Origin of the sequence: Pseudoalteromonas atlantica (genome assembly GCF_043641955.1) — a bacterium.
Lineage (GTDB): Bacteria > Pseudomonadota > Gammaproteobacteria > Enterobacterales > Alteromonadaceae > Pseudoalteromonas > Pseudoalteromonas atlantica_A.
In genome coordinates this window covers 496,632-595,779 of record NZ_JBHZRV010000002.1, presented here as the reverse complement: position 1 = coordinate 595,779, position 99,148 = coordinate 496,632, and the positions used below count along the sequence as shown (strand labels likewise).

The 99,148-nt window shown below is 39.1% G+C and carries 82 protein-coding genes, 4 tRNA genes and 2 pseudogenes (1 of these 88 running past the window's edge); 54 read left to right on the top strand and 34 right to left on the bottom strand.

Going from position 1 to position 99,148, the window contains the following annotated elements; all coding sequences use genetic code 11:
* Positions 1–2: 2 nt before the first annotated feature.
* The 4 genes from ACHUE3_RS06185 to ACHUE3_RS06170 form a co-directional block, all read right to left on the bottom strand.
* Positions 3–76, bottom strand: a tRNA-Val gene (locus ACHUE3_RS06185).
* 46 nt (positions 77–122) lie between these two features.
* Positions 123–199 (bottom strand) — tRNA-Val (locus ACHUE3_RS06180).
* A gap of 118 nt (positions 200–317) precedes the next feature.
* Positions 318–1,292, bottom strand: a complete 975-nt coding sequence (locus ACHUE3_RS06175) for a DUF3080 family protein (RefSeq protein WP_394191201.1) — start codon at positions 1,290–1,292, stop codon at positions 318–320.
* 70 nt (positions 1,293–1,362) lie between these two features.
* Entirely contained in the window at positions 1,363–2,715 is a 1,353-nt protein-coding gene (locus tag ACHUE3_RS06170; protein WP_394191199.1) for an MATE family efflux transporter, read from the bottom strand.
* A gap of 145 nt (positions 2,716–2,860) precedes the next feature.
* Between ACHUE3_RS06170 and ACHUE3_RS06165 the strand changes: the two genes are divergently transcribed.
* Positions 2,861–3,487, top strand: a complete 627-nt coding sequence (locus tag ACHUE3_RS06165) for a riboflavin synthase subunit alpha (protein ID WP_394191197.1) — start codon at positions 2,861–2,863, stop codon at positions 3,485–3,487.
* Here the strand turns inward: ACHUE3_RS06165 and ACHUE3_RS06160 are convergent.
* Positions 3,484–3,687, bottom strand: coding sequence for a CPXCG motif-containing cysteine-rich protein (locus ACHUE3_RS06160; protein WP_099294145.1), 204 nt, complete (start codon positions 3,685–3,687; stop codon positions 3,484–3,486). The genes ACHUE3_RS06165 and ACHUE3_RS06160 overlap by 4 nt on opposite strands.
* A 148-nt stretch (positions 3,688–3,835) precedes the next feature.
* Complete coding sequence (locus ACHUE3_RS06155; RefSeq protein ID WP_394191196.1) at positions 3,836–4,696, bottom strand: fructosamine kinase family protein; 861 nt, start codon at positions 4,694–4,696, stop codon at positions 3,836–3,838.
* A 123-nt stretch (positions 4,697–4,819) separates the two neighbouring features.
* Here ACHUE3_RS06155 and ACHUE3_RS06150 point away from each other — a divergent pair, with 123 nt between their 5' ends.
* Positions 4,820–5,515 carry a DUF445 domain-containing protein gene (locus tag ACHUE3_RS06150; RefSeq protein ID WP_394191194.1) on the top strand — a complete coding sequence of 232 codons (696 nt, stop codon included), beginning with the start codon at positions 4,820–4,822 and terminating at the stop codon, positions 5,513–5,515.
* A gap of 55 nt (positions 5,516–5,570) precedes the next feature.
* Here ACHUE3_RS06150 and ACHUE3_RS06145 read toward each other — a convergent pair whose 3' ends face one another.
* Positions 5,571–5,936 (bottom strand): DUF3718 domain-containing protein, encoded by a 366-nt coding sequence (locus tag ACHUE3_RS06145; protein ID WP_394191192.1) that lies wholly within the window; start codon positions 5,934–5,936, stop codon positions 5,571–5,573.
* A 341-nt stretch (positions 5,937–6,277) separates the two neighbouring features.
* Between ACHUE3_RS06145 and ACHUE3_RS06140 the strand changes: the two genes are divergently transcribed.
* The 3 genes from ACHUE3_RS06140 (at position 6,278) to ACHUE3_RS06130 (ending at position 9,850) form a co-directional block, all read left to right on the top strand.
* A complete protein-coding gene (locus tag ACHUE3_RS06140) occupies positions 6,278–7,063 on the top strand; it encodes a hypothetical protein (RefSeq protein WP_394191190.1) in 786 nt (261 codons plus the stop codon).
* 150 nt (positions 7,064–7,213) lie between these two features.
* Positions 7,214–8,596: an amidohydrolase gene (locus tag ACHUE3_RS06135; RefSeq protein WP_394191667.1), complete on the top strand. Its 1,383-nt coding sequence runs from the start codon at positions 7,214–7,216 to the stop codon at positions 8,594–8,596.
* Between the two features lie 12 nt (positions 8,597–8,608).
* On the top strand, positions 8,609–9,850 hold the full coding sequence (locus ACHUE3_RS06130) for an amidohydrolase family protein (protein WP_394191188.1): 1,242 nt from the start codon (positions 8,609–8,611) through the stop codon (positions 9,848–9,850).
* A gap of 377 nt (positions 9,851–10,227) precedes the next feature.
* Here ACHUE3_RS06130 and ACHUE3_RS06125 read toward each other — a convergent pair whose 3' ends face one another.
* Positions 10,228–12,450 (bottom strand): NADP-dependent isocitrate dehydrogenase, encoded by a 2,223-nt coding sequence (locus ACHUE3_RS06125; protein ID WP_394191186.1) that lies wholly within the window; start codon positions 12,448–12,450, stop codon positions 10,228–10,230.
* A 492-nt stretch (positions 12,451–12,942) separates the two neighbouring features.
* Positions 12,943–13,158 (bottom strand): cold shock domain-containing protein CspD, encoded by a 216-nt coding sequence (gene cspD, locus ACHUE3_RS06120; protein WP_058558936.1) that lies wholly within the window; start codon positions 13,156–13,158, stop codon positions 12,943–12,945.
* 209 nt (positions 13,159–13,367) lie between these two features.
* Between cspD and clpS the strand changes: the two genes are divergently transcribed.
* A complete protein-coding gene (gene clpS, locus ACHUE3_RS06115; RefSeq protein WP_180270382.1) occupies positions 13,368–13,676 on the top strand; it encodes an ATP-dependent Clp protease adapter ClpS in 309 nt (102 codons plus the stop codon).
* Between the two features lie 69 nt (positions 13,677–13,745).
* Complete coding sequence (gene clpA / locus ACHUE3_RS06110; protein WP_394191183.1) at positions 13,746–16,010, top strand: ATP-dependent Clp protease ATP-binding subunit ClpA; 2,265 nt, start codon at positions 13,746–13,748, stop codon at positions 16,008–16,010.
* Positions 16,011–16,188: 178 nt separating this feature from the next.
* Here the strand turns inward: clpA and infA are convergent, their stop codons facing one another.
* From infA to trxB, 5 genes are all read right to left on the bottom strand, one after another.
* Positions 16,189–16,407 (bottom strand): translation initiation factor IF-1, encoded by a 219-nt coding sequence (gene infA / locus ACHUE3_RS06105; protein ID WP_002962494.1) that lies wholly within the window; start codon positions 16,405–16,407, stop codon positions 16,189–16,191.
* A 90-nt stretch (positions 16,408–16,497) separates the two neighbouring features.
* Positions 16,498–17,202, bottom strand: coding sequence for an arginyltransferase (locus ACHUE3_RS06100; RefSeq protein WP_058558933.1), 705 nt, complete (start codon positions 17,200–17,202; stop codon positions 16,498–16,500).
* Positions 17,195–17,911 carry a leucyl/phenylalanyl-tRNA--protein transferase gene (gene aat / locus ACHUE3_RS06095; protein WP_394191181.1) on the bottom strand — a complete coding sequence of 239 codons (717 nt, stop codon included), beginning with the start codon at positions 17,909–17,911 and terminating at the stop codon, positions 17,195–17,197. Before aat ends, ACHUE3_RS06100 begins: the two co-directional genes overlap by 8 nt.
* Before the next feature lie 131 nt (positions 17,912–18,042).
* A complete protein-coding gene (locus ACHUE3_RS06090) occupies positions 18,043–20,856 on the bottom strand; it encodes a bifunctional aconitate hydratase 2/2-methylisocitrate dehydratase (protein ID WP_394191179.1) in 2,814 nt (937 codons plus the stop codon).
* 354 nt (positions 20,857–21,210) lie between these two features.
* Positions 21,211–22,161, bottom strand: a complete 951-nt coding sequence (trxB, locus tag ACHUE3_RS06085) for a thioredoxin-disulfide reductase (RefSeq protein WP_394191177.1) — start codon at positions 22,159–22,161, stop codon at positions 21,211–21,213.
* A 288-nt stretch (positions 22,162–22,449) separates the two neighbouring features.
* Between trxB and pssA the strand changes: the two genes are divergently transcribed.
* A complete protein-coding gene (pssA, locus tag ACHUE3_RS06080; RefSeq protein ID WP_394191175.1) occupies positions 22,450–23,775 on the top strand; it encodes a CDP-diacylglycerol--serine O-phosphatidyltransferase in 1,326 nt (441 codons plus the stop codon).
* 94 nt (positions 23,776–23,869) lie between these two features.
* Here the strand turns inward: pssA and ald are convergent, their stop codons facing one another.
* Entirely contained in the window at positions 23,870–24,991 is a 1,122-nt protein-coding gene (gene ald, locus ACHUE3_RS06075; RefSeq protein WP_394191173.1) for an alanine dehydrogenase, read from the bottom strand.
* A 141-nt stretch (positions 24,992–25,132) separates the two neighbouring features.
* Between ald and lrp the strand changes: the two genes are divergently transcribed.
* The 6 genes from lrp (at position 25,133) to serS (ending at position 31,884) form a co-directional block, all read left to right on the top strand.
* On the top strand, positions 25,133–25,612 hold the full coding sequence (gene lrp / locus ACHUE3_RS06070) for a leucine-responsive transcriptional regulator Lrp (RefSeq protein ID WP_394191171.1): 480 nt from the start codon (positions 25,133–25,135) through the stop codon (positions 25,610–25,612).
* Between the two features lie 134 nt (positions 25,613–25,746).
* A complete protein-coding gene (locus ACHUE3_RS06065; protein WP_394191169.1) occupies positions 25,747–28,227 on the top strand; it encodes a DNA translocase FtsK in 2,481 nt (826 codons plus the stop codon).
* Positions 28,228–28,854 carry an outer membrane lipoprotein periplasmic chaperone LolA gene (lolA, locus tag ACHUE3_RS06060; RefSeq protein ID WP_394191167.1) on the top strand — a complete coding sequence of 209 codons (627 nt, stop codon included), beginning with the start codon at positions 28,228–28,230 and terminating at the stop codon, positions 28,852–28,854. It begins immediately after the preceding gene.
* Positions 28,855–28,859: 5 nt separating this feature from the next.
* A complete protein-coding gene (locus ACHUE3_RS06055; RefSeq protein ID WP_394191165.1) occupies positions 28,860–30,203 on the top strand; it encodes a replication-associated recombination protein A in 1,344 nt (447 codons plus the stop codon).
* Positions 30,190–30,576 carry a fluoride efflux transporter CrcB gene (crcB, locus tag ACHUE3_RS06050; RefSeq protein WP_099294097.1) on the top strand — a complete coding sequence of 129 codons (387 nt, stop codon included), beginning with the start codon at positions 30,190–30,192 and terminating at the stop codon, positions 30,574–30,576. The genes ACHUE3_RS06055 and crcB overlap by 14 nt, the downstream gene beginning before the upstream one ends.
* Before the next feature lie 9 nt (positions 30,577–30,585).
* On the top strand, positions 30,586–31,884 hold the full coding sequence (serS, locus tag ACHUE3_RS06045; RefSeq protein ID WP_394191163.1) for a serine--tRNA ligase: 1,299 nt from the start codon (positions 30,586–30,588) through the stop codon (positions 31,882–31,884).
* Between the two features lie 485 nt (positions 31,885–32,369).
* Here serS and ACHUE3_RS06040 read toward each other — a convergent pair.
* Positions 32,370–32,876: pseudogene (locus ACHUE3_RS06040) on the bottom strand (tyrosine-type recombinase/integrase); the annotation flags it as partial.
* 106 nt (positions 32,877–32,982) lie between these two features.
* Here ACHUE3_RS06040 and ACHUE3_RS06035 point away from each other — a divergent pair.
* Positions 32,983–34,183, top strand: a pseudogene (locus tag ACHUE3_RS06035) (transposase).
* Positions 34,184–34,435: 252 nt separating this feature from the next.
* Here the strand turns inward: ACHUE3_RS06035 and ACHUE3_RS06030 are convergent.
* The gene (locus tag ACHUE3_RS06030) at positions 34,436–34,963 is read right to left on the bottom strand and encodes a helix-turn-helix transcriptional regulator (RefSeq protein ID WP_145242241.1); all 528 of its coding nucleotides are present in this window, start codon (positions 34,961–34,963) and stop codon (positions 34,436–34,438) included.
* Between the two features lie 195 nt (positions 34,964–35,158).
* Between ACHUE3_RS06030 and ACHUE3_RS06025 the strand changes: the two genes are divergently transcribed.
* The 7 genes from ACHUE3_RS06025 (at position 35,159) to ACHUE3_RS05995 (ending at position 44,657) form a co-directional block, all read left to right on the top strand.
* Positions 35,159–36,199 carry a hypothetical protein gene (locus ACHUE3_RS06025; RefSeq protein WP_394191161.1) on the top strand — a complete coding sequence of 347 codons (1,041 nt, stop codon included), beginning with the start codon at positions 35,159–35,161 and terminating at the stop codon, positions 36,197–36,199.
* Positions 36,200–39,274 (top strand): efflux RND transporter permease subunit, encoded by a 3,075-nt coding sequence (locus tag ACHUE3_RS06020; RefSeq protein WP_394191159.1) that lies wholly within the window; start codon positions 36,200–36,202, stop codon positions 39,272–39,274.
* A complete protein-coding gene (locus ACHUE3_RS06015; protein ID WP_394191157.1) occupies positions 39,267–39,572 on the top strand; it encodes a DUF3240 family protein in 306 nt (101 codons plus the stop codon). Before ACHUE3_RS06020 ends, ACHUE3_RS06015 begins: the two co-directional genes overlap by 8 nt.
* A 1,890-nt stretch (positions 39,573–41,462) precedes the next feature.
* Positions 41,463–41,954 carry a hypothetical protein gene (locus tag ACHUE3_RS06010; protein WP_394191155.1) on the top strand — a complete coding sequence of 164 codons (492 nt, stop codon included), beginning with the start codon at positions 41,463–41,465 and terminating at the stop codon, positions 41,952–41,954.
* Between the two features lie 392 nt (positions 41,955–42,346).
* Positions 42,347–43,342 carry a GGDEF domain-containing protein gene (locus ACHUE3_RS06005; protein WP_394191153.1) on the top strand — a complete coding sequence of 332 codons (996 nt, stop codon included), beginning with the start codon at positions 42,347–42,349 and terminating at the stop codon, positions 43,340–43,342.
* Between the two features lie 175 nt (positions 43,343–43,517).
* A complete protein-coding gene (locus ACHUE3_RS06000) occupies positions 43,518–44,054 on the top strand; it encodes a DUF924 family protein (RefSeq protein WP_394191151.1) in 537 nt (178 codons plus the stop codon).
* A 366-nt stretch (positions 44,055–44,420) separates the two neighbouring features.
* Positions 44,421–44,657 (top strand): GNAT family N-acetyltransferase, encoded by a 237-nt coding sequence (locus tag ACHUE3_RS05995; RefSeq protein WP_394191149.1) that lies wholly within the window; start codon positions 44,421–44,423, stop codon positions 44,655–44,657.
* A gap of 223 nt (positions 44,658–44,880) precedes the next feature.
* On the opposite strand, the gene ACHUE3_RS05990 is transcribed toward ACHUE3_RS05995, so the two are convergent.
* The gene (locus ACHUE3_RS05990) at positions 44,881–48,243 is read right to left on the bottom strand and encodes a methyl-accepting chemotaxis protein (RefSeq protein ID WP_394191147.1); all 3,363 of its coding nucleotides are present in this window, start codon (positions 48,241–48,243) and stop codon (positions 44,881–44,883) included.
* Between the two features lie 495 nt (positions 48,244–48,738).
* Between ACHUE3_RS05990 and ACHUE3_RS05985 the strand changes: the two genes are divergently transcribed.
* The 5 genes from ACHUE3_RS05985 (at position 48,739) to ACHUE3_RS05965 (ending at position 52,874) form a co-directional block, all read left to right on the top strand.
* On the top strand, positions 48,739–49,266 hold the full coding sequence (locus tag ACHUE3_RS05985; protein ID WP_394191145.1) for a porin: 528 nt from the start codon (positions 48,739–48,741) through the stop codon (positions 49,264–49,266).
* Between the two features lie 203 nt (positions 49,267–49,469).
* Positions 49,470–49,814 (top strand): VOC family protein, encoded by a 345-nt coding sequence (locus ACHUE3_RS05980; RefSeq protein WP_394191143.1) that lies wholly within the window; start codon positions 49,470–49,472, stop codon positions 49,812–49,814.
* 265 nt (positions 49,815–50,079) lie between these two features.
* The gene (locus ACHUE3_RS05975) at positions 50,080–50,922 is read left to right on the top strand and encodes a LytTR family DNA-binding domain-containing protein (RefSeq protein ID WP_394191141.1); all 843 of its coding nucleotides are present in this window, start codon (positions 50,080–50,082) and stop codon (positions 50,920–50,922) included.
* Positions 50,923–51,069: 147 nt separating this feature from the next.
* Entirely contained in the window at positions 51,070–51,612 is a 543-nt protein-coding gene (locus ACHUE3_RS05970) for a cytochrome b (protein ID WP_394191139.1), read from the top strand.
* Positions 51,613–51,629: 17 nt separating this feature from the next.
* Positions 51,630–52,874, top strand: coding sequence for an erythromycin esterase family protein (locus tag ACHUE3_RS05965; RefSeq protein ID WP_394191137.1), 1,245 nt, complete (start codon positions 51,630–51,632; stop codon positions 52,872–52,874).
* 275 nt (positions 52,875–53,149) lie between these two features.
* On the opposite strand, the gene ACHUE3_RS05960 is transcribed toward ACHUE3_RS05965, so the two are convergent.
* Together ACHUE3_RS05960 and ACHUE3_RS05955 are read right to left on the bottom strand one after the other, a co-directional pair.
* Positions 53,150–54,178 carry a methionine synthase gene (locus ACHUE3_RS05960; protein ID WP_394191135.1) on the bottom strand — a complete coding sequence of 343 codons (1,029 nt, stop codon included), beginning with the start codon at positions 54,176–54,178 and terminating at the stop codon, positions 53,150–53,152.
* Between the two features lie 44 nt (positions 54,179–54,222).
* Complete coding sequence (locus ACHUE3_RS05955; protein WP_394191133.1) at positions 54,223–55,194, bottom strand: DUF1852 domain-containing protein; 972 nt, start codon at positions 55,192–55,194, stop codon at positions 54,223–54,225.
* A gap of 431 nt (positions 55,195–55,625) precedes the next feature.
* On the opposite strand from ACHUE3_RS05955, the gene ACHUE3_RS05950 reads away from it, so the two are divergent.
* Positions 55,626–56,435: a sulfite exporter TauE/SafE family protein gene (locus ACHUE3_RS05950; RefSeq protein WP_394191131.1), complete on the top strand. Its 810-nt coding sequence runs from the start codon at positions 55,626–55,628 to the stop codon at positions 56,433–56,435.
* A 96-nt stretch (positions 56,436–56,531) separates the two neighbouring features.
* On the opposite strand, the gene ACHUE3_RS05945 is transcribed toward ACHUE3_RS05950, so the two are convergent.
* Positions 56,532–57,194, bottom strand: a complete 663-nt coding sequence (locus ACHUE3_RS05945) for a cupin domain-containing protein (RefSeq protein WP_394191129.1) — start codon at positions 57,192–57,194, stop codon at positions 56,532–56,534.
* 464 nt (positions 57,195–57,658) lie between these two features.
* On the opposite strand from ACHUE3_RS05945, the gene ACHUE3_RS05940 reads away from it, so the two are divergent.
* The 5 genes from ACHUE3_RS05940 (at position 57,659) to ACHUE3_RS05920 (ending at position 60,819) form a co-directional block, all read left to right on the top strand.
* Positions 57,659–58,339: a Crp/Fnr family transcriptional regulator gene (locus tag ACHUE3_RS05940; RefSeq protein ID WP_394191127.1), complete on the top strand. Its 681-nt coding sequence runs from the start codon at positions 57,659–57,661 to the stop codon at positions 58,337–58,339.
* 64 nt (positions 58,340–58,403) lie between these two features.
* Entirely contained in the window at positions 58,404–58,817 is a 414-nt protein-coding gene (locus ACHUE3_RS05935; RefSeq protein ID WP_394191125.1) for a hypothetical protein, read from the top strand.
* 79 nt (positions 58,818–58,896) lie between these two features.
* On the top strand, positions 58,897–59,400 hold the full coding sequence (locus ACHUE3_RS05930) for an Mpo1 family 2-hydroxy fatty acid dioxygenase (protein ID WP_394191123.1): 504 nt from the start codon (positions 58,897–58,899) through the stop codon (positions 59,398–59,400).
* A 25-nt stretch (positions 59,401–59,425) separates the two neighbouring features.
* A complete protein-coding gene (locus ACHUE3_RS05925; RefSeq protein ID WP_394191665.1) occupies positions 59,426–60,217 on the top strand; it encodes an SDR family oxidoreductase in 792 nt (263 codons plus the stop codon).
* A gap of 140 nt (positions 60,218–60,357) precedes the next feature.
* The gene (locus tag ACHUE3_RS05920) at positions 60,358–60,819 is read left to right on the top strand and encodes a DUF4826 family protein (protein ID WP_058558885.1); all 462 of its coding nucleotides are present in this window, start codon (positions 60,358–60,360) and stop codon (positions 60,817–60,819) included.
* A 54-nt stretch (positions 60,820–60,873) separates the two neighbouring features.
* On the opposite strand, the gene ACHUE3_RS05915 is transcribed toward ACHUE3_RS05920, so the two are convergent.
* The 11 genes from ACHUE3_RS05915 to ACHUE3_RS05865 form a co-directional block, all read right to left on the bottom strand.
* On the bottom strand, positions 60,874–61,332 hold the full coding sequence (locus ACHUE3_RS05915; protein ID WP_394191121.1) for a GNAT family N-acetyltransferase: 459 nt from the start codon (positions 61,330–61,332) through the stop codon (positions 60,874–60,876).
* Positions 61,333–61,344: 12 nt separating this feature from the next.
* On the bottom strand, positions 61,345–62,490 hold the full coding sequence (locus tag ACHUE3_RS05910) for a ribosomal protein uL16 3-hydroxylase (RefSeq protein ID WP_394191119.1): 1,146 nt from the start codon (positions 62,488–62,490) through the stop codon (positions 61,345–61,347).
* Between the two features lie 80 nt (positions 62,491–62,570).
* Entirely contained in the window at positions 62,571–63,941 is a 1,371-nt protein-coding gene (purB, locus tag ACHUE3_RS05905) for an adenylosuccinate lyase (protein ID WP_394191117.1), read from the bottom strand.
* 32 nt (positions 63,942–63,973) lie between these two features.
* Positions 63,974–64,576, bottom strand: coding sequence for a high frequency lysogenization protein HflD (gene hflD / locus ACHUE3_RS05900; protein WP_394191115.1), 603 nt, complete (start codon positions 64,574–64,576; stop codon positions 63,974–63,976).
* A complete protein-coding gene (mnmA, locus tag ACHUE3_RS05895; protein WP_394191113.1) occupies positions 64,576–65,676 on the bottom strand; it encodes a tRNA 2-thiouridine(34) synthase MnmA in 1,101 nt (366 codons plus the stop codon). The genes hflD and mnmA overlap by 1 nt, the downstream gene beginning before the upstream one ends.
* A 249-nt stretch (positions 65,677–65,925) precedes the next feature.
* Positions 65,926–66,597, bottom strand: coding sequence for a pseudouridine synthase (locus ACHUE3_RS05890; protein ID WP_394191111.1), 672 nt, complete (start codon positions 66,595–66,597; stop codon positions 65,926–65,928).
* Positions 66,598–66,599: 2 nt separating this feature from the next.
* Positions 66,600–66,929, bottom strand: a complete 330-nt coding sequence (locus ACHUE3_RS05885) for a TusE/DsrC/DsvC family sulfur relay protein (RefSeq protein WP_394191109.1) — start codon at positions 66,927–66,929, stop codon at positions 66,600–66,602.
* 3 nt (positions 66,930–66,932) lie between these two features.
* The gene (locus ACHUE3_RS05880; RefSeq protein WP_394191107.1) at positions 66,933–67,199 is read right to left on the bottom strand and encodes a DsrH/TusB family sulfur metabolism protein; all 267 of its coding nucleotides are present in this window, start codon (positions 67,197–67,199) and stop codon (positions 66,933–66,935) included.
* Complete coding sequence (tusC, locus tag ACHUE3_RS05875; RefSeq protein WP_394191105.1) at positions 67,196–67,552, bottom strand: sulfurtransferase complex subunit TusC; 357 nt, start codon at positions 67,550–67,552, stop codon at positions 67,196–67,198. Before tusC ends, ACHUE3_RS05880 begins: the two co-directional genes overlap by 4 nt.
* Entirely contained in the window at positions 67,549–67,902 is a 354-nt protein-coding gene (gene tusD / locus ACHUE3_RS05870; protein ID WP_394191103.1) for a sulfurtransferase complex subunit TusD, read from the bottom strand. The genes tusC and tusD overlap by 4 nt, the downstream gene beginning before the upstream one ends.
* A gap of 55 nt (positions 67,903–67,957) precedes the next feature.
* A complete protein-coding gene (locus tag ACHUE3_RS05865) occupies positions 67,958–68,623 on the bottom strand; it encodes a Bax inhibitor-1/YccA family protein (RefSeq protein ID WP_394191101.1) in 666 nt (221 codons plus the stop codon).
* A 252-nt stretch (positions 68,624–68,875) separates the two neighbouring features.
* On the opposite strand from ACHUE3_RS05865, the gene ACHUE3_RS05860 reads away from it, so the two are divergent.
* From ACHUE3_RS05860 to ACHUE3_RS05760, 21 genes are all read left to right on the top strand, one after another.
* Positions 68,876–68,966: transfer RNA gene (locus ACHUE3_RS05860), tRNA-Ser, on the top strand.
* Positions 68,967–69,019: 53 nt separating this feature from the next.
* A tRNA-Ser gene (locus ACHUE3_RS05855) sits at positions 69,020–69,110 on the top strand.
* 129 nt (positions 69,111–69,239) lie between these two features.
* A complete protein-coding gene (locus ACHUE3_RS05850) occupies positions 69,240–69,635 on the top strand; it encodes a hypothetical protein (protein ID WP_394191099.1) in 396 nt (131 codons plus the stop codon).
* 125 nt (positions 69,636–69,760) lie between these two features.
* Positions 69,761–70,222, top strand: coding sequence for a GAF domain-containing protein (locus tag ACHUE3_RS05845; protein WP_394191097.1), 462 nt, complete (start codon positions 69,761–69,763; stop codon positions 70,220–70,222).
* Entirely contained in the window at positions 70,219–70,497 is a 279-nt protein-coding gene (locus tag ACHUE3_RS05840; RefSeq protein ID WP_394191095.1) for a hypothetical protein, read from the top strand. The genes ACHUE3_RS05845 and ACHUE3_RS05840 overlap by 4 nt, the downstream gene beginning before the upstream one ends.
* A gap of 14 nt (positions 70,498–70,511) precedes the next feature.
* Positions 70,512–71,162, top strand: coding sequence for an RNA chaperone ProQ (gene proQ / locus ACHUE3_RS05835; protein ID WP_394191093.1), 651 nt, complete (start codon positions 70,512–70,514; stop codon positions 71,160–71,162).
* A gap of 26 nt (positions 71,163–71,188) precedes the next feature.
* Positions 71,189–73,222 (top strand): carboxy terminal-processing peptidase, encoded by a 2,034-nt coding sequence (prc, locus tag ACHUE3_RS05830; RefSeq protein WP_394191091.1) that lies wholly within the window; start codon positions 71,189–71,191, stop codon positions 73,220–73,222.
* A 173-nt stretch (positions 73,223–73,395) separates the two neighbouring features.
* A complete protein-coding gene (gene nhaC / locus ACHUE3_RS05825) occupies positions 73,396–74,859 on the top strand; it encodes a Na+/H+ antiporter NhaC (RefSeq protein WP_394191089.1) in 1,464 nt (487 codons plus the stop codon).
* 45 nt (positions 74,860–74,904) lie between these two features.
* The gene (gene pepN / locus ACHUE3_RS05820; RefSeq protein WP_394191087.1) at positions 74,905–77,499 is read left to right on the top strand and encodes an aminopeptidase N; all 2,595 of its coding nucleotides are present in this window, start codon (positions 74,905–74,907) and stop codon (positions 77,497–77,499) included.
* A 3-nt stretch (positions 77,500–77,502) separates the two neighbouring features.
* Positions 77,503–77,724, top strand: a complete 222-nt coding sequence (locus ACHUE3_RS05815; protein ID WP_394191085.1) for a DUF2835 family protein — start codon at positions 77,503–77,505, stop codon at positions 77,722–77,724.
* Positions 77,725–77,966: 242 nt separating this feature from the next.
* Positions 77,967–80,069: a DUF1302 domain-containing protein gene (locus tag ACHUE3_RS05810; RefSeq protein WP_394191083.1), complete on the top strand. Its 2,103-nt coding sequence runs from the start codon at positions 77,967–77,969 to the stop codon at positions 80,067–80,069.
* Positions 80,070–80,079: 10 nt separating this feature from the next.
* The gene (locus tag ACHUE3_RS05805) at positions 80,080–81,444 is read left to right on the top strand and encodes a DUF1329 domain-containing protein (RefSeq protein ID WP_394191081.1); all 1,365 of its coding nucleotides are present in this window, start codon (positions 80,080–80,082) and stop codon (positions 81,442–81,444) included.
* Between the two features lie 124 nt (positions 81,445–81,568).
* Positions 81,569–82,570: a WD40/YVTN/BNR-like repeat-containing protein gene (locus tag ACHUE3_RS05800; RefSeq protein ID WP_394191079.1), complete on the top strand. Its 1,002-nt coding sequence runs from the start codon at positions 81,569–81,571 to the stop codon at positions 82,568–82,570.
* The gene (locus ACHUE3_RS05795) at positions 82,570–84,891 is read left to right on the top strand and encodes an efflux RND transporter permease subunit (protein WP_394191077.1); all 2,322 of its coding nucleotides are present in this window, start codon (positions 82,570–82,572) and stop codon (positions 84,889–84,891) included. The genes ACHUE3_RS05800 and ACHUE3_RS05795 overlap by 1 nt, the downstream gene beginning before the upstream one ends.
* Before the next feature lie 212 nt (positions 84,892–85,103).
* Complete coding sequence (locus tag ACHUE3_RS05790; protein ID WP_394191075.1) at positions 85,104–89,945, top strand: NAD-glutamate dehydrogenase; 4,842 nt, start codon at positions 85,104–85,106, stop codon at positions 89,943–89,945.
* Positions 89,946–90,048: 103 nt separating this feature from the next.
* A complete protein-coding gene (gene pyrD, locus ACHUE3_RS05785) occupies positions 90,049–91,059 on the top strand; it encodes a quinone-dependent dihydroorotate dehydrogenase (RefSeq protein WP_394191073.1) in 1,011 nt (336 codons plus the stop codon).
* A gap of 115 nt (positions 91,060–91,174) precedes the next feature.
* On the top strand, positions 91,175–91,705 hold the full coding sequence (locus ACHUE3_RS05780; protein ID WP_394191071.1) for a cell division protein ZapC domain-containing protein: 531 nt from the start codon (positions 91,175–91,177) through the stop codon (positions 91,703–91,705).
* A gap of 89 nt (positions 91,706–91,794) precedes the next feature.
* Positions 91,795–93,912, top strand: coding sequence for a bifunctional 23S rRNA (guanine(2069)-N(7))-methyltransferase RlmK/23S rRNA (guanine(2445)-N(2))-methyltransferase RlmL (gene rlmKL / locus ACHUE3_RS05775; protein WP_394191069.1), 2,118 nt, complete (start codon positions 91,795–91,797; stop codon positions 93,910–93,912).
* On the top strand, positions 93,905–94,144 hold the full coding sequence (locus tag ACHUE3_RS05770; protein WP_394191067.1) for a glutaredoxin family protein: 240 nt from the start codon (positions 93,905–93,907) through the stop codon (positions 94,142–94,144). The genes rlmKL and ACHUE3_RS05770 overlap by 8 nt, the downstream gene beginning before the upstream one ends.
* 15 nt (positions 94,145–94,159) lie before the next feature.
* Positions 94,160–96,076 (top strand): ATP-binding cassette ATPase Uup, encoded by a 1,917-nt coding sequence (gene uup, locus ACHUE3_RS05765; RefSeq protein ID WP_394191065.1) that lies wholly within the window; start codon positions 94,160–94,162, stop codon positions 96,074–96,076.
* An 11-nt stretch (positions 96,077–96,087) separates the two neighbouring features.
* Positions 96,088–97,833, top strand: a complete 1,746-nt coding sequence (locus tag ACHUE3_RS05760) for a DUF3466 family protein (RefSeq protein WP_394191063.1) — start codon at positions 96,088–96,090, stop codon at positions 97,831–97,833.
* Between the two features lie 71 nt (positions 97,834–97,904).
* On the opposite strand, the gene ansA is transcribed toward ACHUE3_RS05760, so the two are convergent.
* Complete coding sequence (ansA, locus tag ACHUE3_RS05755; RefSeq protein ID WP_394191061.1) at positions 97,905–98,915, bottom strand: asparaginase; 1,011 nt, start codon at positions 98,913–98,915, stop codon at positions 97,905–97,907.
* 72 nt (positions 98,916–98,987) lie between these two features.
* Positions 98,988–99,148 carry the 3' end of a signal peptide peptidase SppA gene (gene sppA, locus ACHUE3_RS05750; protein WP_394191059.1) on the bottom strand. The gene runs 1,699 nt beyond the window's last position, so only the last 161 of its 1,860 coding nucleotides appear in the window; its start codon lies off the right edge, out of view — the gene reads right to left on this strand; it ends in the stop codon at positions 98,988–98,990.

Here is a 99,148-nt window from a genome sequence, read left to right as displayed (position 1 = left end):
GGTACGACCGAGTGGATTCGAACCACCGACCTCTACCATGTCAAGGTAGCGCTCTAACCAACTGAGCTACGGTCGTACAATATGAATACTTAAACTAAATTCATCACAGGGAGTAATAAATTTGGTACGACCGAGTGGATTCGAACCACCGACCTCTACCATGTCAAGGTAGCGCTCTAACCAACTGAGCTACGGTCGTATCATAAATTTAAGTATTGTTAAGCACTTAATACTTAACAACGGGAGCTAATATATAGCGTGTTTACAGGCGAATCAAGCTTGATTGTTCATTTTTGGTTTGTTTGCCGTTTTTTTATTCATATTGGACTGATTTCACACTGCTTATAAAAACCTTGCCACCAAACAACATGGTGTTTAGCCGACTCTTTTAATCGATTGAGTAAATTATCGGTACTTGTATCTAAAACCAAGTTGCTTAAATTACCCTGATTATCAATGCTATCGCCCCATAAAGTTTGATAGTAGGGCATTAATCGTTCAAGGGCCCCTGTAAGTTGTGATTGGTATGGCTGTAGCTGCTCAAGGTAAAACTTTTTAAATATGTTGCTGATTACCTGTGCTTGCTTTTTGTTTTTAAGTGGGTCACAAAGTCTGTTTAACGCGATGTTATTCTTTAAATAATTAGTAGTTAACTCATTTAAGTAAGCTTGGTTTCTACTCGCTGTTATTAACGCCTGATTAAAATTAAAACGGTTTAATTGTTCTAAGCTTTTATAAATGTGTTGGGTATTTATGTCCTGATAGTTTCTAGCATCTATTTGCTCTTTAATCGTTGCTATACGTTTAAGTGCAAGTTCTGTTTCAACTAGGCCATTAAAGTTGGTGCCCAATTCATAATGAGTAAGCTGCCATGTTTTTTTAAGTTCTACATCATTATATAGAAAATGTTTAAAATGCTTAGCTAACAATGTTTTTTTATCAATTAACGACGCATTGATTTGTTGATATGTATTTGAGGTTTCATCAAATATTTTTAAGCACGCTGGTGCAGCTTTAATAAACTCTATTTGATAAATTAGTCTACTTGCAGGCGTTGCGAGTTTGCCAAGCTGAGAATTGTGTTCTGCGATTAGCGTGCTTAAAGCGCACTTGTTAAGTTGTGCTAATTGCAATACACCTAGACTGATCTTGCTTTCATTTAATCGCTCAAGCATAGGCTGAGGAATATTGCTTAGCTTGTCAGCTTTTACTTGCGGCTTATTTACTATATTAGCTAAACGCTTTTGATACTCTAGATGAATGTCACGGGGTTGCTCGGTGCAACCCGCCATTAGAATCAGGAGAATAAATATAAACAGATTAGTAGCACTGAAGGTGTACTTAAACTGTTTATGCATTCTTTTATGAAATAAATGGTTCACGTTTAAATCGTCTTGTTACTGTTAACATTAAAAGTATAGCCGCCACAGATAAGCCTACAATAATTCCGATCCAAAAACCATGTGGCCCCATTGCTGGCACTATTAAATCTGTTCGCGCCAAAACATACCCTAAAGCAAACCCAATAAGCCAATAAGAAATAAACGTAATGTACGAAATTGGAGCTGTATGCTTTAAACCTCTTAAAATGCCGTTTGCAGAGACTTGTAAAGCGTCAGGAAGCTGATAGATGCATGCTAAAACCATAATCGAGGTTGCTAATGCTATTACCTGTGCATCGTCAGTATAAAGCTGACTAATAAGGTTACGACCAAAAAATGTGACTGTTGCAAGTAATATAGCAATCATGATGGCCAATATGTAGCTGGTTGAAACGGCTTCTTTGAGTTGCTTAAGGTGATGTTGGCCATATAAATTACCTATGCGAATACTAATCGCAATAGATAAGCTCAGTGGCATCATAAATAGTAGTGTGGTTACACTCGCTGCTATTTGGTGCCCAGCGACAGCCACGGCACCAAGATGCGCAATAAACAGCGGGATACAAGCAAATAAAGTAACTTCAAAAAAAGTGGCTAGTGAGATAGGAATACCCACTTTAGTGATAACCCACATTGTTGAGAGCTTTGGTGCTTTAAAATTAGCGAGTAAACCTTTAGCATCTACCTTTTTACTTAATTGGCAGTATATAACTTGTACAATTGCCATAGCAGTAAAGACAAGGGCTGTTGCAATTCCGCAACCGGCTCCCCCTAAAGCAGGCATACCTAGTTTTCCATAGATAAAAATATAATTAGCAGGTACATTCACCGCAAGGCCGATAAGACTGATGTAGAAAGCTGGCTTAGTCATTCCCATACCTTCAGTGATATTTCTATAAACACTGAAAACTAAAAAGCCGACAATACCCCACTTTACAAAGTGAATATAATCAAAGGCCATTACAGCAATTTCCTGGCTGGTATTGAGTCTAAGAATTATCATATCGGCAAAATAAGCGATTGAAAAACCAACAACACTCAATAAAACAGCGAGATAAAGGCCTTGCTGGAAATAATGGCTGATATTTGTTTTATCATTTGCACCAGAGAATTGCGCTATGATCCCCGTCAAAGCTAATAAAATACCTTGTAGAGCAAGCATTGCAGGGTTCCAAACACCTGTTGCAATTGATAAGGCTGCTAAATCTGTAGGGCTTACTTGACCAGCCATTATGGTGTCAACCACAGACATCAGAACTAATGTTACTTGTGCTAAAAATACTGGGATCGCAAGTGAAATAAGGCGTTTAGCTTCCCAATTACAAAAAGTCATAGAGTGCGCAAAAATAAAAATAATTGGCCGCTAGTGTAATTGATTTATAGCAGAATAAAAGTTAACAGCGATGATTCACTGATCCTAAAGTGATAAACTCTTCTATAAACTATAGAAATGTGGACTCATAAGGTTATTCATACATATGTTTACGGGAATAGTACAAACCAAAGCAAGCGTTTTATCTTCAGAGCAGCGTGAAGGTGTATTGCGCTTAACACTCTCAGTAGGCTTAGAGTATATTGAAAAGCTAGAAATTGGCGCAAGCATTGCCATAAATGGTTGTTGTTTAACTGTGGTGAAGTTTAGTCCGGCTGAAAACCAATTAGCACACGTTTATTTTGATGTGATTGATGAAACGTTAAAACTAACAAATTTAGGAAGTTTAAAAAACGGCGATAAAGTTAATTTTGAACGTTCTATGACTTTTGGTACAGAACTTGGTGGGCATATTATTTCTGGTCATATACACTGCTGTGCGGTGATTGAGCAAATAATACATACTAAAGACAATTGTAAAATGAAGCTTACATTACCAACCGAGTGGCAAAAGTATGTTTTATATAAAGGGTTTGTAGCAATAAATGGAGCTAGTTTAACTGTTGGAGAAACAGACGATACTGGCTTTTGGCTTCATTTAATTCCAGAAACCCTCGCAATAACTAATCTTGGTAACGCTCAAGCTGAAAACTGGCTAAATATAGAAGTAGACCAACAAACGTACACGATTATTAATACTGTTGAAAATTACTTAGCTAATCAAGCCGTTTAAAATACTTGCTCGTTATCGCTATCAATGTGTAACTCTATTTTGTTGTATGCGTGATCTATATGCATATTAAAATGAATAGGGTTACAACAGGCGCTGCAATCTTCAAAGTAATCTTGGTCCCCTTCACTGGCATCAAGAGTTACGTGGATATGGTGTCCACAGTGCGGGCAACAAATCCGTTGTGATAGATGATTTTTCATAAATACTCCAACCTTCAAATCAAAAAAGCAGCTCCTGGCTTCATAACACGTATAGAGTGCTCTTATGGTGGTGTCTTGTTCAAAAACCCTACCTTAAATATAGTCTGAATTAGTCGTTTATGACATTCCCTTTACAATAAAATGGCTGTTATTTTAAAAGCAGTTCTATTTGTTGTTTTGCTTCAGTTAGATAGTGACCTGCAAAAATATTTGCATTATTGAGTATTGGATACAATTGATAGATACGTTTACGTTTTTCATAGCCTGTGGCTAACGGGTAAAGGTGATTATAAGCTTGATAAAAGTCATCAGGAAGTGGGGCGAACAATTCACTCATCGCTATATCTACTTCCCGATCACCATAATAACTTGCCGGGTCAAAAATACTGGGTATTGCATTAATGAAACCCATATTGCCCCGCCAAAAGTTACCATGTAATAAAGAAGGCTGTACGGTATGGCTGTGCAGTAAATCTTTGACTAATCCAATTAAGTTCTCTTTATCAGTTAAAGTGATGCCTTTTTCTTCGAGCAATTGTAACTGCCAACCAATTCGCTCTTCTGCAAAAAATACATCCCATTTTTTATGCCATCGATTAGGTTGAACAGTAGTGCCTAAAAAATTATCGTGGTCAAAGCCAAACATTGCTTGTTGATGCTTGTGATGAAGACTGGCTAAGTGACTGCCCATTGTTTGCCAATCGGTATGTGGTTGTTGATCAAATGTAAGCCATTCAAGTACTAAAAATGAAAACTCTATATTCGCGCCTAACGTGATACAGTCTGGCACCATAAATAGGCTTTCTTGAGTTAGCAATTTTAGGCTATGTGCTTCGCATTCAAAATGTTCTAAATATGAATGATGGCCAACTTTGACTAAGTATTGATGGACCCCATCGCTAATTTCATACAATTTAATGTCATTTGTATTTTGCAGTTGGCGTTTGTAGGTGTGTTTAAAATCAAAATGCATTGCTTGGCTGATCTGCTCATTAACGGTATTCCACATAATATTGCTCAACTTTTATACAGATAACTAAACTATGGCAAAAAGTAGTTAAATAAACAAACTCTTGTATGTAAAATTCACAAACCAGTTTTAGGTAATCACTCAATAGCGTCTGGAGAAAATATGAACAAAAGTATGCTAACAAATTTAACGGCAATAATATTGGTGTTGATAGGCTATTTTTTAGACCAAGCTATTGTGCTGTCAATTGGCTTATTTGCGCTCTCTGGCGCTTTTACAAATTTGCTTGCTGTGCATATGTTGTTTGAAAAAGTCCCTTTTTTGTATGGCTCAGGGGTTATTCAAGTGAAGTTTGGTCGCTTTAAAGAGGCTATTAAAGATCTGGTAGTAACAGAGTTTTTCTCTAAGGAAAAAATAGCCAAATTATTGCAAAGTAAGCAACCAGAAATAGATTTAAAACCGGTTATTGAAGATGTAAATCTAGACCCAGCTTTTGATAGTTTACTTGAAGTAATCGAGCAGTCTCAGTTTGGCAGTATGCTTGCTATGTTGGGTGGCACGCAAGCTGTAGAACCCATGCGAGAATCGTTTATAGTTAAAATGAAAGCGTCTTTGATAACCATGAGCGAAACAGCAGAATTTAAGCAGCTCGTTAATGAAAAACTCACTCAAAAAACGATGTCTTCAGATGCTTTATACAACACAGTTTTAGGGCTGGTGGATGACAGGTTAAATGAATTAACACCTGCTATGGTGAAAGATATTATTCAAACCATGATACGCGAACATTTAGGTTGGCTTGTTGTATGGGGTGGAGTTTTTGGTGGTTTATTTGGTTTGCTTGCTGCCATTTTATAAAAGCTTAAGCAGGCCAACGACTCGCCTGCTTAAATATTAATAACGCTATTCATAACTATTTAGAGCCCGAAACAACTAAAATAGTGTCATCATTAACTTTAACTAAATCTTGAATGCTCGTTTTTGTACTTGAGTCTAAATTTAAAAATTTTGCTGATTTATTAAAGCCGTATTTACCTGCAAACTGAGCCAGTTGCATATCATTACAACGTAATTTATTGACTGCTGTATTTTTACTCATACGTAAGTCACTCATCGTTGTTGACAGTGTAATGGGTCTATTTGCTACCACAGCCATACAAACTTGGGTACCAGGTGTGTTATCTGCTGCAATAAATTCTGCCGCCTGAGTTGTAGTAGATGCAAGTGTTGCCGCGCCGATTAAAAGAGTTGTAGTAAGTGTAGTTGTTAAAGTATTCATCATCATTCTCCAGGTATTGATGTTAGTTGACGAGTTAATTATTGGCTTATTTTTAAAAGAATGCTGTAAATGAAAATCGACAAGATGTAAGGAACTATTTCATACCTAAAAAAATTTATTAACTCATTGTAATTTATTAACTTTAAGTGTGTTTTTTGACACATCTTCTAAGTATTTATTTTCAATTTTTTATTTGAATTTGTTTGCTTTTCATACTGTTTTCATTGGCTTTACACTTCGTTTACTTTAGAGTAAATACACTTTATTAATTATCATGGCTGACATATATTCTCAGGCTGCTATTATTCGCATTAATTATTTAACTCCCCGATGGAGATGATGTGAGTAGTAAGGTTTCTCAATATTACCAGCAAGCTTATGCATGTAATCAAAGCAACTTTAACCAATGTTTTTACTGTGGTTGTGAGGCAACAGAACGCGATCATTGCCCGCCATTACATATGCTACAAAGTATTATAGATTTGAGCGAGGATGCTGACTTTATAAGTATTGCAGCGTGCTATGAATGTCATGCGCTATTACATAATGAGCGGTTACTCACCATTGATGAACGTTTTATTAAATTAAAAAAGAAATTGTCGAGTAAATATGCAAAGCCGCTTCGCGTTTACAACATGTGGCATGAAAATGAGCTTAGCGATATGAGCGATGAATTTGCACACAGTATAAAAGCGGGGATGGCATTGGGCAAAGAAGCCGCTGAACGCATGGCATTTGCGGGTTTTAGTTACGCCACAGAAGAAGCAAAAGTAACTGTGCGAGAAAAAACCCCAGAGTTTGATGTAGAGGGGACAGTATTTAACGATTTCAAACAAGCCTTAAATTATTGTATTGATACTCTAAAAGTACAGCGAAGTGAGTTTTATAAAATTTTGGTTGATGATTACCAAGGGGATTTTAATAAAGCGCTGAGTCAATACCGCCATCGTCATGATAAAGTCACAGCAGCAAAAGATGGGAATTGCCTAATTAAAGAATTCTCAAAAAAATACAAACAAAATTCAGATTTTGTAACACGTACAGTAAAGCATTTTATTAATAAAGATCCGAGCCTCTCAACACAAGCTGCGTTGGATAAGCTCTATATTAACTATGTAAAAAAATAATTTGCGTGTCATTTTAAGAAGCAAAGCAATGAATTTATTATGAGTTCATTGGAATGACATTCATCTTAAATAAATGCAGATCCAGCTTATTTCTTAGCTTTATGCTGTTTATTTATATACATTAACAAAAAAACAACAGAGACTAACATGATGCATAAATTTGCTCCTTCATTGCTGGTCGTTGCACTTGGTGTTGCCTTAGCAGGTTGCCAAGATAACGGTCCTCAAGACGAAAAAGTTACTATAAATAAAAACCCTTACCCGAGTACTTACACAGCTCTCAAATCAACCAGCACTTTAATTACAAATGCGACTGTTCTAACAGGAACTGGTGAGCGTTTAGATGAAGCTGACGTGCTATTGGTGGATGGTAAAGTACAACAAGTAGGTAAAGATTTATCTGCCAGCGCTGATGTGACAATCGATGCGCAGGGTAAATGGGTAACACCGGGTTTAATCGATGTGCATTCTCATCTAGGTGCTTACCCAAACCCTTCGGTTGAGTCGCATCAGGATGGTAACGAGATGACCAGCCCTAATACTGCTGAAGTATGGGTTGAACATTCTGTATGGCCACAAGATCCTGGTTTTAACCGAGCTCGTGAAGGTGGTATTACCTCATTACAAATTCTACCGGGTTCAGCCAATTTATTTGGTGGTCGTGGGGTTACTTTAAAAAACGTACCAGCGCATACAATGCAAGGAATGAAATTTCCTGATGCACCATATGGCTTAAAGATGGCGTGTGGTGAAAACCCTAAACGCGTTTATGGCCGCAAAGGTATATTGCCAATGACCCGTATGGGTAACATGGCGGGCTATCGTTCAGCATGGATTGGAGCTGCAGAGTACAAGCGAGAGTGGGATAAGTATGAATCTGACTACGCTGCAGGAAAAAACCCTGAAGTACCACACCGCGATATAAAGTACGACACATTGCGTGGTGTATTAGAAGGCGAAGTGATGATACATAACCACTGCTATAAAGCAGAAGAAATGGCTATGATGATCGACCTTTCAAAAGAGTTTGGTTACCACGCAGGTACTTTCCATCATGGTATTGAAGCATATAAAATTGCTGATTTATTAGCAGAAAATGGTTCTTGTGCTGCACTGTGGCCAGACTGGTGGGGCTTTAAAATGGAAGCCTACGATATGGTTCAAGAAAACGTTGCGATTGTTGATGCAGTTAAAAATTCATGTGCGGTTGTCCATTCTGATTCAGATACAACAATTCAACGCTTAAACCAAGAAGCGGGCAAAGTAATGTTCCGTGCAAATGACAATGGTTTTGATATTTCAGAAGCGCATGCAATTAAGTGGATCACTGTAAATGCAGCAAAATCGCTCGGTATTGATGATAAAACAGGCTCGCTTGAAGCAGGTAAACAAGGTGATGTTGTTATTTGGAATCAAAGCCCTTTCAGTGTTTACGCAAAAGCTGAGCAAGTATTTGTAGATGGTGCCAAAGTTTACGACCGTGAAGATCCGGCGTTCCAAGCACAAAGTGATTTCATGTTAGGTCAAAAATAAGGAGTAACTAGAATGACAAAATTAACACACTCATTTTCGCTCTCGCTAGTTGCTGCAGGTTTATTGGCGAGTACTGTTGCGAATGCTGAATCTTTCGCAATTATTAATGCCACGGTGCATACATCGACAGAGCAGGGCGTATTAAATGGCGCAAGCATTGTATTTGATGACGGCAAAATTACAGCAATTAACCCTGCAAAGGTTGAAGCGGATAATATTGTTGATGCAAAAGGGCAAATCATTACAGCGGGCTTCATTGGCAGCATGAATCAACTAGGTTTGGTTGAAGTAGGCGCTGTTGCAGGTTCTCGTGATGCAGGCGATGACAAAGCAGGCATCGACTTTGATCCAAGCTTAGCTTTTAACCCTCGTTCAAGTTTGATCCCATATGCGCGTAAAGGCGGCATAACCCGTGATGTAGTTACACCTCACGGTGGTGACAGCATTTTTGCAGGTCTTGCTACTGTAGTTGATTTAAGCGGTGAGTTTGACAGCGTTAAACAAACCCAGGCTGCATTGGTTGTTCATTTAGGTGAACAGCGCAAAGGTTCACGCGCAATGTCACTTAAATCGTTAATTGACAAGCTGAGCGAGCATCAGCAAAAATCAACGAAAAAAGACAAAAAAGATGACGCAAAGCCAAGTACAGAAGATACAGTCTTAACTCAAGTACTAGCCGGTGAAATGCCACTATTGGTAACTGTATCTCGTGCATCAGACATCATTGAACTTATAAAAGTTAAAGAGCAGTTTTCGCTTAACCTTGTAATTTCAGGTGCGCAAGATGCCGTTGTTGTTAAAGAGCAACTAGCCAATGCACAAGTACCAGTGATAATGAGTGCAATGGATAACTTACCAGGCAGTTTTGATTCACTCCATGCAGGTTTAACCAATGCAGGTGAACTTGAAAAAGCAGGCGTTAAAGTACTATTGGCAATTGGCGGAGATGGTAGCCATAATGTGTATCAGCTACGCTTTGATGCTGGTAATGCCGTATCATATGGCATGACTCAAGAAGGTGCATTAAAAGCGATTACAGCCAATGTAGCGGATGTATTTGGTATTAATGCAGGCAGTATTGCTGTAGGTAAAGCCGCTGATTTAGTTATGTGGAATGATGACCCGTTTGAGCTCAACAGTCACGTGACTAAAATGTTTATCAATGGTGTTGAGGTATCCACGGAATCACGTCATGATAAACTTCGAGAACGTTACATGACAGAATCAAATATGCCTCGTGCATATACTAAGTAGTGTATAGTTAGTTTATAAAAAGCCGCTGTAGCGGCTTTTTTTATACCAACCATATTTTATTGCTGGGTATATTTTGGGTGCTGTAATCCCGCGTCTCATTTGCCGCAAATATTAGTTTAAAAACTTGCCGTAACTCTTTAAGCGAAGTGCCTCTTATCCTCTTTGTGAATAATTCACTTAAAATCATATTGCACATAGAGAGAAAATAAGAAGTAAATGAGGGGGAAAATTCGACAAAGCAACCAACATGTGACGAGCAAAGTTATTATGTTAAATGGAAGTGCATTTGATCATTTATTAAAAAGTATTGGTACTGGCTTTTATTACAGACACAAAAAAGGCGCTCAGTGAGCGCCTTTTTATTAATTAACTAACAATTACACTAGCTTAGCTAGAATATCGTTAAATGTAGCACTTGGACGCATTGCATTAAATGCAGATGAATCGTTAGGTTGGAAGTAGCCACCTACGTTCATTGATACACCTTGTGCATCGTTAAGCTCTGTTACTATTTGCTCTTTTTGTGCTTCTAAATCACTAGCAATCTGAGTGAACTGAGCTTTTAGCTCTGAATCATCATCTTGTTTAGCAAGCTCTTGAGCCCAGAATAACGATAAGAAGAAGTGAGAACCACGGTTATCAATTTCTTTTACTTTACGTGAAGGCGATTTATTTTCAGCTAGGAAAGTACCTGTTGCTTTATCTAGCGTATCAGCAAGTACTTGGGCTTTCTTGTTACCAGTATTTACAGCTAAATGTTCTAGTGAAGCAGATAAAGCTAGGAACTCACCTAAAGAATCCCAGCGTAAGTGGTTTTCTTTTTCAAACTGTTGCACGTGCTTAGGTGCTGAACCACCAGCGCCTGTTTCAAACAAACCACCGCCATTCATAAGTGGTACGATTGAAAGCATTTTTGCACTTGTACCAAGCTCAAGAATTGGGAATAAATCAGTAAGGTAGTCACGTAAAACGTTACCCGTTACTGAAATTGTGTCTTTACCTTCTTTAATACGCGCTAAAGAGAACAGAGTTGCTTCAAGCGGCGCTAAAATTTGGATATCAAGACCATCAGTGTCGTGGTTTGGTAAATATGCATTTACTTTTTTGATGATTTGCGCGTCGTGTGCACGGTTTTCATCAAGCCAGAAAATAGCAGGGTTACCTGTAGCACGAGCACGGTTTACCGCAAGTTTAACCCAATCTTGGATTGGTGCATCTTTAACCTGACACATGCGCCAGATATCGCCTTGCTCTACGTTGTGCTCAAGTAATGTATTACCGTTAGCATCAACAACACGAATTACACCGTCAGCTTTTGCTTCAAACGTTTTGTCGTGTGAGCCGTACTCTTCTGCTTTTTGCGCCATAAGGCCAACATTTGGCACGCTACCCATAGTAGTTGGATCGAATGCACCGTGCTCTTTACAAAAATCAATTGTTGCTTGGTAAACACTTGAATAACAACGATCTGGAATTACAAAGCTAGTATCTTGTAATTTACCATCGTTATTCCACATTTGACCGCTTGAACGGATTGCTGCAGGCATTGATGCATCGATGATCACATCACTTGGTACGTGTAAATTAGTAATGCCACGGTCTGAATCAACCATTGCGATAGCAGGGCGTTGTGCGTAAACAGCTTGGATATCAGCTTCGATTTCAGTGCGTTTTGCTTCATCTAAAGATTGGATCTTTGAATATACATCGCCAAGGCCGTTATTTACGTCAACACCTAGCTCTTCAAATAATTCGCCGTATTTAGCAAATACGTCTTTATAGAATACTTTAACTGCGTGACCAAAGATGATTGGATCAGATACTTTCATCATGGTTGCTTTCATATGTAATGAAAACAGAACGCCTTTTTCTTTAGCAGCTTGAATTTCAGCTTCTAAGAAAGCTTGTAATTTAGTTGCATTGATAGATGATGCGTCAATTACTTCACCAGCAAGTAGTGGTGTGCTTGCCTTAAGTACAGACACATCACCATTCTTAGCAACATGCTCAATACGTACATCAGTTGGTGTGTCAACAGTTACTGATTGCTCAGAACCAAAGAAATCGCCTTCGCTCATGCTAGCAACATAAGAATCAGACTCTTTGCTCCATGCACCCATTGAATGTGGGTTATTACGCGCATACTCTTTAACAGAACCAGGTGCACGACGATCAGAGTTACCTTCACGTAATACAGGATTTACTGCGCTGCCTTTGATTTTGTCGTAGGTCGCTTGAATTGCTTTTTCTTCGTCTGTTTTTGGCTCTGCTGGGTATTCTGGAAGTGCATACCCTTTTTCTTGTAGTTCTTTGATAACAGCTCGTAATTGTGGAACAGACGCACTGATATTTGGTAATTTGATGATGTTAGCTTCAGGTGTCTTAGCAAGCTCACCTAGTTCAGCTAGTGCATCGCCAATGCGTTGCTCTTCGGTTAAATACTCAGGGAAGTTAGCAATTACACGACCAGCAAGTGAGATATCACGTGTTTCAACTTCAACACCAGCGGCATTTGTATATGCTTGAATAATCGGTAGCAAAGAGTAAGTTGCGAGTGCCGGAGCTTCGTCTGTTTTAGTATAGATAATTTTTGATGTCATCATCATTCCTAGATAGTAGGCTTAAAGCCATATTCAACAATGCAAAGAATATCATCACCGATGCTGGCAATGATCAGTCTGTTAGGTGTTAATACTGCAAATCAATAACCACACCTGACGGACTGTGAATGTGTATTTATATGCTGTTATCGGCAATACATAAATTAGCCATTAGCATAATGTTATGAGCTTTAATTGCATATAAATGCAAATTTTAAGCAGGCAGAGTGTACCAAGATTGGCGTAAAAGCGCTAGGGTACTAGTCTTTAAGGGCAGCCAACACGGCTTAAATATCATAACAATTACACTATTGGGGTTAATAGGCAATAATTCAATACTTGAGGGGAGTTTTAACTGTGTTGTTGGTTGATTAAAAGATTAGAGTTTTTAGCTATAAAAATAGATTATAAGAAAGTTGGGTATTAAATATAAGAGAGTTAAGCGAGGAACTTTTCAGATCGCTCGCTTGTAGTGTCGAACTTCTGTAACAACTACACTAACTCTTCGTTAGGAGCAATATTAGTCGCGTGAAGGCCCTTAGGACCTTGCTGTAATTCGAATGTTACATCTTGACCAGCTTTAAGTGTTTTATATCCGTCCATTACAATCGTTGAGTAATGGGCGAATATATCATTCTCGCAGCCGTCTTCTACGATGAAACCAAAACCTTTGGCGTTATTGAACCATTTGACTTTACCACAAGCCATACTTCTACATCCTTCTATAAGTTGACTAATTTAGTTATTCTAAACCGTATAATTTGATAGACTGACTAAGGTTTAATCAATCTATAACTGACTGTAGTTTATTTATACTATCAGTCAAGTGATTTAAACTATTTTTTAACATTTTATTTATTTTTTTATTCAAGTTTGCTTGAGTTCCAAAGACAAGACTATATTTAATTATGAGTGGCATGAAAGATTCAGGTGTTTTAGACACAGTTCGCGATAGTGAAAAGCAAAAGCTACAACCACCGCGAAAATATAAAGTCATTTTAAATAATGATGATTACACGCCAATGGACTTCGTAATCGAAGTACTAGTGACGTTTTTTAATATGGATAGCGATAGAGCAACAGATGTGATGCTTCAAGTTCATCAAAATGGGCGTGCAATTTGTGGTGTTTACACTGCAGATGTAGCACAAACAAAAGTTGAACAGGTTAACCGTTATGCACGTGATAACGAGCATCCACTGCTTTGTAGTTGTGAGCAGGAATAATACCAAGGTAGGGTGAACAAAATACCCATCACAACGGTATATAATTAATATCTCATTAAGGGGTTGCCAATGCTAAACAAAGATTTAGAACTAACTTTAAATGCGGCATTTCGTGAAGCACGCACTCGCCGTCATGAATTTATGACCGTAGAGCATCTTTTACTTGCACTACTAGACAACCCGTCTGCAAGTGAGGCGCTAAACGCGTGTTCAATTGATATGGCAGCGCTTAAAACAGAGCTATCAGAATTTATTGACGAAACAACGCCAGTAATACCCGACCTAGAAGAAGAGCGTGAAACACAGCCGACTCTTGGTTTTCAGCGAGTGTTACAACGTGCAGTATTTCATGTGCAGTCGTCTGGTAAAAACGAAGTAACTGGGGTAAATGTACTTGTTGCTATATTTTCTGAGCAAGAAAGTCAGGCTGTTTATTTACTAAAAAAATCAGATGTTTCCCGTTTAGATATTGTGAACTTTATTTCTCATGGTATCGGCAAATCAGACGATGATATTGGTGGGGAAGAGTCAGATGATATTCACGAAGAAGTGCAAGAAGTGCAGGGAGAAGAACCTTCAAAGCTTGATAATTTTACCAGCAATTTAAATATTCAGGCGAAGGAAGGGAATATAGACCCTCTTGTTGGTCGTGATAACGAAGTCGAGCGTACAGTTCAGGTTTTATGTCGTCGTAAAAAGAATAACCCGTTACTGGTTGGTGAAGCTGGGGTGGGTAAAACAGCGATTGCAGAAGGTCTTGCATATCGCATTGTAAATGAACAAGTACCGGATGTAATTGCTGATGCAGTCGTTTACTCGTTAGATATGGGCGCACTATTAGCAGGCACTAAGTACCGTGGCGATTTTGAAAAACGCTTCAAGGCACTTCTGAAAGAGCTTCAGGCTCAACCAGGCGCGATTCTATTTATCGATGAGATTCACACCATTATTGGTGCGGGTGCAGCCTCTGGTGGCGTTATGGACGCTTCTAACCTACTTAAGCCGTTATTATCAAGTGGTAAACTTCGTTGTATGGGTTCTACAACTTACAACGAGTACAAAAACATTTTTGAAAAAGACCGTGCTCTAGTACGTCGTTTTCAAAAGATTGACGTCCTTGAGCCAAGTGTCGCTGATACCACTAAAATTCTTAATGGTTTAAAAGAGCGTTACGAAGAACATCACGGCATTCGCTATACGCAAAAAGCATTGAAAGCAGCCGCTGAGCTTAGTGCTAAATACATTAATGAGCGTCACTTACCTGATAAAGCCATTGATGTAATAGACGAGGCCGGTGCGAATCAGCGCTTACAGCCTAGTTCTAAACGTAAAAAAACAATTGGTGTAGCGGATATAGAATCCATTGTCGCTAAAATGGCCCGCATCCCACAGCAAAGCGTGTCATCAAGTGATAAAGAGACACTTAAAAATCTTGACCGTAATCTGAAAATGTTAGTATTCGGGCAAGATCAATCAATTGACGCGTTAACGTCTGCTATCCGTTTATCTCGTTCTGGTTTATCAAACGAAGACAAACCTGTTGGTTCGTTCTTGTTTGCAGGGCCAACGGGTGTAGGTAAAACAGAAGTAACGAAGCAGCTGGCTAAATGCATGGGTGTTGAGTTTATCCGTTTTGATATGTCTGAGTATGTAGAGCGCCATGCTGTTAGCCGTTTAATTGGTGCGCCTCCTGGTTATGTTGGTTTTGAGCAGGGTGGTTTATTAACTGAGGCAGTCATTAAGAATCCGCATTCTGTTGTACTTTTAGATGAAATCGAGAAAGCACATTCTGATATCTACAATATTCTATTGCAGGTAATGGATCACGGTACATTAACTGACAATAATGGCCGCAAAGCGGACTTTAGAAATGTTGTTGTTGTTATGACCACTAATGCAGGTGTGCAAGAGACGGTTCGTAAATCAATAGGTTTCACTGAGCAAGATCACTCTCATGACGCAATGAGCGAGATCAACAAAGTGTTCTCACCTGAGTTTAGAAACCGTTTAGATAACATTATTTGGTTTAACCACCTAGAACGCGATGTGATCTTATTGGTAGTCGATAAGTTTATTGTTGAGCTGCAAGCTCAGCTTGATAAAAAATCGGTTAACCTTGAACTCACATCAAAAGCGCGAGAATGGCTGGCGGATCAAGGTTATGACAAAGCAATGGGTGCACGACCAATGGGGCGTGTTATTCAAGAACAACTTAAAAAGCCACTGGCTAATGAGATTTTGTTTGGTGAGTTAATTGAAGGAGGTACAGTTAAAGTGTCACTGAAAGATAAAAAATTGCGTTTTGATTTTGAAACCGATTTAACACCAGCATAATTACTGTAATTTGCAGACAACAAAAAGCCCAGCATATGCTGGGCTTTTTGTTTATTAAATGTAATAGTCAACGAGTTGCTTTCTATTACATTTAATAAACGCTTAAAGCTAATGTAGCAAGTAACTAAGTTACTTAATCAACTTAGCTAAAAACTTGATATTTCGTTAACGCACTAACTTAGCGAGCACGGAATACGATGCGACCTTTCGATAAATCGTATGGGGTCATTTCTACGGTAACTTTATCGCCGGTTAAAATACGAATATAATTTTTACGCATTTTACCTGAAATGTGAGCCACTACTACGTGACCATTTTCAAGCTCAACTCGGAACATTGTATTTGGTAAAGTATCAAGGACCGTTCCTTGCATTTCGATTACGTCTTCTTTCGCCATGTTTAGCGTAACACCTCTTTAATAGTTAAACGATGCAGATTTTGCCCAAAATACACCAATAAGTAAAGCTACAGCGGCTATTTTTGTAAATTAAATGGCCAGCCAAATGTCACCAACTCTATTTTCGGCAGGTAAAAACTGTGTTTTGTATCGCATTTTAGCGCATTCGTCTATTTGGTAACCTAAATAGACATATTCTTTATTAAACGTTTGGGCGAACTTTATCTGCTCTAGGATCATTAAAGTGCCTACACTGAAGTGTTCATAGTCTGGGTCAAAAAAAGTATAAATAGCAGATATAGCGTTGTTCATACAATCAGTTACAGCAACCGCAACCAGTGTATTATCATCCCAAAGTTCAATAAACGTAATGGGTAACCAGTGACAAAATAAAAAACTTTGGTACTGTGATTGTTCAGGTGGAAACATCGAACCATCCTGATGGCGCTCGGTTATGTATTTGCTATAGAGTGGATAATATTCAGGGCGCTCTTGCTCTGAATATTTTACTTTAAAGCGTGTTTTTGCTTTATTAAGTTTACGTTTTTGCGATTTTGATGGCGAAAAGTCCTGAGCTAAAACACGCACAGACTTGCAAGCACTGCATGCTGGGCAGTGAGGGCGGTAAATTTGGTCACCACTGCGGCGAAAGCCTAAACCAAGTAACGATTCAAATTTACTACTGCTGTAACAACTTGGATCTAAAATAACCAGTAATTGTTCTTGGCGGTCGCCTAAATAACTGCAATCAAATTGTTGGCTCAAGCCTAAACGTGCTGGAAGATGTTCAGTCATAAATTGCCGTAAGCTCCTGAGCTTGCCACATAGTGGCCGGGATTTTGTAACTTGCTGCTTGTTCAAGTTTAGTTAAAAAATCAGCTCTAGGTACAACTTTTTCACCTAAAGACATTAAATAGGGGTTTTCTAGTTGGCAATCAATGAAATGGGCATTGTGGCGTTTAAGCCAATTTACCAGCGCCCACATCGCAAGCTTTGAACAATTTGTTTGGTGATGGAACATAGACTCGCCGCAAAACACCCCAGTTTGCATTATGCCGTACAAACCACCAACAAGGCTGCCGTTATCCCACACCTCAACACTGTGGGCTAGAGAGTCTAAATGGGCTTGTTTATAGGCATTGAGCATATCATCGGTGATCCACGTCCCTTCAGCGTCAATCCGTTGCTGCTGACACGCTTCAATCACCTCATCAAAAGCGGTGTTAATCGTCACCGTAACGGGGTGTTTTCGTAAATGCTTACGCAAACTTTTACTGACATGAAAATCAGCAAACTCAATAATGCCACGCTCACTCGGCGACCACCACATAATAGGTTCGTATTCACTAAACCACGGAAAAACCCCCTGACTATAAGCGCTTTTTAACCGCGAAACAGATAAACAGCCACCTACAGCAAGCAGCCCATCAGGATCATCTAGAGCATGCTGCGGATCAGGAAAATTAAAATGGTTTTGGGATAATTGATAAAGTTGTTTTGTCATCACACCGTTTCTTGTTACTACGCGATCAGATAAATTGTAACTTGTTGCTTTAAAATCACAAACAACAAATTCTAGGCATAAAAAAAGCGCGTTATAAAAACGCGCTTATTTGAACCATTAACTCAATCTAATTAGCTAACAACTTTAACTGGTACTGCTTGTGCAGCATCATATTTAGTTGTCATTGCTTCTTCAACTGGTGTGAATGATGTCAGATCAATGCCTTCAACTGAAGACTTATACTCTTCCATAGTCGGGAAACGACCAAGTACAGTAGAAAGTACTACCAATGGCGTAGAACCTAGTAGTGATTCACCTTTCTTCTCAGTCGTATCGGCTACTACACGGCCTTGGAAAAGACGTGTTGAAGTAGCAATAACAGTATCGCCTGGTTCAGCTTTCTCTTGGTTACCCATACATAAGTTACAGCCTGGGCGTTCTAGGTATAAAATGTTTTCATACTTAGTACGTGCCGCTGTTTTAGGTTTTGCATCGTCAAACTCAAAACCAGCGTACTTAGCTAGGATATCCCAATCGCCTTCAGCTTTAAGCTCATCAACAATGTTATATGTTGGTGGCGCAACAACTAATGGTGCTTTAAATTCAATTGAACCGTTTTTCTTTTCTAGGTTGCGTAGCATGTGAGCAATAATTTTCATATCGCCTTTGTGCACCATACACGAACCAACAAAGCCTAAATCAACAGGCTTGTCATTGTAGAATGAAACAGGGCGGATCACATCGTGCGTATAACGCTTAGATACATCATCGTTATTTACGTCTGGATCGGCAATCATTGGTTCAACGATTTGGTCTAAATCAACCACAACTTCAGCGTGGTATTTAGCGTTGTCATCTGGAGATAGAGCAGGCTCTTCACCAGATTGGATGCCCGCGATACGCTTGTCAGCTAAGTCAATAAGACCTTGCAGCGTTTGTGCTTCGTTATCCATGCCTTTGTTGATCATGATTTGAATGCGTGTTTTAGCAAGTTCAATTGACTTGATCAGTGTTTCGTCATTTGAAATACAGATTGACGCTTTCGCTTTCATTTCTGCAGTCCAGTCAGTGAAGGTAAACGCTTGGTCAGCCATCAAGGTACCGATGTGTACTTCGATGATACGGCCTTGGAACACGTTCTCGCCACCAAATTGCTTAAGCATTTGCGCTTGCGTTGCATGTACAACGTCGCGGAAATCCATGTGCTTAGCCATTTTTCCTTTAAAGGTCACTTTAACTGAATCAGGAATTGGCATCGCTGATTCACCCGTTGCTAGGGCAACAGCAACAGTTCCTGAGTCGGCACCAAATGCAACACCTTTTGACATACGTGTATGCGAGTCACCACCAATGATGATTGCGCGGTCGTCTATTGTAATGTCGTTCAATACTTTATGGATAACGTCAGTCATTGCATGGTAAACGCCTTTCGGGTCACGTGCAGTGATAAGACCAAACTTATTCATAAACGCCATTAGTTTTGGAATATTTGCTTGCGCTTTGCTATCCCATACTGATGCTGTATGACAACCAGACTGGTATGCACCATCAACAAGAGGTGAAATTGTTGAAGCAGCCATCGCTTCAAGCTCTTGAGATGTCATTGGGCCCGTTGTATCTTGCGAACCAACGATGTTTACTTTAACGCGAACATTTGAGCCTGCGTGAAGTGGAGTATCAGATAATACACCTACCGCATTACGGTTAAATATTTTTTCAACTGCTGTTAAACCTTGACCTTCATGTGAAATTTCTTTTGAAGGTGCATACACAAGCGGTGTGTCAATGCCAAGAGTTTCAGCTGCAAATGTTTGGATTTTCTTACCGAATACAACTGCGTAAGAACCACCCGCTCGCATAAATTCAACTTTTTGTGGAGTAAATGCTGATGATACATCAACAAGCTCTTTGTCACCGTTATAAAGCTTCTTCTCTTTAGTATCGATTGTTAAAACAGTACCAGTTGCAACTGAGTATGCTTCTTCAAGAACTGCATCGCCATTTGCATCAGTCACTGTATTACCATCAGCATCAACTTTCTTAACCCAATTTTTAAGGTCAAGACCAATACCACCGGTAACATCAACCGTAGTTAAAAAGATTGGTGCGATACCATTAGTACCAGCAACAACAGGTGCAATGTTGATGAAAGGAACATAAGGGCTTGCTTGTTTACCAGCCCACAATGCCACGTTATTTACACCTGACATACGCGACGAACCAACACCCATTGTGCCTTTTTCAGCAATCAGCATTACTTTAGCATTTGGGTGTTTCTTTTGAAGTTCAACAATTTCTTGCTGTGCTTCAGGTGTAATCATACATTGACCATGTAACTCACGGTCTGCACGAGAGTGCGCTTGATTACCAGGAGACAGTAAATCTGTTGATATGTCACCTTCACCAGCGATATACGTAACAATATCAATTTTTTCTTCGATATCAGGTAATTTTGTAAAGAATTCAGCTTTTGCAAAGCTTTCTAGTAGTTCTTTAGCAATCGCATTACCTGCTTCGTATGCCGCTTTAATACGCGCCATATCAGCATCGTATAAAAATACTTGTGTTTTAAGAACTTCAGCAGCTTGAGCTGCGATTGTAGCGTCATCACCAAATGCTAAATCAAGTAGCATTTCAATTGAAGGGCCGCCTTTCATGTGTGAAAGAAGCTCAAACGCAAAGTCTGGAGTGATTTCTTTTACTGTTTCTTCACCAAGAATGATTTCTTTTAAAAACTGTGCTTTAACGCCCGCTGCACTTGTTGTTCCTGGTAATGTATTGAAAATAAAGAAATGCAAAGAATCTTTACGGTGCTCATTATTTGTATCTTTTATTTGAGCAATTAATTCAGATACTAAATCTGCGCTGTCGATTGGTTTTGGGTTTAATCCAAGTTCCGTTTTACGGGTTTGGATTTCTTCCATATATTGTGTATACAAACTCATAGAAAACTCTCGGTATATTTACTTGATATGAAGCTGAGCATTTTAACTGATTTTCAGTTACGAGTAATGCCCAAATGAACAAAGCTTTTATGCCCAACTATAATTATAGTTCGTTTTACTTGCGTTACTTTGACGGTAATCATTGCACGGCTTTAGATCCTACCGTACTTCCAACATTAATTATATTATATAAAATGAATCTTCACTATAAATCTCATGAATGTCTAAAGGTTACAATATGTATATTGAACTATATACATCTTGATAAATCGTGAAATTAACGTGGCAATTAAAAATTTTTATTTAGAAATAAAAAAGGCTGAAAAATCAGCCTTTAATAATTTAGACTCTAAATTACAGATTGTCTAAAAAGCGCTCTGCGTCTAATGCTGCCATGCAGCCGGTACCAGCAGAGGTAATTGCTTGGCGATAAATATGATCAGACACATCACCAGCGGCAAAAACACCCGGTACGCTAGTTTGAGTTGCGTTACCGTTTAAGCCAGATTCAACAACTAAATAGCCGTCTTTCATATCAAGCTGGTCAACAAACATGTCAGTATTTGGTTTATGACCGATTGCAATGAATACACCTGCTAAATCAAGTTCCTCAGTGGCATCTGAATTTGCATCTTTAATACGAATACCCGTCACACCCATTTGGTCGCCAAGTACTTCGTCTAATGTGCGGTTGTAATGTAGAACCACGTTACCATTTGCTGCTTTTTCAGCTAGACGGTCAGCTAATATTTTTTCACTACGGAAGCTATCGCGACGGTGAATAACGTGAACTTCATCCGCAATATTTGACAAATATAGTGCTTCTTCAACGGCTGTATTACCACCGCCAACTACTGCTACTTTTTGGCCTTTATAGAAAAAGCCGTCACAAGTAGCGCACGCTGAAACACCACGACCTTGGAAGTTTGTTTCAGATTCTAAACCTAGGTATTTAGCTGACGCACCAGTAGCGATGATTAGTGCATCACACGTATACGTACCTTGGTCGCCAGTTAGGGTAAATGGACGTTTTGACACATCTACTTTATTGATGTGGTCAAAAACAATTTCTGTTTCAAAACGTTCTGCATGTTCTTTCATACGATCCATAAGTGCAGGACCTGTTAAACCATGAGCATCGCCAGGCCAGTTTTCAACTTCAGTTGTAGTTGTAAGTTGTCCACCTTGCTGCATACCTGTAATAAGTACAGGGTTTAAATTAGCACGGGCTGCGTATACCGCTGCAGTGTATCCAGCAGGGCCAGAGCCTAAAATTAATAACTTACAATGTTTTGCTTCACTCATGTTTTATATCCTAAACGTTTCTATAGCGTATTAATGTGCCCGATTTTAAGAGAAACAAGGGGGAAGTAAATAAAAGCGCTGATTATTTTTTTGAGCAAATCACACAGCTGTCAAATATTGTGTACTAGGTGTGTACAAAATGACGGTTTTGTATGAAATGTAAACTATTAAACGACTATTAATCTAACTATCATCGTTAATTCATGACCAAATTGATTTTTTTTGGTATGTTTTAGCTAATTTTGATTTGTGGCCCTAAAGTAGGGTGACCTAAATGAATAGGCAACTATGTTATTTTGGCAGGAAAAACCCGCATTTGGGTTGACTTCAAAAGACGTTAACGTCTTAACCAATGCACAGCAGTATCGCACACAATTACTTGCTTTAATCGCAAGCGCACAAACTCGTATATATATTACTGCGCTTTATTTACAAGACGACGAAGCAGGACGCGAAGTCCTTGAGGCATTGCACCAAGCATCACTAGCCAAACCAGAACTTGAAATAAAAGTATTGGTTGATTTTCACCGTGCCCAAAGAGGATTAATTGGTGCTGCGAAGTCTGACGGTAATGCGAGTTTATATTGTGATTATCAGCAAAAGTATCAATCGAATGTACAAGTCTATGGCGTACCAGTAAAGGCTAAAGAATTATTCGGTGTGTTGCACTTAAAGGGCTTTGTTATTGACGACACACTGCTTTACAGCGGCGCAAGCTTAAATAATGTGTACCTACAACATAGCGAACGATATAGATTAGATCGTTATTTTTTAGTTAATCAAGCTGCTTTATGTAATGCAGTTGTCGATTTTATTGAACAGGAATTGCTTAGCTCTGAAGCAGTGCCACGAATTGATATACGGCCACTGACTAAATTTAATGATATTAAACTAGCGCAAAAACAGCTTATGCGCACACTAAAGCAAACACGTTATGAACATGCCGAAAAAGAAAATGATCAACCACTTGGCGTGAGATTATTTTTGGGGTTAGGGCGTCGTAACAATGAACTTAACAGAGTAATCAAATCAATATTTGATACAGCTGAGCGTGAGCTTGTGCTCTATACGCCATATTTTAATTTTCCTGCACCGTTAATGCGCTCATTAAGGCGTTTACTTAAACAAGGCAAACAAGTCACCATAGTAGTCGGTGATAAAACCGCAAACGATTTTTATCTGCCGCCTAGTGAGCCTTTTAGTAAAATTGGAGCATTACCGTATTTATATGAGACTATTTTACTTAAGTTTTTAAAATCTCAGAAGCGTCATATTACAAATGGTAATTTAAACGTCTATTTGTGGAAGCATGAAAGTAACTCATTTCATCTGAAAGGCATTTGTGCGGATCGTCAATATCATTTGCTAAGTGGGCATAACTTAAACCCACGTGCTTGGGGTTTAGATATCGAGAATGGAATTTTCTTAGATGATCCACAGCAATCTTTGATGCCGGCGATTGATAATGAAAAAGCAGAAATACTTAAACATTGCAGGCGCCTTAACGGGCCTGAAGATCTAGAGACTATGGATGACTACCCCCAACCGGTTAGAAAACTGTTAGGGCAGGCTAAGCGAGTTAAAGTCGACTTTATAATTAAGCGCTTTATCTAAATTATAGAAACATAAATAAAAAAGCAGCTAAATTAGCTGCTTTTTTAATGCTTATACCTTAATAATGACTCAGGTATAAGCGATAAAATACTAGTTACGCATTTTCTACTGCAGTGCGTGGGTCAACATATTCCATGTTGAATGCTTCAGCTACTTCTTTGTAAGTCACTTGGCCTTTAATTACGTTAAGACCTTTAAGGAAGTTAGCGTCATCTAACAATGCTTTCTTATAACCTTTGTTTGCAAGGTTAATGATGAAAGGCAATGTTGCATTGTTAAGTGCAAATGTAGATGTACGTGGAACAGCACCCGGCATGTTAGCAACACAGTAGTGAACAACTTCATCAACAATGTAAGTAGGATCAGCGTGAGTGGTTGCTTTAGAAGTTGCGATACAACCACCTTGGTCGATTGCAACGTCAACAATAGCAGCGCCAGGCTTCATAGCTTTGATGTGCTCTGCTGTTACAAGCTTAGGTGCAGCAGCACCTGGGATAAGAACGCCACCGATCACAAGATCTGCTTCTAGTACGTGTTTTTCAAGTGCATCAGCTGTTGAGTAAATAGCTTTAACTTTATTACCAAACTGTGCGTCAAGTGCACGTAGTACATCGATATTACGATCAAGTACTACAACATCAGCACCAAGGCCTACAGCCATTTGTGCTGCGCTACGACCAACCATGCCGCCGCCGATAACAACAACTTTAGCTGGCTCAACACCCGGTACGCCACCTAGTAACATGCCACGGCCGTGGTTTGATTTTTCAAGTGCTTGTGCGCCAGCTTGAATAGACATACGACCAGCTACTTCACTCATAGGAGCAAGAAGTGGTAAACCACCGCGAGAATCAGTGACTGTTTCGTAAGCGATACAGATTGACTTGCTCTTAACAAGGTCTTCAGTTTGTGGAAGATCCGGTGCAAGGTGAAGGTAAGTGAAAAGAATTTGGTCTTCACGAAGCATTGCACGTTCAACAGCTTGTGGCTCTTTTACTTTTACAATCATTTCTGCTTTAGCGAAAACATCAGCAGCAGTAGGTAAAATTTCAGCACCTGCAAGCGTGTAGTCTTCATCAGTAAAACCAATGCCCATACCTGCATTAGTTTCAACAATCACTTGGTGGCCGTGATTTACTAATTCACGAACACTCGCAGGAACCATACCTACACGGTATTCATGGTTTTTAATTTCTTTAGGTACACCAATAATCATAATCTTTGCCTTGTTGGAACGGGATAAAATTTTTCACTATTATATTCATCATAAGCCAGTGTGTCTCACCTTTTTTAAGGTGTTATCTAGTGATATAATCTAAATATAGACTTTAAACAGCGTAAAAAACTAGTTGGTATTATGCATGAGTTATTAGACCGAATTGACCGTAAAATTTTGATGGAATTACAACTCGATGGACGTGTTTCTAACGTTGAACTAGCAAGGCGTGTTGGTCTCAGTGCCACGCCCTGCCTAGAGCGCGTAAAAAAACTTGAACGCGAAGGTTACATTGTAGGATATAAAGCAGTTGTTGACCCAGCTAAGTTAGGACAGGGGTTATCGGTGTATGTTGAAGTGACCATTACTAAAACGTCGCCAGATGTATTTGATGAATTTAGCGCGGCGGTTAAAAAGCACGATGAAATCATAGAATGTCATTTGGTATCAGGTAATTTCGACTTTTTACTCAAAACACGGGTTAATGATATGTCAGAGTACCGTGGCGTGCTTGGTGATATACTTTTGAAGTTACCTAATGTCAGTGAAAGTCGGACATATGTGGTGATGGAAGAAGTGAAAGGAGAGCAAGGCGTAATCATTCGGCCCTATATCGCTTAAATCGAAAAAGCCGTTCATAATCGGCTAAGCAGTTAGTGTATATGATAAAGTGCAACAAAAAGTATTTCCTGCTAAGGTATTCTATTGCTGGACAATGAAGATACTGAAATAAGAAAAATGAGGAATAGGGAATTATGCGCCTAAACGGTGTGCAAAGGCTATTAGAAACAGGGCTAATTATAAGCAGCTTTGCTGCAATATTCATATTATGTGCATTAATTAGCTTTGATCCTGCTGATCCTTCGTGGTCTCAAACAGGTGAATTTCATCAAGTAAATAATGTAACAGGCGCCGCAGGTGCTTGGATAGCTGATATTTTATTACTCACCTTTGGTTGGTTGGCTTATTTAGTGCCTGCTGCAATTCAAGTATTTGGTTATTTATTGTTTAAACAACCTCACAAAATTTTTCAGCTTGATTACACCACGCTTGCCTTAAGAGTGATTGGCTTTGCATTATTTATTACCTCTGCGACTGCTATTAGCAGTATAAATTTTGACGATATTTATAACTTTTCATCCGGTGGGGTAGTAGGGGACGTGATTGCAGGCGCAATGATGCCAGCATTCAACTTTACTGGTACATCTATATTATTGCTGTGCTTCTTTTTTGCAGGTTTAACATTGCTTACGGGCGTATCTTGGGTGCAGTTTGTCGACTTTTTAGGTGACTGGGTTGTCCGAATTTACAAGTATATTGTGTCAAAAATTCGTGGTTGGCTAAATCGTGAGCGTAAAGCCATTGAAGCAGACGATGAAGTAATTGTAGATGAAACTCAAGCGCAAACCAACGCGATTACATTTAATGATGCCCCTAAAACAGAGCAATCACCAAAGCGTTTTACCGCAGATCAAATGCAGAGCCAACCACAACATAATGCGTTTGATGATCTCGATGACATCCTTGATCAAGAAATCAACTTTAGCGCCATAGATGATGAGCCAATGGACACTGCTGCCGCATTAAACGCACTTGATCAAAGCCATGTAGCGGAGCCTGAAAAACCAGTAACAACGGTTGTTTCACCAGCAAGACCTATGCCTAAGCCAAAAAGTACGTATCAGCCACCACCAACAGCGAAAGAAAAGTTTGAGCAGTTATTAGATGAAAAGCCGCCGAGTGCGCCATTACCAACCCTTGATTTACTAGACAGGCCAGACAAAGCGAAAAACCCAATTTCGCCTGAAGAGCTTGAAGCTGTATCGCGTTTAGTTGAAACCAAATTACTTGATTTTAACGTACAAGCAGCCGTTGTCGGGGTATACCCAGGCCCTGTAGTTACTCGTTTTGAATTAGATTTAGCACCGGGCATAAAGGTCTCTAAAATCACCGGCCTTGCTAAAGATTTAGCCCGTTCATTATCAGCTGTGAGCGTACGTGTTGTTGAAGTCATCCCAGGTAAAACTTACGTGGGAATTGAGCTGCCAAATAAACACCGTGAAATAGTACGTTTATCTGAGGTGATTGACGCACCAAAATTTGAGCAAAATCCATCACCGCTTACTATGGTGCTAGGTAAAGACATCGCCGGTGAGCCAATTTGTGCCGACTTAGGTAAAATGCCGCATTTACTTGTAGCCGGTACAACGGGCTCAGGTAAGTCAGTGGGCGTTAATGTGATGATATTAAGCTTACTGTATAAATCAGGCCCTGATGATGTACGCATGATAATGATTGACCCGAAAATGTTGGAGCTTTCAGTCTACGAAGGTATCCCACATTTATTGTGTGAAGTTGTCACCGACATGAAAGAGGCCGCCAATGCGCTACGTTGGTGTGTGGGAGAAATGGAACGTCGTTACAAATTAATGTCAGCGTTAGGTGTACGTAACTTAAAAGGTTACAACCAAAAGGTACTGGAAGCCAAAGAAGCGGGTTATCCAATTCTAGACCCATTATTTAAAGACACCGACGGCATGAAAGAAGGCCCAGATGAGCTTGATAAACTGCCTAGTATCGTTGTAGTGATTGATGAATTTGCCGACATGATGATGATTGTTGGTAAAAAAGTTGAAGAGCTGATTGCACGGATTGCACAAAAAGCCCGTGCTGCGGGTATTCACTTAGTACTGGCTACACAGCGCCCATCGGTTGATGTAATAACGGGTTTAATTAAAGCCAATATACCAACGCGTATGGCGTTTCAGGTGTCGAGTAAAATAGACTCGCGTACCATATTAGATCAACAAGGTGCAGAAAACCTACTCGGTATGGGTGACATGTTGTATTTACCGCCAGGGACCAGCGTACCTGTGCGCGTACACGGCGCATTTGTAGACGACCACGAAGTACATGCAGTGGTTGATGATTGGAAAAAACGTGGTAAACCAAATTACGTAGACGAAATACTTAACGGCGATGCCACAGAAGAAATATTACTGCCGGGCGAAGCCAGCGAAAACGCGGATGAAGAATCAGATCCGCTTTATGATGAAGCCGTCTCATTTGTGATTGAAACCGGCAAAGTGTCGGTTTCAAGTGTACAACGTAAGTTGCGTGTAGGGTATAACCGCGCAGCGCGTTTAGTAGAGCAAATGGAAACGTCGGGTATTGTGAGCGCACCAGGACATAACGGTGCTCGCGATGTTTTAGTGCCCAACAGTGGAGCAAATTAAATGAAAAAACTTAAATATTTAGTAGTTGCGATGAGTTGTGTTTTATCTACAACAGCGATTGGCAGTGACAGCCAAGCACTACAAGACAAATTAGCTGAGTTAAAAAGCTTTCAAGCGGAGTTTGTACAGCAAGTAAATGACGACCAAGGTGAGTCAATCATGCAAGGGAAGGGCAATATTGCCTTACAACAACCCATGATGATCCGCTGGCAGCAAGCCAGCCCTGACGATACTTTATTTGTATCAAATGGTGATAAAACCTATTACTTCGACAGCTTTGCTGAGCAAGTGACTATCATGAACACAAACAGCTTGATTGATTCAACACCGTTTGTGTTATTAACCTCAAAAGATCCAGCGCAGTGGCAAAAGTACCAAGTTAAAGCCACTGACACAGGCTTTAGCGTAACACCAAATAAAGGCGTTGAAAGCCAAGTTGAGCAGCTTGATATTGTATTTGCACAAGGCCAAACAGGTCTTGAAAAATTACTGGTTAAAGACAGTTCAGGTCAATCATCTACCTTCACCTTTAGTGATACCAAAGTGAATGAACAACTAGCCAACGAAACGTTTGAATTTACCATTCCTGAAAACGTTGAAATAGACGACCAAAGCCAAGGCGAATAATTACAGTGAGTAATTTAGGCTTTAATTTTTCTCCTGATGTGCGCCCGCTTGCGGCGCGTATGCGCCCAACAAATCTTGAGCAATACATAGGACAGCAGCATCTATTAAGCCAAGACAAACCGCTATACCAAGCTATTCTAGCAGGGCGCTGTCATAGCCTTATTTTATGGGGCCCACCGGGCGTGGGTAAAACCACGCTTGCGCAAATTATAGCGAACCACGCAGATGCCGCGCTGATACAGATGTCGGCGGTAACGGCTGGTATTAAAGATATTCGCGATGCAGTTAGTGAGGCACGCAATAACCTAGAAGGTCGCGGCCAACGTACTTTATTGTTTGTTGATGAAGTACACCGCTTTAATAAATCTCAGCAAGATGCTTTTTTACCCCATATTGAAGATGGCACTTTTATATTTGTTGGCGCAACCACAGAGAACCCGTCGTTTGCGTTAAATAACGCGATTCTATCTCGTGCCCGCGTATATGTGCTTAAATCATTACAAGAAGCCGATTTACATTTAGTTATAGAGCGCGCCCTTGCAAGCGATGATGAACTAAGCACTAAAACCATCACCCTTGCTGATAACGCTAAAAAAGCACTGTGCCAAGCAAGCGATGGCGATGCCCGTAAAGTGCTTAATTTACTCGAACAAGCGATTGATTTAACCACAGAGCAACATGGCCAATATTTAGTGGATGAACACGTATTGAGCCAAGTACTGCCGACACATTTAGCCAAATATGATAAAGGCGGCGATGAGTTTTACGATTTGATCTCCGCGTTTCATAAATCAGTGCGTGGTAGCTCCCCAGATGGTGCCTTGTATTGGTATTGCAGAATACTCGCCGGAGGCGGCGATCCGCTTTATGTGGCTAGGCGCTTATTAGCCATTGCCACAGAAGACATTGGTAACGCCGATCCACGCGCTATGGAAGTGGCCCTTAATGCGTGGGATATTTTTCAGCGTGTCGGGCCAAGCGAAGGCGAACGAGCGATTGCCCAAGCAACCTTGTATTTAGCCAGCGCACCAAAAAGTAATGCTGTTTATGCTGCGTTTAATCAAGCCAAAGCGGATGCGCAAAATGCCCCGAGTTACCCTGTGCCTGAGCATTTACGTAATGCGCCTACTAATTTAATGAAAGACTTAGGTTATGGCGCAGAATATCGTTATGCGCATAACGAAGAAGGCGCGTTTGCAGCCGGAGAAAATTACTTTCCTGAGCAAATTGCCGGCACCCAATACTATTTTCCAACAGAGCGCGGGCTTGAACAAAAAATTAAGCAAAAGCTTGATTACCTCAAAGAGCGTGATCAGCAAAGTGACATAAAGCGCTATGACAACACTTAAGCTATACCTCATGATTGCAGCGGGTGGGGCATCCGGTGCCTGTTTACGCTTTTTTATTAGCGAAACCATGCTAAAACTGCTGGGTAGGGGATTCCCTTTTGGCACGTTGGCGGTTAATATTCTGGGTTCATTGTTGATGGGCGTATTATACGGTTTGATAGAGCGCGAAATTATCACCGTCAGCCCCGCTAAATCCCTTATCGGAATTGGCTTTTTAGGTGCTTTGACCACCTTTTCGACATTCTCAATGGATTCGTTGTTGCTACTGCAACAAGGCCACTTTTTAAAAATGGCCCTCAATATCGTCTTAAATGTGACGGTGTGTATTTTTATGGCTTGGCTGGGCCTTCAGCTGGTAATGCAAAAAGGTTAAAAAACTAACATGTTAGATTCTAAATTATTACGTCAAGATATCGAACAAACAGCAGCGCGCCTAGCAGCACGTGGCTACGAGCTTGATACAGCGACTGTCAGCGCACTTGAAGAAAAACGCAAAACACTGCAAGTAAAAACACAAGAACTACAAAGTGAGCGTAACAGCCGCTCCAAAGCGATTGGCCAAGCAAAAGCAAAAGGCGAAGACGCACAACCATTGCTTGATGCCGTAAGCAGCCTAGGTGCTGAGCTGGATAGCGTTAAAGCTGAGCAAGATGAAATATTAGAGCAGCTTAAGCAAATCTCATTAGCTATCCCTAACTTGCCTGATGAATCAGTACCAGCAGGTGCAGACGAGTCTGAAAATGTTGAAATTTCAACATGGGGCGAGCCTAAAAAATATGATTTTGCAGTTAAAGATCACGTTGATTTAGGCCAAGACCTAAACGGCCTAGATTTTGAAATGGGTGTTAAAATCACCGGCTCTCGTTTTACGGTTATGCGCGGCGCAACTGCACGCATGCACCGTGCGCTAGTACAATTTATGCTAGATACCCACACAGACAAAAACGGCTACACAGAAATGTACGTGCCGTACTTAGTTAACCGCGACAGCCTATACGGCACTGGCCAGTTACCTAAATTCGCTGCAGATTTATTCCACACGAAGGGTCTAGTAAATGATGACGGCGAAGAGCAAGAAGGCTTTAGCTTAATCCCAACTGCAGAAGTACCGCTTACTAACAGCGCCCGTGATGAAATTTACGACGAAAAAGACTTACCCATTCGCTTAACTGCGCACACCCCATGTTTTAGAAGTGAAGCAGGCAGTTACGGCCGTGACACACGTGGTCTTATCCGTCAGCACCAGTTTGATAAAGTAGAGCTTGTACAACTAGTAAAACCTGAAGACTCAATGCAAGCACTCGAGGAGTTAACTGGTCACGCGGAGCAAATTTTACAAGCATTAGAGCTGCCATACCGCAAAGTGATTTTATGCATGGGCGACATGGGCTTTGGCTCGGCAAAAACCTACGATTTAGAAGTATGGTTACCGGCACAAGATACGTACCGTGAGATCTCATCTTGTTCTAACATGCATGATTTTCAAGCGCGCCGTATGCAAGCGCGTTTTCGCCGCGAAGGTGAGAAAAAGCCAGAATTACTGCATACATTAAATGGCTCAGGGCTAGCGGTTGGCCGTACCCTTGTAGCAATACTTGAAAACTACCAACAAGCCGACGGCTCAGTTGTAGTACCAGAAGTACTTCGCCCGTACATGGGCGGACTTGAAGTGATTAAATAAGCTTGTTAAAGCTATAGAGCTATAGAGCTGTAAGTTTTAAGCTTTAAGAAGAGAAGCCGCTGTTTATAACGAACAGCGGCTTTTTTGTTAATCAGGGTTTTAGTTAGCGATAATAAAGTTAGCAAGGGTAAAGTTAGCAAGGGTAAAGTTAGCGAGCTGTGAGATTAACTCGGTGTGAAATCTAAGATTAAGCTGTTGACATTAAAGCTTCTGTTCATCTGTAAGACGTGCTTTAGTGCGTTAAGTTCTTTGAATAATAAGCTGCTTGTCCTTTTTTGAACCTGCTTCATAACCTAGAAAAAGGACTAATTACGCCATTAGCTCCTTGTTGTTTATACACAAGTCACCTCAATACACTGAATTCAGCGTTTAACAGGCGCTTAATATCAAGGCGTTGCTTTGCAAGAATGGCATTCCCTTTTAAGAAGCAATAACGATGAGAGTAAGTTTCTGTAAAACGCCCGAAGAGTTGGTTTAAAAGCGATTTATACTGCGTTATTAATTTTAACAATAGAACCACTATTATTTGCAATCAATGTCTTGCCTAAATTGCTTTTAATTCCAACTGAAACTCGTGTCTTGAGGCGACTTGGGTATCTATGCGTGTAAATTTGTGTTGTTTTAACGTCCGAGTGACCCAACTGAGATTGTACGGTCCTTATGTCAGCTCCGCTTTGTAGTAAATGAGTTGCAAAGGAGTGGCGCAAAGTATGTGGCGTGATAAGTTTGGTTAACTTTGCCATTCTTACAGCCTTTTTAATCGCCTTACGAACGCCTGTTTGGTGAAAATGGTGCCGTCTTATTTCTCCAGTTTCAGGATCGGCACTTAATTGATGAGATGGAAATAAATATTGCCAGCCTAAAGACGTATTAGCAGCTGGATATTTCTTTGCAAGTGCATGAGGCATCCAAACGCCAGCATATTGCTCATTGTGTAAATCTAATTGTAAGTATTCATCAACCTGTACGATCTGATTTCTAAGTAAGGGTAAGGAAATAAAGTAGAAAGGAAATAAAGTAGACACCCATCTTAAAGTTTGTATTTCGCCAATTTTTTTACTAACGTTTAATTAGTATGAAAATTAAACAGAGTGAAATATGGCTATCGCAAGAAAGCGTCAAGTAAGTTTGGTTGATACAAAATACTTTATAAAAACCGTCCTTGGTTTTTAGCCTTCGGCCCAGCATTAGCTGTTCCAAATTTATCCCTAAAATTTGGTCACTGTATTTCACGTTGCGTTCGGCGTGCATTTTTATGTGGCGAAGACCACTTTACAGGGCAATCATATGAGCACCGCAGGGAGTGGGTTGAAGATAAACTGTTAGAGTTAGCTAAGGTATTTTGTATTGAAGTGTGTGCTTATGCCGTAATGAGTAACCAGCGAAATGTTAGGAACATTTAACAACAGCGCAGCTGGCCCGAAGGGCGAAAGGCAGGACGCCTGAAGTACACCCATTTAGTACTCTATGTTGATGATATAAAGGCAAACAGGTTGAATGATAAAGCGATTGTTATTCGCTGGCATAAACTGCTTAAAGGCACCTTGCTAACGCAGAAATACGTAAAAGGTGAAAAGCTAAGTAAATCAGAGCTCATCTTTTTTAATCAAACGGTCAAACAGTATCGCGAACGCTTATCAAGTATTAGCTGGTTTATGCGGTTACTAAATGAAGGTATAGCGCGCAAAGCAAATAAAGAAGATAACTGCACAGGCAGGTTTTATTCGCTGCCATCCATGGCGCTCTCCCTTCGGGCTGCCTAACGGCATTCAAATTTATTCCATACAACTTTGTGGGAAGGGCCGTTCCTTTAGATAAAGAGCAATCACAAGCACTCTTAGATGAAGCCGCACTTGCAGCATGTATGGCGTATGTAGACTTAAACCCCATTAGAGCGAAAATGGCTAATAGCCCAGAAGAATCGGACCATACCAGTGCTCAAAAGCGTTTAACAAGCGCAATAGAAGGTAAACAACCTAAACAGTTACTTCGCTTTGCAGGTATGTCGCGTCAAATAATGCCAAAAGGGCTGCCGTTTGAGCTTAAATCGTACCTTGAGCTTGTAGAGTTAACGGGACGAATAATGCGGGATGATAAACGCGGACATATTGATAATTCGTGCCTTCCTCTCCTAGAAAGGCTAAACATATCCCCTGAAAATTGGTTAAAACTAACCACTCAATTTACACGTGTGTTTCATGGTGCTGTTGGCAGGGCATCATCACACGAAAGTTACTGTGAAAACCTCAACCGAAAACGGCGAACAAGCATGAGTAACTGTGAAAAGTTATTCGGATAGAGCGAAATCCCCCAAAATAGTACTTCCACTGCATAGCGCAGGTATTTTCATGGCTGTCATTTAAGTTTTACAACGAAATCCACTCATTTTGAAACATAAGTTAGTTTTGCAAAGTGATAAGTGCGTACATTCAGCATTTAAACTTTAATTTTGTAGCATCATTTAAATAGATAATTTAAAGTGGGTGTCACTATAGTTTCTATAGTTTCTTACTATAGTTTCTTTAGAGGCCTCACCTTTGTAGCTTTTCAATTAATTGAGGCTTGAACTTGTTGGTTGGTATTGTCCTTGTTGCATAAAGTCTTCTAAAAACCATGCAGCAAACTCATGTCGGCCTTCTACATCGGCTTTGCTGTAAATATCGGATGCTTGTTGACGAACGGTTTTTTCTTTTGTACTTCTTAGTGCGCTTATTTCTTTAAAGCTCAAGCCTTTAAGTAACAACATCGCGACTTCTTGCTCACTGCGGGTTAATGTCCACTGTGAAAATTGAGTTTGAATAACGCCGCTGTATTCATGGCGAGCATCCATCATTGCTTGTGATATATTCTTAAGTTCTTTTTTTGAATGCACTAATTCTTGTTTCAGCGCATTAATATTAGCTGTACGCGCACGAATGTCTCTAATTAAGTAAATAGCACAGGCTGCAGAGATAACTACGATCAAGCCTTCGGAAAAAATATGCCACTGCGGAACCCCTAAACGTATATCTGTTAGCACATCAAAAAAATTCAACACCATTATTACCAACAATGTAGCTGCTATTAGCTTATCTCTCATTAAAACCTCTACTATCAATGCATTATAATTACAATGGACAAATGTACCATGCTGTAAATTAAGCTGTTTTTAAGAACATTACGGCGTATGCCTGATGATTTAACAGCATAAAAAAGTCATGGTTGATTCTATAAAATTAATCAAATGTGAACAAACGAAATGCTGTTAAATTTTATAAAAAAAATGCGTCATTTTTTGCGTATTCAATATACGTTATTTTTCTTCTCTACGGTGGCTTTATTAACTTTTAATCCTGTGTTTGCTTCGCAAAATTTAGCACCTGTAGGGCTTTCTTCACTCAGTGGTTTTGATGTTGAGTTTGCGCCGATTCAAAAAACAGAGTTTATTAACGGGCAAAGTTTAATTGGTGAAGTCAATTTCAAACCCGGGGTCAATTATACGGTACTGTTTGCGTTTGATGTACAGCAGGTTCGTTACTTATACCCTAACGGCAGCATGGTAGAAAAGGGCGCCACTATCGCAAGCGTTGAGGGCAGTGATGTACACCATTTTTTAGATGCTTATCAATCAGCAAAAGACATGCTCGCTATTACTAAAAGCCATTACGACATAAACCAACAGCACTTAAAAAACAAAATAATAAGAAGTTCTGAATGGGTTGAAATCACAAAAAGCTATTTTAAAGCCAAGCTAAACTTTGAACATATGCAACATCAAATGGCATTTTTAAACATTGAGGACAATGAAAACGTGACCTTAGTGAGTCCAAAAGCGGGCATTTTAAAACTCACCAATGAGTCGGGAAACCGTGTGATGGGTGACACCGCGTTTGATATTATCGATGCAAGTAGTATTCGCGTTAAGATTAAAGTCCCTCTTAGTTTTACCAACACGTTAGCGCATTTTAAGCTGTCACAACATTGCAGCTTAAATATTGAGAGCTATGACAATATTGCAGATAAATATCATCAAATTGTGTGGGCGTCGCCAAGCTCAAATGAGTGCCAGCTGACATTGGGGCAAACTATCAAAGTCACATCGGTAAATAAATTAACGGGCTTTAAAATAGCAAAGTCAGCGGTGTTTGAATTTGAAGATGTTAATTACATTGCTTTGAAGTCTGGCGATAATCTTGAGTTACTGCCGATTGAGCTCAAAGGTACACAAGGCAAAGACTATGTATTTACTGCCAATAAAAACCTAGATGATCAGCAGGTACTAATAAGCTCGGTAAGTGCGCTTCAAGGTATGTTGCTTCACTTAGGGAGAGAGTAAATGTTAAACCAGCTTATTAAGTTTTCACTTACTCAGCGTTTGTTTGTTAGTATTTTTGTTATTGTTGCTATGGCCATTGGCGCTAAATCTTGGTTCAGTATTCCGGTGGATGCTTTTCCAGAAATATCGCCCACTCAAGTTAAAATAGTTTACAAATTACCCGGCATGAACGCCCTTGAAATAGAATCGCAAGTAACACGGGTGATTGAAACCGAATTACTGGGTATTCCGTCACAGCAAATGCTGCGATCTATCACTAAGTATTCTATTACTGATATTACCATTGACTTTGAAGAGGGCACTGACATTTATTGGGCACGTCAGCAAGTTAATGAGCGTTTATTAAATACTTTACCCACCTTGCCCAGTAATATTAGTGGTGGCATGGCGCCAATGAGCACACCTTTGAGCGAGGTGTTCATGTTTACCATAGAAAGCACTCACTTATCGTTGATTGAAAAAAGAGAGCTTTTAGATTGGCAAATTCGTCCATTACTGCGCACTGTAACCGGCGTTGCTGATGTAAATAGCCTTGGCGGCTTTTCAAAAACCTATGAAATACTTCCCAATACTTTATTGATGCAACAGCATCAAGTCAGCTTTGATGAAATGAAGTTGGCAATCACGCAAACGAATCAAAACGGTGGCATAGGGCGCTTAGAAAAAGGCAACGACACCTTAATTTTGCGCACTGAGGGCAAATACACCGATATAAGCGCCATTGAAAATACCGTGATTAAGTCCACTCAAAATAAGGTTATTCGGTTAAGTGATATTGCCACGGTACACGTTGGCAGTTTAACCCGTTATGGCGCAGTCACTAAAAACAGTGAAGAGGCGGTACAAGGGCTTATAATTGCGCTAAAAAATAGTAATACAGCGCAAGTTGTTGCAGATGTAAAAGATAAACTTCGCACCATTGAAGCTTCATTACCGCAAGGCACAAAAATTAATGTGTTTTATGACCGCTCTAACTTAATAAATACCGCAATTAGCACTATTACCAGCGCATTAGGCCAAGCGATTATTTTAGTGATAGTGCTACTTGCTTTGTTTTTAGGTGATATTCGCTCTTCATTGGTGGTGTCTTTGTCTTTACCTATGTCGGCATTGCTGACATTTATAATGATGAAGCAGTTTGATTTATCGGCTAATTTAATGAGTTTAGGCGGCTTAGTGATTGCCATTGGTATGCTGGTGGACTCATCGGTAGTTATTGTTGAAAACATAGTGAATCGGTTGGCTAATAATCAGCACCTCCCTCGGCTGCACGTTATTTATCGCGCATGTAAAGAGGTCGCGGCGCCAGTGTTCTCAGGCACAATTATTATAATTATTGTGTTTTCACCGCTATTAATGCTTACAGGGTTAGAAGGAAAATTATTTACCCCAGTGGCGTTAACTATCGTGTTTGCCATGCTAAGTGCTCTGTTGTTGTCGCTAACGGTTATTCCAATTTTAGCCTCGTTGTTATTAAAAAGTGAATCCGTAACCCAGCCTAAAATGGTCACGCTATTACAAGGTTTTTATACTAAAACACTTGCCCAAGCAATTAAAAAGCCAGTGGCAATAAGTGTTATATCGGTCGCTGTTTTAGTGCTCAGTGGAGTGTTATTTCAGGGGCTTGGTAAAAGCTTTATGCCCGTTTTAGATGAAGGCGACATTATTGTGCAACTGGAAAAATCGCCGAGTATTTCCTTGCAAGCCTCGTTGGATATAGATAAACAAATTGAAGTAGCACTGTTAAAAAACACCCCAGAAATCGTACAAATTGTTGCCCGTACCGGCTCTGATGAACTCGGGCTTGATCCTATGGGGTTAAACGAAACCGATGTGTTTATGGAATTAGCGCCAAAAGATACGTGGCGTTTTGACTCCAAAGCAATGCTAATCGAGGATATTCGACAAACCCTTGCGCAATTTCCAGGGGTAAATATTGGCTTTACTCAGCCAATTCAAATGCGGGTATCAGAAATGCTCACCGGTGGCACCGGTGATATTTCGATTAAAGTATTCGGTAATGACATTGCGACACTTGCCTCATTAGCTGAAAAAATCACTGCAATTGCCACTAACATTGACGGCGCAAGTGATGTGCAAATGGCGCTTATTGAAGGGGGTAAATACGTAAATATTAAACTCATTCCTGAGGTTGCTAGTCAGTTTGGTTTAACCACCGAAGGATTAAGCGATTATTTAAAGTCGCAATTAGAAGGCTTACAGATATCGGTACTGCAAGAAGGAAACCGCGTGATCCCAATTGTGTTTAATGCACAAAAAGGCGAAAGCGCAACACACTTTGAGTTATCGTCAATGAGCGCATTAAAGCAAAAGCTAATTTTAATGCCCGACAACAGCCTACTACCACTTGAAGAGGTGGCTAATATTAGCTTTAAAACGGGGCCATTGTTAATAGAGCGAGAAAAAGCAAAGCGCTTTGCTTCTGTAAGCGTAAATGTGGATAACCGCGATGTGGTTAGTTATGTAAATGAACTGGAAGCTAAAATTTATAGCAGCATAAAGTTACCCAGTGGTTTTACCTTGTCGTTTGGTGGCGAATTTGAAAGCCAGCAACGTGCAACACAAAACTTGCTGGTGCTTATTCCGGTGGCATTAATACTAATTTTCATTATTTTATTTACCACGTTTAAATCGTTATCTAAATCAGCGCTGATAATTGCTAATATTCCGTTTGCGTTAATGGGGGGAGTGATTGCCCTGTTTATTAGTAATGAATACCTCTCGGTGCCTGCATCGGTTGGTTTTGTTGCTTTACTTGGCGTAGCGGTACTCAATGGTATTGTGATGATCAGCTACTTTGAGCAAATGAAAATGTTTTCTGCCAATGTAACGCAGCGCATTTTAGATGGCGCAAGGAGACGCCTTCGCCCAGTGTTAATGACAGCCACAACCGCAATGTTTGGTTTATTGCCACTGGTATTTGCCACCGGCCCTGGCGCTGAGATTCAAAAGCCATTGGCGATTGTGGTTATTGGCGGGTTAATTACCTCAACAATTACAACACTTTATTTATTACCTATCTTTTATGGTTGGTTGGAGAAAAAACATGGCTGAACAGTTACTTTTTACCCTAAATGTACCCACAAACATAAAAGATGAAGTGGTTGATATATTAATTGGCATAGACTGCATTACCGGCTTTAACTTAAAAAACATTGAAGGCTACAGTAAAGAGCACAGTGAATTTGATATTGCCGAGCAAGTAGCAGGGCATCGCAGCTTTTATCAGTTTGAGGTGCATATATTACTAGCGCAGCTGCAAACAATTAAAACGGCATTAAGCCCTGTGTGCCAATACAGCCCATTAAAATATTGGGTTACGCCTATTGTTGAAAGCGGGCACCTTAGGTAGTTTAGTTAGAATTATAGGCTGTTGCTTCGAGGAGCCTCTTTTTATAATTAAATAAAAAATAGCTAAAAAGAGGTCACAATATTGCTATAAGTTAATAAAGTCGAAGCCTGCTGCAATGCCCGTACCTACTTCACGTGAGAGCGTCATTTGCTGCTTTGACCCTATAGTTGCGTAATAGCGTGTAACTATATGGTTTTTAATTTGGATTAGTTAAAGAGTAAATCGAAATACAAGGTTATTGAGTTGCTCTGCTATCGCTATATACACATCAAATACTGACTTTATATTTTATATTTGCGGCTAAGGTCGAAATACCAGCTGCTGAGTGTTGGATCTCAGAAACCAATGAACCTATTGTTTTGATGATTTTGTTTATTTTAGTCTGCCCTAATTGTGCTTTTTATCCGCAACCTCAGTATTATCACTTGTAGAGTTTGCACTATGCGTAACTTCTTCAATGGCAGCTGTAGGTTCATTAACCGCTGTAGCTATCTACTCAAGCTGATCTTTTTATTGGGGTGCAATTTGACTTCTTTAACAGAATCACTGTTCAAGTAAGTTGCCCATCTATGATATTGTTATTGAAGAGAATGTTAGGTAAGTTCCCTCAATATAAAAAGGTGCATAGTATTGTGTCTGATGTGCATGTTTATTAGTGAAAATTGAACCTATAAGCGTGATTTATATGGGCAAGGTTTGCGGGGAGTTATGGAGGCAAGTCTGTAAAAAGCGGTTTTCTTAGATAAAAAATTCTTTACCATTATTTACTAATTAACAAGTTGCGTGGAGCGCATACTTTGTTTAGTAAAGTATTTATAAGATAGTTAGCCAATAATCTATAAATATTAATTTTGATGGTTTCTATATGACAATTAAAAACGAGGATGTTGTAAAATGAAATTAGTTACGACTATATGTTTTACTTAAATAAATGGGGTCAAATCTTGACTTCAGACATCAATAATTTTTAAAGGTATGGTAAATACAAGTAATTTGGGTCAAATCTTGACTTCAGACATCAAGCGCTTTTTAAAGAAATAGCAAACGACTCGAGTAAATAGAGCCTGCTTACTTTTTAATAAAAGGCGGAGTATGGCTGTCAAAAAGGGCATGAAGAAATTGACCTTACACGGTCAAACGAAAGTGAATGCATTTACTTCATTCTACGGCAACTGTATTGTCTTGTTCATAATATAGAAAAGCTGCAAAACAGGCTGCATTAAAAAAAGGGAGCCTTTTTAAGCCGAAATATAGCGACTCAAGCACCTGTAACTCCCTCTAAAACAGTCACACATTCTTTTTTCTATTTTACGTAAAATAGCTATACCTGATTGAACCAAAACAGGAACTCGGCTATGGTTGATTTATCAATAAAAATAAATTTAAAACGAGTTAATCTACAGGCTCGTTATAACGATGGAGGTCGTATTTAATATGGATATAGCATTGAATCGGCGTAGAGGTAGTAAAAAAACTCTAACTCTTTTATCAATTGTGGGTTTGTTAATTTCTGTTTATGGATATTATGGACTATTTACTATAGTGTCGGCGTTCAATGAAATTTTTAGTGCTTTTGAAGCTACATTGTCGGCATCATCGTCATTTATTATGGCGTTTTATAAGTATTTTTGTCTGCTATCGCTAGTTGGTGTTCTACCTCTGGTGCTGATTTATCTTGATAAAGCTTCAAATAGGGCAATATGTTCTTTGGTCACTATTAATTTACTAATTATGTTTACCGTCTATTTCCTGACCGAGAATCATTTGAATAAGTCAATTTTAAATATGGGTATCATTCAGTGAATCATTATAACAAAAAAATTGAAAACGGATGTTCCGCAAGAGCGGCGGCCCACCGCTTAATTTGGTGTTATAACTCTAGGGAAAGTGATGCGTAAATTTCTATTATTGGTGTCAATACTGATAGCAACAGGTTGTGCTAGCACTACGGAAAAAGAAGTAGCTCAAACCTCTGATAGGCACTGTGAAAAACTAAGTAGCATTGTTTCTGGCGCTGTTGCTATGAAATGGGCATCAAGACAATCTTCTGAAAACTCAACGGCCAAAGACAAAGCTTTAATGGATTGGCGTTTTTTAGCCGTTGTAAATCATGAAAGCCTAACTGAGTTAGGATTGTCGCAAGATCAAATTAAGGCTCTAAGTAAAGAGATCTTCAACACAGATGTAGTAAATGAAATGTCTTACGACATGCTTTCATTTAAATATTACACGCAAGAAAAGTGCGAAATGTCTCAAAAGGGACTTACGGCTAAATCAATTGAAGTTCTCAAACCTTCAATTCAAAAATGTTGGTATAGCTCACAAGCTATGGATTCTGAGCAATGTGTATCTAAAATAGTGTCAGGTGAAATCGAGTTATAACACATATGAGCCTTAACTCTGTCAATAGTATTCTTTTTGACCGCTTTTATACATTGACGGTCAATTCTAAATCAATAAACAAATTCGTTTACTTCGTCTGTCGATGCGGCTAAATGGATCTAGGAGGAAGAGCGAAGCAGGGTGCAAGAGCCGAGACATTCATCTGTTAACCTCATCATGGCACTATTAAAGTAGGCTGGTTTCATCATTGTTATCCAGTTCGTTTTAGGCTTACGTCTGAGCTTGTATATAGAGTTTTAGTTACCTTAGACCAGACAGTTCAACTGCTAACTTTTGAGAATTAACAATTTAAAAAAGACTAATCTTAGCTGTTATTTCAAAATTAAACTAAACTGGTTCCATGAGTAAACCTTTATTTAGGCTAAATATTGTTGAACGAAAGTAAAATTAATAATATAGAAAGCCCCATGCCTCTAGCGATGCATAAAATAGTATATCATTTGGTCATGGTTGCCCTCATCGCTTTGATGCCATTTTCTCTATACAATTATTTCCTCGAAAACTACCTTATTGCTTCACTTATCACTTTGCTCTGCATAAGTTTGTTTTACATCAGGTTCATGATTCGTCAAAAACAAGCTTATAACAGCCATATCGTTTTTTGGTTAACCATGCCGATGATTTGTTCATTGCTTTATCTTCTTGTGGCTAACAAAGGTTTGATCGGGGTTTTATGGTGTTACCCATCCATCATGATCGTAAATTTTGTTTTACCTCAGCGCACCGCGCTATTTTCTAATCTATTAATTATTATTTTTGTAACCCCTCCAATTTTAAACTTATTCGAATTGGATCTTCTGCTCAGGATTTATGTAACTTTAATAACTGCCGCAATGTTATCTAGTTTATTTGTTAATATAATTAACGATCAACATAATAACTTACATCAAATCGCTATTAGTGACCCATTAACTGGGTTACATAATCGCTTAACCTTACAAGATAATTTGAATTTTGCCATTCAGCAGCACGTCAGAATTTCTACCCCAATGACTTTAGCCAGTATTGATATTGACCATTTTAAAAAGATTAATGACACTTATGGCCATGATATCGGTGATAAAGTACTCATCCAAATAGCTAATTTATTACAAACTCGAAGTCGGTCTGTTGATAAAGTATACCGTCTAGGCGGGGAGGAGTTCTTAATTATACTATTTAACACTAATTTAAAAAATGCACATACTTTTGCTGATGCAATACAGCAAAAATTGCTTGAGGAAGACTTTGGTGACCACTTGGCCCCTACAGTTAGTATTGGATTAGCTGAAGTTGACCAGCATCAAACTTGGGAAAAATGGTTAAAAAAAGCCGACGAAAAACTATATATAGCTAAAAATGATGGAAGAAATCGGATAAAAGGATAACCCTACTTGTTAAATCTAAAAAGGTAGGGCTAAGTTTATCAAACACCAAACAAAACATTCATTAAAATAAAATTAGCATTTTTCTATTTATGTAATATTTGAACCAGACAGTTAACTCGACTACGATTGAACAATATAAATCAACCTTATGCGCTTTACGCATAAAGGGTTTCCCATGTTAAATGAAATTATCGACTTTTGGTTTAATGAGCTTGAGGCTAAACAGTGGTGGCAAAAAGACGATGCGTTAGATTGTTTAATTAAAAACCGTTTTGGTGAACAGCATGACCAAGCAATTGCGTCTGAGTTATCTCATTGGCGTGAAACCGCATTTGGTAGCCTTGCCGAAATTATTATATTGGATCAGTTTTCACGTAACATTTATCGCAATAAGCCTGAATCGTTTGCATATGATTCAATGGCATTAGCGCTTGCACAGTGCGCCATAGTTAAAGGGTTTGATATTAAACTGACTGTGGAGCAGCGAGTTTTTTTGTACATGCCGTTTATGCACAGTGAGTCAAAGTTAATACATCAGCAAGCTGTAAGCTTATTTAGTGATGTGGGGATTCAAAGTAATATTGATTTTGAGTATAAACATAAAGCTATTATTGATAAATTTGGCCGCTATCCACATCGCAATGATGTGTTAGGTCGTGAATCGACCACTGCGGAGCTTGAGTTCCTTAAGCAGCCAGGCTCTAGTTTTTAGCATAAATTGTTTATTACATAATGCAGTTGCTCCATGCACTAGCAGATGCACTTGAGTTGAGAAATATATAGCACTATCATTTAAGATAAAAAGGTTAATTGTAAAAGAGGTCGCTGGCGATCTTACAATACAAATACATCGCGCGTTAATTTCGCACATACCCGATATATTAACTCCAGCAGTAGTAAAAAGCCTGCCGCCTTATTTTCATGGTGTTGTTTGTGATGAGTCAGTAAAATCTTGGCTAACAAAAATGCTTACAGACAGTTGTTTACTTGAAGTTAACAATACGAGCGATGATGAGATAATTGGTTTTTTGTTTATCTCGTCAGATAATAAAAACTGTGCCCACATAGGTTATTACTTGTGCAGGCATTTTGGTGGCAAGGGCTTGCTAGTGAGCAATTGCAAGGTTTTATAGCAAAGATTGCTCAAATAGAGTCATGGAAAATACTTATTGCCAGTGTAGATAATATCAATACAGCCTCAGCTAATTTACTCAAAAAACATGGCTTCTTAGAAAACTCGGTTAGTACCAATGGAGTGGTTTTCTATCAATACGAATTTCTAAATCGTAATGAAAAGCCGACCACAACTTTATAAGAAAGGGATTTTCATATAATACTCCTAAACGTTTAGAGTAAATTTTTATAGTGGCTAATTTTAACACTTGCTTCGTTAAATCAAATTACAACACGAAAGAGCCTGGCGTAAATTAGTTTGTCTTCACAGTCCAGCTAAAATAAATAGGCTGCAAATACAGCCTATTGAGTGGTGCTCGTGATAAACCCTTCTAAGTATCCGTCGCTAAGCGTGTAGGGTGATGCTATTGATTTTGCTCAAGCGAGGTTGATGAAGAGAAAAACTCGACAGTTTGATTCATCATTTGTGCTTGCTCAGCCATTGCTTCGCCAGCGGCAGCGGCTTCTTCAACCAATGCAGCATTTTGCTGAGTCATCTGGTCCATTTGTGTTATGGCAGTGTTGATTTGCATAATGCTTTCTGATTGATCTCTTGCTGATTGAGCAATTTCAGCCATCATGAGTCGTACTTTGCTAGTGGCTTCTATTATTTCACTAAGTGTATTACCTGAACGATTTACTAAGTTTGTACCTTCTTCTACTTTAGTTTGACTATCTCTAATGAGGTCTTTTATTTGACGCGCGGCATTTGAGGAGCGCTGGGCAAGGTTTCTGACTTCTCCGGCGACAACTGCAAAACCACGGCCTTGCTCACCTGCTCTGGCTGCTTCTACAGCAGCGTTTAATGCTAATAAATTAGTTTGAAAAGCTATCTCATCAATCACACTAATGATCTCGGTGACTTGCTTGCTTGATTGATTTATTTCACGCATTGCTTCAACAGCCAGTTCGACTACTTCACCACCATGACTTGCTTTATCTTCAGCGGTCATTGATAGTTTATTTGCCTGTTCTGCTTTTGTTGAACTTTGTTTAACAATTTCGGTTACCTCATCCATGCTGGCAGAGGTTTCTTCTAGGCTACTGGCTTGTTCTTCTGTTCGTTGGCTCAAATCTGCATTACCCTGAGCAATTTCATTTGCGCCTTGAGAAATACTTCCAGAAGCATGAGTAATATTTTTAATTACTTCGGTTAATTTATCGGCGGTGCTGTTGGTGTCTTGCTTTAATTGCCCAAATGAGCCTGCATAATCATTTGCAATACGCTTACTTAAGTCACCTTTAGCTAATGCACTTAGAACTTTAGTGACATCATCAAGGGCAACTTCAACAGTAGAAACTAAGCCATTTAATCCATGGCTTAGTTTTTCAAAGAAACCTGACTTTCCTTGTAATGATAGTTTTTGGCTGAGGTCGCCTTGTGCCGCTGATTGCACAAGATTATCGATTTCTTTTTCGATATTTACTTCAGCAGTCCTATCTATCCACTCTAGTACTGTGCCAATTCTTACATCATCAACGAAGATTGGATTTGAGGTTACTGAGAAAACTCGTTTACCAATAAATTCGGTGCTGTTGTCAGCATGAGCTAAGTTATTAAACAGATCACGTTGCTGCTTGGGTTCAAGGTAGAGTTGATCGACAGGAAAACCGATGAGGTTATCAGCAATAAATTGATTAGTGCGCTCTTGTATATCTTGTTCAGCACTACGCATGGTATTTTCAAGCGCTTGGTTTGCATAAATTATTTCAAGATCTTTATCTGCAATCATAACGTTGCCAGACACACTATCTAATGCATATCGGACACGGGCATTCTCAGCTGCAATACGTGCTTTATCTCTTTCTTGTGCAAGCCATTCAGTTTTATCTTGCCATTCTAAAACGGTGCCTACGCGTTCACCGTCCACGCTGACGGGGCTTACAATCACAGCAAAAGTTCTACCTGCAAGTTCAAATTCTGTTTCAACGCTGGCGGTTAGAGATTTGAACTTATTTAATTGATTAGTGAAATGTGCAAAAAAAGTATCCACTTTATTATTTACAATTGCATTTAGATTAAATTGCGGGTTTGCCTGCTTGATGTCTTCACTAGCAACTGAAAACATGTTGATGAGAGAATCGTTGAGGTAGATAACATTTAATTCAGTGTCAGTAATCATGACCTGGCCAGAAGAACCATCTAACGCATATTTTACACGGGCATTTTCTGATGCGACGCGAGCTTTTTCTGCTGCTTCAGCAAGTTCTGTTGTTTTATCTTGCCACTCAAACACTGTGCCTACCCGCTGCCTATCTACAATTACTGCACTGGCAACTAAATAGAAGGTTCTATCAGCTACAATAAATTGCTCTTCAATGGTATCTGTTAAATTTTCAATTTGAGTTAATTTTTGTTCAAAGTATGGCATTAAAGTGGCGATATTTGTGTCAATAATATGCGCTGCACTAAAATTGGGTAATTCGTTTTGAAGTTGGGATTCAATTTGCTTAAACATGGTTTGAATAGCATCATTCAAGTAAATAACTTTGTGGCTATTGTCTGCGATCATGACATTAGAATTAGCGTTATCTAGAGCGCTTTTTATACGTGCATTGACACGTGCAACACGTCTTTCTTGCTGTTCTTTTTCTCTAATTAGTTTAAGGTTTTCTCGCATTTCAAGCATAGATTTGAATACACCTTGAGGTGCTTGTTCATCATATTCTTGATCCAGATTTCCCTCAGATATGGCTGTAGCAATGTTATCTAATTCGCTGGGGTCTTTACCCAATTGTTTCATCACGATTCTAAGTAAGAAAAAGACAATAGCGAAGCTGATGAGAAGTGCTGTTATAAACATCATAAATATGTTCGAAACTGCTTGTTCATTAGAGGCTTTTAATTGTGGACCTAGAATATCTTGGTCAGTTTTTACTGAATTACTTAAATCTCCTACTATAGATGCAAACTGAGGCCCAATGACATCTAGCACATTTGTTACCTTATTATTTCTATCAACAATAATATCTTGAACTTCGTTAAAGGCTTGTACGTAGTCAGCTTGCAAGCTTCTTATACTGTCTAATTGTGCTTGATTAGCTATGCTAAGATCAGACGTGTTTATGGAGGCAAGTTTGTCATCAAATAACGAAAACTCTTGATTTACTCTATCAAAGGCAGACAGATCATTGCTTTCTAAATATTTAATTACATAAAGACGGCCTAGCAACAGATTACGCATTGCCTCACCCGCAAAATAAGCAAGTTGGCTATTGTTTGATTGCGCGGCACTTTGCATGATTTGTGTTAATTTACTTTCCATTTGCGGGCCAACAATATTTAGCCTGTTAAAAACTAACTCATTTCGCTGAATACGGTATGCTTTTATTACCTCAAAGGCAGCATTATATTGATCAACTTCTTTAATTAGCTTAGCGAGCATTTGGGCGCGGTCAGGTTTATTTATTTCACTTCTAGCTTTGCTTAATAATATTTCTACTCTATTAAAGTACTGATTATATTCATCAATATCTTTTTCACTACCAGTAAGCAGAAAATCTTTGACATTCATACGAACCATCAACATATTGGATTGCAATGTGCTTGCAAGGTTAGAATCTCTAGCTAACTCTCGATAACCTTTGAAACCATCATCCGCTGATGTTAGTGCAAGATAAGCCGTTAATCCTATTCCAGCTAAAATGAGCAAGATAACTGTGAAGGCTGAGATGAGTTTAGCCTTAAGAGATTTAAAAATATTGTTTGATTGATTGCCAGTGTCCATGCTGAGCTTCCTGTTTGTACCGATAAAGATGCAGTATTAAGTGATAGCTTAGAATTTCGATAAAATCAAAGTGTTTGATTGTTCTTTTATAGTCTGTACGGGGTTATTTTTTATAAAAAATATAACTGCATTTAAAGTAACGCTGGACCAAGTTTTGTTTAACGACTCTCAGTTGTCAGAAGGCACTTGTACTTTTAGCTAATGACTAAGTTCGCCACTTTCTCAACACAAGAGACGCTAAGAAATACTCCCCGTTTTATTTGCTTTGACAGCTTTGTTCTTAAATCCTTAGGTTGGATAAATTATGGTGAGTAATTAATCAAAATCATTTACAGTGTGAATATATAGTTATTATTATTTAAATTAATAACTTATAGAGTCAAGACAACTATTTCTTAGACTCTATTTCATGGTTATAATAGCGTGTTTACTTCATTAATTAGCTTAACAAACTTTTTAATGATTTTTTATTTAATATAAAAATCAGGGATATGAATGATTGTTCGAACGGGTATAGTTTTAATGAGTGCTTTGCTCATTTCTAGTCATGTTAATGCAAGCGATGATAAAACGATTTATGTAGGTGCTTCAAAAAGTATTGTTGGGTATGATGATGCAAACAGCAACACGTATAAGGTTAATTCAGGTTATATAATAAATAGACACTTTGCTTTGGAGCTTAATTACCTTAATTTAGGTGAGAGTTCTCCATTTGATGGTTCTGGCACGTTACAAGCTGACGCTTTTTCAGCGGAAGTGCTAGCTAAATACCCAGTGAATGATTTTTCATTTTATGCAAAATTAGGCAATATGTGGTGGTCTGAAAAAGGGGAAAGAACACTTTGGTGGGAAGAAACAGCACCTACATTACAAATCAAAAACACAGGAAGTGATTTAATCTATGGTGTTGGTATCAGTTACAATATTACTCAAAACTTTAGTATTAAGGTTGAATACCTTGAAAGTAAGGTAAATAATCAGACTGCAAACCCTTTATCACTGGGTTTAGATTTTGCTTTTTAACTTGCTTGAAAGTGGGTTCTATACCTGAGTGAAGAGCCCGAAATGCTCTTTTGGTTTACAGTATTTAAAATAACCCCTTTATTCGGATATAGCATCACTAAAACCTTTACTTAGTTATTAATTCAGTACTTTCAAATCGTTAAATATCTTCAGTGGCTAATTTCAATTTTAATTTTTGAAACCATACTAATAAGGGAAATGTTATGAATGTAGATGATATTAGGGTGTTTATACCCAGTAAGGATTATGAAACTTCGCAGTCTTTTTATCAGGCACTCGGCTTTAAAATGGATAATGTGACAGATGATTTATCGTTGTTTGAAAACGGCGGATGTGCCTTTTTCCTACAGCGATTTTACAATGAACAATTTGCAAAAAACTTAATGCTGCAATTATCTGTCACTGACATCAACGTGGTTTTTGAAGAGATTAAAAAGCTACATAAGGTTAATATTAAATTCGAGCCAATTAAAACAGAGCCCTGGGGAAAAGTAATTTATTTGTGGGGGCCTGCTGGTGAGCTTTGGCACATTACAGAGTTCAGCTAGTGATGACACTTATTTTCACAAGGATGTAAATCTCGTGCCTCGATAACCCCCCTAATTTGAACGAATTTTAAGCGGGAAAGGTCAACAGACTCCTAGTCAAACAAGTGGTTTTTATAACTAAACTGACTAAGTTCATCCATAATAATTGGTTATAAATTTAGAGTCGGGTTGTGGTTCATTTGTCTTGTAGATATTATTTCAAGGTCATTATACGAAAATAATAAGCGTGGTTTTATTTAAACAGCGCGAAGATAAAGAGTTACACATGGATAGAACTGCACCCATCTTCAATTTTTCAGCCCAGCCAAAGCTCACTAATGGATTAAAATACCTCTGTTTATTTGGTGTTATTTATTTAGCCTTCATTTTTATATATAGCGTATTTTACTGGCAGTTTGTATCTAAACTCAGCACTGATTTTGTAGATCATGTTTTGTGGTGGCTAAAAAGTACCGGAGTATGGTACGTTTTTTCGCCAATATGCTTAGTGTATTTTTCTTATTACTCTGGGCGTCAATCACTCATAAAGTGTTTTTTGACTATAGGGCTACCTATGGTTTTGATCGCTGTAATTTTGCAAATTAGCTTTGACTATAGCTATTTAAAAGCGGATCTATTTGGTTATTTTGTGCTGTATTTGCCAAAACAAATAGGTGTGTTTTTGATTGTATGTGCGTATTGGTTTTTCTTTGTTAGGGATTATGAGCCTAGTGATGTTAATGAACATGATGAGCTAACGACATCTGCGCAGCAACTGAATAGCAAATGTTATTCTATTGAGCTTGAACATAAAGGGCGTCCTTATAAATTAGATATGGAGTCTATCTGGTTTATAAAATCTGCAGGTAATTATATTGAAATAGAAAGCGTGCATGGGCAGTTTTTAAAAAGAAGTAGCTTGAAACAAATAATGCTCGATACGCCTTCGTACTTTTGCCAATGCCACCGAAGTATCCTTGTAAACTTAAAACATATTACTGCTCTGAGTAATCAAGCTTCAGGACACGCGATAGCAACGTTAAGTAATGGTGCTGAGATTAATATAAGTAAACGCTATAAAAATAGCATTAAAGAGCAGTTAACAGACTACCCAATAAAAGCGTGTTAACCCATCAGCTGTAAATGGGCATTTATCACTTTGTCTAATAACTCAGTTCATTGGCCCCTTAGCGTGTTCATTCGTACCAAAGTCACTGTTTTTGTAGGCTGTAGCGAATACACTGCACTTCGAATTAAACACTCGGAGGTTCAAGTTATGACATTTCAAGCTCAGCAGGTTACACGTGTTTTACACTGGTTAAGTGCACTTATTATTATTGGTTTACTCGGATCAGGAATTTATATGGCTGATGGTAATGCTTATGCATGGTATGACTGGCATAAAGCATTCGGTGCTCTTGCATTGTTGCTAGTGATCATTCGTCTTTATCACCGTAAAAATCACCCTTGGCAATCCTCAGCAAAGGGGACTCAAAACGAAAGATATGTTCAGCTTATGCATCAGTTTCTGTTAATTGCATGCGTTTTAATGCCGGTATCTGGGCTTATTTACTCCGGATTAGGTGGCTTCGGCGTGGATGTTTTTGGTATTGAAGTTATTCCACATCGTTATAATGAAAATGGAGAAGTGCTGGCGTTCAGTCAAGCTGTCAGCGATATAGGCAAAGCGGTCCATTATTACTTAGGGTATTTAATGACAGCGCTAGTCATTATTCATGTGGCAGCCGCGTTGAAGCACCACTTTATTGATAAAGACAATACACTTAGCGCTATGATAAAAGCAAAAAACACTCACTAAAATAAAAAGGAATTTTTATGATGTACGATGACAGTAAAGTTAGTTGGATTTTTAGAGTATTGCTCTGTTGTGGAATGTTTTTCACTTGCACAGTCAATGGGCAAGCGCATGTTAAAATTGATTTAACAAACACTAATGATTTTAGTGATTTAACACATTTTGGCGATGCAATAGCAGATAAACGCATTGTTTATTTAGATGAGCTGACCCATGGCGAACACGAGGTGTTTGCACTGAAGTCTCGCTTAGTAAAGTATTTGCATCAGCACCATGATTTTGATGCATTAATTTTAGAAAGTGGTTTGTTCGATGTAAATGAAATTGACAAGGCAGCCCGCCATTCAAAGGATAAACGAATTGCTGATATGGCTGCCGGAAATATATTTTTTTCCTACGCAAAGGATCCTGCTTTTTTAGGTTTAATGGACTACATTGATGCGCAGCGTAAAACGCAAAATCCGTTAGCGCTTTCGGGATTTGATGGGAGGTTGAGTGGTGAATTTTCTCAAGCGAAATTTGTAAAGTTGCTTGGTAAGCAGCTGCAATCACTCCAACTCTCAGATTCATTGTTAGCTGATTGGCCTAAATTTTCAAAGCAAATACAAGCAACACTCACACGTAATTTTGCCGCACTTGATGAGGTAGAAATTAATCAACACATCCAAACTGGGTATCAATACATGGATGCGCTAAATAGGGCAGATAATAACCCCGCATTAGACTCGCCAAGTTATTATGCGAGGTTATTAGAGGGCGTGATCCGCTTGTTTGAAGTTAACTATAATGTACGTCGGTTTGATGAACATGATTTAGTAATGGCAAATAACGTACATTGGTTATTACAAAACATTTATAAAGATAAAAAAGTAATTATATGGGGTCATTATGTGCATGTTAATCGTCAAGGGTATTTAAGTTCAAGAGCAAATAATGTGACTAAAGCTTTGGATAAAGCCTATGGCCAGGAAAGTTATATTGTGAATTTTGCAGCCATGTCAGGCGAATATCGCGAATTTAGGGATGGAACAATCAAGCAGATACCCCCAATTAGTAAGCAGCATTTAGCTTATAGACTCAAAGATGAATTTTCAGAGTCACCTGAGGCTATTTTTATTCAGCCTAAACAGTTTACTAACCCCCAGGAACATGAGCTGCTTTTATCAGGGCACGAATATTTATCGGCGATGTCAATTCCTATAAATAGGTGGCGTAATCATTTTGATAGTGTATTTCTAATCAACAGAGTGACAGCCAGTAATTAATTTTTACTTAAGACGTTAATTCACTGAAATTATTTAACCTTAACTCTGGTTAAGAGATGTACTAATATACTGACGTTAAATAATAATTTTTTTATAAGTCTCCAGCCGGAGACTTTCAGGGGTAACAAGGCGAATTTATGCGTCAATAGCTGGCCTATTGCAAGTAAATTCAACGCAGTTAGCGCTTAAAGTAGCCGCTGGAGATAAATTTTTTATCCAGAGTTCAGGTTATTTAGCCCTTTACCTTGGGGAGATAAGGTAAAGGGCTATTTAGGCTAGGCTAAAAGCTCTTTTCTTACAATTGCGGCACCTGCGCTGAGCGCATTGAGTTTAGCGTTGGCAATGGCTTGAGGCAAAGGGGTCATGCCACAGTTGGTACAAGGGTAAAGCTTATCTGCATCAACATATTGCAAAGCTTTACGCAGGGTATTAGCCACTTCTTCAGGTGTCTCAATATGCTTTGTGGCAACATCTATAGCACCGACCATCACTTTTTTGCCACGAATAAGCTCAAGTAGCTCCATCGGCACGTGTGAGTTGTGACATTCGAGCGAAATAATGTCGATACTTGACTGTTGTAGTTTAGGAAATGCTTCTTCGTATTGTCGCCACTCAGAGCCCAGTGTTTTTTTCCAATCGGTATTAGCTTTAATGCCATAGCCATAACAAATATGAACGGCAGTTTCGCATTTAAGCCCTTCAATGGCTCTTTCTAAACACGCAATGCCCCACGCATTTACCTCATCAAAAAACACATTAAATGCGGGTTCATCAAATTGAATGATATCAACACCCGCTGCTTCAAGCTCTTTGGCTTCTTGGTTTAGAATTTTAGCAAATTCCCACGCCAGTTTTTCACGGCTTTTATAATGTTCATCGTAGAGCGTGTCAATCATGGTCATTGGGCCTGGTAGCGCCCATTTAATTGGTTGATTTGTGTGTTTACGTAAAAACTTGGCATCTTCAACAAATACCGGTTTTTGTCGGCTGACGGGACCAACAACCGTCGGTACGCTGGCATCATAGCGATCACGAATTTTAACGGTTTGGCGTTTTTCAAAGTCAACACCATTGAGGTGCTCAATAAACGTTGTGACAAAATGCTGTCGTGTTTGCTCGCCATCACTGACAATATCAATGCCAGCTTGCTGCTGATCTAGAAGCGATAAGCGCAATGCATCGAGTTTTCCTTGTGCTAATTCTCCGTCATGTAACTTCCATGGTGACCATAATGTTTCAGGCTCCCCCAGCCATATCGGTTTTGGTAAACTGCCAGCAGTTGATGTAGGTAATAATGTATTCATACTTATTTCTCAAAAAATAGATTAACGTTGGCCGACTAAGGCTATTAAAAATTAGCTGACCATTGATCAAGCACGTTTTGATATGGCTTGATAAAGTGCTCATGAGCAAACTTACCTTGCTCTGTTGCTAATTGACTACGCTCTTGTCGGTCATACACTATTTGTGTAAGCGAATGGTCTTGGTTTTTCAAACTTGGACGATACGCGTTTCCAGCAACAGCATTGGCGTTATATATCTCTGGACGATAAATTTTTTGAAATGTCTCCATCGTACTAATGGTGCTTATAAGCTCAAGGCTGGTGTAGTCATTAAGTAAGTCACCAACAAAATAAAATGCCAGCGGCGCGACGGTATTTGGGGGCATGAAGTAACGTACATTTAAGCCCATTTTTTTAAAGTATTGCTCAGTTATGGACGTGTCGTTAGGTTGATATTCTACACCTAATACAGGGTGCTGGTTTTGTGTGCGATGGTATGTTTTATTATCAGACACGCTTAAACAAATAACGGGTGGCTTAGAGAAGTTTTGCTTATAAACTGATGAATTAACAAAGTGTTGAAACAGTTTTCCATGCAGTTCACCGAAGTTATCTGGGATACTGAAAGTTGGCTGATTTTTATTATAATCTTGCAATAAAATACTAAAATCATAATCTCGCACATAAGATGAAAAGTTGTTGCCCACAATACCTTCGATGCGCTTGTTGGTTTTATGGTCGATAATATTGTTTTTTAATATCTCAATAGATGGAAATGTTTGACCACTGCCAGCTACATCAATGTTGACCGAAATAATTTCAAGTTCCACTGAATATCTATCACCCGTGGGGTTATCCCAATTAGCTAATGCATTAAAACGATTATTTATCATTTTTAAGGCATTGCGTAAATTTGCTTGGCGATGATGGCCACGGGCTAAATTAGCAAAGTTGGTGGTAATACGTGTATTGTCTGAGGGTTCATAATGCTCATCGAGATTGATACGCTTTAATGTAAATGAAAATTCTGTGTTCATAATGTGTGTATCCAATATTTTGTATTTCTGCGAATGTAATGGTTCAACCGTCATAGTGTGACGTTGTAAGTTGCATTATTTATACGTGGATCGGTACATGATTAAAAACGGTATAATTTCACATCAAACATGAGCCATATTCATGATTTTTTGTTGTGGACTGTGATGTGGTAGGTATTTATCGCTTTTTACGAGGATTATACTTAAGTAAATTGCATAGACGGCTAGACGTTTATAGTGAGTCTCTTTGATATGCATTAATTTCATTTAAAACATGAAGATTATTCGTCTGTTATCGCCAATATTAATGCCAGTTACGGCTTGCTGTATTGATATACTCTGGCTTGAGATCATGGGCAGTTACCCAATGGTACTTACGTTAACGCTTTTGGTGGTGTGATAGTAACCAATAATAAAAAGAGACGAATGGAATGCATGAATTAGTATTTGTAATAGTTGCTTGCGCTTTATTAGGCAGTGGTGTTGGATTTTTAGCAGGGTTATTGGGTATTGGCGGCGGGTTAGTCATTGTGCCTATCCTGAGTAGTATTTTGCTTTACTGGCAAGTACTACCTACTGAACAAGTCGTGTTGGTTGCGATTGCGACGTCTCTTGCTTCTATTTTATTTACGTCGACATCCTCTGCTATAGCACATCACAAAAATGGGAATGTTCCCTGGGATATAGCGCCATGGATTATGTCAGGTGTTGCGCTTGGTGCACTGCTTAGTGGCTTTATGGCTGCACTGTTGCCTGAACAGCTTGTACGCTGGGTATTTGCTGTAAGTGTGGTTTTAATTGGACTTAAAATGCTATTTAGCGGTAATAAAGATTCATCGAGATCGCAAAGCATACCCAATAAGTGGCTTCTGAGCGTGTATACAATGCTTACAGGTGGACTTTCGGCAATGATAGGGATAGGTGGGGGGGCTGTACTTGTGCCCTTACTGACTTTTTTCTCAATCGATATGAAAAAAGCCATAGGTTGTGCTTCGGTATGCGGGATTGTCATCGCCTTATTTGGCTCGGTTGGGTATATCAGTGCAGGGAGTGCGTATTTGTCATTAAATGATGGCTTTGCAGGTTTTGTTTATTTACCAGCTTTAGTAGGTATTATATGCACGTCTTGGTTTACGGCACCACTTGGCGCCCGGGCAACACATTATCTTCCAGTCAAAACAATCAAGAAGTTATTTTCACTGTTGTTGTTTGTTATGGCAGCTAATATGCTGATTAATTAGGAGCAGATGCAGCGTACACACGAGCAATGCCTCGTTATATTCGCTGCACAAAGCTCAGTTAATGGGTGTTAGAAACGGTTTTCCAAATTATGCGCATCAACTACCAGTGCCTAAATGACCTACTTTTACTAGAATAACCGTTTCTTGCTCAACAAAAGGGTGGTGCTCGCTCATATGTGGACTACGTATCCATGTGCCTTTTGGGTATTGTCCATGTTCATCGCAAAATGTACCAGATAAGACTAAAATTTCCTCACCACCAAAGTGCCTATGCGGGACAAACTTTTCTCCTGCGGGCCATTTAACTAAAGCCGTGTGCTCAACATCATGCTGATGTAATGGCATAACCTGTAAACCACCTTGACCTTGTTGCCAAGTTGTCTCAGAGGTATTTATTCTCACAGTAACATCATCATCAGGTAGAAACTGATTCAGCTTAACAAACAAGGTACATCCTGACTCACTGAATGGTTGGTGGGAGCTACCTGGGGGATTTCGAATATATGTGCCTGCAGGGTAGTCACCATGCTCATCATTAAAAATACCTTCAAGCACGAAAATTTCTTCACCAAGGGGGTGACTGTGGCTTTTAAAGTGAGAACCGGGCTCGTATTTTACAATGCTGGTGGCATGGCCGCTTTCAGTTTCCTCACGGGCAAGGATTTTACGGGTAACTCCTTTTAGTGGGCTAGGTTGCCAAGTTTGGTTTGCGCTGTTTATTACAACCTGTTGGCTGAAATCTAAATTAATATGTTGCATGCATGCCTTACTAACGATTATTAGAATACATTTAAAAACTATTCGTACGCATTAAATATGTATTGAGTTTACTTTTATAGTAAAGGGTAGAGCTCAGTTTCAACATGGTTAGTTTAAGCTGAGGTCTAACTATGCATATTTTGCTTCCGTTTCTTCCTGTACGAACGGCCTGCGTATTGTTATTTAAGGTAGTCAACTTCAAGCCCTAACATTTTTAAATGACCTGTATTGTATTGCGCGGTTTTAAATTCATGATTACTTAATTTTGGGTATTAATGTAAATGTAGTCGCCATTTGATTACTTTTTCACTGACACTCATATTGGCCTGCTTTAAAGCACTATCAATATCATTTTAATAACTAGGTGCTATTAGTGCAGTAAAAAATACACTGACATAAATTACTTTGTGTAACATGTGATTCCCTTTTATTATTGATTTATTAAAGTCAATGTAGAGTAACTTATGCTGAATGAACAGGATAAGGCGATAATTAACCAGGGAGAATGGTTTAATAACTGCGCTTTAGATTTACAAGCTGGACTCCTAGAAAACGCAAAAATTGTTAATAAAAATGCAGGAGAGGCTTTATTTTTACGCGGTGATGCTAACTGCGGTTTATATTGCGTTATAAAGGGGGTCGCTCGTGTAAGTGGTATTAATGGTGAAGGCAAAGAGGCTGTATTGAGTTTTATTCCTCAAGGTGTTTGGTTTGGAGAAGTGGCACTTTTTGATGGCGGTACACGCACGCATGATGTTCACGCTCAAACACCGCTTCGGCTTGTTCATATTAGTGTGCGGTGTTTATCACGACTTGTAGATCAAACTCCTCTTTATTGGCGAGACTTTGGCGTACTGTTATCACAAAAAATGCGATTAGTTTTCTCTTCGTTAGAAGATCACGCATTGTTGTCTGCAGAGCAGAAGATATGTAAACGTTTGTTGTTAGCTGCGTCTTACGATAAATCATCCTATTGCATAGTCATGTCGCAACAACAACTTGCAGATATGACCTACTTAAGTAGGCAAACGGTTAATCAAATCTTACAAAGCTTACGTCAACAAAACATGATTGAATTACATTATCAACGAATCGACATTATTGATAAATCAGGGTTAGTAGCAATATCAAACCTGAACCTATAAATGACACTTGGTGTAAAATTTGCTTTGTATTTTATCTTAAAAAATACTACTGGGAAGTTTTGCTATGATGGGTCATTTATTTAATAATCAATACCGAGTAAAGCCTTACACAGCGCCCAGTGCTGCGGATATTCAAGTACCTCCAAAACCAGTTGCATCCATTAATGAAGCGGCCAAAAATAGCCAGCCTGATATTGCCGCACAGTTAAAGTCTCCCGATTATGATAAAAGCTTTTTGGAAGAAGCTAAAGAAGCTTTGGTTTATCAACGTTTAGGCGTCGATAAAGAGAAAATTGACGAGTTAAAAGCGGCAATAGAAGATCTTGCCAAAAAAATGCAATCCAATGATGACAAAGACTTGAGCGCGCAGATGGATGCTTTACAAAATATGTTAGAGCAAGAGTTTCAAAAAGGCAGAGAGCGCATGGATTCATTACCTGAGCATGAAAAGGGGAAAATCATTAGTGCGCTGGTTTAAAGAAAAATGTCACTTACCCGACATTCTTTCATTATTTAATTTGTTAGAGTGGATTAACACATAATAACAAGAGAAAATCATGAAAACACTTGAACAACAGTTAGGTAATTATGGGCTATATCATAGGTCAAAAAGAAATGTGCTAACTCACTTTTTTGGTATTCCACTAATTGTGTTCGCTGTGCTGTGTTTACTTGGGCGAATTGAAATACCGCTTGCAGGTTATGACATAAATGGTTCACATATTGCTGTGTTGGCGAGTGTAGTTTACTACCTGATGTTAAGTTTTTCACTTGGAATGATAATGGCTGTTATTTTAGCTTTAATGGCTTGGCCGGCTTCACTGGTCTCACAATTGAGTGTGTATGAGTGGCTGTCGATGAGTATTGGAATATTTGTACTCGGGTGGATACTGCAATTCATTGGTCATTATTTTGAGGGGAAAAAACCTGCGTTTGTGGATGATGTTGTTGGTTTAATTATTGGTCCTTTGTATGTTCTTGCGGAGGCGTTATTTATGCTTGGTTTATATCGTGATTTAGAACAAAAAATTGAAGTTATCGCGGGCCCAACTAAAGCTTAATAACTAAACTTTAATAAGAGTTATGATGAATTTTAAAAATAAAACAGTGTGGATCACCGGTGCATCATCAGGTATCGGGCAAGAGTTAGCAGTTCAGTTGGCACATTTAGGTGCAACTATTATTTTATCAGCGAGAAATACCGATAAATTAGAACAAATTAAAGCGACTTTAGACGGCGATAATCACTCAGTCATTCCGTTAGACTTAGCAAAGCCTGAGCATGTTTTTGATCACGTTAAATCAAGAATGGATGAAATAGGGCGCGTTGATATTTTAATTAATAATGGCGGTGTATCACAAAGAAGTTTGTTCCTAGAAAATGACTTTTCGGTTTATCGACAGTTAATGGAAGTAAACTATTTTGGATTAATTGCACTGACTAAAGCGGTGTTACCTTCTATGGTTGAACGCGGTGGTGGCTCTATTGTATCTATAAGTAGTGTTGCAGGGAAAGTGGGGTCTAAATTTCGCACCGGGTACTCAGGAAGTAAGTATGCTGTGGTTGGTTTTATGGATTGCCTAAGGGCGGAAGTAGCTGATAAAAATATACATTGTCTAACAATATGTCCGGGTTCCATAAAAACAGCTATTGCGCATAATTCACTTGATGAGCATGGCGTTGCGCAAAATAAGCCAGAGCACTCAATTGAAAATGGCATGGATGTATCGGTTGCAGTTAAAAAAATGATAAATGCGATCGCTAAACAAAAAGACGAAGTTGTCGTAGGACAAGGTTTAAGCGGGTTAGCACCAACAATTAAACGGTTTTTTCCTGGTTTATTTAATCGCTTAACAGCAAAAACAAATTACAGGTGAGGCTTTTAGATTCTGATCGCTTGTCGTGCGTTTTGTATTGCTGTGTTTACAGTAATGGCGGCCAATAATACTGTATTTGTGCTTGCACGCTGGGGTTATAGCACTTAAAGTGTCTAAAAGTTGTAAAAGAGTAATTAAAAATGACACAAGAACAAACTCAACCTGAACAATCTAAAGAATTAACACCTGAAGAGCATGCTCAAGCACAACAACAAAGTGCAATATGGCAGCGTGAGTGTTTTCAAAGTGCGCAAAAGCATTTAGCTGAAAAAGGTATTCTCCCTAAAACATTAATTGAAAAAGAGAGCCGTTTTATTGCCCCTTTGTGCGCACTGTGGAAATTTAAAGCCCAAACAGGTAAAAATTATTGGGTGATAACAGGGCGTTTACCTACAGATCATGCCCAAGATACCGCAGCTGAAAACCCGCGTGATGCGCTGCGCTATTTTTCATTGCAATGGCAATTAAAAGCAGACCAAATAATGCAGTCTGGAAATTTGGATAAAACACAGGTTGATTTTGCAAACTTATTAGTTAACCGTGCTCACGGTCTTTATGAAATGTACGAAAGGGACCACCTTTGGGTTAACGAAGCAAGCTAACTCAGTACATCTCAAAGTTGTAGGCAAAATAAAGCGAGCTCAGTAGCTCGCTTTTTAATGTACTAATGTAAATGGTTTGGTATCGAATTGGCTAATGGGGCACTGCATACGTTGGCGCGCAATACCAGCCTCCATAAATACTATTCCTTGTTGTGTAAAACCATTACGTCTAAAACGTTCAACCTCGTTTAAAATGCAATTGATACTTATATTATTAATGCCCTGTTGTTGAGCTAAATTAACCATAAAGTTTAATAATGACTTATAAACAGACCGATTACGGTGTTCAGGTAATACCGCAATCCTGCCAATTAAACCATCATTGCATAATCTACCTGTCGCAACTGGCGATTCAGTGTCATCGGTAACGAGTACATGTAGTGCAATATCGTCTAAATTGTCGAACTCTACATGCTTTGGTATGTGTAATTCACATACAAACACACGCTCTCTAATATGTTGTAATAAGTCCTTTCTTGTATTCCACTCTACCTTGTCGATATGATAACTCATTGCATCCTACCTCTAACAAAACCAAATACCTTCATTTAGTAGTGTAGTAAAGGATTGAGTAAATTTTAAACTATTTTTTGAATTTTTAATTTGTTCAGCGGTCACGCTAATGTCATCAGTTAATAACTTGACCACTGCTAGATCTGTTTTTGGCAGTAAGAAATTTTGGCCATTTACGCTAAAAACAAGCTCATTATCAGTATGTTGATATATTGCTCTCGTGCCACCTAAACGTTCAAAAACCTCGTCAGACTCATCTATTAACTGGGCTACTTGATCAGGTGTATACAGATCTTCTGGCGGCATTAAATCCATTTCATGTTTAGGTTCACTGGTTGTTTGACCTAACCATGACTTAAATAAAGCGTCGTCTTGTAATAATGAGGCGAGTAATTGCTTAACCTTATCAGTTTCTGAATTGCTAAGGAGTCCTTTCGATTCTCTGGTTTCTAAGAGTGGATCAGAATAGCGGGTGTTGCCAACTTCTTTGTCAATCACGTAATCGGCAAAACTCGATAGTAAATCTTGCTGATTTGGGGCCCTAAAGCCAACAGAATAGTTAATCGCATTTTCAACCGCATAGCCTTCATGAGGGCAACCCGGTGGGATATATAAAATATCACCTGGCTCTAAAATACAATCAATAACGGCTGGGAACTGTTCTACCTGTAATAGCGATTTATTTTGTGCAAACTGTTTTAAATTACTGTCAGGCATACCTACACGCCAATGCCTTTTGCCTTCACCTTGAATAATGAAAACATCATACTGATCTAAATGAGGACCCACACCACCACCTGGCGTTGAATAGCTGATCATTAAGTCATCAATACGCCAATTAGGAATAAATCGAAAAGGCTCAAGTATTTGTGCAGCACCAGGATGCCAATGGTCTACTGCTTGAACGAGCAAAGTAGAGTGTTGCTCTGTTAATAACTCGAAATCTTCAAACGGACCATGGTGAGCTTGCCAGTCGTTATTTTGGTTAGTGATAATACGTGATTCAATACTTTCTTCTATTGCAAGGCCGGCAAGCTCATTGGCATCAAGAGGGTCTTCAAAATCGCGAAACCCTTGTTTAATTAACAAAGGTTTTTTTTGCCAATATTCTTTTAAAAATTCTTGCTCTGTTAGAGAGTTAATCGTTAGTTGATACATATTTTTCACCATTTACAAACGAATAGAGATAAAAAAAGCGAAAGGGGTGCCTTTCGCTTTTTAAATTTTTAGCTTTATGCTTACGCTAAATTGTCGATGAACTCTACAGCACGGCCGATATAGTTAGCCGGCGTCAGTTTTTTCATTTCTACTTTAGCTTCTTCTGGTAAATCTAAACCATCAATAAATTCAGCCATAATTTCTTGATTTACACGTTTACCACGAGTTAAATCTTTAAGCTTCTCATATGGTTTTTCAATGCCGTATTTACGCATAACGGTTTGAATTGGCTCAGCAAGAAGCTCCCAGTTTTGATCAAGCTCTTCAAGTAAGCGTTGTTCGTTTACTTCTAACTTGCTCACGCCTTTAAGTGTTGATTGGTATGCGATTAAGGCATAGCCCATGCCCACACCTAAGTTACGAAGTACTGTTGAGTCAGTAAGGTCACGCTGCCAGCGTGAAACAGGTAATTTTTGCGCTAAATGACCAAAAATTGCATTAGCAAGACCTAGGTTACCTTCTGAGTTTTCAAAATCAATAGGGTTAACTTTATGTGGCATTGTAGATGAACCAATTTCACCTGCAATGGTTTTTTGTTTAAAGTGATTAAGCGCAATGTAGCCCCATGCATCACGATCAAAATCAAGTAATACAGTATTAAAACGTGCAATCGCATCAAATAACTCAGCAATGTAATCATGCGGCTCAATCTGAGTCGTGAATGGATTGAATGTTAAGCCAAGACTTGTTACGAATTGTTCTGCATGACTATGCCAATCGTAATCAGGGTAAGCACTTAGGTGAGCGTTGTAGTTACCAACAGCACCATTAATTTTACCTAGCATTTCAACCTGTGCAATTTGATCACGTTGACGCTTTAAGCGCATGTACACGTTTGCAAATTCTTTACCCATCGTTGAAGGCGTTGCTGGTTGACCATGAGTACGCGTCATCATAGGCACTGCTTTGTACTCAATCGCTTTTTCTTTAATTGCATTAAGTAGTTGATCGCAGTAAGGAAGTAATACTTCGTTACGTGCTTCAGTAAGCATTAAACCGTGAGACAGGTTATTGATGTCTTCTGAGGTACATGCAAAGTGAATAAATTCATTGATTGCATGTAGCTCTGCGTTATCTGCTACTTTTTCTTTGAGTAAGTATTCTACAGCTTTTACATCGTGGTTTGTGGTACGTTCGATATCTTTTACACGTTGCGCATCGGCTTCGCTGAAGTTATCAACAATCGCGTTAAGTAAAGCATTGGCTTCGTCGCTAAATGCCGGTACTTCTTTAATGGCATCAGCAGCAGCAAGGGCTTGTAACCAACGAACTTCGACTGTTACACGGTATTTTATCAAGCCAAATTCGCTGAAAATACTGCGTAGTTCAGTGGTTTTGCTGCCGTAGCGACCATCCACCGGAGAGATAGCTGTTAACGCTGAAAGCTCCATAATAACTCCTAAATTTTAGTTTTGAACGATAATTAAATGTGGTTTTTAGCAATGGCGATGATTTTTCTTTTTGCAAAGAAAAAATGACGGCGTTTACCGCCCATTTGTCGCCAAAGTACTGCACTTCGAATACCTGCTAGTAATAGTGCGCGTATCTTGTGTTGTACTAACTGCTGTTTCAATAAATCAGGTTTGCCATAAACCTGAATGCGGTGCCCAAGGGGGCTAAGCACCTTTGAATATATATCTGCAAGAGCTGCAATTAATGTTGCATCAGTAATTGCAAAATGATCTAAACGTCGCTTTATGTCATCAATACCTTTACCAAGATCAGCTAGGCTGCTTGATTTTGCACTAAGTGCGCGTTCAAGTTGCATAAGGCCGCCTACATACTTAACGATTTCAACATCTTTCTTTTCGCCAGCACTGAGTTGTTCAAGTAAGCATTGGTAACCTGATCTAAGGTTTTCAGTTCCTTGATACACATCTTCTGGTGAATCAGGGTTAGTAACAACAATACTTGAAAGTAACTTTTCAAGGTCATAATCATTGCTACTACCATACTGTGCAATTTTTTGTACTTGCTTGGCTATTTGGCACATTGCGGCCAAAGCCATTACTTGGTTTTCAGTCATTATTTGATCACCGAGTCGATGATCCCGCCACCAAGGCATACTTCATTAGCATAAAATACCGCTGATTGACCAGGTGTTACGGCTTTTTGCGGTTCATCAAAAAGTACACGGGCTAAGCCATCATCGCCTACAAGGAGAGTACAGCTGATATCTTCTTGTCTATAACGTGTTTTAACTGTGCAACGAGTTGTGCCTTTAGGGCCTACTCTATCAACCCAATGTAGTTGGTTAGCATTTAAACCATTGCTGTAAAGGCGAGGGTGGTCTTTACCTTGACCAACCACAAGTACATTGCGTTCTATATCTTTATCAACAACGTACCATGGCTCACCAGAGCCTTCTTTCATGCCACCTATTAGCAAACCTTTACGTTGGCCAAGTGTGTGGTACATTAATCCTTCGTGCTCACCGACGTTATTACCCTCTGTGTCTTCAATCACACCAGGCTGTGCGGGTAAGAATTTTTGTAAAAAGTCTTTAAATTTACGTTCACCGATAAAACAGATACCCGTACTGTCTTTTTTATCGTGTGTAATGAGGTCTTGCTCTTCGGCAATACGGCGAACTTCAGGCTTAGCAATATCACCTACAGGAAAGAGTGTTTGGCCAATGTGCTCATGGCTTAGGGTATATAGAAAGTAGCTTTGATCTTTATTGTCATCAAGACCACGGCACATCACATATTTATCATCGCGTAATTCTCGGCGTACATAGTGGCCTGTGGCGATGTAATCAGCACCAAGTGCGCCGGCTGCAAATTCAAGAAATGCTTTGAATTTGATTTCTTTATTACACATGATGTCAGGGTTTGGCGTACGCCCGGCTTTGTATTCTGCTAAAAAATACTCAAAAACATTATCCCAATACTCGGCGGCAAAATTCACAGTGTGAAGTTCTATACCGAGCTTATCGCAGACCGCCTGTGCGTCTTTTAAATCCTCAGCAGCAGCGCAATATTCATCATTATCGTCTTCTTCCCAGTTTTTCATAAACAAGCCTTCAACTTGATAGCCTTGTTGTTTTAATAAATAAGCTGATACAGAAGAATCAACACCGCCGGACATGCCAACAATGACTTTAATGTGACTATTTTCGCTCATGGATATTTTCGCTTATACAGGTTGCTGTCATTTTATACTACTAACCATAAGAGAGAAAAAGAGTGTGAAATTTTAAACACTCACATAGCTTATGGCGTATGAAAGGCCGCGATTATAGCATGTAAAATAGAAGGCAAGCCACCCAAAATATCAGTTTTGTCTTGCCTATAAAACACTAATAAACATTAGGAGGAGGGCTTAAAAATGGCGCGGGATTTACCAGAGCGCTTGCGTTCTCCCTAAGGGGGATTACTCACCGTGAAGTAATTTATATTCGCCATTTTTAATATTATCTAATGTGTATTGGCCAATTTTATAACGAATTAACCTTAATGTTGGGTGTCCAATATGGGCTGTCATGCGTCTAACTTGGCGGTTTCTGCCTTCAGTTAAACTGATACTTAACCAGCTAGTAGGAATATTTTTGCGTTCTCTCACTGGGGGATTACGCGGCCAAAGATGCGGAGGCTGGAGACGTTCAACATCTGCTGGGAGTGTCATACCATCTTTTAAATGTACGCCTTTGCGTAGCGCTTCAATTGCTTCGTCTGACGGTTCACCTTCAACTTGTACCCAGTATGTTTTACTGTTTTTTTTATTTGGTGCAGTAAGTGTGTTTTGCAATTTACCGCAATTAGTCAAAAGTAATAACCCTTCGCTGTCTCTATCTAAGCGTCCTGCAGCATAAACGTTTTTAATATCAATGAAGTTAGCGAGTGTTTGACGATTACTGTCATCTGTAAATTGACATAACACATCAAATGGTTTGTTAAACAAAACAATTTTTCGCTCACTTAAAGGAATTTGTTCTTTTATTTCTCTTTTGTGCTTTGTATTTATTGGTTGTTTATTGCGAGAAGATAAATCTCTGTTAAAACTTCGCCCGCTGCTGCGCCTATTTTTGGGTGTATTTGTTGTCATAGTTATATGCACCGTGCTGGTTTTGGCAGTCCTGCTATTTTAGTGGCTTGCTTAGCCGGGCCTTTCGGGAAAAGCTTATAAAGGTAAATGCTGTTGCCTTTGTCTTCACCAAGCGCTTTAGCCATGGCTTTAACTAACATTCTGATGGCTGGGCTGGTATTGTATTCAAGATAAAAATCGCGGACAAAGTTTATAACCTCCCAATGCTGCTTTGTAAGATCAATACTTTCTTGTTCGGCTAATATTGGTGCAAGCTCAGGTGTCCAGAGTTGATGATCAAGGAGGTAGCCTTGTTTATCTGTTTCGATTTGTTGATTTTTAAATTCTAGCATGAGTTACCAAGTTATAGACTGAGAGGAAGATAGGGTTTTTGCTACGAATATTTCATAATCGATTGCGGTATTTTGTTGCATAATTTCAATGTTACGGGCTTTAGCGTCATCCGATAAAAGTAAAAGCTTGTCACAAAGCTGAACATAAAGCTTTTGTGAGTAGCAAGCATCCCCGACCAATAAAACAGTGTCATTTTGTTGTATTAAGTTAACTAATCGTTCGTTGTCGTAATAACTAATTGGTTTAGAAAAAATGTGTAATGTGCTCATAAATTAACAACCTGTTGTTGCGCACTAATTAATTGACTTTGAGCTTTAAAGTTTAAAGGTTTTGCGTTGATTATCAGATCATTTTTACTCAGATTATAGTCAAGTAAAGACTTCTCACATACATAGATGTTTTCAACGTCATATATTTCTAATGTTTTTATACTTTTAAAATAATTTTTCAGTCCTAAGGATTCAGGGTTTTGATTTTCTTTTAATGCAAGTACTGCAGGGCCAGTAAACAACCAGCTTATATTTTGTTCAATAGCGGCAAATATGAGTGTCATGTCGAGGGCATCTCGAATATGCATATCATCAAAAGGACTGTGTTGACTTAAAACAAGAATATTGATCATTTAAATTGCACCCATTTATCAGCTTCACTGGCGAGCATCGCAAATTCGGCAAGGCCTGCAACGGTAAATAAATTCGTGGCAGCAATATTAAGACCACGCTTTTCAGCGGCAGTAATACACAGCATAAGTTTAATACCGCGCTTGTGTAGCGTTTGCCAAAGCGATGCAATAGCAAGCTCATCTGTTGCTAAATTAATGTCTTCGCTGGCATGGTAGACACCTTGTTGATATAAAAAAATAGTATCAACGCTATGCCCTTGTTCTAGACAAGTGGTTGCGAATTTGAATAGTCGTTGAGTGGTGTCGTGATCTGACGGTGCGCAGTGTAATGAAAGTACAAATCGTGCCAAAACATATCCAATAAAAAAGCCCCTAAAGAGGGGCTATTTTAACAGAACTTTTTAATTAGTCATTATTTGCGCCAAGTAGAGCAAGTAATGAAGTAAATAAGTTATATACGCTCAGGTATAAAGAAACAGTTGCGCGGATATAATTTGTTTCGCCGCCGTTAATAATACGGCTAGTATCAAACAAGATAAGTCCAGACATAATTAATACTACAGCTGCATTAAGCACCATAAACATTAAAGAACTGCCGATAAAAATATTAACGATACTTGCAACGATAACAACGAGTAAGCCAACAGTTAAAAACCCACCCATAAAAGAAAAGTCTTTTTTGGTGTTCAGGGCATAAGCTGAAAGGCCAAGGAAAATTAGAGCTGTAGAACCTAGCGCTTGCATAATTAGCATAGGGCCATTAGGCATTGCTGCATAATGGTTTAAAAGTGGCCCTAAACCGGCACCCATTAAACCTGTAAAAGCAAATACCCAAGCTACGCCTGATGCGCTATCCGCTTTTTTGTTGACTACAAAGAGTAAGCCAAACGAAATAAGTGTGAAAACTAACCCCATAAAATAAGGTAGTTGTAATGCCATTGAGATACCAGCCGTCACTGCACTAAATGCTAATGTCATGGCCAGTAAGAAATAGGTATTTTTAAGTACCTTGTTTGTTTCAATGGTCGACATAACCGGTTTAGCGGTATTGTACGAATGATTAAATGCCATTGTAGAGCTCCTTTAAGTGAAACTTGTTGTAGTTCCGATAATTAACTAGAGTTAGATTATCAAGACTTATATATTTGGGCAAATGTTTGTAGTTCAATAGACCCTTAAATAAATATAAAAGTTCCCCTTTGTTTGATTATTCGGCTGGTTTGTGTGAAGAATGCGCAAATTAATTATTTTTTAGGCACTTAAAAAGTTTTTTGCAAAAAAAGCTTCACAAAGAGCACGGGTTTAACTATTATGCACGCCGTCGGAGAGATGGCAGAGTGGTCGAATGCACCGGTCTTGAAAACCGGCAGGGGTTTGTAGCCCCTCTAGGGTTCAAATCCCTATCTCTCCACCACCTAATTTAAAATAGTTATGAATACACTCTTATTCGTAACTTATAGCAGTTTCGGAGAGATGGCAGAGTGGCCGAATGCACCGGTCTTGAAAACCGGCAGGGGTTTGTAGCCCCTCTAGGGTTCAAATCCCTATCTCTCCACCATATATCAAAACCCGCTTTTAGCGGGTTTTTTTATGCCTTGTAAAAATAATTACGACCATAGTCTCTGTTTCGAAGTAACAAAACATCATGCATGATTAAGTTAAATACTTTTATGTTTTAGGACGCTTAATGAAACACAGGCTTGCAAAGAGCGTTGCATTGTCGCTACTTTCTCCCATTATCATTGGTAGTTTATTAGGTGCTTATTATGCACTTACCTTAAATGGTGATTCGATCACTATCTTCTTTAATTTGCTTATGAGTGCAGTTGCCAATGCGCATATCGTTGGCTTAACCATGGCTGCATTTGTGGTACCTGGATATTTACTTATGTACAAGTATGCAAAAGTGAATTATTCAGGTGTGTTAACGCTTGGCTTACTAGGTGGTGCTATTTTCAGTTATTTGCTCAGTGCAACTCAAGGTATGGTCTTTTTAGTTAATACCTCAATGTCTGCTGTGGCTGCTGGTTTATTTTTATATGGGTTGAGAAAAGCAACTTTAAAAAAGACTGAGCATCAATAGTGGAAATATTAACCAAGCCTGCTGAAAATTAGCGTAAATTGTCTTTTTTTGCCTTGAAAAGGTTTCAATTATTGGCCACAAAGAGTACCTTTAACTACTGTATGTTTGATAAGAAGTAGTTTGGTATGCAAAAGCAAGAATTTTACCAGTCATTAGTTAAACAAACTGAGTCGCTAATTACTGGTGAGACAAACATTATAGCTAATATGGCTAACATAAGTGCGTTACTTTTTACATCATTAGACGATGTAAATTGGGCGGGCTTTTATCTAATGGATTCTCCATCAGAATTAGTACTAGGTCCGTTTCAAGGCAACCCAGCGTGTATACGTATCCCTGTAGGGAAAGGTGTCTGTGGAACAGCTGCTGCGACTGCAAAAACTCAACTTGTTGAAGATGTTCATGCATTTGCAGGTCACATAGCCTGTGATGCTGCTTCAAACTCTGAAATAGTAATACCGATTCTAAAAAATGGAGAAGTGTTTGCTGTTTTAGATATAGACAGCCCGAGTATTGCTCGGTTTAGTGGCGACGACCAAAAAGGTCTTGAAGCAATAGCTGCCTGTTTTGAGGCAACGCTTGCATGAAAGACTTACTAAATGTACAGGATTATCTGTTTGCCATTGCTGATGTTGGTGATTGGGAAGGGGATGAAGAACACGTAGCGGAAACGCTAAACGATCTAATTCATATTGCTTGGGAACGTATTCCTGATGACCTTGAATGTGAATTAATCGATGAAATTATTAATGGTATTTGGGAACACCTTCGTGGCGATATGGCGCTGATTGAGGCTGAGTTCGAAGAGTTGACCGACTGGGTAACACACTATGTCGATTCGTCGATTGACGAAAAGATGTAACAAAAGGTTCTAAAATGGAAACCACAAACAAGCTAAAAGATATCAATGAAGTACTGGATTTTCTATACCAAGAATTTCCACAATGTTTTAAACAAAAAGACGGCATCAAACCGCTTAAAGTAGGTATCTTTAAAGATATTGCTGAGCGCATTGAAGGTTCTGAGAAAGTAAGTAAAACTCAGGTACGTCAAGCTTTAAGAAAATATACATCGAATTGGCGTTATTTAGAAGCCGTTACTAAGTCTGAATTTCGTATTGATTTAGATGGGAATCAGGCTGAAAAAGTAGAGCAAGAGCATATAGACCATGCTCAAAAAGCGCTTGAAGAAAGCCGTGCAAAAATGGCAAAACGCAAAAAAGCGCAGCGTCCTCGTAATGATTCAGACACAAAATCTTACAAAAAGAAACCAGGGCAGTTCGCCAAAAATGGTGATAAAAGCGCTAAGGTTAACAATACTAACGCTAAAGCAGCACCTGCTAAGCGTTCAGGTAAAATTGAACCTTTACCAGCAAGTGAGGTCAAGGTTAATAACAAGGTTAAAGTTAAACTTGGCCAAGCACTTGTAAATGCAACTATCACTGAAGTGAACAAAGATGATGTTCATGTTGAGTTGGTAACAGGCATGCAAGTTAAAACAAAAGCAGACAGCCTTTACATAGTTTAAGCTGTATATAAATTAAGGAGTTGTGTATGAGTCAGAAGTTTACGCTCATTCCGTTAGTCGCGGCCCTATATTCTGGGTCTTTATTTGCATCTACAGACGTTGTTGATGTTTTGACAGTAAAAGACTTGCCTGTATTGGAGCAAGAAAGTCAGCATAGTACGGCTAGCAAACGGGTGGCGAACTTATTTACTCGTGCACACTACAAACCAATTCGTTTTAATGACGTGCTTTCTAGTAAAGTATTTGATCGTTATATCGAATCCCTTGATTTTAATAAAAGCGTCTTTTTGGCTGCGGATGTTGCGTCTTTTGAGCAATACCGCAACCAATTTGATAATGCATTAACGACTGGCAAGCTTGATTTTACGTTTGATATATTCAATTTGAGTATGAAAAGACGTTTCGAGCGATATGATTATTCATTAAAATTGCTAGAAACTGAAATGACATTTGATAAAGACGATGAATATTATTTTGATCGTGAAGATGCACAGTGGGCATCAACCCAAGCTGAGCTTGATGAACTGTGGCGAGAGCGTGTTAAATATGATGCTTTGCGATTAAAAATGACTGGTAAAGATTGGCCTGGTATTAAAAAAGTACTTACCAAGCGTTACCAAAATGCACAAAAACGTTTAGTACAAACTAAAAGTGAAGATGCATTCCAGATTGTTATGAATTCATTCGCTAGAAGTATCGAAGCCCACACTTCCTACCTTTCGCCGCGAAGAGCGGAACAGTTTAAAATGGACATGGATCTCGAATTAGAAGGGATAGGTGCTGTTTTAGGCTATGATGAAGATTACACAGTGATCCGTAGTTTAGTACCTGGCGGTCCAGCGGATAAATCAGAACAAATAAAAGCAGATGACCGTATTATTGGCGTAGCTCAAGATGGTGAAGAGTTTGTTGATATTATTGGTTGGCGTTTAGATGATGTGGTTGACCTTATTAAAGGTCCTAAAGGCACTAAAGTTCGCCTACAATACCTTAAAGGTGCAGATACCCATGGTACACCGAAGGTAGTTGAGATCGTTCGTGATAAAATTAGATTAGAAGATCGCGCTGCGAAATCAGAAGTGTTTGAAGCCAAATACTCTGACCTAACCAGTAAAGTCGGTGTAATTGAAATTCCTGGTTTCTATAATAATTTATCCAAAGATGTCAAAGTTGAGCTTGCGAAACTAAAAGAAGCTAAAGTTGACGGCATTATTATTGACCTTAGGCAAAATGGCGGTGGTTCACTGTATGAAGCAACGCAACTTTCGGGTCTGTTTTTTGACCAAGGTCCTGTGGTACAAATTCACACGCTAAATAACCGAATTGAAGAACAAAAAGACAGAGATGGCATCACGTTTTACGATGGCCCATTAACTGTTTTAGTTGATCGTTACAGTGCGTCAGCCTCTGAAATCTTTGCCGCTGCTATGCAAGATTATGGTCGAGCAATTGTGATAGGTGAGCAAACCTTTGGTAAAGGTACTGTTCAGCAACATAAAGGCCTTGGCCGTGCTTATGATCTTTATGATAATCCTTTAGGTAGCGTTCAGTATACTATCGCTAAATTTTACCGTATCAACGGTGGTAGTACACAACATAAAGGTGTGATACCGGATATTTCATTCCCGTCGGCGATAGATCCGGCAGAGTGGGGTGAAAGCCAAGAAGATAATGCATTACCGTGGGATAGCATTATCCGAGCTAAATATAATTCAGTAGATAATTTAAAATCTGCTATTAGCCATGTATCGCAACAACACATTGATAGAATCAAAAAAGAGCCTGAATTTGGTTATGTGTTTGAAGACATTGCTAGGTATAACGAAGAAAAAGATCGTAAAACAATTTCTTTAGTTGAGGCAAACCGTATTAAAGAAAAAGAAGAGAATGATGCACTAGCTCTTAAGCGCACAAATGAGCGTTTAGTTCGTCTTGGTGAACAGCCAGTGAAAGATTTAGAAGATGTTCCTGATGTTCTTGATGACTTAGACCCATTTCTTGAAGAAGCGGCATTAATAACACAAGATTATATAAAGTTTGGACGTATTGCTAAGAAATAGTATCAGTTTAAAACTACAAAAAAGGCGCTTAAGCGCCTTTTTTACTGCCTAAAGCATATGAAATTGATATAATCGACGATTAAACCCAGAACGAAATAATGAATTATTTAATCGTGTCTGTGCTAAAAAATAATAATTAAGCGTGTAGACAACAACACGTGGGAGTTTCAATTTTGAATCCAGTAGAAGAAAAACCAATCAACAAAGCGAGTTTTATTGACGCGCTAATACCTATCTCTGTGCTCATCTGTTTATTAGGTGCTGCTGTGTATTTATTTGGTGATAGTTCATCATCGGGCCCAAATCAAATTGCATTATTATTTGCAACCTTTACTGCGGCTTTGATCGGACTAAAAAATGGCTACACATGGAAAAAACTAGAAGATGCGATGATCGAAGGAATTACTTTGTCGCTTGGTGCAATTTTAATATTACTGATGGTTGGTGCCTTAATAGGCACTTGGTTACTTTCAGGCACAGTACCGACTTTAATTTATTACGGTTTGCAGGTTATTGACCCAAGTTGGTTTTATGCCGCAAGTTGCTTAATATGTGGCATAGTTGCGATGAGTATAGGTAGTTCATGGACTACAGCTGCAACTATTGGTACTGCACTTCTTGGTGTTGCTACGGGTTTAGGCTTAGACTCGGTGGTGACTGCAGGCGCTGTTATATCTGGTGCATATTTTGGTGATAAACTAAGTCCACTTTCAGAAACCACTAATTTAGCTCCCGCAGTTGTTGGCGCTGATTTGTTTGAACATATACATCACATGCTTTGGACAACCGTCCCTAGCTTTATCATCGCTTTGATTATTTTTATTGTAATGGGATTTAATGCTAGTGCAGCCAATGAAGCTGGGCGTATTGATGAAATTACTCTTATTCTCGAACAAAATTTTAATATAGGTTTAGAAATGTTGGTTCCTTTGATTGTGCTACTTGTTTTAGCCATTAGGAAAATGCCTGCATTCCCTGCAATCTCAATAGGTGCAGTTATTGGTGCTGTTTGGGCAATGCTGTTTCAATCGGATTTAATAGCGAGCCAAATTGACGTTTCTCAAGGACAGTTAGTTGGTTATTTTAAACTTATCTGGGCCACTTTTTTCGACGGATTTAATATAATCACTGGTGATGAAAAAATGGATTCACTACTTAGCGGTGGTGGCATGGCAGGTATGTTAACTACAACTTGGTTGATTATGACTGCGCTGATGTTTGGTGCAATTATGGAAAAAACGGGTTTATTAGATATATTTGTTAAGAGCATCTTAAAGATAGCAAAGAGCACTGGTTCATTAATTACAGCCACTATTGCAACTTGTATAGGTACCAACGTAATTGCAGCTGATCAGTATATTGCTATTGTTGTGCCTGGTCGTATGTACAAAGATGAATACGAAAAGCGGGGTTTGAAGCCTGTTAACTTATCAAGAACATTGGAAGATGGCGGTACTATTACCAGCCCATTAATCCCTTGGAATACGTGTGGCGCATATATGCAAAGTGTTTTACATGTAAACCCATTAGATTATCTATTCTATGCTTTCTTCAATTTAATAAATCCATTTTTGGCCGTTGTTTATGCTTATTTAGGCATTAAAATTCTACGTATCAAGCCAAAGCAACACGCATAAAATAAATGCTCCTCCTTGAAGGAGGAGCTAATTTGGAGTTACCCTATGACTGCAATTAATAAGCCCAAAGCGCAATATCTTAAAGACTACAAAGCCCCAGAATTCACAATTGAACATGTTGATTTAACTTTTGAATTAAAGCCATTAAATACGCGTGTTAGTGCTGTTTTACAATTAGAAAGAGCAGATAAACCTAATACAGATTTAATTTTGGACGGGGTTGATTTAACACTTATCTCAGTAGAGTTAAACGGCTCAAAGTACGCTGACTACGAAGTTGAAAAAGAGCAATTAATCGTAAAGAATTTACCCGATAGCTGCCAGCTAACTATTGTTACTGAGACCTCCCCAGATACTAACTCTTCATTAGAAGGCTTATACCTTTCAGGTGGGGCGTATTGTACACAGTGTGAAGCACAGGGCTTTAGAAAGATTACCTACTTTTTAGATAGACCTGATGTGTTGGCCAGCTTTGACGTGACGATAATAGCTGAACAAAAATTTGAACACTTATTGTCAAACGGTAATAAGATTGCAGAAGGTCAATTAGATAATGGGCTTCATTATGCTAAATGGCAGGATCCATTTAAAAAGCCGAGTTATTTATTTGCACTAGTAGCAGGCACTTTTGATGTACTAACTGACAAGTACATTACTAAAAGTGGTCGAAGTGTGGATCTGGCATTATTTGTTGATAAAGGAAATTTATCTAAAACGCCTCATGCTATAGCCTCTTTAAAGAAATCAATGCAATGGGATGAAGAGCGTTTCAATCTTGAATACGATCTTGATATATATATGATTGTTGCAGTTGATTTTTTCAATATGGGTGCAATGGAAAATAAAGGGTTAAATATATTTAACTCTAAATGTGTTTTAGCAAATCAAGAAACAGCAACAGATAAAGACTACCACACGATTGAATCTATAGTAGGGCATGAATACTTTCATAATTGGACTGGGAATCGTGTAACTTGCCGTGACTGGTTTCAGCTCTCATTAAAAGAGGGGCTGACTGTGTTTCGTGATCAGGAGTTTAGCAGTGATTTAGGTTCGCGAGCCCTAAACCGTATTGATGCAGTAAAAGTTATGCGAACGCATCAATTCAGTGAAGATGCAGGCCCAATGTCACATGCAATTAGGCCGGAAAAAGTAATTGAAATGAATAACTTTTATACCGTCACGGTGTATGACAAAGGGGCAGAAGTTATTCGTATGATGCATACCTTATTGGGTGAGCAGAAATTTCAACAAGGTATGGCGCTGTATTTTGAACGCCATGATGGCCAAGCAGTTACTTGTGACGACTTTGTTTGCGCAATGAGTGATGCTTCAGGCATTGATCTTACTCAGTTTAAGTATTGGTATAGCCAACCTGGTACACCAAGGTTATCTGTTAAGCAATCGTTTGACGAAGACACCGGAACACTAAAAATAGCGATTGAGCAGCAGCCTCCTAGTAATTATCCAGAGCATAAACCGCTGCATATTCCTTTTGCAATTGAGTTGCTTGATGAGAAGGGCAAAAGCCTCGAGTTGAAATATGAGAATGTTTCCATTGATTCAGTATTAAATGTGAGAGAAACATATCAGGAATTTAAGTTTGATGGCTTTACAACTCAGCCTGTTGCTGTGCTGCTTGAAGACTTTTCAGCACCATGTATTCTTGATCATGAGATTAACGAAAGCCAACTTTTACATATTATGCGTTATGCACGCAGTGATTTTTCTCGTTGGGATGCGCAGCAAACCTTGTTCATTAATGCTGTAAAAACTGCGATTATTGGATCTAATAACGCTGTACTCAGTGACGCTGTAATACATACTCTGTCTGAGCTTGTAACAGACCGAACTGGCGATTTAGCGCTTACCGCAGAGCTATTAAAACTTCCAACGTTTGATACACTCGCAGCTGAATTTGAAATTATACCTGTTAATGAGATAGTTGAAGTTATTGCGTGTTTTGAACAGCAAATTGCACAACAACTCTACCAGCCCATTTTGTCTTGCTATAACAACTTAGTTGATGATGGCTCGCTTAGTGCAAGTGCTGTAGCAATTCGAGCCTTAAAAGGACAGTGTTTACATTATTTAGCTAAGTCTGACACTAATGATGTAGCAGATTGCCTAGCCCTTGGTGCAAAATCAAGTAACATGACAAATGTTTTAGCGAGCCTCAGCGCCGTTGTAAAAGCTCAACACCCGCTGTGTGATGAGTTACTTGCTCAATTTGATAGCCAATGGCGACATGATGTGCTTGTAATGGATAAATGGTTTGCTTTACAAGCGATGCAATCCAAAGATGGAGCAATTGAGCATATAAAACGCTTATATGATCACCCATGCTTTGACTTTTCCAATCCAAATCGAGTCCGTGCACTTGTAGGTAGCTTTAGCCATTTTAATACTGCACAGTTCCATCGTGAGGATGGCGCAGGTTATGCGCTTTTAGGTGATTTACTCATTAAGCTTAATTCAATCAATCCTCAAAATGCATCTCGTATGCTAACACCGTTTATGTCGTGGAAACGCTATGACACTAAACGAGCCGAAGGAATGAAAGCTCAATTAAAACGACTAGCTTCATTAGAAGATTTAAGTGATGACTTATACGAAAAAGTTGAAAAAGCTTTAAATTGACCTATGAGAGAGTATTACTTTTTTTTAAACCTGACTTATCAACAGTGCTTAGATTACTACGATGGTAAATATAGGTCAGTGCAGGTTATTGAAGATGGGGGCAAAAAAGTTCGCTTTGATGCCCACCATTTACGCCCTTTTATTTCTTCTTTAGGGGTAAGAGGGCGCTTTCGTTTATTGTTAACATTAGATAATAAGTTTGTTCGCTTAGAGCGAGTCAGCTAAGTTTTTCTAAAAAATTTCAAATTTATATTGTATTTTTGTTAATTCAATTTGTCCTATTGTTAATTTACGTGTATAAATTATCTGGTAGGACGTCTTACCATTACGTAAACGCCAACTAAATTGTAAATTTATAGCCGTTTGAACGCGTTCTGTTTGTAATTTTTATGTTTCGGTTCTATCGTTACTACTACACTAAAAACAACAACTTGATCACAAAATGCCCGCGACAAGGGGAACACACAATGATAAGAAGATCGCTTTTTGTTAAAAACAAAATAGTTTTAGGCCTCGCTGCTGCAACGCTTGGTTTATCTGCCGGTTCAGTTAATGCTGCTAATTTTGATGTTGGTGGCTTTGACGTAACGTTTGATTCAAATTTTTCATATGGTCAAAGTATACGGGTTGAAGACCGTGACTTTTCTCATATAGGTAAAAGTAATAACCCTGCATTTAATTGGACAGGTTATAACTCTGCACTCAACCCAATTTACACATCAGCAGATGTTTGGGCGCAAGACGGCGCTTATTCGAATAATGGCGATGCTGGAAATCTTAATTTTGATAGCGGTGAGTCGTTCTCTAAATTATTAAAAGGAACGCATGATCTATCAATAAGTAAAGATAATTACGGTTTCTTTACCCGCTTCATGTATTTCTATGATTTTGAGTTGATGGATGGCGACCGTGCTTACATCAACCCTACTTCTGGTTCAGGTGTTGACCCATGTGATGATGACGATACAAAAGAGCAAGTTTGTTCTGATGTACGTTTACTTGATGCATATGTTTGGGCTAATTTTGACTTGAATGATGGTAATAACCCACTTTCGATTCGTTTAGGTCAGCAAGTTGTTAACTGGGGTGAAAGCACGCTGATATCTCATGGTATCAATGTAAACCCTGTTGATATAGACCGTTTAAAAGCACCTGGTTCTGAGCTCAAAGAAGCGTTTATTCCTGTTGGCATGCTTTGGGCTTCTTTAGGAATTACTGAAAATATAAACCTAGAAGCATTCTATCAGTATCAGTGGCACGAAACTCGCCTACCCGTAGCTGGTAGCTACTTTTCTACTAATGATTTTGCGTCAGAAAATGGCTATCAGCAAAATATTCAATTAGGTTTTACTGCTAATCCAGATATCGATCTTGAATTTTTGACAAACAGCCTTAATTCCCTACAACAAAATTGGGTTGCTGCAGCCACTGCGCAGGGTATAAACCCACAAAGTGCTGAAGGTCAAGCACTCCTTGCGAACATGTATTTGGCTTATCCAACAAAAGTTGCTCTGAAGGGTAAAGGCAATGCTGGCAAAACGGATCCCGAAGACGGTGGTCAATACGGCCTACGTTTAGGTATGTTTCTTCCTGAGCTAAACGATACTGAAGTCGCACTTTATCACATTAACTACCACAGCCGCCGTCCGCTGATTTCTGGTAAAGTTTCAAACTTCACCAGTGAAGCAATTGGAGCTGATTTAGCAATGATTTTGTCTCCTGATGTCACAATTACAGAAGACAACGTGACCGATCTTAATGCGTTTACACAGGGTCAGTTAGTATATCCTGAAGATATAAAGTTGTATGGTCTTAGCTTTAATACGTCGTTGGGCGAAACAGCATTTGCTGGTGAATTTACCTTCCGTGAAGATGAGCCACTACAGATCGATGACGTAGAGCTTCTTTATGCTGGTATGCCTGAGCAATTAGCTGTCGCGGGAATTCGTCCAGACCTAGCGGGTATTTCACAAATGAGTCAAGGTGATGCAACAAGCGTTGTAGGCCCAGGTGAAACAGCCCAAGGTTATATTGTTCGTAATACAGCACAATTACAATTCACTGCAACGCACTTATTTGGCCCTTCATTAGGTGCTGATAGTTGGGCGGTTGTGGGTGAAGTAGGGGGTGTTCGTATTAACGATTTGCCTGAATATGATGAACTACGTTTAAATGTATCAGGTACTGGACGAAGTGGTGTTATTACTGGCCCAGGTTCTGTTGATTATTCAACGCTTCATTTAGGTTTATCAAATGGCCCTGAAACCAACCCATTTCCATCAGCCTCAGCTTGGGGTTATCGTTTAATCGCGAAAGGCGATTATTACAATTTCTTCAACGGTGTGAATTTTTCACCACGATTTGTATTTTCTCATGACGTAAACGGTATTACCCCTGATCCTATGTTTTTATTTATTGAAGATCGTAAATCACTGGGTATGACTATGAACTTTAACTATCAGAATGCTTGGTCATTTGACTTTAGTTACAATACGTTCTGGGGCGGCGGTAAAACAAATACTTTCTCAGACCGTGATTATGTTTCTTTCAATATTAAATATTCAATTTAAGGGTATCATCATGATAAAAAAACCTACCCTCATCGCACTAGCAGTGTGTGGCTTGTTCGCTACAAACGCTTCTTTTGCTAAAATGACAAGTGAAGAAGTTGCTCGTTTAGGCAATGATTTGACGCCAGTTGGCGCAGAAAAAGCTGGTAATGCTGATGGCTCTATCCCAGCATGGACTGGCGGTATTACCAAGGCCCCTGCAGGTTATTCGCCAGGTATGCACCACATTGACCCATTTGCCGACGATAAAGTATTATTTACGATCGATAAATCAAACTTAACTAAGTACAAAGAACATCTTAGCCCAGGCCAAGTTGCATTATTTGAAGCGTATCCTGATACCTTCAAAATGAATATATATAAAACACACCGCAGCGCTTCAAATCCACAATTTGTTTATGATGCGACTAAAAAATATGCTCCTACAGCCGAGTTAATTGAAGGCGGAAATGGTATTAAGAATACGGCAATTGGTATTCCGTTTCCAATTCCAAAAGATGGTTTAGAAGCTATTTGGAATCACTTGCTTCGTTATCGTGGATTATCGATTGAGCGTTTTGGTGGTCAAGCTGCTCCAACTGCTTCAGGTTCTTACAACATGGTTGGCTTCGACGAGCAGTTACTTGTAAAGTATTCTGATCCAGCAGTGACGCCAGCAGAATTGCAAGAGTCTAATATTTTGTTCAAGTTTAAACAAAAAGTAACGCAACCAGCACGTTTGGCAGGTACTGCACTACTTGTACATGAAACTATGGACCAAATATTAACTCCTCGTCAGGCATGGACTTATAACTCAGGACAACGCCGTGTTCGTCGTGCACCCAATGTAGCTTATGATGCACCAGGTACAGCTGCTGATAGCCTTCGTACAACGGATGACTTTGACATGTTTAATGGTTCACCAAACCGTTACACATGGACGCTAAAAGGCAAACAAGAACTTTATATTCCGTATAACAGCTACAAGCTACACAGCGATAAGCTAGAGTACGATGATATTTTGATGGCTGGTCATATTAATCCTGAACACGTTCGTTATGAAAAACACCGTGTATGGGTTGTGGAAGCTAACTTAAAAGAAGACACCCGTCATATTTATAAAAAGCGTGTTTTTTACATTGATGAAGATAGCTGGCAAATACACGTAACCGATATTTATGATAATCGTGATCAAATGTATCGAGTCGGTATGGCGCATGGTTTAAATTATTATGATGCGCTTACAAACTGGAGCACGCTGGATGTTTATCATGATCTGAACTCTCGTCGTTACCTTGCAATAGGTTTAGATAATCAAGAGAAAATGTACGATTTTTCTAAATCATTTAATGACAATGAATTTACGTCTAACGCGTTACGTCGCGCAGGTCGTTAAAATTTAACAGGCACCTAATTATTTAGGTGCCTTTTTTCAAGCCGCGTTTGTCTTTCTGACACGCTCTGGTTTTTCCATTTGCATGTCTTTTTCAAACACACTCTCCTCAAGGCGATTTTAATTTATGAAGTATTTGCTTTATGCGGGGTTAAGTACCTTAGCGAGTCTTACTTTTGAGCTACCAGCAGCAGAGCCTTTACCGGCGATAAGCGCTACCAAAGCTGACAAAACACTGCTTACCGATATAGAATATAATGGTGATAAATTAGTAGCAGTTGGTAAGCACGGTACCATTATTACCAGTACAGATGCCAAAACTTGGCAACAAGCATCTGTGCCAACTCAAGTTTTACTGACAGCTGTTAATTTTGTTGACTCGCAACATGGTTGGGCTTGTGGTCATGATGCCACAATAATAAATACCACAGATGGTGGTTTGCAGTGGCAATTACAGTTAGTTAAAGAGTCACTCGATAAACCGTGTTTAGATATATTATTTGCAGATAAACTAAACGGTTTTGCTGTTGGTGCCTATGGCATGTTTTATGAAACCACTGATGGTGGGTTAAGTTGGAATAAACGTTTTTTAGACAGCTTATTATTTGAAGGTGATCGTGATTACTTAAACGATTTAAAAGAAACAGATCCTGAGGGATATGAAATTGAAACCTCATCCATTTTGCCTCATTTTAATCGCATCGTAGCGGCGGATAACAAACTGATGCTGGTTGGTGAAATGGGACTGTTGGCTCAAAGCACCGATAACGGAAAAACTTGGCAACGTAATGATGAAATTTATCCTGGGTCATTTTTTGCTTACGCACAAAACAGCGAAGGTGAAGAGTTAGTTGCGGGTTTGCGCGGGAATATTTTCTCACGAGATCAGCATACTCAATGGCAGCATATTCCTAATACTAAAACAGCAACAGTGAACAGTATTTTAGATGTGGGTGAACAAGGTTGGTTATTACTAGCTAATAGTGGTGTTATTTTTCACTATAAAAATAACAACCTACGAGTTGAGCAACTACCAAATGGTAAATCAATATTAGATGCCGTTATCTTTAAAGATCAACTTATTATGGCATCTGAAGATGGGATTAAAGTGAAGGGGATTACTCCGTAATGCAGGGGATATTAGATTTCTTAGAAAAATCGGTGTTTCGTCATCGATTAATAATGCTGATCAGTTTTGTGCTGTTAACATGCATACTTGCCTTCAAAGCAACTCACATTCAACTAGATGCTTCTTTTAATAAAAACATACCATTGAACCATGACTACATGAAAGTGTACTTGAAACATGAAAAGCAATTTGGTGGTGCAAATAGCATTTTGATTTCTGTTTGTGATGATAGTGGCAACATATTTAACCCTGACTTTTTCACACAGTTGAAAGCGGTCCACGATCAGCTTTATTTTATCCCGGGCGTTAACCGTCCTCTAGTAAACTCAATATTCTCTCCTAGTGCCCGTTTTGTCGAAGTTGTTGAAGATGGTTTTGCTGGAGGCCCCATTATTCCAGCAAACTTTAAAGCAGATGAACAAGGCTTGGCTGTTGTTAAGCAAAATATTGAGAAGGCGAAAGTTGTTGGTCGAATGATTGCGTCTGATTATTCGTGCGCCATGGTAAGTGCGCAACTGCTAGAAACAGATCCACAAACGCAAGAGAAACTCGATACATTAGCATTTGCACAAAAGCTTGAATCTCAAATCCGTGAGCCTTTAAGTACTGAAAACGTCAGTATTCATATCATCGGGTTTGCTAAAATGGCAGGTGATATTGCTGAAGGTGCTAAAGGGGTTGTACTGTTTTTTGCAATCGCTATTGCCTTTACTTTCATCATGGTTTGGTTATTTTGTGGCAGCCTTAAACTGACCGTATTACCTATTGCTTGCTCGATTATTGCGGTTGTTTGGCAGTTAGGGTTATTGTCGAGTCTTGGTTTTGGTCTGGACCCAATGTCAATTCTGGTGCCGTTTTTAGTCTTTGCTATTGGTGTAAGCCATGGTGTGCAAATGATTAACGCAATTGGCAAAAAAGTGGCACAAGGTAAAGCAACACGCATTTGTTGTCAGTCGAGCTTTAGAGCACTGCTTGTTCCTGGTGGTATTGCATTACTTTCAGATACAGTCGGCTTTTTAACCTTGTTGACGATTGATATCGGTATCATCCGAGAGCTTGCGATTACTGCTAGCTTAGGTGTCGCTGTCATCATTTTTACAAACTTAATTCTACTTCCTGTGTGGGCGTCATATATGCGCTTTGAAAACACAGTGCATATTCAATCAGGTAACACGGATAAACCTAATACGTTAGATAAACTACGTGAATTACTGGTAAAAGCAACGGATCCTAAAATTGCAAAAATCATCATAGCACTAACTTTGGTACTTTTTGCATTAGGTTACTGGCAAGCAGATAAAATGCGAATTGGCGATTTACATGCTGGTGCACCTTCATTACACCAAGATGCCCGCTATAACCAAGATACTTTTTTAATATCGGACAAATACACAATTTCTTCGGATATTTTAAAGGTGTTGGTTGAAGCTTACCCTGCTGCATGTACAGACCATGATGTGATGGAACGTATTAGTCGCTTTCAATATAAGGTTGAAAATTTAGCAGGCGTGCAATCTGCGGTTAGTTTAAGTTCTGTTGCACAATCTGTAAATGCAGGCTATAACGAGGGCAATTTGAAGTGGCAAACATTACCGCGGAATACGGCAAGTTTAGTACAAGCAAGCGCACGAGTTGAAACTAGCACTGGCTTGCTAAATGGAGACTGTTCGGTAATGCCTGTGATTTTATTTCTAGATGATCATAAAGCTGAAACCATCGATAATGTTATTAGTAGTGTGAAGGCGTTTGCTGCGCAAGAGCAGACCGATAAACTACAATTTAGATTAGCGTCTGGCCCAGTGGGCGTTATGGCGGCAACTAATGAATCAGTGGCCGCTGCGCAACTACCTATGATGATTTATGTGTATGGTGCTGTAATTATTTTATGCCTGATTAGTTTCAAGAGTGTAAAAGCGACTATTGCAGTTGTATTACCATTGTACATTGTATCAACGCTAGCACAGGCTTTAATGGTTCAGTTACAAATAGGCTTAACCGTTTCGACATTACCAGTAATTGCTTTAGGTGTGGGTATAGGTGTTGATTATGGAATTTATATTTTGTCATCGATGATGGGACAACTTAAGCAAGGTGTTTCTTTACCAATAGCTTACCGTAATGCATTGATAGAAAGGGGCAGTGCAGTATTGTTCACTGGTATAACCTTAGCGATTGGTGTAAGTACATGGATTTTCTCTGATCTTAAGTTCCAAGTAGATATGGGTATTCTTCTCACCTTTATGTTCTTGGTGAATATGCTCGGTGCTGTGCTGTTATTACCAGCGATAGGCAGTCTGCTCTGGACCGACCAGAAAAAATAATGTGAATACTTTTGCTCCTAAATGGCCGTTATCGGCCATTTATATCTATAATTTGTGAATAGATGACCAAATAGCTGAAATGCTTAAAATGTTTTCATCGAAAGGGCTGTTTATTAGCTGTAAAAGGGTTAGAATTTACCTGACTCCACACAATTAAATTGCTGTACACATATTCTATCCAGTAAGGATAGTAATAGATTAAGGAACATACAATGACACGAAATGAAGGGCAAGCCTCGGTTATCTTAGATAATGTCTGCAAGCTGATCCAGAAAAAAGTTCACGCTGATAATGTGTTACTCGTTGAGAAATTCGCCAAAGCCTTGTACAGCAATATGTCTAAAGAGGATTTGGCAAATCGCAATGATAGTGACTTATATGGCGCTGCACTAAGCCTATGGAATTCGCTAGAAAAAAATACCTCTGATGATGCGGTTATCCGTGTTTTCAACCCTGAAGTAGCTAAAGATGGTTGGCAGTCATCTCATACAATCGTTGAAATCATTGCTAAAGACATGCCGTTTTTAGTTGATTCTGTTCGTATGGCTATGAGCCGTGCAAATATTGCATCTCACTTACTTCTGCATTCTCCATTAAAAGTTAAACGCAATAATGAAGGTCAAATATCTGCAATCTCAAACCTCAAAGCAGAACAAGAATCAACTTCTACTAAAACTGTTTTCTTTATTGAGATTGACCGTCAAACAGACTCTGGCGTAATTAATTCGTTTAAACAAGAACTAGAATCGGTTTTAATTGATGTCTCTACCGCTGTTGAAGATTGGCAACCAATACGCGAGAAACTAATTGCAGTTAGCAAAGAGTTGCCGAACAGAAAACCCCATACTGATAAAATAGAAGTTGCAGAAGCAGTTGAGTTTTTAGATTGGCTAGTATCAGATAACTTTACGCTAATGGGCTATCGCCAGTATGACTTACAACCTGTTCAAGGCGACTACCAGTTAAAAGGTAAAATGGAGACAAGCCTAGGCTTGATGAAAAATGTAACAGACGATCACACTCGTTTATTGTCTGAGTTACCTGAAGTTGCTCGCCAAGAAGCCCGTAGCAGTAATTTATTAATATTAACTAAAACGAACTCACTTTCTCGTGTTCACCGCCCAGCTTATATTGATTACGTGGGTGTAAAGCGTTTTGACGACGAAGGTAATGTAATAGGTGAAGACCGTTTTATCGGTTTATTCTCGTCTAGTTTTTACAACAACAGTGCTGCAGATGTACCCGTTTTAAAAAGTAAAATAAATCGCATTATGGAAATGTGTGATTTTGCTAAAGGCACACATGCTTACAAAGCAGTATTGAATATTTTAGAAACTTACCCGCGTGATGAGCTAGTACAAGCACGCGAGAACGAACTGCTTGAAGTTGCAATGGGCGTTTTACAAGTACAAGAGCGTGATATGTGTCGCCTGTTTGTTCGTAAAGATGCCTATGGTCGCTTTTTCTCGTGCATGGTTTATGTGCCTCGTGAGCGATACAACACCGCACTTCGCCGTGAAACGCAAACTATCTTAGCTAATGCATTTAATTCTGATGAAAAAGTTGAATTTACTACTTTCTTTTCAGAGTCTACCTTAGCTCGTACTCATTACACTGTGCGTGTAAATAACAACGATATCGAATACAAAGTGAAAGACATAGAAAATAATTTAATTGAAGCAGCCCGCACATGGGAAGACAAACTCCAATCTGCGCTACTTGAGTCTGCAGGTGAGTCACGTGGTAATGACCTTAACCGTAAATACAGTAATTCATTTGCCCGTTCATACAAAGATGAAGTATTACCAAGTGCAGCGGTTGTTGATATTGAAAAGCTTGAGATGCTCAATGACGAAAACAAGCTTGAAATGTTGTTTTACCGTCCACAAGAAGAAGCCAATACAAATATTGTACGCCTAAGCTTATTCCATAAAGACGAGCCAATCCACTTATCAGATGTTATGCCAATGCTTGAAAACTTTGGCTTGCGCGTTATAGGTGAAACTCCTTATTCGGTAAAAACTAATGATGGTCGCATCAATTGGATAATGGACTTTTCAATGTTGCTTGATAATCAAGGTGTCGCTGACTTTGATAAAGTATCCGCGCGTTTTCGTGCTGCATTGACAAATGTATGGGGCAACCGACTTGAGAACGATGGTTTTAACCGTCTAGTTCTTATGGGTGGGTTAACAGGCCGTGAAGCATCGATTTTACGTGCTTATGCTAAATATATGCGCCAAATTGGTGTTACTTTCTCGCAAACTTATATTGAAAGCACCTTTGCGAACTATCCTCATATTGCAACGCAGATCGTTAATTTGTTTGCTAAAAAATTCTCGATTAAAAGCCCTGCAAGTAGCAAGACACTTGATAAATTAATCTCACAAATTTACCTAGAACTTGAAAACGTTGCTAATTTGGATGATGACCGTATCATTCGTTTATACGTTGACATGATAATTGCAACGCTTCGTACTAACTATTTCCAAAAAGATGATGCAGGCACGTTTAAGTCTTACGTATCATTTAAAGTACAACCAAGCTTAATTCCAGATATGCCACTACCATTACCGGCATTTGAAATATTTGTTTACTCGCCGCGCGTAGAAGGTGTTCATTTACGTGGTGGTAAAGTAGCGCGTGGTGGTTTACGTTGGTCTGACCGTCGTGAAGACTTCCGCACAGAAGTACTGGGTTTAGTTAAAGCACAACAAGTTAAAAATACAGTTATTGTCCCAGTTGGTTCAAAAGGTGGTTTTGTTTGTAAACAGCTACCAAGTGACCGCGATGCGTTCTTTAAAGAAGGACAAGAGTGTTACAAAATTTTCATTCGTGGTTTATTAGATATTACGGATAACATTATTCAAGGTGAGATTGTTCCTCCTAAAGATGTTACTCGTCACGATGAAGATGATGCCTACCTTGTTGTAGCTGCTGATAAAGGAACCGCGACCTTCTCAGATATCGCTAATGGCATTGCCAATGAGTATAATTTCTGGCTAGGTGATGCGTTTGCATCAGGTGGTTCAGTAGGTTATGACCATAAGAAAATGGGTATTACCGCAAAAGGCGCATGGGAGTCAGTTAAACGTCACTTCCGTGAAATGGATATAGATTGTCAATCAACCGACTTCACTGTGGTTGCTGTAGGTGATATGGCGGGTGATGTATTTGGTAATGGTATGCTTTTATCAAAGCATATTCGTTTACAAGTAGCGTTTAACCATATGCATATCTTTGTTGACCCTACACCAGATTCAGCAACTTCCTACCCAGAGCGTGAGCGTTTATTTAATTTACCACGCTCATCATGGGAAGATTATAACAAAGACTTAATTTCTGCTGGTGGCGGTATTTTCTCTCGTGCAGCTAAATCAATTAGCTTAAGCCCTGAAATGAAGAAAATGCTTGGTACTAAAAAAGCGAGCATGACACCAAATGAATTGATCAAAGCATCACTAATGATGGAGTTTGATTTACTTTGGAATGGTGGTATCGGTACATACATTAAGAGTAGCGATGAAAGCGACGCTGATGTAGGTGACCGTGCAAATGATGCATTACGCATCAATGGTGCTGATTTAGGCGCTAAAGTATTGGGTGAAGGTGGTAATTTAGGTGCTACGCAATTAGGTCGTATCGAGTTTGCTGCTAAAGGGGGTCGTGTAAATACTGACTTTATTGATAACGTAGGTGGCGTTGCGTGTTCTGATAACGAAGTAAATATCAAGATTCTACTAAATGGCTTAGTAACTGCGGGCGATTTGACGCGCAAACAACGTGATGAATTATTATACTCAATGACTGATGAGGTATCTGAATTAGTTCTAGATGACTGTTATCGCCAAACGCATACACTCTCTATTACTCAGTCTAAGGGTTCTTCAACACTGAAAGAAAAAGTACGCTTTATTCATGCTCTTGAAAAAGAAGGCAAGCTTAATCGTGCTATCGAATTTATTCCAACAGACGAAGAGCTGGCAGAGCGTGCTGCTGCGGGTAAAGATTTGACGCGTCCTGAGCTTTCAGTATTAGTGTCTTATTCAAAAATGGTTCTTAAGGAATCATTAGTATGTGAAGAGATCACTGACAACCCTTACTACCGTCAATTGTTAGTTAACTCATTCCCGGTTCCATTACGTGAGAAGTTTAACGATGCGATGGATAATCACCCACTGCGTAAAGAAATTATTGCCACTAAATTAGCGAATAACATTGTTAATGATATGGGCTTGAACTTTATGATCCGTATGCAAGAAGAAACAGGTGCAAATGAAGCAGAAGTTGCACTTTGTTACTCAGTTGCAAACGAAGTGTTTGAGATGGACGAAACGTGGGAATCAATAGTAGCGCTTGATAACAAGATCCCAGCTGCAGTTCAAACAGAAATGTTGTACCAACTTCGTCGTACTGTTCGTCGTGCAACGCGTTGGTTCTTACGTCATCGTAATAAGTCACAGAACATTGAACAAACAATTGCGTTCTTCGCGCCTACATTTAGTGACCTAAGTGCTAATTTAAATAGCTATATGGTTGAGAAAGAAGGCGAGCGTTTAGTTAAAGCGGCAGATAAGCTAATTGAAAGCGGAGCGCCGGCTGATTTGGCTAAACGTATTGTTGCTCTTTCAAGTCTATTCTCAGTAATGGACTTAGCTGAAGTGGCTAATAATTCTGGGCGTAGTATCGATATGGTATCTAACACATACTTTAAGCTTGGGGCTCGCATGGGTCTTCATTGGTTCCTTGACCAAATTACCAATCAACCAGTTGCAAATCATTGGCAAGCGCTTGCAAGGGCTTCTTATCGCGAAGAGCTTGATTGGCAACAACGTACGTTATCGGAAGTTGTGCTGAACTGCTTTGAAGGTGATGATAAAAATGTTGATAGTCAAATTGACCAATGGATGGATAGCCAAGAATTACTACTTCAACGTTGGAAGCAAATGCTTGCAGAGTTTAAAACATCTCAAAGTCATGACTTTGCTAAGTTCTCTGTGGCTTTACGTGAGTTGATGCTACTTAGCCATAACTGTGATACGTCAGCAAAATAACCCTTTTTACACGCTTAGTAGTTTCTAACGTGAAAATAATAAGTTAATAGCTTACAATACCCCAGCCTAGTCTGGGGTATTTTTTTATATAGAGGATTTTTTAATGTTTTATGATCTTGCTCGCCGTTTTATGTTCACCCGTGATGCGGAATGGGCCCATGAATTTGCATTACATAATTTGCGTCGCTTTTCAAACACACCATTTAGTGCAGCATGGTCACAATCAGTGGCAGATCACCCTGTAGAGTTCTTAGGTTTAAAATTTAAAAATCCAGTTGGCTTAGCAGCAGGTCTAGATAAAAATGCTGAGTGTATAGACGCCTTTGCGCAAATGGGCTTTGGCTTTATTGAGGTGGGCACGGTTACACCTAGACCACAAGCAGGTAATGATAAGCCTCGTATATTTCGCTTACCAGAATCGAATGCGATTATTAACCGTATGGGCTTTAACAACAAAGGTGTAGATAACCTAGTTAATAATGTAAAAGCAGCAAAGTATGATGGAATTTTGGGGATCAATATTGGTAAGAATAAAGATACCCCAAATGAGCAAGGTAAAGACGATTACATTCATTGTATGCGCAAGGTGTTTGAACATGCATCTTACATAACAGTTAATATCTCATCTCCAAATACGCCTGGGCTTCGTGATTTGCAATACGGCGAAGCATTAGATGACCTTTTACAAAGTCTTAAAAACGAACAGCTAGATCTAATTGCTAAACATAACAAGCAAGTTCCCATGCTGGTTAAAATTGCACCAGATTTGGATGAAGTTCAAATCGGCCAAGTGAGTGAATCTTTAATTAACAATAATATTGATGGGGTTCTCGCAACAAACACTACGTTAGAGCGAGGTGCTGTACAAGGCCAGCAATATGCTGATGAAGCGGGCGGGTTATCAGGACTCCCTGTACGAGAGCGTTCAACTCATGTTGTTAAAGAGCTCAAACGCCTCACACAAGGTAAATTACCTATTATTGGTGTAGGTGGCATTGATGATGCAGCTAGCGCCAAAGAAAAATTGAATAATGGTGCAGATTTAGTTCAAGTCTATACTGGTTTTATATATAAAGGACCACAATTGGTAAAAACGATCCTTTCAGGCTTATAAGGATCAGTTATGTAAGCTTTTGATCGTTCGATAAATGTTCTAATAGAATTTGTATTAAATGGTCAAAAGCGGCTATAATTATTAGCCAAAGTATAAAAGGAGTCATTAGGAGCACATGTTACAAGCATCAAAACAATGGAAATGGATAGCTTGTCCTAAACGAAATCGTTTGTTGGTTGATCTAAACCAAGAGATGCAATTGTGCACGCCTTATAAACTTCGTCAATTAACAGATTCTGTCTTACAACATGTTGAATTTAGCCTCGAAGACGCAGCTTTTTATCAGCAAGTTTATCAATACCTTGATTCTTTTAGTCTGTGGCAACCTGCAGAAATTTGTCAAATAGCGTTAAATGCAACTGCGGCAAAATACCATTTAAAACCAGTACTAGCCAAAAGTTGGTTTTTTAATATCTACGCAGGTAATGAGCCCAGTGTAGAGGCGATAATTAAATTACATTCCCGCCAACAGTGTGGTGAATTTTTAATTATTGATCATAATAAAGATGCCTCTTTGTGTATTAGCTTATCGGAGCACTTTCAATTAGATGAAAACCTTAGTTTGAATCAATTTGAGGTGATCAAGGTGCTGAACAATCGGGTACATCCTATTTATACACAAGCCCAAAGCAGTATAACTGCTTAAGTAAATTTTACTCCTTCATCCCATAATCACGTGTTTGTCTGCCAACCTATGTTATAATCCCGCGCAATTAGCTACTAAGGGTTTTTACTTTGCAATTTATCGCGCTTACTTCTATCGGAATCGAAAATTTATTGGTTGATGAACTTACTGAGATTGGGGCAACAGTTACCAAACAAACAGTGGGTTCTGTGCGTTTTGACGCGGATACAACACTAGCACAAAAAGTGTGTTTAATGAGTCGCTTTGCTACTCGTGTCATGATGTTGATTGAAGAAAAAGAAGGCGTGAACGACAAAGATAGCCTTTACAAATTTGCCCGTTTTCAACCATGGCAAGAATGGTTCGGTCCAACTCAAACCTTTGCTGTTGATTTTAACGGTACTAATGACTCATTAAAAAACACGCAGTTCTCAGGTCTTGTGATCAAAGATGCGATTGTTGATTATTTTAATGATTTATATGAACAACGTCCTAATGTTGATAAGCAAGATGCTAACGTACGTGTAGTTGCGCGTTTATCTCGCCAGGGCGTTGCCATGTATATAGATTACTCAGGCCCTCGTTTGTCTGAACGCGGTTACCGTGAAGGACAAGGTAAAGCACCTATTAAAGAGCATTTAGCCGCGGCACTTATTAAGCGCAGTGGTTGGCTTGAGAACGTACAACAACCTTTATTTGACCCATGTTGTGGTGCAGGCACCATTTTAATTGAAGCGGCTGGTATGGCACGTAATGAAGCGCCTGGCTTATTTCGTGAAGGGTTCGCTTTTGAAAGGTTACCAAGTTTTCGTGTTGCTAAATTCAACGCATTAAGAGAAGAACTTATTGGTCAAATAACAGATCCGAAATTGTGGCTAATTGGTCACGATTACGACGGACAAGTGTTAAGCAAAGCAGTCGATAACGCAAAGCGTGCAGAACTCGGTGATACTATTAAATTTAAGCAAAGCGATGCCACAAAGCTGACATCCGTTGCGAAACTGCCAGGTGTCGTGATTTCGAACTTACCTTATGGTGAACGTATAGGCTCAATGGCAGAGCTAGTTGATTTACATCGTAGTTTAGGTACGGGCTTTAAAAAGCACTTTAATAATTGGAAGCTTGCGCTTTTGGGCATGGATGAAAGCCTATTTAAGCTGTTAAAGCTCGTGAAGCTTAAACGCTATAAATTTAAAAACGGCCCGCTTGACGTGGTATTAAATTTATATCAGTTAGATGACAAGCAAGTAAGCCAAACAACAGAAGATAAGCCAGCTTTAAATTTTGAAGGTTCAATGTCTTTTGCAAACCGTGTTAAAAAGAACAAGCAAGGTTTAAAAAATTGGCTCAAGCAAAATGATGTGCAAGCTTATCGAGTTTATGATGCCGATATCCCAGAATATAACGTGGCTGTTGACGTATATGGTGACTCAGCGGTTATCTTTGAGTATGCCGCACCAAAAGAAATAGATGATGCTACAGCGCATAAGCGCCTTCAAGATGTAATCACGTTAACTGCTCAACAGCTTAATATTGCACCTGAAAATATCGCCGTAAAAGTACGTAAAAAGCAAAAAGGGGAAGAGCAATACACCCCAATGGCTAAGCAAAACCGCACGCAAGTGATTGAAGAGTTTGGCGCTAAATTTAAAGTGAATTTGTTTGATTACTTAGATACAGGCTTATTTTTAGATCACCGCCTAGCACGTCGCTATATTCAACAAAACGCTAAAGATAAACGCTTTTTAAATTTATTTGCCTATACTGGCACAGCATCCGTGCATGCAGCCCTTGGTGGCGCAAAAGCAATTACTACAGTTGATTTATCTAAAACCTACTTAAAGTGGGGGCAGGATAATTTTGAGCTGAACAATATTAGTAATACGCGCTACCGTTTTGAGCAAGCAGATTGTTTAAAATGGTTAGAATATGCAACAAGTCAATATGATTTGATATTTTTAGATCCGCCAACTTTTTCAAACTCAAAACGCATGAAAGACGCGTTTGATGTGCAACGTGACCATATTAAATTATTAACGTGGGTTAAAAAGATTTTAAGTCCTTCTGGTACGCTTATCTTTTCTAACAACAAACGTGGTTTTACGATGGATGAAGTTGGTTTAATTGGCCTTGGCTTAAAAGCGGTTAATATATCTGAAAAAACATTATCACCAGATTTCAAACGTAATAAACAAATCCATAATAGTTGGTTAATAACCCATGGTTAATTGGACGCTCTACCATACCGATGGCTGTCACTTGTGCGAAGAAGCGCTTGAACTTATTGAGCCACTGACAACCGATTCAGTTTTATTGCAACGTGTTGACATCATGAGTAGTGAACAGCTTATTGCTGAATTCCAACTAACAATCCCCGTTTTAAAAAGCGAATACGGTCAACAGTTAAATTGGCCGTTTACTGCGCTACAAGTGCAGCAGTGTTTTACGCAATCAGAATAAGAGTAAAGAGACAACATGGATTTAATTAGAATTTCAAAAGCGCAGTTAGCTTATGGTACACACCCACTATTAGACGACGCAGATGCAGTCATCGAAACAGGTGAGCGAGTGTGTATCGTTGGTCGAAATGGCGCGGGTAAATCAACACTTTTAAAGGTACTTGATGGTCAGGTTATTTTAGATGATGGCGAAATTAACCAGCTTGGTGGCATCAAGATTTCTCGTTTAGAACAAGATCCGCCAAAAGGTGCTAGTGGCACTGTTTTCGATTATGTTGCTCAAGGTATGCCTGATATTGCAAACTTACTGATTGATTACCACCATGTGAGCACACAACTGCAAACTGATTGCACTGATAAACTACTCAATCAACTTGAGCGTTTATCAAATCAGTTAGAAGCGGCGGATGGTTGGCGTTTTGATAGCCGAATTCAGCTGGTTCTAACTCGTCTAGAGCTTTCACCTGAAGCAAAACTTGAATCACTTTCAGGCGGTTGGTTACGCAAAGTGGCATTAGCCCGTGCACTTGTTAGTGAGCCTGATCTTCTTTTACTTGATGAGCCTACCAACCACTTAGACATGGACAGTGTCATGTGGTTAGAGCAATTTTTAAAAGAGTTTAAAGGCGGTATTGTTTTCATTTCTCATGACCGTGCATTTATTCGTGCTGTTGCGACACGCATTTTAGATTTAGACCGTGGTAAGTTGATTTCTTACCCAGGTGATTACGCGACTTACCTTGAGCAAAAAGCACATGATCTAAAGGTCGAAGAAACACAAAATGCCCTTTTTGATAAGCGCTTAGCAGAAGAAGAAGCGTGGATCCGTCAAGGTGTTAAAGCACGTCGTACACGTAATGAAGGTCGAGTACGTGAACTCAAACAACTTCGCGTAGAGCGTAAGCAGCGTGTTGAGCAGGTAGGCAAGACTGATTTTAACATCGAAACTGCTGACAGATCAGGCAAGCTTGTATTTGAAGCCAAGCATATTCATCATGCCTTTAAAGACAAAGTGATTGCTGATGACTTTTCTACATTAGTAATGCGTGGCGATAGAATTGGACTGGTTGGTCCAAATGGTATTGGTAAAACCACATTGTTAAAATTATTGTTTGGTGATTTAGCAGCAGATAGTGGTGATATTAAACAAGGTGTAAACTTAGAGTTTGCCTATTTTGATCAATATCGTCAAAAACTTGATGAAGAAGCAACCGTGCAAGATAACGTTGCCGAAGGTAAGCAAGAAGTTATGATGGGTGGGCGTTCACGTCACGTGCTTGGCTATCTACAAGACTTTTTATTTCCACCTGCACGTGCTCGTACACCCGTGAAAGCATTGTCAGGTGGTGAAAAAAATCGCTTGTTACTTGCTAAGTTATTCTTAAAACCATCAAACATTCTAGTACTAGATGAGCCGACCAATGATTTGGATATCGAAACGCTTGAATTATTAGAAGATATTATTAATCAATATCAGGGGACAGTGCTAATTGTAAGCCATGACCGTGAGTTTATTGATAATACATGTACGAGTGTTTGGGCATTTGAAGGTAATGGTAAAATTACCGATATAGTAGGGGGTTATAGTGATTATGAAGCTTATATACGCTACCTTGCTGATGAACAAAAAAAACAAACTGCGGCCCCAATCAAAGCAGATGATAAACAAGTAGCAAAAACACAAATTAAAACAGAGAGTAAAGCTAATAAACTCTCTTACAAATTAAAACTTGAATTAGAACAATTACCCAGTAAGCTTGAGCAAATTGAAAAAGCAATTGAAGATCAGCAAGTACTTGTAAACGACGCTGATTTTTTTAAACAAGATGCAGCAATCACTTCACAAGCATTGAACCATTTAGCGCAACTAGAGTCAGACCTTGAAGCTGCGTTAGAGCGCTGGGAAGAATTAGAAGATTTAAAGAATCAGTAGTAAGGACTAAAATGAAATATAAATTACTCGCTGCTAGTATATTAGCAACGATGAGCACAACAGCAGTAAGTGCTACCTATAAGTTGACCGAGCTGGGTTCATTTGACGAAGCTAAACATACTTATGTGACTGACGTTAGTGAAAGTGGTCATGTAATTGGACTTGCAAATGGTTTATACAACCTTCCAATTGATATCAGTTATATAGATTTCACAGATAGTATCATTACAGATGCCTATAAGGTGGCTGAAGCTAATTTTGAGCTTATTGATAAAGAAATTACATTCACTTTAGATGACATCGAAAACAACAATGCAGCTGCTACAAACCCTGATGCGCATGCATTCATGCATTCGCTGTTGAGAAGCGATAGAGCAAATAATAACAGTCAATACCAAAATGTCGGCAATTTAGCAGCACTTAGATACCCTGGTAATCAACAACCAGCTCAGGAACAAACATTTTTTGACATTGCTTCAGTTGATTATGATGGTGTAACTCGCTCTGTAAATGCATTTTATAATGCCATTGCTGAAGACGGTACATCAGTTGGTTGGGGCAGTGCACCTTATGAGAAACTTCAATTTACACCTGATGGTGAAACAGAAGAAGAAACTCATTTTGTTCGTGACTTTATAAATCGCGCAGCAATTATATCTGACTCTGGCGTTGTATTTGAAATACCGCCTGAATTTGATGAGTTTGGTGGCATCAGTGCAGCTAATGATATTGTTAAAACGGATGACGGATACGTTGTTGTTGGACAAACTTCAGTTGGCATTCCAAGTGATAGACAAGAAGACATTGATGATGATTGTGATGGATTAGATTTACCGATTAGTGTTTGTATTGAAAACTTATTTCGCAATTCATCCACGCGCCTTTTTGACCTTCGCGCTGTTAAATGGACGCTAGACACAAGCTTTAACATTACGAGTACTGAGCAATTAGGTTTTGGTGTTACACCAGAAGATGATGAAAATTTTGCTTTTGTAAGTAATGCATTAGCCGTAAATAGTAATGGTATTGCCGTTGGCACATCAGATATCCGTGATAATAGCCGCTCTAGCACAATTAGGTCGCTTCCTGTGTACTATAAAGACGGTAAAGTTGAAGAAATAGTGGATCAAGATGATGATTGGTTTGATGGTAAATCAACGGCAATTAACGATAATAATGTAGTCACTGGTTATGCGCTTAGACCAATTGAAGGGGCTAATCGCTACAAGTTTTTCTATCACGATATAGCAACAGGTTCTACTGTTTTCCCAACCGATTTCTTTGGCAGCTCAAGTTCATACGCAAATGATATTAATGATAATGGTATTATTGTTGGTGAAGGTGAGACAGACGTATTTAATGTTGGTTCTCGTCGTCGTGAAGCGTTCATGTACCAAATCGGCGATGATAAGATTACAAACATCAATGATTTACTCCCATGTTACGAAAGCGACGGTGAAACGCGTTACAAGTACCTCATGTCTGAAGCCAAAGCGATTAACAACGACAATGAAATATTTGGTGTTGCAACTAAGACGGTTGAAAAGACAGATAGCTTAGGTGGAGTCGTTACTGATATAAATGGTAATATTGAATATGAAAGTGCTGTTGTTGCTGTAAAGCTAACCCCAACTGAAGGTGAAATTGACAAATGTTCAGACGAAGAGACTGAAACATATGAACGTCAATCTGCCAGCTTCCCATGGTACAGCTTGTTGTTGTTACCCCTTGTTGGTTTACGACGCGTATTTCGTTAGTTATTAAAAATTAAAGTAAAAGGCACGCTTGTAAGCGTGCCTTTTTTATTTGTATTGAACAATATAGCAGTTTAACGGCTAAGCTCACCACGAAGGTTGTCTTGCATAAGATGGCGAATAGTTTCCACTTCAAGACTTTGACTTAACAAATAATGTAACTTGGTTAGGCAGGCTTCAAGTGTCATATCATAACCACTAATGACGCCACTGTTTAACAGCGCATTGCCTGTTGCATATCCACCCATGTTTACATGGCCTTTTAAACACTGTGTAAGGTTAATAATGACAATGCCTCGCTTACTCGCGGACGATAAGATTTCTAAAAACACAGGGTCTTGAGGAGCATTACCCACCCCAAAGCTTAATAAAACTAGTGCCTTAATGTTGTCGTTAACCAGACTCTTGACCACCGCGTGGCTAATTCCTGGGTATAAATAAAGAACACCGATAGGTTGGGGTGTGATATTAGTAACTTGTAGCTCGTTTTCAACATAAGGGCTAAGCTGTCCTTTCAATAATTGAATATTGATTCCTGAGAGAGCTAGAGGGTCTAGGTTTGGTGATGCAAATGCATCAAATCCATCTGCATGTGCTTTTGTTGCTCTATTACCCCTGAATAACTGGTTATTAAAGAATAAACTCACTTCTGCAATTGGGTAGTTTGCAGCAAGATACATCGCATTCAATAAGTTTACTTGGCCGTCAGAACGCAATTGCGATAAAGGGATTTGTGATCCCGTTACTATTACCGGCTTGGTAAGATTTTCAAACATAAAAGAAAGAGCTGACGCTGTGTAAGCCATTGTATCAGTGCCGTGAAGGACAACAAAGCCATCGTAATCGTGGTATTTACTCTTAATATCATCTGCGATTAGTTGCCAATGGGCAGGTGACATATCTGACGAATCGATGAGTGGAGAGTATTCGTGAATATCAAATAGTGGCATTTCATCACGGTTAAATTCTGCGTTGTTGGCCACTGTTTGTGTTAAAAAACCTTCCGCAGGAATATAGCCGCGACTTGATTTTTTCATACCGATTGTACCACCAGTATATGCGATGTATATGCGTTTGCGTTTCATAAAAAAGCCCAGTAAAAAAACTGGGCTTAGTATAACCTGTGAGGTTAAAGAAAACAGGTGTAGTTAGTTAAATTACTTGATCACATCGCACACGATACAACGAGAATAAATATTCTGTGGATCATTGTAATCTTTTAGATTATTTACCTCAGTGCTAAATTGGTTGATTAGTGAGTTAACGCCTACCTTGTCACCAATAACACTACCCGTAGTATTACCGATAAACGATTTAA

Coding starts and splice junctions, on each gene's coding strand:
- ACHUE3_RS06130 (WP_394191188.1), top strand. CDS start 8,609: ATGACAAAATTAACACACTCATTTTCGCTCTCGCTAGTTGCTGCAGGT.
- ACHUE3_RS05800 (WP_394191079.1), top strand. CDS start 81,569: ATGAAGTATTTGCTTTATGCGGGGTTAAGTACCTTAGCGAGTCTTACT.
- ACHUE3_RS05965 (WP_394191137.1), top strand. CDS start 51,630: ATGATGTACGATGACAGTAAAGTTAGTTGGATTTTTAGAGTATTGCTC.
- cspD (WP_058558936.1), bottom strand. CDS start 13,158: ATGGCTTGTGGTAAAGTCAAATGGTTCAATAACGCCAAAGGTTTTGGT.
- ald (WP_394191173.1), bottom strand. CDS start 24,991: ATGATTATTGGTGTACCTAAAGAAATTAAAAACCATGAATACCGTGTA.
- ACHUE3_RS05795 (WP_394191077.1), top strand. CDS start 82,570: ATGCAGGGGATATTAGATTTCTTAGAAAAATCGGTGTTTCGTCATCGA.
- ansA (WP_394191061.1), bottom strand. CDS start 98,915: ATGAAACGCAAACGCATATACATCGCATATACTGGTGGTACAATCGGT.
- ACHUE3_RS05770 (WP_394191067.1), top strand. CDS start 93,905: ATGGTTAATTGGACGCTCTACCATACCGATGGCTGTCACTTGTGCGAA.
- ACHUE3_RS05940 (WP_394191127.1), top strand. CDS start 57,659: ATGCTGAATGAACAGGATAAGGCGATAATTAACCAGGGAGAATGGTTT.
- ACHUE3_RS05790 (WP_394191075.1), top strand. CDS start 85,104: ATGACACGAAATGAAGGGCAAGCCTCGGTTATCTTAGATAATGTCTGC.
- ACHUE3_RS06155 (WP_394191196.1), bottom strand. CDS start 4,696: ATGTGGAATACCGTTAATGAGCAGATCAGCCAAGCAATGCATTTTGAT.
- ACHUE3_RS05885 (WP_394191109.1), bottom strand. CDS start 66,929: ATGCTAGAATTTAAAAATCAACAAATCGAAACAGATAAACAAGGCTAC.
- ACHUE3_RS05780 (WP_394191071.1), top strand. CDS start 91,175: ATGTTACAAGCATCAAAACAATGGAAATGGATAGCTTGTCCTAAACGA.
- ACHUE3_RS06175 (WP_394191201.1), bottom strand. CDS start 1,292: ATGGCGGGTTGCACCGAGCAACCCCGTGACATTCATCTAGAGTATCAA.
- ACHUE3_RS05990 (WP_394191147.1), bottom strand. CDS start 48,243: ATGGACACTGGCAATCAATCAAACAATATTTTTAAATCTCTTAAGGCT.
- ACHUE3_RS05910 (WP_394191119.1), bottom strand. CDS start 62,490: ATGTATCAACTAACGATTAACTCTCTAACAGAGCAAGAATTTTTAAAA.
- ACHUE3_RS05955 (WP_394191133.1), bottom strand. CDS start 55,194: ATGAACACAGAATTTTCATTTACATTAAAGCGTATCAATCTCGATGAG.
- lolA (WP_394191167.1), top strand. CDS start 28,228: ATGAAAAAACTTAAATATTTAGTAGTTGCGATGAGTTGTGTTTTATCT.
- ACHUE3_RS05920 (WP_058558885.1), top strand. CDS start 60,358: ATGACACAAGAACAAACTCAACCTGAACAATCTAAAGAATTAACACCT.
- ACHUE3_RS06020 (WP_394191159.1), top strand. CDS start 36,200: ATGTTAAACCAGCTTATTAAGTTTTCACTTACTCAGCGTTTGTTTGTT.
- ACHUE3_RS06100 (WP_058558933.1), bottom strand. CDS start 17,202: ATGACTGAACATCTTCCAGCACGTTTAGGCTTGAGCCAACAATTTGAT.
- proQ (WP_394191093.1), top strand. CDS start 70,512: ATGGAAACCACAAACAAGCTAAAAGATATCAATGAAGTACTGGATTTT.
- tusC (WP_394191105.1), bottom strand. CDS start 67,552: ATGATCAATATTCTTGTTTTAAGTCAACACAGTCCTTTTGATGATATG.
- ACHUE3_RS06170 (WP_394191199.1), bottom strand. CDS start 2,715: ATGACTTTTTGTAATTGGGAAGCTAAACGCCTTATTTCACTTGCGATC.
- ACHUE3_RS06150 (WP_394191194.1), top strand. CDS start 4,820: ATGAACAAAAGTATGCTAACAAATTTAACGGCAATAATATTGGTGTTG.
- ACHUE3_RS06145 (WP_394191192.1), bottom strand. CDS start 5,936: ATGAATACTTTAACAACTACACTTACTACAACTCTTTTAATCGGCGCG.
- aat (WP_394191181.1), bottom strand. CDS start 17,911: ATGACAAAACAACTTTATCAATTATCCCAAAACCATTTTAATTTTCCT.
- ACHUE3_RS05945 (WP_394191129.1), bottom strand. CDS start 57,194: ATGCAACATATTAATTTAGATTTCAGCCAACAGGTTGTAATAAACAGC.
- infA (WP_002962494.1), bottom strand. CDS start 16,407: ATGGCGAAAGAAGACGTAATCGAAATGCAAGGAACGGTCCTTGATACT.
- pepN (WP_394191087.1), top strand. CDS start 74,905: ATGACTGCAATTAATAAGCCCAAAGCGCAATATCTTAAAGACTACAAA.
- ACHUE3_RS05980 (WP_394191143.1), top strand. CDS start 49,470: ATGAATGTAGATGATATTAGGGTGTTTATACCCAGTAAGGATTATGAA.
- hflD (WP_394191115.1), bottom strand. CDS start 64,576: ATGACTGAAAACCAAGTAATGGCTTTGGCCGCAATGTGCCAAATAGCC.
- ACHUE3_RS05960 (WP_394191135.1), bottom strand. CDS start 54,178: ATGAATACATTATTACCTACATCAACTGCTGGCAGTTTACCAAAACCG.
- ACHUE3_RS05865 (WP_394191101.1), bottom strand. CDS start 68,623: ATGGCATTTAATCATTCGTACAATACCGCTAAACCGGTTATGTCGACC.
- ACHUE3_RS06135 (WP_394191667.1), top strand. CDS start 7,214: ATGCATAAATTTGCTCCTTCATTGCTGGTCGTTGCACTTGGTGTTGCC.
- ACHUE3_RS05970 (WP_394191139.1), top strand. CDS start 51,070: ATGACATTTCAAGCTCAGCAGGTTACACGTGTTTTACACTGGTTAAGT.
- ACHUE3_RS05950 (WP_394191131.1), top strand. CDS start 55,626: ATGCATGAATTAGTATTTGTAATAGTTGCTTGCGCTTTATTAGGCAGT.
- ACHUE3_RS06000 (WP_394191151.1), top strand. CDS start 43,518: ATGTTAAATGAAATTATCGACTTTTGGTTTAATGAGCTTGAGGCTAAA.
- ACHUE3_RS05850 (WP_394191099.1), top strand. CDS start 69,240: ATGAAACACAGGCTTGCAAAGAGCGTTGCATTGTCGCTACTTTCTCCC.
- pssA (WP_394191175.1), top strand. CDS start 22,450: ATGTTATTTTGGCAGGAAAAACCCGCATTTGGGTTGACTTCAAAAGAC.
- ACHUE3_RS06125 (WP_394191186.1), bottom strand. CDS start 12,450: ATGACATCAAAAATTATCTATACTAAAACAGACGAAGCTCCGGCACTC.
- ACHUE3_RS05930 (WP_394191123.1), top strand. CDS start 58,897: ATGAAAACACTTGAACAACAGTTAGGTAATTATGGGCTATATCATAGG.
- ACHUE3_RS05815 (WP_394191085.1), top strand. CDS start 77,503: ATGAGAGAGTATTACTTTTTTTTAAACCTGACTTATCAACAGTGCTTA.
- trxB (WP_394191177.1), bottom strand. CDS start 22,161: ATGAGTGAAGCAAAACATTGTAAGTTATTAATTTTAGGCTCTGGCCCT.
- ACHUE3_RS05845 (WP_394191097.1), top strand. CDS start 69,761: ATGCAAAAGCAAGAATTTTACCAGTCATTAGTTAAACAAACTGAGTCG.
- crcB (WP_099294097.1), top strand. CDS start 30,190: ATGACAACACTTAAGCTATACCTCATGATTGCAGCGGGTGGGGCATCC.
- pyrD (WP_394191073.1), top strand. CDS start 90,049: ATGTTTTATGATCTTGCTCGCCGTTTTATGTTCACCCGTGATGCGGAA.
- clpA (WP_394191183.1), top strand. CDS start 13,746: ATGCTAAACAAAGATTTAGAACTAACTTTAAATGCGGCATTTCGTGAA.
- ACHUE3_RS06065 (WP_394191169.1), top strand. CDS start 25,747: ATGCGCCTAAACGGTGTGCAAAGGCTATTAGAAACAGGGCTAATTATA.
- clpS (WP_180270382.1), top strand. CDS start 13,368: ATGAAAGATTCAGGTGTTTTAGACACAGTTCGCGATAGTGAAAAGCAA.
- ACHUE3_RS05840 (WP_394191095.1), top strand. CDS start 70,219: ATGAAAGACTTACTAAATGTACAGGATTATCTGTTTGCCATTGCTGAT.
- uup (WP_394191065.1), top strand. CDS start 94,160: ATGGATTTAATTAGAATTTCAAAAGCGCAGTTAGCTTATGGTACACAC.
- serS (WP_394191163.1), top strand. CDS start 30,586: ATGTTAGATTCTAAATTATTACGTCAAGATATCGAACAAACAGCAGCG.
- ACHUE3_RS06165 (WP_394191197.1), top strand. CDS start 2,861: ATGTTTACGGGAATAGTACAAACCAAAGCAAGCGTTTTATCTTCAGAG.
- ACHUE3_RS06090 (WP_394191179.1), bottom strand. CDS start 20,856: ATGAGTTTGTATACACAATATATGGAAGAAATCCAAACCCGTAAAACG.
- ACHUE3_RS06010 (WP_394191155.1), top strand. CDS start 41,463: ATGCGTAAATTTCTATTATTGGTGTCAATACTGATAGCAACAGGTTGT.
- ACHUE3_RS05935 (WP_394191125.1), top strand. CDS start 58,404: ATGATGGGTCATTTATTTAATAATCAATACCGAGTAAAGCCTTACACA.
- ACHUE3_RS05985 (WP_394191145.1), top strand. CDS start 48,739: ATGATTGTTCGAACGGGTATAGTTTTAATGAGTGCTTTGCTCATTTCT.
- ACHUE3_RS05805 (WP_394191081.1), top strand. CDS start 80,080: ATGATAAAAAAACCTACCCTCATCGCACTAGCAGTGTGTGGCTTGTTC.
- mnmA (WP_394191113.1), bottom strand. CDS start 65,676: ATGAGCGAAAATAGTCACATTAAAGTCATTGTTGGCATGTCCGGCGGT.
- ACHUE3_RS05975 (WP_394191141.1), top strand. CDS start 50,080: ATGGATAGAACTGCACCCATCTTCAATTTTTCAGCCCAGCCAAAGCTC.
- ACHUE3_RS05810 (WP_394191083.1), top strand. CDS start 77,967: ATGATAAGAAGATCGCTTTTTGTTAAAAACAAAATAGTTTTAGGCCTC.
- prc (WP_394191091.1), top strand. CDS start 71,189: ATGAGTCAGAAGTTTACGCTCATTCCGTTAGTCGCGGCCCTATATTCT.
- purB (WP_394191117.1), bottom strand. CDS start 63,941: ATGGAGCTTTCAGCGTTAACAGCTATCTCTCCGGTGGATGGTCGCTAC.
- ACHUE3_RS05760 (WP_394191063.1), top strand. CDS start 96,088: ATGAAATATAAATTACTCGCTGCTAGTATATTAGCAACGATGAGCACA.
- ACHUE3_RS06030 (WP_145242241.1), bottom strand. CDS start 34,963: ATGAGAGATAAGCTAATAGCAGCTACATTGTTGGTAATAATGGTGTTG.
- ACHUE3_RS05915 (WP_394191121.1), bottom strand. CDS start 61,332: ATGAGTTATCATATCGACAAGGTAGAGTGGAATACAAGAAAGGACTTA.
- ACHUE3_RS05925 (WP_394191665.1), top strand. CDS start 59,426: ATGAATTTTAAAAATAAAACAGTGTGGATCACCGGTGCATCATCAGGT.
- ACHUE3_RS05890 (WP_394191111.1), bottom strand. CDS start 66,597: ATGACAACAAATACACCCAAAAATAGGCGCAGCAGCGGGCGAAGTTTT.
- ACHUE3_RS06160 (WP_099294145.1), bottom strand. CDS start 3,687: ATGAAAAATCATCTATCACAACGGATTTGTTGCCCGCACTGTGGACAC.
- ACHUE3_RS05880 (WP_394191107.1), bottom strand. CDS start 67,199: ATGAGCACATTACACATTTTTTCTAAACCAATTAGTTATTACGACAAC.
- lrp (WP_394191171.1), top strand. CDS start 25,133: ATGCATGAGTTATTAGACCGAATTGACCGTAAAATTTTGATGGAATTA.
- ACHUE3_RS06015 (WP_394191157.1), top strand. CDS start 39,267: ATGGCTGAACAGTTACTTTTTACCCTAAATGTACCCACAAACATAAAA.